117 protein-coding genes and 4 tRNA genes (2 of these 121 only partly in view) are annotated in these 111778 nt (G+C 64.3%); 33 read left to right on the top strand and 88 right to left on the bottom strand.

What is annotated here, in order from left to right:
* Positions 1–117, bottom strand: the start of a protein-coding gene (gene coaD / locus J2X50_RS11345) for a pantetheine-phosphate adenylyltransferase (protein WP_429094867.1). It extends 384 nt beyond the left edge of the window; 117 of the gene's 501 nt are visible here — the first part of the coding sequence; it begins with the start codon at positions 115–117; its stop codon lies beyond the left edge, outside the window.
* A gap of 207 nt (positions 118–324) precedes the next feature.
* Between coaD and J2X50_RS11350 the strand changes: the two genes are divergently transcribed.
* Positions 325–477: a hypothetical protein gene (locus J2X50_RS11350; protein ID WP_347966219.1), complete on the top strand. Its 153-nt coding sequence runs from the start codon at positions 325–327 to the stop codon at positions 475–477.
* 110 nt (positions 478–587) lie between these two features.
* Here J2X50_RS11350 and gyrA read toward each other — a convergent pair whose 3' ends face one another.
* Entirely contained in the window at positions 588–3365 is a 2778-nt protein-coding gene (gyrA, locus tag J2X50_RS11355) for a DNA gyrase subunit A (protein ID WP_429094870.1), read from the bottom strand.
* Between the two features lie 253 nt (positions 3366–3618).
* On the opposite strand from gyrA, the gene J2X50_RS11360 reads away from it, so the two are divergent.
* Positions 3619–4248: a MarC family protein gene (locus tag J2X50_RS11360; protein ID WP_429094872.1), complete on the top strand. Its 630-nt coding sequence runs from the start codon at positions 3619–3621 to the stop codon at positions 4246–4248.
* 19 nt (positions 4249–4267) lie between these two features.
* On the opposite strand, the gene J2X50_RS11365 is transcribed toward J2X50_RS11360, so the two are convergent.
* The 39 genes from J2X50_RS11365 to rpsL all read right to left on the bottom strand — a co-directional run bounded on the left by J2X50_RS11365 (position 4268) and on the right by rpsL (position 29556).
* On the bottom strand, positions 4268–5044 hold the full coding sequence (locus J2X50_RS11365; RefSeq protein ID WP_429094873.1) for a sulfite exporter TauE/SafE family protein: 777 nt from the start codon (positions 5042–5044) through the stop codon (positions 4268–4270).
* Positions 5045–5109: 65 nt separating this feature from the next.
* Positions 5110–5541 (bottom strand): DUF6691 family protein, encoded by a 432-nt coding sequence (locus tag J2X50_RS11370; RefSeq protein ID WP_429094875.1) that lies wholly within the window; start codon positions 5539–5541, stop codon positions 5110–5112.
* A 2-nt stretch (positions 5542–5543) separates the two neighbouring features.
* Positions 5544–5972: a YeeE/YedE family protein gene (locus tag J2X50_RS11375; RefSeq protein WP_429094877.1), complete on the bottom strand. Its 429-nt coding sequence runs from the start codon at positions 5970–5972 to the stop codon at positions 5544–5546.
* Position 5973: 1 nt separating this feature from the next.
* Positions 5974–6318: an ArsR/SmtB family transcription factor gene (locus tag J2X50_RS11380; protein WP_429094879.1), complete on the bottom strand. Its 345-nt coding sequence runs from the start codon at positions 6316–6318 to the stop codon at positions 5974–5976.
* Between the two features lie 4 nt (positions 6319–6322).
* Entirely contained in the window at positions 6323–7204 is an 882-nt protein-coding gene (locus tag J2X50_RS11385; protein WP_429094881.1) for an MBL fold metallo-hydrolase, read from the bottom strand.
* A 37-nt stretch (positions 7205–7241) separates the two neighbouring features.
* Positions 7242–7661 carry a TIGR01244 family sulfur transferase gene (locus J2X50_RS11390; RefSeq protein ID WP_429094883.1) on the bottom strand — a complete coding sequence of 140 codons (420 nt, stop codon included), beginning with the start codon at positions 7659–7661 and terminating at the stop codon, positions 7242–7244.
* 130 nt (positions 7662–7791) lie between these two features.
* Positions 7792–9093 (bottom strand): replication-associated recombination protein A, encoded by a 1302-nt coding sequence (locus J2X50_RS11395; protein ID WP_429094885.1) that lies wholly within the window; start codon positions 9091–9093, stop codon positions 7792–7794.
* Positions 9094–9169: 76 nt separating this feature from the next.
* Complete coding sequence (locus J2X50_RS11400; RefSeq protein WP_429094886.1) at positions 9170–10654, bottom strand: DegQ family serine endoprotease; 1485 nt, start codon at positions 10652–10654, stop codon at positions 9170–9172.
* A 196-nt stretch (positions 10655–10850) separates the two neighbouring features.
* Entirely contained in the window at positions 10851–11279 is a 429-nt protein-coding gene (rplQ, locus tag J2X50_RS11405) for a 50S ribosomal protein L17 (protein ID WP_340039908.1), read from the bottom strand.
* A 39-nt stretch (positions 11280–11318) separates the two neighbouring features.
* Positions 11319–12329: a DNA-directed RNA polymerase subunit alpha gene (locus J2X50_RS11410; RefSeq protein ID WP_429094888.1), complete on the bottom strand. Its 1011-nt coding sequence runs from the start codon at positions 12327–12329 to the stop codon at positions 11319–11321.
* A gap of 97 nt (positions 12330–12426) precedes the next feature.
* The gene (rpsK, locus tag J2X50_RS11415; protein ID WP_340039903.1) at positions 12427–12816 is read right to left on the bottom strand and encodes a 30S ribosomal protein S11; all 390 of its coding nucleotides are present in this window, start codon (positions 12814–12816) and stop codon (positions 12427–12429) included.
* 127 nt (positions 12817–12943) lie between these two features.
* Positions 12944–13312 carry a 30S ribosomal protein S13 gene (rpsM, locus tag J2X50_RS11420; RefSeq protein ID WP_018427862.1) on the bottom strand — a complete coding sequence of 123 codons (369 nt, stop codon included), beginning with the start codon at positions 13310–13312 and terminating at the stop codon, positions 12944–12946.
* Positions 13313–13496: 184 nt separating this feature from the next.
* Positions 13497–14090 (bottom strand): adenylate kinase, encoded by a 594-nt coding sequence (locus tag J2X50_RS11425; protein WP_347966228.1) that lies wholly within the window; start codon positions 14088–14090, stop codon positions 13497–13499.
* The gene (secY, locus tag J2X50_RS11430; protein WP_429094890.1) at positions 14087–15427 is read right to left on the bottom strand and encodes a preprotein translocase subunit SecY; all 1341 of its coding nucleotides are present in this window, start codon (positions 15425–15427) and stop codon (positions 14087–14089) included. Before secY ends, J2X50_RS11425 begins: the two co-directional genes overlap by 4 nt.
* Positions 15428–15557: 130 nt before the next feature.
* Positions 15558–16031 (bottom strand): 50S ribosomal protein L15, encoded by a 474-nt coding sequence (gene rplO, locus J2X50_RS11435; RefSeq protein WP_347966230.1) that lies wholly within the window; start codon positions 16029–16031, stop codon positions 15558–15560.
* A gap of 21 nt (positions 16032–16052) precedes the next feature.
* A complete protein-coding gene (gene rpmD / locus J2X50_RS11440) occupies positions 16053–16250 on the bottom strand; it encodes a 50S ribosomal protein L30 (protein ID WP_067961904.1) in 198 nt (65 codons plus the stop codon).
* A gap of 25 nt (positions 16251–16275) precedes the next feature.
* Entirely contained in the window at positions 16276–16851 is a 576-nt protein-coding gene (gene rpsE / locus J2X50_RS11445; protein WP_340039889.1) for a 30S ribosomal protein S5, read from the bottom strand.
* A gap of 129 nt (positions 16852–16980) precedes the next feature.
* Entirely contained in the window at positions 16981–17340 is a 360-nt protein-coding gene (rplR, locus tag J2X50_RS11450; protein ID WP_429094893.1) for a 50S ribosomal protein L18, read from the bottom strand.
* 78 nt (positions 17341–17418) lie between these two features.
* Positions 17419–17952, bottom strand: a complete 534-nt coding sequence (rplF, locus tag J2X50_RS11455) for a 50S ribosomal protein L6 (protein ID WP_347966232.1) — start codon at positions 17950–17952, stop codon at positions 17419–17421.
* 35 nt (positions 17953–17987) lie between these two features.
* Entirely contained in the window at positions 17988–18386 is a 399-nt protein-coding gene (gene rpsH, locus J2X50_RS11460) for a 30S ribosomal protein S8 (RefSeq protein WP_429094896.1), read from the bottom strand.
* A gap of 12 nt (positions 18387–18398) precedes the next feature.
* Positions 18399–18704, bottom strand: coding sequence for a 30S ribosomal protein S14 (rpsN, locus tag J2X50_RS11465; RefSeq protein WP_347966234.1), 306 nt, complete (start codon positions 18702–18704; stop codon positions 18399–18401).
* Between the two features lie 27 nt (positions 18705–18731).
* Positions 18732–19289, bottom strand: coding sequence for a 50S ribosomal protein L5 (gene rplE, locus J2X50_RS11470; protein ID WP_340039880.1), 558 nt, complete (start codon positions 19287–19289; stop codon positions 18732–18734).
* Positions 19282–19596: a 50S ribosomal protein L24 gene (gene rplX, locus J2X50_RS11475; protein ID WP_340039877.1), complete on the bottom strand. Its 315-nt coding sequence runs from the start codon at positions 19594–19596 to the stop codon at positions 19282–19284. Before rplX ends, rplE begins: the two co-directional genes overlap by 8 nt.
* A gap of 12 nt (positions 19597–19608) precedes the next feature.
* Positions 19609–19977: a 50S ribosomal protein L14 gene (gene rplN / locus J2X50_RS11480; RefSeq protein WP_006205457.1), complete on the bottom strand. Its 369-nt coding sequence runs from the start codon at positions 19975–19977 to the stop codon at positions 19609–19611.
* Positions 19978–20049: 72 nt separating this feature from the next.
* Positions 20050–20289 carry a 30S ribosomal protein S17 gene (rpsQ, locus tag J2X50_RS11485; protein ID WP_018427850.1) on the bottom strand — a complete coding sequence of 80 codons (240 nt, stop codon included), beginning with the start codon at positions 20287–20289 and terminating at the stop codon, positions 20050–20052.
* Positions 20290–20300: 11 nt separating this feature from the next.
* The gene (rpmC, locus tag J2X50_RS11490) at positions 20301–20501 is read right to left on the bottom strand and encodes a 50S ribosomal protein L29 (protein ID WP_340039532.1); all 201 of its coding nucleotides are present in this window, start codon (positions 20499–20501) and stop codon (positions 20301–20303) included.
* A gap of 13 nt (positions 20502–20514) precedes the next feature.
* Positions 20515–20928, bottom strand: coding sequence for a 50S ribosomal protein L16 (gene rplP / locus J2X50_RS11495; protein ID WP_018427848.1), 414 nt, complete (start codon positions 20926–20928; stop codon positions 20515–20517).
* A gap of 27 nt (positions 20929–20955) precedes the next feature.
* Entirely contained in the window at positions 20956–21675 is a 720-nt protein-coding gene (gene rpsC, locus J2X50_RS11500; protein ID WP_340039529.1) for a 30S ribosomal protein S3, read from the bottom strand.
* Complete coding sequence (gene rplV / locus J2X50_RS11505) at positions 21675–22064, bottom strand: 50S ribosomal protein L22 (protein ID WP_019171222.1); 390 nt, start codon at positions 22062–22064, stop codon at positions 21675–21677. The genes rpsC and rplV overlap by 1 nt, the downstream gene beginning before the upstream one ends.
* A gap of 1 nt (position 22065) precedes the next feature.
* Complete coding sequence (rpsS, locus tag J2X50_RS11510; protein ID WP_035032279.1) at positions 22066–22344, bottom strand: 30S ribosomal protein S19; 279 nt, start codon at positions 22342–22344, stop codon at positions 22066–22068.
* Between the two features lie 15 nt (positions 22345–22359).
* Positions 22360–23193 carry a 50S ribosomal protein L2 gene (gene rplB / locus J2X50_RS11515; protein ID WP_429094918.1) on the bottom strand — a complete coding sequence of 278 codons (834 nt, stop codon included), beginning with the start codon at positions 23191–23193 and terminating at the stop codon, positions 22360–22362.
* A gap of 22 nt (positions 23194–23215) precedes the next feature.
* A complete protein-coding gene (locus J2X50_RS11520) occupies positions 23216–23509 on the bottom strand; it encodes a 50S ribosomal protein L23 (protein ID WP_340039522.1) in 294 nt (97 codons plus the stop codon).
* Positions 23506–24126, bottom strand: coding sequence for a 50S ribosomal protein L4 (gene rplD, locus J2X50_RS11525; RefSeq protein WP_347966235.1), 621 nt, complete (start codon positions 24124–24126; stop codon positions 23506–23508). The genes J2X50_RS11520 and rplD overlap by 4 nt, the downstream gene beginning before the upstream one ends.
* The gene (gene rplC / locus J2X50_RS11530; RefSeq protein ID WP_340039518.1) at positions 24126–24836 is read right to left on the bottom strand and encodes a 50S ribosomal protein L3; all 711 of its coding nucleotides are present in this window, start codon (positions 24834–24836) and stop codon (positions 24126–24128) included. Before rplC ends, rplD begins: the two co-directional genes overlap by 1 nt.
* A gap of 58 nt (positions 24837–24894) precedes the next feature.
* The gene (gene rpsJ, locus J2X50_RS11535; RefSeq protein ID WP_006205468.1) at positions 24895–25203 is read right to left on the bottom strand and encodes a 30S ribosomal protein S10; all 309 of its coding nucleotides are present in this window, start codon (positions 25201–25203) and stop codon (positions 24895–24897) included.
* Positions 25204–25269: 66 nt separating this feature from the next.
* A complete protein-coding gene (gene tuf, locus J2X50_RS11540; RefSeq protein WP_429094922.1) occupies positions 25270–26445 on the bottom strand; it encodes an elongation factor Tu in 1176 nt (391 codons plus the stop codon).
* A gap of 67 nt (positions 26446–26512) precedes the next feature.
* Entirely contained in the window at positions 26513–28603 is a 2091-nt protein-coding gene (fusA, locus tag J2X50_RS11545; RefSeq protein ID WP_429094926.1) for an elongation factor G, read from the bottom strand.
* Positions 28604–28635: 32 nt separating this feature from the next.
* Positions 28636–29106 (bottom strand): 30S ribosomal protein S7, encoded by a 471-nt coding sequence (gene rpsG / locus J2X50_RS11550; RefSeq protein WP_429094928.1) that lies wholly within the window; start codon positions 29104–29106, stop codon positions 28636–28638.
* Positions 29107–29184: 78 nt separating this feature from the next.
* The gene (gene rpsL, locus J2X50_RS11555; RefSeq protein WP_008837709.1) at positions 29185–29556 is read right to left on the bottom strand and encodes a 30S ribosomal protein S12; all 372 of its coding nucleotides are present in this window, start codon (positions 29554–29556) and stop codon (positions 29185–29187) included.
* Between the two features lie 485 nt (positions 29557–30041).
* Between rpsL and J2X50_RS11560 the strand changes: the two genes are divergently transcribed.
* Positions 30042–30323: a transcriptional regulator gene (locus tag J2X50_RS11560; protein WP_347966239.1), complete on the top strand. Its 282-nt coding sequence runs from the start codon at positions 30042–30044 to the stop codon at positions 30321–30323.
* Between the two features lie 64 nt (positions 30324–30387).
* On the opposite strand, the gene J2X50_RS11565 is transcribed toward J2X50_RS11560, so the two are convergent.
* The 17 genes from J2X50_RS11565 to J2X50_RS11645 all read right to left on the bottom strand — a co-directional run bounded on the left by J2X50_RS11565 (position 30388) and on the right by J2X50_RS11645 (position 48565).
* Positions 30388–31029 (bottom strand): esterase-like activity of phytase family protein, encoded by a 642-nt coding sequence (locus tag J2X50_RS11565; RefSeq protein ID WP_429094931.1) that lies wholly within the window; start codon positions 31027–31029, stop codon positions 30388–30390.
* The gene (locus J2X50_RS11570; RefSeq protein ID WP_429095137.1) at positions 30942–31184 is read right to left on the bottom strand and encodes a hypothetical protein; all 243 of its coding nucleotides are present in this window, start codon (positions 31182–31184) and stop codon (positions 30942–30944) included. The genes J2X50_RS11565 and J2X50_RS11570 overlap by 88 nt, the downstream gene beginning before the upstream one ends.
* A 127-nt stretch (positions 31185–31311) precedes the next feature.
* On the bottom strand, positions 31312–35508 hold the full coding sequence (gene rpoC / locus J2X50_RS11575) for a DNA-directed RNA polymerase subunit beta' (protein WP_429094933.1): 4197 nt from the start codon (positions 35506–35508) through the stop codon (positions 31312–31314).
* A 183-nt stretch (positions 35509–35691) separates the two neighbouring features.
* Entirely contained in the window at positions 35692–39828 is a 4137-nt protein-coding gene (gene rpoB / locus J2X50_RS11580; protein WP_429094935.1) for a DNA-directed RNA polymerase subunit beta, read from the bottom strand.
* A 197-nt stretch (positions 39829–40025) separates the two neighbouring features.
* Positions 40026–40403 (bottom strand): 50S ribosomal protein L7/L12, encoded by a 378-nt coding sequence (gene rplL / locus J2X50_RS11585; RefSeq protein ID WP_340041846.1) that lies wholly within the window; start codon positions 40401–40403, stop codon positions 40026–40028.
* 54 nt (positions 40404–40457) lie between these two features.
* Positions 40458–40976, bottom strand: a complete 519-nt coding sequence (rplJ, locus tag J2X50_RS11590; RefSeq protein WP_429094937.1) for a 50S ribosomal protein L10 — start codon at positions 40974–40976, stop codon at positions 40458–40460.
* 389 nt (positions 40977–41365) lie between these two features.
* The gene (gene rplA / locus J2X50_RS11595) at positions 41366–42064 is read right to left on the bottom strand and encodes a 50S ribosomal protein L1 (protein WP_347966243.1); all 699 of its coding nucleotides are present in this window, start codon (positions 42062–42064) and stop codon (positions 41366–41368) included.
* Between the two features lie 4 nt (positions 42065–42068).
* Positions 42069–42497, bottom strand: coding sequence for a 50S ribosomal protein L11 (gene rplK / locus J2X50_RS11600; RefSeq protein ID WP_340041852.1), 429 nt, complete (start codon positions 42495–42497; stop codon positions 42069–42071).
* A gap of 155 nt (positions 42498–42652) precedes the next feature.
* A complete protein-coding gene (gene nusG / locus J2X50_RS11605; RefSeq protein WP_340041855.1) occupies positions 42653–43180 on the bottom strand; it encodes a transcription termination/antitermination protein NusG in 528 nt (175 codons plus the stop codon).
* A 26-nt stretch (positions 43181–43206) separates the two neighbouring features.
* Entirely contained in the window at positions 43207–43404 is a 198-nt protein-coding gene (gene secE, locus J2X50_RS11610; RefSeq protein WP_429094940.1) for a preprotein translocase subunit SecE, read from the bottom strand.
* 305 nt (positions 43405–43709) lie between these two features.
* Positions 43710–43785: transfer RNA gene (locus tag J2X50_RS11615), tRNA-Trp, on the bottom strand.
* A gap of 181 nt (positions 43786–43966) precedes the next feature.
* Positions 43967–44470, bottom strand: coding sequence for a metal-dependent hydrolase (locus J2X50_RS11620; protein ID WP_429094942.1), 504 nt, complete (start codon positions 44468–44470; stop codon positions 43967–43969).
* A 100-nt stretch (positions 44471–44570) separates the two neighbouring features.
* Positions 44571–46187 carry a hypothetical protein gene (locus J2X50_RS11625; protein WP_429094944.1) on the bottom strand — a complete coding sequence of 539 codons (1617 nt, stop codon included), beginning with the start codon at positions 46185–46187 and terminating at the stop codon, positions 44571–44573.
* 164 nt (positions 46188–46351) lie between these two features.
* Positions 46352–46894 carry a group II truncated hemoglobin gene (locus J2X50_RS11630; protein WP_429094946.1) on the bottom strand — a complete coding sequence of 181 codons (543 nt, stop codon included), beginning with the start codon at positions 46892–46894 and terminating at the stop codon, positions 46352–46354.
* Between the two features lie 111 nt (positions 46895–47005).
* Positions 47006–48181: an elongation factor Tu gene (tuf, locus tag J2X50_RS11635; protein ID WP_429094922.1), complete on the bottom strand. Its 1176-nt coding sequence runs from the start codon at positions 48179–48181 to the stop codon at positions 47006–47008.
* A 197-nt stretch (positions 48182–48378) separates the two neighbouring features.
* A tRNA-Gly gene (locus tag J2X50_RS11640) sits at positions 48379–48452 on the bottom strand.
* 28 nt (positions 48453–48480) lie between these two features.
* Positions 48481–48565, bottom strand: a tRNA-Tyr gene (locus tag J2X50_RS11645).
* Positions 48566–48764: 199 nt separating this feature from the next.
* Between J2X50_RS11645 and rlmB the strand changes: the two genes are divergently transcribed.
* Both rlmB and J2X50_RS11655 read left to right on the top strand, forming a co-directional pair.
* Positions 48765–49613 carry a 23S rRNA (guanosine(2251)-2'-O)-methyltransferase RlmB gene (rlmB, locus tag J2X50_RS11650; protein WP_429094947.1) on the top strand — a complete coding sequence of 283 codons (849 nt, stop codon included), beginning with the start codon at positions 48765–48767 and terminating at the stop codon, positions 49611–49613.
* A gap of 126 nt (positions 49614–49739) precedes the next feature.
* Positions 49740–50612, top strand: coding sequence for a F510_1955 family glycosylhydrolase (locus tag J2X50_RS11655; RefSeq protein ID WP_429094949.1), 873 nt, complete (start codon positions 49740–49742; stop codon positions 50610–50612).
* A gap of 113 nt (positions 50613–50725) precedes the next feature.
* On the opposite strand, the gene J2X50_RS11660 is transcribed toward J2X50_RS11655, so the two are convergent.
* From J2X50_RS11660 to gcl, 3 genes are read right to left on the bottom strand one after another with little or no spacing between them, the layout of a single operon-like run.
* Positions 50726–51643, bottom strand: a complete 918-nt coding sequence (locus J2X50_RS11660) for a 2-hydroxy-3-oxopropionate reductase (protein WP_429094951.1) — start codon at positions 51641–51643, stop codon at positions 50726–50728.
* A gap of 22 nt (positions 51644–51665) precedes the next feature.
* Complete coding sequence (gene hyi, locus J2X50_RS11665; RefSeq protein WP_429094952.1) at positions 51666–52463, bottom strand: hydroxypyruvate isomerase; 798 nt, start codon at positions 52461–52463, stop codon at positions 51666–51668.
* 15 nt (positions 52464–52478) lie between these two features.
* Positions 52479–54260, bottom strand: a complete 1782-nt coding sequence (gene gcl / locus J2X50_RS11670; protein WP_429094954.1) for a glyoxylate carboligase — start codon at positions 54258–54260, stop codon at positions 52479–52481.
* A gap of 205 nt (positions 54261–54465) precedes the next feature.
* On the opposite strand from gcl, the gene bhcR reads away from it, so the two are divergent.
* Positions 54466–55302 (top strand): HTH-type transcriptional regulator BhcR, encoded by an 837-nt coding sequence (gene bhcR / locus J2X50_RS11675; protein ID WP_429094956.1) that lies wholly within the window; start codon positions 54466–54468, stop codon positions 55300–55302.
* Positions 55303–55353: 51 nt separating this feature from the next.
* On the opposite strand, the gene J2X50_RS11680 is transcribed toward bhcR, so the two are convergent.
* Complete coding sequence (locus tag J2X50_RS11680) at positions 55354–55671, bottom strand: BA14K family protein (RefSeq protein WP_429094958.1); 318 nt, start codon at positions 55669–55671, stop codon at positions 55354–55356.
* A 202-nt stretch (positions 55672–55873) separates the two neighbouring features.
* Here J2X50_RS11680 and J2X50_RS11685 point away from each other — a divergent pair, with 202 nt between their 5' ends.
* On the top strand, positions 55874–56362 hold the full coding sequence (locus tag J2X50_RS11685; RefSeq protein WP_429094960.1) for a YbaK/EbsC family protein: 489 nt from the start codon (positions 55874–55876) through the stop codon (positions 56360–56362).
* Positions 56363–56400: 38 nt separating this feature from the next.
* Positions 56401–57375 carry a glycosyl transferase family 90 gene (locus J2X50_RS11690; protein ID WP_429094962.1) on the top strand — a complete coding sequence of 325 codons (975 nt, stop codon included), beginning with the start codon at positions 56401–56403 and terminating at the stop codon, positions 57373–57375.
* 52 nt (positions 57376–57427) lie between these two features.
* Here the strand turns inward: J2X50_RS11690 and J2X50_RS11695 are convergent.
* A tRNA-Thr gene (locus J2X50_RS11695) sits at positions 57428–57503 on the bottom strand.
* 155 nt (positions 57504–57658) lie between these two features.
* Here J2X50_RS11695 and J2X50_RS11700 point away from each other — a divergent pair.
* The 4 genes from J2X50_RS11700 to J2X50_RS11715 all read left to right on the top strand — a co-directional run bounded on the left by J2X50_RS11700 (position 57659) and on the right by J2X50_RS11715 (position 60945).
* Positions 57659–57826 (top strand): hypothetical protein, encoded by a 168-nt coding sequence (locus tag J2X50_RS11700; protein WP_429094964.1) that lies wholly within the window; start codon positions 57659–57661, stop codon positions 57824–57826.
* Between the two features lie 137 nt (positions 57827–57963).
* A complete protein-coding gene (locus tag J2X50_RS11705) occupies positions 57964–58380 on the top strand; it encodes a hypothetical protein (protein ID WP_429094966.1) in 417 nt (138 codons plus the stop codon).
* A gap of 84 nt (positions 58381–58464) precedes the next feature.
* Entirely contained in the window at positions 58465–59238 is a 774-nt protein-coding gene (locus J2X50_RS11710; protein WP_429094968.1) for an NAD kinase, read from the top strand.
* Positions 59239–59406: 168 nt separating this feature from the next.
* Complete coding sequence (locus tag J2X50_RS11715) at positions 59407–60945, top strand: DEAD/DEAH box helicase (RefSeq protein ID WP_429094970.1); 1539 nt, start codon at positions 59407–59409, stop codon at positions 60943–60945.
* 69 nt (positions 60946–61014) lie between these two features.
* Here the strand turns inward: J2X50_RS11715 and J2X50_RS11720 are convergent, their stop codons facing one another.
* From J2X50_RS11720 to J2X50_RS11745, 6 genes are all read right to left on the bottom strand, one after another.
* Complete coding sequence (locus J2X50_RS11720) at positions 61015–61662, bottom strand: OmpA family protein (protein ID WP_429094972.1); 648 nt, start codon at positions 61660–61662, stop codon at positions 61015–61017.
* Between the two features lie 226 nt (positions 61663–61888).
* On the bottom strand, positions 61889–62227 hold the full coding sequence (locus J2X50_RS11725) for a hypothetical protein (RefSeq protein WP_429094974.1): 339 nt from the start codon (positions 62225–62227) through the stop codon (positions 61889–61891).
* A gap of 135 nt (positions 62228–62362) precedes the next feature.
* Positions 62363–63494 (bottom strand): peptide chain release factor 2 gene (prfB, locus tag J2X50_RS11730; RefSeq protein WP_429094976.1). Its coding sequence is split into 2 segments (ribosomal slippage): positions 62363–63427 and positions 63429–63494, totalling 1131 coding nucleotides; the frame shifts between segments, so codons are not numbered across the junction.
* A 141-nt stretch (positions 63495–63635) separates the two neighbouring features.
* Complete coding sequence (locus J2X50_RS11735; RefSeq protein ID WP_429094978.1) at positions 63636–64106, bottom strand: VOC family protein; 471 nt, start codon at positions 64104–64106, stop codon at positions 63636–63638.
* 240 nt (positions 64107–64346) lie between these two features.
* Positions 64347–66800: a penicillin-binding protein 1A gene (locus J2X50_RS11740; RefSeq protein WP_429094980.1), complete on the bottom strand. Its 2454-nt coding sequence runs from the start codon at positions 66798–66800 to the stop codon at positions 64347–64349.
* A 216-nt stretch (positions 66801–67016) separates the two neighbouring features.
* On the bottom strand, positions 67017–68276 hold the full coding sequence (locus J2X50_RS11745; RefSeq protein ID WP_429094982.1) for an N-acetylmuramoyl-L-alanine amidase: 1260 nt from the start codon (positions 68274–68276) through the stop codon (positions 67017–67019).
* 621 nt (positions 68277–68897) lie between these two features.
* Here J2X50_RS11745 and J2X50_RS11750 point away from each other — a divergent pair.
* Together J2X50_RS11750 and J2X50_RS11755 are read left to right on the top strand one after the other, a co-directional pair.
* Positions 68898–71714, top strand: coding sequence for an Rne/Rng family ribonuclease (locus tag J2X50_RS11750; RefSeq protein ID WP_429094984.1), 2817 nt, complete (start codon positions 68898–68900; stop codon positions 71712–71714).
* Positions 71715–71870: 156 nt separating this feature from the next.
* Complete coding sequence (locus J2X50_RS11755) at positions 71871–72302, top strand: MucR family transcriptional regulator (RefSeq protein WP_429094985.1); 432 nt, start codon at positions 71871–71873, stop codon at positions 72300–72302.
* Between the two features lie 43 nt (positions 72303–72345).
* Here J2X50_RS11755 and J2X50_RS11760 read toward each other — a convergent pair whose 3' ends face one another.
* Positions 72346–72636 (bottom strand): Dabb family protein, encoded by a 291-nt coding sequence (locus J2X50_RS11760; RefSeq protein ID WP_429094987.1) that lies wholly within the window; start codon positions 72634–72636, stop codon positions 72346–72348.
* A 356-nt stretch (positions 72637–72992) separates the two neighbouring features.
* Between J2X50_RS11760 and J2X50_RS11765 the strand changes: the two genes are divergently transcribed.
* Positions 72993–74249 carry a class I SAM-dependent methyltransferase gene (locus J2X50_RS11765; RefSeq protein WP_429094989.1) on the top strand — a complete coding sequence of 419 codons (1257 nt, stop codon included), beginning with the start codon at positions 72993–72995 and terminating at the stop codon, positions 74247–74249.
* A gap of 126 nt (positions 74250–74375) precedes the next feature.
* A complete protein-coding gene (locus J2X50_RS11770) occupies positions 74376–75356 on the top strand; it encodes a glycerophosphodiester phosphodiesterase family protein (RefSeq protein ID WP_429094991.1) in 981 nt (326 codons plus the stop codon).
* 52 nt (positions 75357–75408) lie between these two features.
* On the opposite strand, the gene J2X50_RS11775 is transcribed toward J2X50_RS11770, so the two are convergent.
* Positions 75409–77385 (bottom strand): bifunctional 2',3'-cyclic-nucleotide 2'-phosphodiesterase/3'-nucleotidase, encoded by a 1977-nt coding sequence (locus tag J2X50_RS11775; protein WP_429094993.1) that lies wholly within the window; start codon positions 77383–77385, stop codon positions 75409–75411.
* Positions 77386–77571: 186 nt separating this feature from the next.
* Positions 77572–78045, bottom strand: a complete 474-nt coding sequence (locus tag J2X50_RS11780) for an Lrp/AsnC family transcriptional regulator (RefSeq protein ID WP_429094995.1) — start codon at positions 78043–78045, stop codon at positions 77572–77574.
* Positions 78046–78199: 154 nt separating this feature from the next.
* Between J2X50_RS11780 and ald the strand changes: the two genes are divergently transcribed.
* A complete protein-coding gene (gene ald, locus J2X50_RS11785; protein ID WP_429094997.1) occupies positions 78200–79315 on the top strand; it encodes an alanine dehydrogenase in 1116 nt (371 codons plus the stop codon).
* Between the two features lie 62 nt (positions 79316–79377).
* On the opposite strand, the gene J2X50_RS11790 is transcribed toward ald, so the two are convergent.
* The 6 genes from J2X50_RS11790 to J2X50_RS11815 form a co-directional block, all read right to left on the bottom strand.
* Positions 79378–79857, bottom strand: coding sequence for a DUF1203 domain-containing protein (locus tag J2X50_RS11790; RefSeq protein WP_429094999.1), 480 nt, complete (start codon positions 79855–79857; stop codon positions 79378–79380).
* A 200-nt stretch (positions 79858–80057) separates the two neighbouring features.
* Positions 80058–80615, bottom strand: a complete 558-nt coding sequence (locus J2X50_RS11795) for an OmpA family protein (RefSeq protein ID WP_429095001.1) — start codon at positions 80613–80615, stop codon at positions 80058–80060.
* A gap of 107 nt (positions 80616–80722) precedes the next feature.
* Positions 80723–81286 carry a GNAT family N-acetyltransferase gene (locus J2X50_RS11800; protein ID WP_429095123.1) on the bottom strand — a complete coding sequence of 188 codons (564 nt, stop codon included), beginning with the start codon at positions 81284–81286 and terminating at the stop codon, positions 80723–80725.
* Between the two features lie 2 nt (positions 81287–81288).
* Positions 81289–82140 (bottom strand): 3-mercaptopyruvate sulfurtransferase, encoded by an 852-nt coding sequence (gene sseA, locus J2X50_RS11805; RefSeq protein ID WP_429095003.1) that lies wholly within the window; start codon positions 82138–82140, stop codon positions 81289–81291.
* A gap of 13 nt (positions 82141–82153) precedes the next feature.
* Entirely contained in the window at positions 82154–82897 is a 744-nt protein-coding gene (locus J2X50_RS11810; RefSeq protein ID WP_429095004.1) for an alanyl-tRNA editing protein, read from the bottom strand.
* Complete coding sequence (locus tag J2X50_RS11815) at positions 82897–83931, bottom strand: cysteine synthase A (RefSeq protein ID WP_429095006.1); 1035 nt, start codon at positions 83929–83931, stop codon at positions 82897–82899. The genes J2X50_RS11810 and J2X50_RS11815 overlap by 1 nt, the downstream gene beginning before the upstream one ends.
* Positions 83932–84142: 211 nt before the next feature.
* Between J2X50_RS11815 and J2X50_RS11820 the strand changes: the two genes are divergently transcribed.
* Positions 84143–84964: an SDR family NAD(P)-dependent oxidoreductase gene (locus tag J2X50_RS11820; protein ID WP_429095007.1), complete on the top strand. Its 822-nt coding sequence runs from the start codon at positions 84143–84145 to the stop codon at positions 84962–84964.
* Positions 84965–84967: 3 nt separating this feature from the next.
* Here J2X50_RS11820 and J2X50_RS11825 read toward each other — a convergent pair whose 3' ends face one another.
* The 5 genes from J2X50_RS11825 to cckA form a co-directional block, all read right to left on the bottom strand.
* Complete coding sequence (locus tag J2X50_RS11825) at positions 84968–86170, bottom strand: MFS transporter (protein WP_429095009.1); 1203 nt, start codon at positions 86168–86170, stop codon at positions 84968–84970.
* A 105-nt stretch (positions 86171–86275) separates the two neighbouring features.
* On the bottom strand, positions 86276–87682 hold the full coding sequence (locus J2X50_RS11830; protein WP_429095011.1) for a DEAD/DEAH box helicase: 1407 nt from the start codon (positions 87680–87682) through the stop codon (positions 86276–86278).
* 291 nt (positions 87683–87973) lie between these two features.
* Positions 87974–88153 (bottom strand): hypothetical protein, encoded by a 180-nt coding sequence (locus tag J2X50_RS11835; protein WP_429095013.1) that lies wholly within the window; start codon positions 88151–88153, stop codon positions 87974–87976.
* A gap of 192 nt (positions 88154–88345) precedes the next feature.
* Positions 88346–89059: a purine-nucleoside phosphorylase gene (deoD, locus tag J2X50_RS11840; RefSeq protein ID WP_429095125.1), complete on the bottom strand. Its 714-nt coding sequence runs from the start codon at positions 89057–89059 to the stop codon at positions 88346–88348.
* Positions 89060–89141: 82 nt separating this feature from the next.
* Complete coding sequence (cckA, locus tag J2X50_RS11845; RefSeq protein ID WP_429095015.1) at positions 89142–91736, bottom strand: cell cycle histidine kinase CckA; 2595 nt, start codon at positions 91734–91736, stop codon at positions 89142–89144.
* 203 nt (positions 91737–91939) lie between these two features.
* Between cckA and J2X50_RS11850 the strand changes: the two genes are divergently transcribed.
* Positions 91940–92641 (top strand): hypothetical protein, encoded by a 702-nt coding sequence (locus J2X50_RS11850; protein ID WP_429095016.1) that lies wholly within the window; start codon positions 91940–91942, stop codon positions 92639–92641.
* A gap of 73 nt (positions 92642–92714) precedes the next feature.
* On the opposite strand, the gene dksA is transcribed toward J2X50_RS11850, so the two are convergent.
* Positions 92715–93131, bottom strand: coding sequence for an RNA polymerase-binding protein DksA (dksA, locus tag J2X50_RS11855; RefSeq protein WP_340037366.1), 417 nt, complete (start codon positions 93129–93131; stop codon positions 92715–92717).
* A 243-nt stretch (positions 93132–93374) separates the two neighbouring features.
* Here dksA and J2X50_RS11860 point away from each other — a divergent pair, with 243 nt between their 5' ends.
* From J2X50_RS11860 to J2X50_RS11875, 4 genes are all read left to right on the top strand, one after another.
* Positions 93375–93878: a SixA phosphatase family protein gene (locus J2X50_RS11860; RefSeq protein ID WP_429095018.1), complete on the top strand. Its 504-nt coding sequence runs from the start codon at positions 93375–93377 to the stop codon at positions 93876–93878.
* Positions 93879–93945: 67 nt separating this feature from the next.
* Positions 93946–95415 carry a YcjX family protein gene (locus J2X50_RS11865; protein WP_429095020.1) on the top strand — a complete coding sequence of 490 codons (1470 nt, stop codon included), beginning with the start codon at positions 93946–93948 and terminating at the stop codon, positions 95413–95415.
* Positions 95412–96500, top strand: coding sequence for a YcjF family protein (locus J2X50_RS11870; RefSeq protein ID WP_429095022.1), 1089 nt, complete (start codon positions 95412–95414; stop codon positions 96498–96500). Before J2X50_RS11865 ends, J2X50_RS11870 begins: the two co-directional genes overlap by 4 nt.
* Positions 96501–96572: 72 nt before the next feature.
* Positions 96573–97121, top strand: a complete 549-nt coding sequence (locus tag J2X50_RS11875) for a hypothetical protein (protein WP_429095024.1) — start codon at positions 96573–96575, stop codon at positions 97119–97121.
* Positions 97122–97187: 66 nt separating this feature from the next.
* Here J2X50_RS11875 and J2X50_RS11880 read toward each other — a convergent pair whose 3' ends face one another.
* On the bottom strand, positions 97188–97451 hold the full coding sequence (locus J2X50_RS11880; protein WP_429095026.1) for a hypothetical protein: 264 nt from the start codon (positions 97449–97451) through the stop codon (positions 97188–97190).
* A 249-nt stretch (positions 97452–97700) separates the two neighbouring features.
* Here J2X50_RS11880 and J2X50_RS11885 point away from each other — a divergent pair, with 249 nt between their 5' ends.
* Together J2X50_RS11885 and J2X50_RS11890 are read left to right on the top strand one after the other, a co-directional pair.
* Positions 97701–99557, top strand: coding sequence for a monovalent cation:proton antiporter-2 (CPA2) family protein (locus tag J2X50_RS11885; RefSeq protein WP_429095027.1), 1857 nt, complete (start codon positions 97701–97703; stop codon positions 99555–99557).
* Positions 99558–99559: 2 nt separating this feature from the next.
* Positions 99560–100111 (top strand): DUF924 family protein, encoded by a 552-nt coding sequence (locus J2X50_RS11890; protein ID WP_429095029.1) that lies wholly within the window; start codon positions 99560–99562, stop codon positions 100109–100111.
* 3 nt (positions 100112–100114) lie between these two features.
* Here J2X50_RS11890 and J2X50_RS11895 read toward each other — a convergent pair whose 3' ends face one another.
* On the bottom strand, positions 100115–100690 hold the full coding sequence (locus J2X50_RS11895) for an N-acetyltransferase family protein (protein WP_429095031.1): 576 nt from the start codon (positions 100688–100690) through the stop codon (positions 100115–100117).
* Positions 100691–100756: 66 nt separating this feature from the next.
* Here J2X50_RS11895 and J2X50_RS11900 point away from each other — a divergent pair, with 66 nt between their 5' ends.
* On the top strand, positions 100757–102085 hold the full coding sequence (locus J2X50_RS11900; protein ID WP_429095033.1) for a DNA polymerase IV: 1329 nt from the start codon (positions 100757–100759) through the stop codon (positions 102083–102085).
* 40 nt (positions 102086–102125) lie between these two features.
* Here J2X50_RS11900 and J2X50_RS11905 read toward each other — a convergent pair whose 3' ends face one another.
* On the bottom strand, positions 102126–103136 hold the full coding sequence (locus J2X50_RS11905) for a methyltransferase (RefSeq protein ID WP_429095034.1): 1011 nt from the start codon (positions 103134–103136) through the stop codon (positions 102126–102128).
* A 192-nt stretch (positions 103137–103328) separates the two neighbouring features.
* On the opposite strand from J2X50_RS11905, the gene J2X50_RS11910 reads away from it, so the two are divergent.
* Positions 103329–103742 (top strand): YciI family protein, encoded by a 414-nt coding sequence (locus J2X50_RS11910; protein WP_429095036.1) that lies wholly within the window; start codon positions 103329–103331, stop codon positions 103740–103742.
* Complete coding sequence (locus J2X50_RS11915; protein WP_429095037.1) at positions 103743–105089, top strand: RNA polymerase sigma factor; 1347 nt, start codon at positions 103743–103745, stop codon at positions 105087–105089. It begins immediately after the preceding gene.
* A gap of 16 nt (positions 105090–105105) precedes the next feature.
* Here the strand turns inward: J2X50_RS11915 and dnaE are convergent, their stop codons facing one another.
* Entirely contained in the window at positions 105106–108636 is a 3531-nt protein-coding gene (gene dnaE, locus J2X50_RS11920) for a DNA polymerase III subunit alpha (protein WP_429095039.1), read from the bottom strand.
* A gap of 220 nt (positions 108637–108856) precedes the next feature.
* On the opposite strand from dnaE, the gene J2X50_RS11925 reads away from it, so the two are divergent.
* From J2X50_RS11925 to J2X50_RS11945, 5 genes are all read left to right on the top strand, one after another.
* Complete coding sequence (locus J2X50_RS11925) at positions 108857–109984, top strand: S-(hydroxymethyl)glutathione dehydrogenase/class III alcohol dehydrogenase (protein ID WP_429095041.1); 1128 nt, start codon at positions 108857–108859, stop codon at positions 109982–109984.
* Entirely contained in the window at positions 109984–110448 is a 465-nt protein-coding gene (locus J2X50_RS11930; protein ID WP_429095044.1) for a GNAT family N-acetyltransferase, read from the top strand. Before J2X50_RS11925 ends, J2X50_RS11930 begins: the two co-directional genes overlap by 1 nt.
* Positions 110449–110472: 24 nt before the next feature.
* Complete coding sequence (locus J2X50_RS11935; RefSeq protein WP_429095128.1) at positions 110473–110943, top strand: YaiI/YqxD family protein; 471 nt, start codon at positions 110473–110475, stop codon at positions 110941–110943.
* Positions 110940–111596 (top strand): DUF1345 domain-containing protein, encoded by a 657-nt coding sequence (locus J2X50_RS11940; RefSeq protein WP_429095046.1) that lies wholly within the window; start codon positions 110940–110942, stop codon positions 111594–111596. The genes J2X50_RS11935 and J2X50_RS11940 overlap by 4 nt, the downstream gene beginning before the upstream one ends.
* Before the next feature lie 115 nt (positions 111597–111711).
* Positions 111712–111778: the start of a cytochrome b/b6 domain-containing protein gene (locus J2X50_RS11945; protein ID WP_429095047.1), read on the top strand. It continues 800 nt past the right edge of the window; only the first 67 of its 867 coding nucleotides appear in the window; the start codon lies at positions 111712–111714; its stop codon lies beyond the right edge, outside the window.

Raw genomic sequence — 111778 nt, forward strand, 5'->3', positions numbered from 1 at the left:
AACCCCGATGGCCGCGTAGACGACGTCGGCGACCGCCAGCGACGCCTTCAGCACGTCGAGATGGCCGTTGGTGAGGGGGTCGAAGGACCCGGCGTAGATGGCGATGCGATCGGTCATGCGCCTGCTTCTAGAACATCGGCGGTCAAGGTGGAAGCGGGCACCGGCCGGAACTTGGCCATCCGGCGCTCCCCGCATGGTTTACAAGATGAACGCAGGATGAATGGAAGTCTCAGGTTTCGTTCAAGGGGATGTGAATAAACCATCTCTATAGTCGATGAAACCAAACAGCGCGTCGCCCGTTATTTCAGGCAGGAGAACAGCGCCATGATGATCTACATGCTCGCCGCGGCCATGACACTGGCCATGCTCATCGCCACCGCCTTCGCCCTCCACCAGGAGGCGCACCGGGTCCGCACCAAGGTTCAGACCGCTCGTGTCCGGCTGCCGGGGTGGCGCAATCCGCGGCTGCCGCGCTGATCTGCCTCGACTACCGTTTTTCTGCCCCTCCAGGCAAAAGCGGCGCTCACGCGCCGCTTTTTTCTTTAACCCGACGGCGTAAGCCACTGGTAAATCGGTGGCCTTCCGGATCAGCCTTCCTCGCTCACCAGCGCTTCATCGCTTGGTGCTTCGTCGGCATCGTCCTCGCCCTGCGGCTCGGAAATACGCTCGACCGAAACCACCTTCTCGCCTTCGGCGGTGTTGAAGATGGTCACGCCCTTGGTGGCGCGGCTGGCGAAACGGATGCCGTCGACCGGCACGCGGATGACCTGGCCGCCATCCGACACCAGCATGATCTGGTCGTCGTTGCCGACCGGGAAGGTCGCCACCAGCCTGCCGATCTCGGCCGTCTTTGAAACGTCGGTGGCGCGGATGCCCTTGCCGCCGCGGTTGGTCAGGCGGAAGTCGTAGGACGATGAGCGCTTGCCATAGCCATATTCGGTCACCGTCAGCACGAACTGTTCGTGCTGGGTCAGGAACTGGTAGCGATCTTCGGAGATGTCGGCTTCCTCGCCGACCTCTTCGTTGGTCAGAGCGATGTCCTCGTCCTCGCCAGCCGCAATGCCGGCAGCCAGCCTCCGTTCGGCCACCGAACGCTTGAGATAGGCGGCACGCTCGGCCGGGCTCGCCTCGACATGCTCGATGACTGCCATCGAGATGACGCGGTCGCCATCGGCCATGCTGATGCCGCGCACGCCGACCGAATTGCGGCTCTGGAACACGCGCACGTCGTCGACGCGGAAGCGGATGCACTGGCCGGAATCGGCGGTCAGAAGCACGTCGTCATTGTCGGTGCAGGTTTCGACGCCGAGGATCTCGTCGCCTTCCTCCTCCAGCTTCATGGCGATCTTGCCGTTGCGGTTGACCTGGACGAAATCGCTGAGCTTGTTGCGACGCACGGTGCCGCGCGTGGTAGCGAACATCACGTCAAGTTCGCCCCAGCTCGTCTCGTCCTCGGGCAGCGGCATGATGGTGGTGATGCGTTCGCCCTGCTGGAGCGGCAGCATGTTGATCAGCGCCTTGCCGCGCGACTGCGGATTGCCGATCGGCAGCCGCCAGACCTTTTCCTTGTAGACGATGCCACGCGACGAGAAGAACAGCACCGGCGTGTGCGTGTTGACCACGAACAGCCGGGTGACGAAATCCTCGTCCTTGGTCGACATGCCCGAGCGGCCCTTGCCGCCGCGGCGCTGTGCGCGGTAGAGCGACAACGGCACGCGCTTGATGTAGCCGGAATGGCTGACGGTGACGACCATGTCCTCGCGCGGGATCAGGTCCTCGTCTTCCATGTCGGAGCCGGCGTCGGTGATCTCGGTTCGGCGCGGCACGCCGAACTCGTCGCGCACGGCGATCAGCTCGTCCTTGACGATCTGCTGGATGCGCGCCCGCGACGACAGGATGGCGAGATAATCGCTGATCTCGGCGCCGATCTTGTTGAGCTCGTCGGCGATTTCGTCGCGGCCCAGTGCAGTCAGGCGCTGCAGGCGCAGCTCGAGGATGGCGCGGGCCTGTTCTTCCGACAGGTTGTAGGTGCCGTCGTCATTGATGCGGTGGCGCGGGTCATCGATCAGGCGGATCAGCGACTCGACGTCGGATGCCGGCCAGCGCCGGGTCATCAGCTGGTCGCGCGCCGTCTGCGGATCAGGCGCGGTGCGGATCAGCTTGATCACCTCGTCGATATTGGCGACGGCGATCGCCAGGCCGACCAAGATATGCGCGCGGTCGCGCACCTTCTTGAGCAGGAACTTGGTGCGCCGGCTGATCACCTCTTCGCGGAAGGCGACGAAGGCCTTCAGCATGTCGATCAGCGTCAGCACCTCCGGCTTGCCGCCGTTGAGCGCCACCATGTTGGCGCCGAACGAGGTCTGCAGCGGCGTGAAGCGATAGAGCTGGTTGAGGATCACCTCGGCATTGGCATCGCGCTTGAGCTCGATGACGACGCGATAGCCCTGGCGGTCGGACTCGTCGCGGATGTCGGAGATGCCCTCGATGCGCTTGTCGCGCACCAGTTCGGCCATCTTCTCGATCATCGTCGCCTTGTTCACCTGATAGGGAACTTCGGTGATGATGATCGCTTCGCGGTCGCCGCGGCTCTGCTCGATGTTGACCTTGCCGCGCATGACGACGGAGCCGCGCCCGGTCGAATAGGCGTTGTAGATGCCCGAGCGGCCGAGGATCAGGCCGCCGGTCGGGAAATCGGGACCCGGGATGATCTCCATCAGGTCCGGCAGATCGATGCCAGGATTGTCCATCACGGCGATGGCGCCGTTACAGACCTCGGTCAGGTTGTGCGGCGGGATGTTTGTCGCCATGCCGACGGCGATGCCGCCGGCACCGTTGACCAACAGCGCAGGGAAGCGCGCCGGCAGCACGCGCGGCTCCTGGCCCGACGCGTCATAGGTATCCTGGAAATCGACGGTATCCTTGTCGATGTCCTCGAGCAGCTCGTGCGCGACCTTGGTCAGGCGCGCCTCGGTGTAGCGCATCGCCGCGGGCGGATCGCCGTCGATCGAACCGAAGTTGCCCTGCCCGTCGATGAGCGTGACGCTCATCGACCAATCCTGCGCCATGCGCACCAGGGCGTCATAGATCGAGGCGTCGCCGTGCGGGTGATATTTACCCATCACGTCGGCGACCGGACGCGCCGACTTCACGTATTTGCGGTTCCAGTGGTAGCCGCTCTCGTGCGAGGCATAGAGGATGCGCCGGTGCACGGGCTTCATGCCGTCGCGCACGTCGGGCAACGCGCGGCTCACGATCACGCTCATGGCGTAATCGAGGTAGGAGCGCTGCATCTCCTCGATGATGGATATCGGCTCGATGCCGGAGGGACCTTCTGGTCCACGCGGTGATTTCTGGTCGGTCAACTCGGATCACGCATGTTGGGAATCATTTACTCTTTATATAGGAACGGCTCGTGGTTGACCAACTTTGGGCGCGCTTTTCCAACACTGATTTAGCACGTAATATCAAAAGGATAGATCATCCGGCCAAATCCGCGACAGTCTGTCTGCCGCGCCCGGAAGTCAGATGCTCGGGGCATAACGCGCGGCGAGACGCGATTGCTCTGGCGCAGGCGCACGCCGCAGGTTAGCCTGCATTCGCCCCGGGGGGATGCCGATGCCGCATTTCGACAGCATTTTCAACGCCTTCGTCACCCTCCTGGTGACCATCGACCCGCCGGGCCTGGCGCCACTTTTCCTGGCGGTGACGCGCGGCATGAACCGCGACGAGCGGCAGCAGGTGTCGGTGCGTGCCAGCATCATGGGATTCGCCGTGCTCGCCCTGTTCGCCGTTGCGGGTGCTGCCATCCTCACCGTGTTCGGCATCACCCTGCCGGCGTTCCGGGTGGCCGGCGGGTTCCTGTTGTTCTTCATCGCCTTCGAGATGGTGTTCGAGCGCCGGCAGGACCGCAAGGAGAAGATCTCGGACGTGGCGATCACCAAGGACCACATCCACAACATCGCCGCCTTCCCGCTCGCCATCCCGCTGATCGCCGGCCCCGGCGCGATATCCGCCACGGTGCTGCTGTCGGGCTCGTTCGACGGCTGGGCGGGCCAAGTGACGCTGGTCGGCATCATCTTCATCTGCCTGGCCCTGACCTATCTCGTCTTCGTGCTCTCCGAGCGCATCGACCGCTTCCTCGGCCAGACCGGCCGGTCGATCCTGACCCGCTTGCTCGGCGTGATCCTGGCGGCGCTCGCCGTCCAGTTCGTCGCCGACGGGATCAAGGCACTGGTGGCGATGTGAAGCCGCCAGCCTGCGGGCGCTAGGCCAGATTGCGCCAGATCATGTAGCCGGCGACGGCAACGATCATCAGGGCAAACAGCACGTTCAGCGCACCCTTCCTCCGCTGTAGCACTAGAGCCGCGCGCGACCCGCCTAAGCCGCCAAGCAGGCCCCCGGCAATGAAAGCCGACGCAAGCGGCCAGTCGACCATGCCCGAAAACGCGTAGGAGATTGCCGTCGTCAGGCCGAGGGCGGTGACCGCGACGAGGGACGAGCCGATGGCATTGATCATCGGCATACCCGTCGACGCAACCAGGCCAGGGACGATCAGGAAGCCGCCGCCGATGCCGAAGAAGCCCGAGAGCAGGCCGGTACCGCCACCGAAGCCCAAAACCTTCGGTGCATTTTCGCGCGTGCAGACTGCCGCCGGATCGCCCGCAACGCTGCGACGCCGGAACATCAGCGCGCCAACGACAAGCATCAGGCCGGCAAACAGAAGCAGCAGATGGCGGCCATCGATGGCCTTGCCAAGCGACGAACCGAAGAATGCGCCAAGCACGCCGGCCACGCTGTAAACGGCGGCGCAGCGCCAGTTCACCGTGCCGTTGCGGGCGTGGCCGGCCAGGCCCGTCACGGCGTTGGCAGCCACCGAGACGGCGCTGGTGCCGATCGCCATATGCGCATTGGGCACACCAACCAGGTAGACCAGCAGCGGTACCGCCAGGATGGAACCACCCCCGCCGAACAGGCCGAGGCTGAGACCGACGACGCTGCCCGAGAGCACGCCCAAAGCATATTGAATGGGTTCCAGAAACATGGTCCCAGCCCTTTACGACAACGATTTTTTTGCGGAGCCCCGACGGTCAGGCCGTGGGTCAGGCGTCATGCCGAAGCCGGCACGGTACGTCGGCCGACCGTCCGGCGGGCAAGCCACATGCCGAGGAACATCATCGGCAGGAACGCATATGTGCCGGCTGCTCCGAGCGCGGTCGCGGTCAGTGCCGGCCCGGGGCAGAACCCGCCCAGGCCCCAGCCGATACCGAAGATGGCCGGCCCGACCAGGATCCGCCGGTCGATGGCGCGGCTGGCGGGCAGGTGGAACGCGTCAGCCGCCACCGGCTTCGGCCGCCTGAAGACGAGGCGGTAGCCGATGAAGGTGGTGATCACGGCCCCGCCCATCACGAAGGCAAGCGAAGGATCCCAGGTGCCGAACAGATCGAGGAAGTTCAGAACCTTGGCCGGATCGGACATGCCCGACACGACAAGGCCGATGCCGAACAGGAGGCCGAGCGCGAGATTGACTACGAACGACATGCTCAGGCCCCCACCAGGTGCCGGACGACGAAGACGGTGACGAATGCGGTCGCCATGAAGGTCAGCGTCGCCACCAACGAACGCACGGAAAGCCGCGACAGGCCGCAGACGCCGTGGCCGCTGGTGCAGCCGTTGCCGTAGACCGAACCGAAACCGACCAGGAGCCCGGCCACGGCCATCAGGGGCAGGTTGGACGAAACCGTCTGGACCACCTGGCTGCCGGTCACCGCCGCATAGATCAGCGGCGCCCCCACGAGGCCGAGCACAAAGGCCAGCCGCGAAGGCAACGCCTTGTCGCCATAGGGCGGCAACAGGCGGCCGGCGATGCCGCTGATGCCGGCGATGCGCCCCTCCCACGCCATCAGGAGAACGGCCGACAGGCCGATCAGGATGCCACCCACGGTGGCGGCTATCGGAGTGAACTCAGTCATGTCATCGGCTTTCGATTGCGGTGGCTTCCGCGCCCGGATCGCAGAACAGGCGGTAGAGCAAGGTCACGACTGCCCTCACCCGCTCATCGGCGAGCCGGTAGAAGACGGATTTCGATTCCTTGCGACCGATGATCAGCCCGGCGTCGCGCAGTTCGGCGATCTGCTGGGACAGCCCGGGCTGCCTGATGCCGAGGCTGTCTTCGAGCTCGCGCACCGAACGCTCGCCATCGGCGAGGGAGCAGGCGATCATCAGCCGGTTCGGGTTGGCGAGCTTCTTCAGGAACTCCGAAGCCTCTCCTGCCCGCTCGAGCAGATCCGATACCGGCACTGTCGGTTCCTGTTGCATGGTCCTAACCCCAGTTGGCGCCCTCGAGAGCATCGAGCGGGAATTTCAGGTAGCGCTTGCCGTTGGCTTCCGGTTCGGGCAGGCGTCCGCCGTTGATGTTGATCTGCAGGGCGTGGAGAATGAGCTTCGGCATCGGCAGGGTGCTGTCGCGCGCCTCGCGGACGGCTACGAAATCCGCTTCCGACGCGCATTTGGAGACGTGCGTGTTGCGCGCTTTCTGCTCGGCGACCGTGCTTTCCCATCTCGGCTCGCGCCCGCCGGGCTGATAGTCGTGGCCGGTGAACAGCCGGGTATCGCCGGGCAATTCCAGGATCTGCTGGATGGACTGCCAGAGCCGCCTGGCGCTGCCGCCCGGAAAGTCGGCGCGCGCCGTTCCGCTGTCCGGCATGAACATCGTGTCGTGCACGAAGGCCGCGTCGCCGACGAGATAGGTGATCGAGGCGAGCGTGTGTCCCGGCGAAAACAGCACCCTTGCCGGAATTTCTCCGATCGAGAACGCTTCGCCTTCGGCAAACAGCTTGTCCCACTGCGAACCGTCGTCGGCCAGGTCCGGCCAGTTGTAGATGCCCTTCCAGAGCTTCTGGACGTCGACGACGCGCTCGCCGATCGCCGTCGGCGCGCCCGTCCTGGACTTCAGATAGCGGGCGGACGAAAAGTGGTCGGCGTGGGGATGGGTATCGAGTATCCACTCAACCGTCAGGCCACGCTCTTCGACGAAATCGAGGATGCGGTCGGCATTGGTGGTCGCCGTCGAGCCCGACTTCTCGTCGAAATCGAGCACCGGATCGATGATCGCGCATTTCCCGGTGGCCGGATCGGCAACGACATATTGCACCGAGAAGGTGCGCGGATCGAAGAAGGCGGTAACCTCGGGTTTCATGGACATATTCAGCCCCATCCCTTTGTCTTGAACTCGAAAATCGTCAGGAATTGTCGCGCAGCCAGTCCTTGGCGCCGGCCAGGTTGATGCCCAGCCGCGAACCCAACCCATCGAGGTCGCCCGTATCGAGGCGGCCATCGAGCACCTCGCCGATCGCCCAGAGCGACAGCGAGCGCGTCGCGGACTTGCAGTGAGCCAGAACCGGACCGCCTGCATCGGCGACGGCAGCCTGGAAGGCACGCACGGCTTCCAGCGAGTAGCGTCCCGGCGCCACCGGGATGTTGACGAACTCCATGCCCAGCTGCCCGGCCCGGTCCGCCGCCTCGGACATGGTTGCCTGACCCGGCTCCTCATTGGCCGGGCGGTTATTGATGATCTTGCGAATGCCAGCCCCGCCGGCTGCCACCAAATCCGCATCGGACGGCTGTCCCGAGATCCAGAGCTTGTCGGTCACCTGCTTCATCATACATCCTCTTGAAGTCGTCGACGGCGTTATCGCGTCGACGATGAGATATATATGATTGCATTTTTTTGCAATAATTTTTTCGCAACTAAACGTGAAGTGCCGAAAAAGCATCGACCGGCGTGCGAGCCTAGTCCTTGCGATCGGCTCGCAGCTTCGCCCAGTAGTCGAGCCGCTTCTTGACGTCCCGTTCGAAGCCGCGCTCGTTGGGCACGTAGAATTCCCGGCGATTGGGTCCGGCGAACTCATCGGGCATGAATTCCTGGCCCGAGAAGGCGTCCGGATAGTCGTGATCGTAGCGGTAGCCCTCGTGGTAGCCGAGGTCCTTCATCAGCTTGGTCGGCGCGTTCAGGATGTGCTTCGGCGGCGCCGGCGATCCCGTCTGCTGGGCCAGCGCAATGGCCTGGTTGAAGCCCATGTAGGACGCGTTCGATTTCGGGGCGGTCGCCACATAGGTGATCGCCTGGGCCATGAACAGCCGCCCTTCGGGCCAGCCGACGCGTTCGAACGCGGTCCAGGCAGCGACGACCTGCTGCAGCGCCTGGGGATCGGCCATGCCGACGTCCTCGGAGGCTGCGCAGGCAAGGCGACGGAAGATGGTGCCGGGATCCTCGCCGCCGACCACCATGCGCGCTGCCCAGTAGAGGGCGGCCTGCACGTCGCTGCCGCGCAGGCTTTTATGGAAGCAGCTCAGCAGGTTGTAGTGCTCTTCCTGGCCCTTGTCGTAGACGGGCGCACGCTTCTGCACCGCTTCGGCCAGTCCGCCGACGTCGAGTATGCTGCCCGCCGGCAGCGCGAACAGTTCCTCGCACAGCCCGATGAGATAGCGCCCGTCGCCGTCGGCCATGGTGAGCAGGGCGTCACGGGCAGTGTCGTCGAGCGGCAGCTTCTTGCCGGTGTGCGCCTCGGCCCTCGCGGCAAGGATCGCCAGATCCTCCTTCTCGAAGCGGCGGAGCGTGTAGACCTTGGCGCGCGACAGAAGTGCCGCAACCAGGCTGAAGCTCGGGTTTTCCGTGGTCGCCCCGATCAGCACGATGGTGCCATCCTCGACATGCGGCAGCAGCGCATCCTGGGTGGTGCGATTGAAGCGATGCAGTTCGTCCACGAACACGACCGTCTGCCGCCCTGCCCCGCCGCGGAGCTGGCGGGCGGCCTCGACCACCTTGCGCAGGTCGGCGACGCCGGAAAGCACGGCCGAAAGCTGCACGAAGTCGAGGCCGACTTCCTTGGCGACCAGCCGCGCGATCGTCGTCTTGCCGACGCCAGGCGGTCCCCAGAGGATGAAGGACGAAACCTTGCGCGACTTCACCATGCGCCCGATGGGCCCGTCGGCGCCGAGCAGATGGTCCTGCCCGATGACCTCGGAAAGGCGCTGCGGGCGAAGCGTCTCCGCCAGCGGTCGCGGCGCAGCGTCGTCGAAGAGGGAACTCACTGTGCCGCCCTCCCGATCTCGTGGCTATGGCCTGCCCAGATGACGGTGCCTGACATGATTCCGGATCATAGCACCGTCAGTAGCGCAGCATCTGCCGCATGACGCGGCCATCGCGCTCGACGGTGAACCGCCACCAGCGCGAATCCTCCTCGGAGAGCTGCTTCAGCTGCTGTGCGGTGGCGATCTCTTCGCCGTTGAGCTCGCGGACGATGTCGCCTCGCCTGAAGCCGAAGCCGGCGGCGGGCGAGCCGCCGTCGACATCGACGATCACCACGCCCTTGGTTCCACTGGAGACGCGCAGCCGCTGCGCCAGGCGCGGCGAAAGCTCCGCCACCTTGGCGCCTGCGAAGGGGCTGCGCCCGCGCAGCAGGACCTCGTTGGCGCTGGTGCCCTCGGGAGCGCGCTCGAGCGCGACCTCGACCGCCTTCTCCTCGCCCTTGCTCAACACCTGCAGCGTCGCCTTGCCGCCGATCGGCTGCGTGGCCATGCGGTAGTCGAGCGCTTCCATGTGCTCCACGGCCTTGCCGTTGAAGGCCAGCACCACGTCACCGGGCTTGAGCCCGGCGCGCGCCGCCGGTCCGTTGTCGTCGACGGACGAGATCAGGGCCCCCGTGGGATGATCCATGCCAAGCGATTCGGCGATCTGCGGCGTCACGGGTTCGAAGGTCGCTCCAACGAAGGGTCGCTCGAAGAACTGCGCGCCGCTCTTCGCGGCGTCGGTGAAGGCCCGCACCATGTTGGACGGAATTGCAAAGCCGATGCCGATCGAACCGCCGCCGCGGCTGAAGATGGCGGTGTTGATGCCGACGAGCTGGCCGCCCATGTTGATGAGCGCGCCGCCCGAATTGCCGGGATTGATGGCGGCATCGGTCTGGATGAAGAAGCTGGAATCGGCGACGCCGATATGGGTGCGTGCCAGCGCCGAGACGATGCCGCTGGTGGTCGTCTGCCCGACGCCGAACGGATTGCCGATGGCAAGCACCAGGTCGCCGACCTGCAGCGCATCCGAATCGCCGATCGGCACGGTCGGGAACGGCTTGTCCGAATCGATCTTCAGCACCGCGAGGTCGAGCGTCTCGTCCTTGAGCAGGATCTTGCTCGTGAACTCGCGGCCGTCCGAGAGCGCCACCTTCACCTGGTCGGCGTCCTGCACCACGTGGTTGTTGGTGACGACGATGCCGCTCGCATCGACCATGACGCCCGAACCGAGCGACGAGCGCTGGCGCGGCGCGGCGCGGCCGAAGAACTGTTCGAAGAACGGGTCGCCTTCGAAAGGCGAGCGCACCTTGGCCTGCTGCGAGGCGTAGACGTTGACCACGGCCGCGGCGGTGTCCTTGACCAGCGGCGCGAAGGACAGCTGCATCTCCTCGCGGCCGAACGGCACCCGGCGGTCCGGCCCCGGCGTGGCGGAGCCGTCGCCCTTGCCGCCGCTCAGCAGATCGGTCAGCACATCCGAGAGGCCCGGGTCCTCAGCCGGCTTGGCGGCCTCCTGGGCCGTGGCTGCCCCCGCGACCGCCATCCAGCCGCACAGCAGGAGCAGGGAAAGTCGTTTCGCGCGCATCGCGAATCCTCCAAAGCTTGTTGCCGCCATTGTTCCGACGATTGTGCAAAATGAAAGGCTGCAGAGGCCGCGAAGTCGCGATTTTCCGCGCACTTGGCAAATCTTGCGGAAGGACTGCTGAAGCCATCGCCATCGGCCCAAAACAAAAGGGGCCGCAAGGGCCCCTTCGGTCAGTTCGCGTCAGGCAGATGCCCGATCAAGCGGCTTCGGCTTCGTTCGCAGCTTCAGCCTCGAGGCGAACGCGGTCGCCGGCGCCCTTGGCCGAGGTGTCGCGATCGACGAACTCGATGACCGCGAGCGGCGCGTTGTCGCCATGGCGGAAGCCCGCCTTCATGATGCGCAGGTAGCCGCCGTGACGCTGGGCGTAGCGCGGAGCGATCGTGTCGAACAGGCGCTTGACGACGTGCTCGTTGCCGATCTGGGCGATGACCTGACGGCGAGCGTGCAGGTCGCCACGCTTGCCGAGGGTGATCAGCTTCTCGACGATCGGACGCAGGTCCTTCGCCTTCGGCAGGGTGGTGACGATCTGCTCATGCTCGAGCAGCGAAACGGCGAGGTTCGCAAACATCGCCTTGCGGTGGCTTGCACTGCGGCTGAACCGGCGGCCGGCAAATCCATGGCGCATGGTTCTTCTCCTTTGGGTCTGGTTCTAGAGGCCTGGGCCTCAGTATTGATCTTCGTAACGCTTGGCGAGGTCTTCGATGTTTTCCGGCGGCCAGTCCGGCACTTCCATGCCGAGGTGCAGCCCCATCGCGGCCAGGACTTCCTTGATCTCGTTGAGCGACTTGCGGCCGAAGTTCGGCGTACGCAGCATCTCGGCTTCCGTCTTCTGGATCAGGTCGCCGATGTAGACGATGTTGTCGTTCTTGAGGCAGTTGGCCGAACGGACCGAAAGCTCGAGCTCGTCGACCTTCTTGAGCAGCGCCGGGTTGAAGGCGAGCTCGGTGACGGCCTCAGCCGCGGTTTCCTTCTGCGGCTCCTCGAAGTTGACGAACAGCGCGAGCTGGTCCTGGAGGATGCGCGCGGCAAAGGCCACCGCGTCTTCGCCCGTGATCGAACCGTCGGTCTCGATGGTCATCGTCAGCTTGTCGTAGTCGAGAACCTGGCCCTCGCGGGTGTTTTCGACCTTGTACGAAACCTTCTTGACCGGCGAGTACAGGTTGTCGACCGGGATGAGGCCGATCGGGGCGTCTTCGGCGCGGTTGCGCTCGGCGGGCACGTAGCCCTTGCCGGTGTCGACCGTGAACTCCATGCGGATCTCGGCGCCCTCGTCGAGGGTGCAGATGACGTGATCCGGGTTCAGGATCTCGACGTCGCCGACGGTCTGGATGTCGCCGGCGAGCACGGCACCGGGGCCCTGCTTGCGAACGACCATGCGCTTCGGACCATCGCCTTCCATGCGGATGGCGATTTCCTTGATGTTGAGCACGATGTCGGTGACGTCCTCACGCACGCCGCCGATCGAGGAGAACTCGTGCAGCACGCCGTCGATCTGGACGGCGGTGACGGCAGCGCCGCGCAGCGACGACAGCAGCACGCGACGCAGCGCGTTGCCCAGCGTCAGGCCGAAACCACGTTCCAGCGGTTCGGCCACCAGCGTGGTCAGGGTCTTGTTCTTTGACGAGAACTCGATCTTGTTCGGCTTGATCAGTTCCTGCCAGTTTTTCTGGATCATATTCGCTTCCTTCCGATACCCCGCCACCATCCAATCGTGGCGAGCGAACTGGAAGCCGCAGACGAGCGCCTGGGCGCCGTGCGGCGGTGAAATGTGCTTAGACGCGACGCTTCTTGCGCGGGCGGCAGCCATTGTGCGGGATCGGCGTCACGTCGCGGATCGACGTGATGGTGAAACCCGCAGCCTGGAGCGCGCGCAGCGCCGACTCACGACCGGAACCGGGTCCGCACACCTCGACCTCGAGGGTGCGCATGCCGTGCTCCTGAGCCTTCTTGGCAGCATCTTCGGCAGCCATCTGGGCTGCGAACGGGGTCGACTTGCGCGAACCCTTGAAGCCCTGGGCACCGGCCGACGACCAGGCAATCGCGTTGCCCTGCGCGTCGGAGATGGTGATCATTGTGTTGTTGAAGGTCGAATTGACGTGGGCAACGCCCGACGAGATGTTCTTGCGTTCGCGACGACGAACGCGACCGGCTTCCTTGGCCATGGTAGTCCTTTCAGTTGATCTCTTCACCGCCGTAACGCCAGCGGCTACACCAGCCTGCATTTAAGGTGCCAGGCCAAACACCCGCCCAAAAGGCGAAACCGGCGGGCCGAAACCCGCCGGGAAAACCTTACTTCTTCTTGCCGGCAATCGCCTTGGCCGGCCCCTTGCGGGTGCGGGCGTTGGTGTGCGTGCGCTGACCGCGCACCGGCAGCGAACGACGGTGACGCAGGCCGCGGTAGCAGCCGAGGTCCATCAGACGCTTGATGTTGATCGAAACTTCGCGGCGCAGATCGCCTTCGACCTGATAGTCGCGGTCGATCGTCTCGCGGATCGCCAGAACTTCGGCGTCGGTCAGCTGGTTGACGCGACGCTCGGCCGGGATACCCACCTTCTCGATGATCTCCTGGGCGAACTTCTTGCCAATGCCGTGGATGTACTGAAGCGCGATCACGACGCGCTTGTTGGTCGGAATATTGACGCCGGCTATACGAGCCATCTTTTCACTCCATTTGGGCCGGACAGCGCCGGCGCTTCAAGTTGTCCCGCGTCCGGTGGAGGCCGGCCCTTGCGGGTTTTCCGTATCAATGCGTATGCATGCCCTCACGGGCAAGCAAAATCATGCCTGAATGGAAGACGGGCCGCCATACTCCGGATCGGCCCGTCCGTCAAGACCCCAGGCGCTAATTGCGCAGCGTATCCGCCAGGACCGCGTCGATCTGAGCGGTCACGTTGTCGATCTCGGCCATGCCGTCGACCTGCTTCAGCAGGTCGTTGGCATAGTAGTAGCCGATCAGCGGCGCGGTCTTCTTGTAGTACTCGCGCAGGCGTTCGTCGAACACTTCCGGATTGTCATCCTTGCGCGGCGGAAGGCCGGCGGCCTTCGCCTCCTCGGCACGCTTGACGATTCGGCCGACCAGCGCCTTGTCGTCGACGACGAGCTCGACGACCACGTCCAGCGGCATGCCACGCTCGGCGAGCATGTCGGCGACGGCATCGGCCTGGGCCAGCGTGCGCGGATAGCCGTCGAGGATGAAACCGCGGGCGCAATCATCCTGGTCGATGCGCTCGGCGACGATCGCGTTGACGATCTCGTCGGACACCAGACCGCCGGCATCCATCACCGCCTTGGCGCGCAGTCCAACTTCCGTCTTGGCTCCGACGGCTGCACGCAGCATGTCACCGGTTGAAAGCTGAGGTATGCCGTGCTTTTCGACCAGCCTCTGTGCTTGCGTCCCCTTGCCCGCCCCCGGCGGTCCAAGCAATATCAGCCTCATCTTCCCCTCTTACCTCCGCGGAGCTTCGACTTCTTGATCAGACCCTCATACTGATGGGCGATCAGGTGACCCTGAATCTGCGCCACCGTGTCGAGAGTTACATTGACGACGATGAGAAGCGAAGTACCACCAAGGTAGAAGGGCACGCCCGTCCACGAAATCAGGAACTCCGGGATCAAGCAGATGACCACGAGGTAAGCGGTGCCGATGACGGTGATGCGTGTCAGCACATAGTCGATGTATTCGGCAGTGCGTTCACCCGGACGGTATCCGGGGATGAAACCGGAATGCTTCTTCAGCTGGTCGGCCGTGTCCTTCGGATTGAACACGATCGCCGTGTAGAAGAAGGAGAAGAAGATGATCATGCCGGCATAGAGCGCCATGTAGAGCGGCTGGCCGTGGCCAAGGGCGGCCATGATCGCGCTCGCCCAGCCGGGCAGCGTCGTCGTGTTCGCGAAGCCGGCGAAGGTCGCGGGCAGCAAGAGCAGCGACGAGGCGAAGATCGGCGGAATCACGCCGGAGGTGTTCAGCTTCAGCGGCAGGTGCGAAGTATCGCCCTGGAACATGCGGTTGCCGATCTGACGCTTCGGATACTGGATCAGCAGGCGGCGCTGGGCGCGCTCGAAGAAGACGATCACGGCGATCAGGACGATCGCAAGCACGATGATCGCCAGGATCAGGCCCGTGGACAGGGCGCCGGTGCGGCCGAGTTCCAGAGTGCCGCTGATCGCGTTCGGCAGGCCGGCGACGATGCCGGCGAAGATGATGAGCGAAATGCCGTTGCCGATGCCGCGGGCGGTGATCTGCTCGCCGAGCCACATCAGGAACATGGTGCCGCCGACGAGCGTGATGACCGTCGAGGCGCGGAAGAACATGCCGGGATCGGCGACGATGCCGTTGCCGCTCTCGAGCCCGACGGAAATGCCGTAGGCCTGGACGAGTGCGAGAAGGACCGTGCCGTAGCGGGTGTACTGATTGATGATCTTGCGGCCCGCCTCGCCTTCCTTCTTCAGCGCTTCAAGCGACGGGATGACCGACGTCATGAGCTGCATGATGATGGAGGCGGAGATGTAGGGCATGATGCCCAGGGCAAAGATCGCCATGCGCTGCACGGCACCGCCGGCGAACATGTTGAAGATGCCGAGGACGCCGCGGCTCTGCTGGGTGAAAGCCTGGGCGAAGGCGTCGGGATTGATTCCCGGGAGCGGAATGTAGGTGCCGAGGCGATAGACGAGCAGCGCGCCGAGCGTAAACCAGATGCGCTTCTTGAGATCTTCGGCCTTGGCGAAGGCTGCGAAATTCAGATTGGATGCAAGTTGTTCTGCAGCCGATGCCATAGAGGACACTCCCTTGGTCACGCCGCATGCCGCAAGCCGGCGCGGCGTGAGTCACCGAAGCCACGAAATAGGCTCCGGACGGTAAACATGCAAGCGGCGGTATCTCTACCGCCGCCAGCTCGCAAACCTTTTACTCGGCAGCTGCCGTTTCCGGTAGCTTCACCGATCCTCCGGCCTTCTCGATCTTCTCGATCGCCGGCTTGGAGGCGCCGGCCACGTCGAAGGCCACCTTGGCCTTCAGCTCGCCGTCGCCGAGGATCCGGACGCCGTCCTTGACGCGGCGGATCACGCCGGCCTTGACGAGTGCCTCGCCATTCACGGTTTCCTTCGCGTCGAGCTTCTTGGCATCGATCGCGGCCTGGATGCGGGCCAGCGACACGGTGACGAAGCTCTTGGCGAAGATGTTGTTGAAGCCGCGCTTGGGCAAACGGCGATAGAGCGGCATCTGGCCACCCTCGAAGCCGTTGATCGCCACGCCCGAACGGGACTTCTGGCCCTTGACGCCGCGGCCGCCGGTCTTGCCGGAGCCCGAGCCGATGCCACGGCCCAGGCGCTTCTTCGAATGGGTCGCGCCGGAGTTGTCACGCAGATCGTTGAGTTTCATATCCTGTCTCCTGCGCTCGGCTTAGGCCTCGTCCACGACGCGGACGAGGTGCTGCACAGCAGCGATCATGCCGCGAACCGAAGGAGTGTCCTCCAGGGTGCGCTTGCGATGCATCTTGTTGAGGCCGAGGCCGACCAGCGTGGCACGCTGCTCCTTCGGCCGGCGGATCGGGCTGCCGATCTGCTCGACGGTGATGGTCTTGGTTGCTTTCTTGGCCATGGTCTAGATCCCCTGGTCCCAGCGACTATTCTTCCGCCGCGACCGCGGAACCGCGGCGGGCCTGAAGCGTCGAGTACTTGATGCCGCGCTGCGCAGCCACATCCTTCGGATGCATCTGGCTCTTCAGCGCATCGAAGGTCGCACGAACCATGTTGTACGGGTTCGACGAACCCATCGACTTGGCGACGACGTCGTGCATGCCGAGCGTCTCGAAGACGGCGCGCATCGGGCCGCCGGCGATGATACCGGTACCCTGCTTGGCCGAACGCAGCAGAACGCGGCCTGCGCCCCAACGGCCTTCGACGTCATGGTGCAGCGTGCGGCCCGAGCGGAGCGGCACGAAGATCATGTCGCGCTTGGCCGACTCGGTGGCCTTGCGGATGGCTTCCGGCACTTCGCGCGCCTTGCCATGACCGAAGCCGACGCGGCCCTTCTGGTCGCCGACGACGACGAGCGCTGCGAAGCCGAAACGCCGGCCGCCCTTGACGACCTTGGCGACGCGGTTGATGTGAACGAGCTTGTCGACGAATTCGCTGTCGCGCTCTTCACGGTCACGGCTGCGCTCGCGATCGCGGCCGCCGTCCCTACGTTCTTGTGCCATATTCCTGTCCTTGTTCTTTTCCGGAAGCACGGGGTTAAAACGACAAATCCGGCGTCTATAGCGTCGCCGGATTTATTGCAACTGGGCAGATATGCGGCGCAGCGTCACGCGCTGCGCCGAATGGCTGCGTCAGAAGTTCAGGCCGCCCTCGCGGGCCGCTTCGGCCAGCGCCTTGACGCGGCCGTGATAGATGTAGGCGCCGCGATCGAAGACCACGTCCTTGACACCGGCCTGGGCCGCACGCTCTGCGATCAGCTTGCCGACGGCGGTTGCAGCGGCGATATCGGCGCCGGTCTTCAGCGAGCCCTTGAGATCCTTCTCGAGGGTCGATGCAGCGACGACGGTGTGACCGCGCGAATCGTCGATGATCTGCACGTAGATGTTCTTCGAGGTGCGATGCACCGACAGACGCGGACGGCCGTTCGAGACCGCCTTGATCTGGCGACGGACGCGCGCCGAGCGGCGCAGGGTGGTTTCCTTGGAAGCCATAGTTCTTTCCTTGCCTGAAAGTCCGGGGTGGCCATGTGCGGTAGGCCCGAAGGCCTCCCGCGACCACGCACCGCGGCGTTACTTCTTCTTGCCTTCTTTGCGGACGATCTTCTCGCCTGCATAGCGAACACCCTTGCCCTTGTAGGGCTCGGGGCCGCGGTATTCGCGGATCTCGGCAGCGACCTGGCCGACCTGCTGCTTGTCGATGCCGTTGACCACGATTTCGGTCGGCTTCGGCACCGTGATGGTGATGCCTTCCGGCGTCTGGTAGACGACGTCGTGGCTGAAGCCAAGGGCCAGCTGCAGGTTCTTGCCCTGGAGCGCCGCACGATAACCGACACCGGTGATCTCGAGCTTCTTTTCGAAGCCGTCCTTAACACCGGTCAGGATGTTGACGATCTGGGTGCGCGACATGCCCCACTTGGAGCGCGCGTCCTTCGACTGGTCGCGCGGCTGGACGGAAATCTCGCCGTCCTCCATCTTGACCAGCACTTCGTCGTTGACCACGAACTTCAGCTCGCCCTTCGGGCCCTTCGCCGTCACGGTCTGGCCGTTGACGGAAGCGGTTACGCCCTGCGGAAGCTGAACGGGTTTCTTGCCAATACGAGACATAGTCCTCGTGCCTTTCTTTTTTCAGCCTACGCAGATCAGAAGATCTGGCAGAGGATTTCCCCGCCGACGTTCTGTTCGCGCGCCTCGTGGTCGGCCATCACGCCCTTCGGGGTCGAAAGGATCGAGATGCCCAGGCCATTGGCGACCGGCGGAATCGACTTGGACGAGACGTAGACGCGGCGGCCCGGCTTGGAGACGCGCGAAATCTCGCGGATCACCGGCTGGCCGTCGAAGTACTTCAGCTCGATTTCGATCTCGGACTTGCCGTTGCCGAAGTCGGTCTGGCTGTAGTCGCGGATGTAGCCTTCCGCCTTCAGCACGTCGAGAACGCGGGCGCGCAGCCTGGACGCAGGCGTCGACACGGTCGACTTCTTGCGGCCATAGGCGTTGCGGATGCGGGTCAGCATATCGCCGAGAGGATCACTCAAAGACATATCAAATGCTCCTTACCAGCTCGACTTGACCAGGCCCGGGATCTTGCCCGTCGAGCCAAGGTCGCGCAGCGCGACGCGCGACATCTTCAGCTTGCGATAGTAGGCGCGCGGACGGCCGGTGACTTCGCAGCGGTTGCGGATACGGATCTTGGCCGAGTTGCGCGGCAGCGCCGACAGCTTGAGCTGCGCGCGGAAGCGTTCCTCGATCGGCTTCGACTGATCCATGACGATTTCCTTGAGGGCCTTACGCTTGGCAGCGTACTGGTCCACAAGCTTGCGGCGCCGGTTGTTCTTTTCGACTGAGCTGGTCTTTGCCATTTCAGATTTTTCCTTTGCTCGCTGCCGTTACTGCCGGAAGGGGAAGTTGAAAGCCTTGAGCAGAGCCCGGGCTTCGTCATCCGTCTTGGCGGTCGTGCAAACGATGATGTCCATACCCCAGATCTGGTCGACCTTGTCGTAGTTGATCTCGGGGAACACGATGTGCTCCTTGATGCCCATGGCGTAGTTGCCACGGCCGTCAAAGCTCTTCGGGTTCAGGCCGCGGAAGTCGCGAACGCGCGGCAGCGCGATGTTCACGAGACGGTCCAGGAACTCGTACATGCGCTCCTGGCGGAGCGTCACCTTGGCGCCGATCGGCATGTTCTCGCGCACCTTGAAGCCGGCGATCGACTTGCGGGCGCGGGTCACGACCGGCTTCTGGCCGGCGATCATGGCGAGGTCCTCGGCGGCGACGGACGGCTTCTTCGAATCCGCCGTGGCTTCGCCGACACCCATGTTCAGCACGATCTTGTCGATGCGCGGAATCTGCATCTCGTTCTCGTACTTGAACTGCTCCTGCAGCGCCTTGCGGATGGTCTCCTTGTAGACCTTCTTCAGGCGGGGCTCGTTGGTTGCCTTAGCCATTGATGACTTCTCCCGAACGCTTGGCGACACGCACCTTCTTGCCGTCCTTCTGGATCTGGAAACCGACGCGGGTCGGCTTGCCGTCCTTGGGGTCAGCGAGCGCGATGTTCGACAGGTTGATCGGCGCTTCCTTGGTGATGATCCCGCCCTCTTGGGACTGGGACTGCTTCTGGTGGCGGCGGATCATGTTCACGCCGCGGACGAGCGCGGTGTCTTCCTTCGGCTGGACTGCCAGCACCTCGCCGGTGCGGCCCTTATCCTTGCCGGTCAGAACGACAACCTTGTCGCCTTTACGGATCTTCTGCATTTTACCGGCTCCTTACAGCACTTCGGGCGCGAGCGAGATGATCTTCATGTGGTTCTTGGCGCGAAGCTCGCGCGGAACCGGCCCGAAGATACGCGTGCCGATCGGTTCTTTCTTGTTGTCGACGAGAACGGCCGCGTTCTTGTCGAAACGGATCACGCTGCCGTCCGGACGACGGATGTCCTTGGCCGTGCGAACCACGACCGCCTTCATCACGTCACCCTTCTTAACGCGGCCGCGCGGAATGGCTTCCTTGATCGACACCACGATGATGTCGCCGACGGAGGCGTACTTCCGCTTCGAGCCGCCCAGCACCTTGATGCACATGACACGACGCGCGCCGGAATTATCCGCGACGTCGAGGTTTGTTTGCATCTGAATCATGACTGGCCGCCTTCTTCTTCTCTAACGGGATGGGCTACCGCCCTCCCCGGCTTGTCCAAAATTCGTTCGTTATTACGCCTGGTCCGAAGACACGACGACCCAGCGCTTGTCCTTGGAGATCGGCTTCGACTCCTGGATGAACACGGTGTCGCCGACCTTGTGGGCGTTGTTCTCGTCGTGCGCCTTGTAGTTCTTCGACATACGCACGGTCTTCTTCATCACCGGGTGCGTGAAGCGACGCTCGACCTTGACGACCACCGTCTTCTCGTTCTTGTCGCTGACGACCGTACCCTGCAGGATGCGCTTTGGCATGGTTTTCGTCCTTAAGCCTTCTTGCCGGCCGACTTTTCGGCGGCGATCGTCTTGATGCGCGCGATGTCCTTGCGGACCTGCTTCACGCGCGCCGTCTTTTCCAGCTGACCGGTCGCCTTCTGGAAGCGCAGGTTGAACTGCTCCTTCTTGAGGGAGGCGAGCTCGTCGGAGAGCTGGTCCTGGGTCTTCGTCCTGATGTCCGAGGCTTTCATGATCAGCCCTTCCTTATTCTGCGATGCGCTGAACGAAGCGCGTCCTGACCGAGAGCTTGGCGGCGCCGAGGCGCAGGGCCTCGCGAGCCACTTCCTCGGAAACGCCGTCGATCTCGAACATCACGCGGCCCGGCTTGATACGGCAGGCCCAGTAGTCGACCGCGCCCTTACCCTTACCCATGCGGACTTCGGTCGGCTTCGAGGTGACGGGCAGGTCCGGGAAAATACGGATCCAGACGCGACCCTGACGCTTCATTTCGCGGGTGATCGCGCGGCGGGCCGCCTCGATCTCACGCGCGGTGACGCGGTTCGGCTCAAGCGCCTTCAGTCCGAAGCCGCCGAAATCCAGGTTGGTGCCACCCTTCGCGGTACCGTGGATGCGGCCCTTGAACTGCTTACGGAACTTTGTGCGCTTTGGCTGCAGCATCGTTCTAACTCCAAATTCCTATGCGTATCAGGCGTTTTCGCGACGGCGACGCTCGGGACGCTCGCCAGCGTGCGAATGATCGCCTTCGGTTGCGCGACGCTCGGAAGCCATCGGGTCGTGCTCGAGGATCTCGCCCTTGAACACCCACACCTTGACGCCGCAGATGCCATAGGCGGTCTGGGCTTCGGCCGTGCCGTAGTCGACGTCGGCGCGCAGCGTGTGCAGCGGCACGCGGCCTTCGCGGTACCACTCCATGCGAGCGATTTCAGCGCCGCCGAGACGGCCCGAGCAGTTGATACGGATGCCCTCGGCGCCGAGACGCATGGCCGACTGCACGGCGCGCTTCATGGCGCGACGGAAGGCGATGCGGCGCTCGAGCTGCTGGGCGATCGACTGCGCGACCAGCGTCGCGTCGGTCTCCGGCTTGCGCACCTCGACGATGTTGAGGTGCGTCTCCGAGCGGGTCATCTCGGTCAGCTTCTTGCGAAGCTTCTCGATGTCGGCGCCCTTCTTGCCGATGATCAGGCCCGGACGGGCGGCGTGGATGGTCACGCGGCACTTCTTGTGCGGCCGCTCGATGACGATCTTGGAGATCGCAGCCTGCTTCAGCTCGGCCTCAAGATACTTGCGGATCTTGATGTCCTCGTGCAGCAGCTGGCCGTATTCGCCGGTGTTGGCGTACCAGCGCGAGTCCCACGTGCGGTTGATGCCGAGGCGGAGACCAATCGGATTGATTTTCTGGCCCATTATGCGGCCTCCCCTTTTTCTTCGACTTCACGAACGACGATCGTGAGGTGCGAGAACGGCTTCTCGATGCGGCTGGCGCGACCACGGCCACGAGCGTGGAAACGCTTCATGACGATCGACTTGCCGACATAGGCTTCCGCCACGACCAGTGCGTCGACGTCCAGGTCGTGATTGTTCTCGGCGTTGGCGATAGCCGATTCGAGGGTCTTCTTGACCGTACCGGCGATGCGCTTGCGCGAAAATTCCAGATCGGACAGCGCGGTGCCAACCTTCTTGCCGCGGATCAGCGCGGCAACCAGGTTGAGCTTCTGCGGGCTGACGCGGATCGTGCGGAGGACTGCACGTGCCTCGTTGTCAGCAAGCCTGCGCGGAGCTTTGGCCTTGCCCATGTTACTTCCTCTTCGCCTTCTTGTCCGCGCCGTGACCGTAGTAGGTCCTGGTGGGAGCGAACTCACCGAACTTGTGGCCGACCATGTCCTCGTTCACGGAGACCGGGACGTGCTTCTGGCCGTTGTAGACACCGAAGGTGAGACCGACGAACTGCGGCAGGATGGTGGAGCGACGGCTCCACATCTTGATCACCTCATTACGGCCGCCTTCACGCACCTTGTCTGCCTTCTTGAGCAGATAGCCGTCGATGAATGGGCCTTTCCAGACTGAACGAGTCACTGGGCTTACCTCTTATTAGCTCTTGCGCAGATGACGCGAGCGAACGATGAACTTGTCGGTCGCCTTGTTGGACCGCGTCTTCTTGCCCTTGGTGGGCTTGCCCCACGGGGTCACCGGATGGCGACCACCGGAAGTACGGCCTTCACCACCGCCGTGCGGATGGTCGACCGGGTTCATGGTGACGCCGCGATTGTGCGGACGCTTGCCACGCCAGACGGTACGACCAGCCTTGCCGTCGTTGATGTTGCCGTGGTCCGGGTTGGACACGGCACCAACGGTGGCCATGCAAGAGCCGTGAACGACGCGCTGCTCACCCGAGTTGAGGCGAAGGATCGCCATGCCCTGGTCGCGGCCGACGAGCTGGGCGTATGCACCGGCCGAACGGGCGACCTGGCCGCCCTTACCCGGCTTCAGCTCGATGTTGTGGACGATCGTGCCCACCGGCATCGAACCGAGCGGCATCGCGTTGCCCGGCTTCACGTCGACCTGCTCGCCGGCGATGATCTTGTCGCCAGCCTGCAGGCGCTGCGGAGCGATGATGTAGCTCAGCTCACCGTCGTCGTACTTGATCAGCGCGATGAAGGCGGTGCGGTTCGGGTCGTATTCGAGACGCTCGACCGTGCCGACCACGTCGAACTTGCGACGCTTGAAGTCGATGATGCGGTACGAACGCTTGTGACCACCGCCGATGAAGCGGGCGGTGATGCGACCGTAGTTGTTGCGGCCGCCCGACTTGGTCAGGCCCTCGGTCAGGCCCTTGACGGGCTTGCCCTTGTAGAGGCCCGAGCGGTCGACGATGACCAGCTGGCGGGTGCTCGGCGTTACTGGCTTGAATTTCTTAAGTGCCATTGTCCTGTCCTCGCGACCTTGCTCAGAGACCCGTCGCGACGTCGATCGACTGGCCGTCGGCCAGCGTCACTACCGCCTTCTTGACGTCGCTCTGGCGGCCGATCGTGCCGCGGAAGCGCTTCACCTTGCCCTTGCGGACCAGGGTGTTCACGGAAGTCACCTTCACGCCGAACAGCGCTTCGACGGCAGCCTTGATCTCAGGCTTGCTCGCCTTCTTGGCGACGTTGAAGACGACCTGGTTGTGCTCGGAAGCCATGGTCGACTTTTCGGTGATCGCGGGGCTCACGATCACGTCGTAGTGGCGGAGATCCGTCATTTGAAGCGCTCCTCGAGAGCCTCGACGGCGGCCTTCGAAAGGACCAGCGTGCCGCGGCGCAGAATGTCGTAGACGTTGATGCCCTGGATCGGCAGGACATCGATGTTCGGGATGTTCGTCGCCGCGCGCTTGAAGTTCTGGTCAAGCTCGGCGCCGCCGATCACCAGGGCGTTGCTCAGGCCGAGCGCCGCGAAATTCGCGACCAGGGCCTTCGTCTTCGCCTCGTCGAGCTTCAGCTCGTCGACGATGATCAGGTTCGACGCCTTGGCCTTGGCCGAGAGCGCGTGCTTGATGCCGAGAGCGCGGACCTTCTTGGGAAGATCGTGCTCGTGGCTGCGGACGACCGGGCCGTGGGCCTTGCCGCCGCCGCGGAACTGCGGAGCGCGAGCCGAGGAGTGACGGGCGCGGCCCGTACCCTTCTGCTTGTACATCTTGGCGCCGGTGCGTGCGATGTCCGCACGGCCCTTGGCCTGATGGGTGCCCTGCTGCTTCTTGGCGAGCTGCCAGCGCACGACGCGCTGCAGGATGTCTTCGCGCGGATCAAGGCCGAAGATCTCGTCGGAGAGCTTCACCTTGCCGGCATCCTTGCCTGCGAGGGTGGTAATCTTGAGGTCCATTATTCCGCTCCCTCGTTGGCCGGAGCCTGTTTGTTGGCAGCGCGGATCGCGGCCGGCTTCGGCGCGTTCTCCGGCAGCGCCACCTTGGCGGCGTCGCGCACCAGGATCCATGCGCCCTTCGTGCCCGGAACCGCGCCGCGGATCAGGATCAGGCCGCGATCGAGGTCGGTCGAGACGACTTCGACGTTCTGGGTGGTGACGCGAACGTCGCCCATGTGGCCGGCCATCTTCTTGCCCTTGAACACCTTGCCCGGGTCCTGGCGCTGACCGGTCGAACCGTGAACGCGGTGCGACAGCGAGTTACCGTGGGTCGCGCGGCCACCACCGAAATTGTGGCGCTTGATGACACCCTGGAAGCCCTTACCGGTCGAAGTGCCGGTGACGTCGACCTTCTGGCCGGCGACGAAGTGATCGACGGTGATCTCGGCGCCAACGTCGAGCATGTTGTCGGCGGACACGCGGAACTCCGCGACCTTCGACTTGGGCTCGACCGAGGCAGCGGCAAAATGACCGCGCATGGCCTTCGACGTATTCTTCACCTTGGCGAGGCCGACGCCGAGCTGGACGGCGGTGTAGCCGTTCTTCTCCTGCGTGCGCTGCGCCACGACCTGGCAGTTCTCCATGCGGAGAACGGTGACGGGAACGTGCTCGCCGGCGTCGTTGTAGACGCGCGTCATTCCCACCTTCTGTGCAATAACACCTGAACGCATCGGTTCGTTTTCCTTCAGAGGAGCCGTCCGGTTTGACCCTTCCGGCTCATGTTAGCTCTCAGAGCTTGATTTCGACGTCGACACCGGCGGCGAGGTCGAGCTTCATCAGAGCGTCGACGGTCTGCGGGGTCGGATCGACGATGTCGAGAAGACGCTTGTGGGTGCGCATCTCGAACTGCTCGCGGCTCTTCTTGTCGACGTGCGGCGAGCGGTTCACCGTGAACTTCTCAATCCGCGTCGGCAGCGGAATGGGGCCGCGAACGTTGGCGCCGGTGCGCTTTGCGGTCGACACGATTTCGCGCGTCGAGGCGTCGAGCACTCGGTGATCAAACGCTTTCAGGCGGATGCGGATATTCTGTCCGTTCATCAGTCAATTCCTTGTTCTGGCGCGGCGCGGGCGTATTCCCGCCCGCGACAGATCGATTAATCCAACTTACTCGACGATCGAGGCGACGATGCCGGCGCCGACGGTGCGGCCGCCTTCACGGATGGCGAAGCGGAGCTTCTCTTCCATGGCGATCGGCACGATCAGTTCGACGTCGACCGTGATGTTGTCGCCCGGCATCACCATCTCGGTGCCTTCCGGCAGCGTCACGATGCCGGTCACGTCCGTCGTGCGGAAGTAGAACTGCGGACGGTAGTTGGTGAAGAACGGCGTGTGACGGCCACCCTCTTCCTTGGTCAGGATGTAGGCCTCGGCCTTGAACTTCTTGTGCGGCTTGACGGTGCCCGGCTTGGCCAGGACCTGGCCGCGCTCGACGCCCTCACGGTCGACGCCGCGCAGCAGCGCGCCGATGTTGTCGCCGGCCTGGCCCTGGTCGAGCAGCTTGCGGAACATCTCGACGCCCGTGCAGGTCGTCTTCGCCGTCGGACGGATGCCGACGATCTCGAGTTCCTCGCCGACCTTGACGATGCCGCGCTCGACGCGGCCGGTCACGACCGTGCCGCGGCCCGAGATCGAGAACACGTCCTCGATCGGCATCAGGAACGGCTTGTCGATCGGACGCTCAGGCGTCGGGATGTAGGCGTCGACGGCGGCCATCAGCTCGCGCACCGCGTCTTCGCCGATCTTCTTGTCCGAGTCGTTGAGCGCGGCGACGGCCGAACCCTTGATCATCGGAATGTCGTCGCCGGGGAACTCGTACTTCGACAAAAGCTCGCGAACCTCGAGCTCGACCAGCTCCAGAAGCTCGGCGTCGTCGACCAGGTCGACCTTGTTGAGGAACACCACCAGAGCCGGAACGCCGACCTGACGGGCGAGCAGGATGTGCTCGCGGGTCTGCGGCATCGGGCCGTCGGCGGCCGAAACCACCAGGATCGCGCCGTCCATCTGGGCGGCACCGGTGATCATGTTCTTGACGTAGTCGGCGTGGCCGGGGCAGTCGACGTGCGCATAGTGGCGGGCCGCCGTCTCGTATTCGACGTGCGCCGTCGAGATCGTGATGCCGCGCGCCTTCTCTTCAGGGGCCGCGTCGATCTGGTCGTAGGCCTTGAACTCGCCGAAATACTTCGTGATCGCCGCCGTCAGCGACGTCTTGCCATGGTCGACGTGACCAATCGTGCCAATGTTCACATGAGGCTTCGTACGCTCGAATTTACCTTTTGCCATGTGAGGTCTCCATTCCTGCTAGCCCGATAAGGGCGTTGAATTAACGAACCGCTGCAATTCCTTGGAATTACGCGTATTTCTTTTGAACTTCCTGAGCGACCGCGGTCGGCACCGGCTCATAGTGGTCGAACTGCATCGTGTACTGCGCACGGCCCTGCGACATCGAGCGCAGGCTGTCCACGTACTTGAACATGTTCGCCAGCGGAACCATGGCGTTGACGACGACGGCGATACCGCGGGTCTCCTGACCCTGGATCTGGCCGCGGCGGCTGTTGAGGTCGCCGATGACGTTGCCGACGTAGTCTTCCGGCGTCACGACTTCGACCTTCATGACCGGCTCGAGCAGCTGGACGCCCAGCTTCGGAGCGGCCTCGCGCAGAGCTGCACGGGAAGCGATTTCGAAGGCGAGAACCGACGAGTCGACGTCGTGGTAGGCACCGTCGATGAGCGTCGCCTTGACGCCGATCATCGGGAAGCCAGCGAACGGGCCCGACGACAGAACGCTGCGGATGCCCTTCTCGACGCCCGGGATGTATTCCTTCGGAACCGAACCGCCGATGACCTTGGACTCGAATGCGAAGTCCTCGCTCTCGGTGTTGGGTTCGAACACCAGCTTGACGCGGGCGAACTGACCGGTACCACCCGTCTGCTTCTTGTGGGTGTAGTCCTGCTCGAACGAACGCGTGATCGTTTCGCGGTAGGCGACCTGCGGGGCGCCGACGTTGGCTTCGACCTTGAACTCACGCTTCATGCGGTCGACGATGATGTCGAGGTGAAGCTCGCCCATGCCGGCGATGATGGTCTGGCCCGACTCTTCGTCCGACTTGACGCGGAAGGACGGATCCTCGGCGGCGAGACGGTTGAGCGCGAGGCCCATCTTCTCCTGGTCGCCCTTGGTCTTCGGCTCGATGGCGATCTGGATGACCGGCTCCGGGAACTCCATGCGCTCGAGGATGACCGGGTTCAGCGGGTCGCAGAGCGTATCGCCGGTGGTGGTCTCCTTGAGGCCGGCCAGAGCGACGATGTCGCCGGCGAAAGCCTCTTCGATGTCGGCGCGGGAGTTGGAGTGCATCTGCAGCATGCGGCCGAGACGCTCCTTCTTGCCCTTGACGGTGTTTTCGAGCGAAGCACCCTTGGTCACCTTGCCGGAATAGATGCGGCAGAAGGTGAGCGAGCCGACGAACGGATCGTTCATGATCTTGAAGGCGAGCATCGACAGCGGCTCGTCGTCCGACGAATGACGCTCGATCTCGGCTTCGTTCTTCGGGTCGATGCCCTTGATGGCGGGCACGTCGACCGGCGACGGCAGGAACTCGACGACGCCGTCGAGCAGCGGCTGGACGCCCTTGTTCTTGAAGGCCGAGCCACAGAACATCGGGAAGAACTTGACCGCGATGGTGCCCTTGCGGATCAGCGCGCGCAGTTCGTCGTTCGACGGCATCTTGCCTTCGAGGTAGTTCTCGAGAGCCTGCTCGTCCATCTCGACGGCGGTCTCGATCATCTTCTCACGGAACTCCTCGGCCTTGGCCTGCAGATCCGCCGGGATCTCGACGACGTCCCAGGCAGCGCCGAGCGATTCGTCGCGCCACACCAGGGCCTTCATCTCGATCAGGTCGACGACGCCCTTGAACTCGGACTCGGCGCCGATCGGCAGCTGAACGGCAACGGCCGTGGCGCCCAGGCGGGTCTTGATCATCTCGTAGGAGCGGTAGAAGTCCGCGCCGATCTTGTCCATCTTGTTGCAGAAGATCATGCGCGGGACGTTGTACTTGTCCGCCTGGCGCCACACGGTCTCGGTCTGCGGCTCGACACCGGCGTTGGCGTCGAGCAGCGCGATGGCGCCGTCGAGCACGCGCAGCGAACGCTCGACTTCGATGGTGAAGTCGACGTGGCCGGGGGTGTCGATGATGTTGAAGCGGCGCTGCTTGCCGTCACGGCCCTTCCAGAAGGTCGTGGTGGCAGCCGACGTGATGGTGATGCCGCGCTCCTGCTCCTGCTCCATCCAGTCCATGGTGGCAGCGCCGTCATGGACTTCGCCGATCTTGTGCGACTTGCCCGTGTAATACAGGATGCGCTCGGTCGTCGTGGTCTTACCGGCGTCGATGTGCGCCATGATACCGAAATTGCGGTAGTCTTCGATCTTATATTCGCGGGCCATGGGAGGTGCCTCTCAGTCGTTCGTTCGCGCCGTTACCAGCGGTAGTGCGCGAAGGCGCGGTTGGCTTCCGCCATCTTGTGGGTGTCTTCACGCTTCTTCACGGCGGTGCCGCGGTTGTTGGCCGCGTCAAGGAGCTCGCCGGAGAGGCGGTCGACCATGGTGGTCTCGTTGCGGTTGCGAGCGGCGGTGATCAGCCAGCGAATGGCGAGGGCCTGACGGCGCTCGGGGCGCACATCGACCGGAACCTGGTAGGTTGCACCGCCGACGCGACGCGAGCGCACTTCCACGTGCGGCGCGACGTTGTCGAGCGCCTGATGGAAGACGGCAACCGGCTCCTGCTTGGTCTTGGACTGCACCTGGTCGAGCGCACCATAGACGATCGTCTCGGCGACCGACTTCTTGCCGTCATACATGACGGCGTTCATGAACTTGGTGATGACCAGATCGCCGAACTTGGGATCCGGGTTGATTTCGCGCTTATCTGCACTGTGACGACGGGACATAGCTCTTGTCTCTCAAACTTTGACTGGCGCTCTATTACGCGGAGAACCTCGCGCAGCACCCAAACTGCAGAACCCGAATTACTTCGGACGCTTCGCACCATACTTCGAACGGCGCTGCTTGCGATTCTTCACGCCCTGGGTGTCGAGCACGCCGCGGATGATGTGATAGCGCACACCCGGAAGGTCCTTCACGCGGCCGCCGCGGATCATGACCACGGAGTGCTCCTGGAGGTTATGACCTTCGCCAGGGATGTAGCCGATCACTTCAAAGCCGTTGGTCAGGCGAATCTTCGCGACCTTGCGCAGAGCGGAGTTCGGCTTCTTCGGCGTCGTCGTGTAGACGCGCGTGCAAACGCCACGCTTCTGCGGGTTGGCCTGCATGGCCGGAACCTTATTACGCTTCACCGGCGCAATGCGCGGCTTGCGGATCAGCTGGTTGACGGTAGGCATTAAACCCTCTTGTCTCTCAAATTCCGTGTCTCAAGCCCGTTCGGGGCGGCTGCTAGCGACATTTCTGGGCATTTCCATACGCAAATTCGGGCCGTAAACCGCAAAGCGCGGTCCTGCCCGAACAAACCGCAGAGGAAGCGAGACCGCTTCATGCACGACAGAAATGTCATTTCGCTCGTAAAACGAACCCTGTTTGAGGAAAACTCCAAGGCGCGTCGCCTCGGAAAAGCCAACCTCACATCGGCTCAGACGTCGCGGCTTCTACTCGCATGACCGCCTAGCGTCAACCCCGAAGCGCCAAAATCCTTAAGGAATAAGGGCTCTGCCGGGCCGCAGGCGGCCCAGCGCAACTTTATTGCGCTGCAACAAGGGTTAATGCTTCGTTTGTAACGCGCTTTGGCCTGTCTTGCACCCGACCTTCGTGCGAAAGTCGGGGAAACAGGGGCGAATCCCCTCGCCTGCCTACCTGGACCAAGGAATCAGCCATGAACGACAACGAAGAACGCCCGGTAACGATCATCACGGGGCGGGTCTGGCGGCGCAAGGGTGGCCAGCCCGAAGGCGTGCACATCATGCTGGTCGCCCCCGACGACGATTCTGCCGTGCGCTCCGCGCTCGAGGCGCTCGCCAAGGAAGGCTATGCCGAAGCCGAACTCGACCAGATCGGCGACATGCAGGGCGAGCCCGACGACGAGCCACACATCTCGGCCTATCAGGGGGCCCTCGAGGGCGAAGTGTCGATCGTCACGTTCAACGAACCGCTGTAACAACCGGAACGAGGGCCGCCTGCCCGCTTGCAGCGGCCCCTCACCTTCGCGGCCCTGACCTCCCTCAGTCAGTGGCGCCGTCCAACTGGAAGACAACGAACTGGGTGAACTGCACCGGGTTGAAGTTGTTGTCGGACGCAATGACAAAGGTCTTCCGGCCGCCCACTTCCGGTCCCCAGCTGATCGCTTCGACGTTGTCGACGTCCAGCCCGAAGTCGCCCTCGCCCAGCTTGAGAAAATGATCCTTGGACAGCGGTGTCGCCGTGGCGCCGGCAAGTGAGGCCGTACCCTTCACATCCGGGGCTCCGATCAGCGATGTGGTGAAGAGATTGATCTCGTTGCCGATACCGAGCGCGAAGGAGCGTTCGACCGTCAGCAGGTCGCCGTCGCCCTTGGCGACGAATTCGGACAAGCCGTTGTCGTTCCAGAATGGATCCTGGGTCGCCTTGGCGAATATCGGGCCGGTGTCGTAGGCATATTCGGCGGTGACTTCGCCGCTGGCGATGTCGAAGGCGAGTATCCGGGCGCGGCTGCCTGCCTCGAGCGTAGCCTTGTCGCCATCCTGGGCCAGCGCATTTTCGGTACCGACCAGCAGCGTCTTGCCGTCAGCCGAGATGCTCATGGCCTCGAACGCCAGGTTGTTGCGCACGCCGCGGGTCTTGTCGGGATTCGGCAGATAAGCCTCGGGGAGCGAGAATTCGCGCACGAGCGTGCCGTCAACTCGACGCCGCCAATCTTCAGGCCGGTGGGCAGGACGATTTGGCCGAGCAGCGTGGCCTTGCCGAGCGTCTCGGCCGCCGACTGAGAAACCGGCGCAAGGATGGCCAGGGCCGCAACGGCGGAAGCAAGCAGGATCTTCATGGGCGTCACCTCAGGTTCGAACTGGGACGCTGATAGCCTGCGCAGTTGACAGCCGCATGAAGCCGGCAGGGTACAATAGAAAAAGGGGCCACGAGGGCCCCTTTCAGTTTCGCGATCGCGACGCCCGTTACTGGGCGGCGTTGACCATGTCGGTCAGGATCGGCTCAGCCACTTCCGCGCCCGAGAGCTTACGGCGCTCGTCGAGGATCAGCTCGTCGCGCGAGGTGGCGATGCGCCGGATCTGGCTCATCATGCCGCCCGTGCCGGCCGGGATCAGGCGACCGACGATGACGTTTTCCTTGAGACCCTGCAGCATGTCGGTCTTGCCGGCGACGGCAGCCTCGGTCAGCACCCTGGTCGTTTCCTGGAAGGAAGCGGCCGAGATGAAGGACGGCGTCTGCAGCGATGCCTTGGTGATACCGAGCAGAACCGGCTGACCTTCGGCGGGCTTCTTGCCTTCCTCGATCAGGCGATCATTGATCTCGTCGAACTCGATGACGTCGACGTGATCGCCCGGGATGTAGACCGAGTCGCCCTGAGCGGTGATCTCGATCTTCTGCAGCATCTGACGGACGATGACCTCGATGTGCTTGTCGTTGATCGACACGCCCTGCAGTCGGTAGACCTCCTGGATTTCGTTGACGAGGTAGGAAGCAAGCGCTTCCACGCCCTTGATCGCCAGGATGTCGTGCGGCGCCGGGTTGCCGTCGAGGATGTAGTCGCCCTTCTCGATCGCGTCGCCGTCCTGGAGATGGAACGGCTTGCCCTTCGGGATCAGGTATTCGACCGGCTCAAGCGTCGAGTCATGCGGCTCGATGATGATGCGACGCTTGTTCTTGTAGTCGCGGCCGAAGCGGACCGTACCGTCGATCTCGGCGATGATGGCGTGATCCTTCGGACGACGGGCCTCGAAGAGTTCGGCAACGCGCGGCAGACCGCCGGTGATGTCCTTCGTCTTCGCGCTTTCCATCGGGATACGCGCCAGCACGTCGCCGGGCTTCACATGTGCGCCCGGCTCGACCGAGAGGATGGCCTCGACCGAGAGCAGGAAGCGGGCGTCGCCGCCCTTCGACAGCTTGCCGACCTTGCCCTTGGCGTCCTGAACCACGATCGCCGGCTTGAGGTCGGAACCGCGTGGCGTGGACCGCCAGTCGATGACCTCGCGCTTGGTGATGCCGGTCGACTCGTCGGCCGTTTCCTGGACGGAGATGCCGTCGACCAGGTCCTCGAACGCCGCGCGACCCTCGATTTCGGTGAGGATCGGACGGGTGTAGGGGTCCCACTCGGCGATACGCTGGCCGCGCTTCACCTTGTCGCCGTCGTCCACGAAGATACGCGAACCATAGGTGACGCGGTGCGTGGCGCGCTCCTTGCCGGTCTCGTCGAGGATCAGGATCGCCATGTTGCGGCCCATGACCACGAGGTTGCCGTCGGAGTTGCGGACCACGTTGCGGTTGCGGACCTGCACGGTGCCTTCATACGAGGCTTCGAGGAACGACGAGTCCACCACCTGCGCGGTACCGCCCATGTGGAAGGTACGCATGGTGAGCTGCGTGCCCGGCTCGCCGATCGACTGCGCGGCGATGACGCCGACGGCCTCGCCCTGGTTGACCGGAGTACCGCGCGCCAGGTCGCGACCGTAGCAGACCGCGCAGACGCCGACCTTGACTTCGCAGGTGAGCGCCGAGCGGATGCGGACGGACTGAACGCCGGCCTTCTCGATGACCTCGATGTCGCGCTCGTCCATCAGCTTGCCGCCCTGCACCAGCAGGTCGCCGGTCACCGGGTGGTTGATGTCCTCGAGCGCCGTGCGGCCGAGGATACGCTGGCCGAGCGAGGCGACGATCTGGCCCGCATCGACGATCGGCTGCATGGTGAGGCCTTTGTCGGTGCCGCAGTCGACGGAGTTGACGATGCAGTCCTGCGCCACGTCGACGAGACGACGGGTCAGGTAGCCCGAGTTCGCCGTCTTGAGCGCGGTGTCGGCCAGACCCTTGCGGGCGCCGTGGGTCGAGTTGAAGTACTCGAGAACGGTGAGGCCTTCCTTGAAGTTCGAGATGATCGGCGTCTCGATGATTTCGCCCGACGGCTTGGCCATGAGGCCGCGCATGCCGGCGAGCTGGCGCATCTGGGTGGGCGAACCGCGGGCACCCGAGTGCGACATCATGTAGATCGAGTTCATCGGCTTCTGGCGGCCGTTGTCCTCGAACTCCACCGCCTTGATGCGCGCCATCATCTCGTCGGCGACCTTTTCCGAGCACTTGGCCCAGGCGTCGACGACCTTGTTGTACTTCTCGCCCTGGGTGATCAGGCCGTCGTTGTACTGCTGCTCGTATTCCTTCGCGAGCGCCTCGGTCTGCTCGACCAGGCCCTGCTTGGTGTCCGGAATGACCATGTCGTCCTTGCCGAACGAAATGCCGGCGCGGCAGGCATGCGCAAAGCCGAGCGCCATGATGCGATCGCAGAAGATGACCGTCTCCTTCTGGCCGCAGTGGCGGTAGACGGTGTCGATCATCTTGGAGATGTTCTTCTTGGTCATCTCCTGGTTTGCGGTCTCGAACGGCACGTTGACGTTCTTCGGCAGCAGTTCGCCGAGGATCATGCGGCCAGGCGTCGTGTCGTAGATCTTCGACACTTCCTTGCCTTCCGCGTCGACCGTCTTGAAGCGGCCCTTGATCTTGGCGTGCAGCGTCACGGCCTTGGTCTCGAGCGCGTGCTGCAGCTCGCCCATGTCGGCGAACACCATGCCCTCGCCCGGCTCGTTCTGGTTGACGATCGAGAGATAGTAGAGACCGAGAACCATGTCCTGCGACGGCACGATGATCGGCGCGCCGGAGGCCGGGTGCAGGATGTTGTTGGTCGACATCATCAGCACGCGGGCTTCGAGCTGCGCTTCGAGCGACAGCGGCACGTGGACCGCCATCTGGTCACCGTCGAAGTCGGCGTTGAAGGCCGTGCAGACGAGCGGGTGCAGCTGGATGGCCTTGCCTTCGATCAGCGTGGGCTCGAAGGCCTGGATGCCCAGGCGGTGCAGCGTCGGCGCGCGGTTCAACAGCACCGGATGCTCGCGGATGACCTCGTCGAGGATATCCCAGACTTCCGGCTTCTCCTTCTCGACCAGCTTCTTGGCCTGCTTCACCGTCGAGGAGTAACCCTTGGCGTCGAGGCGGGCATAGATGAACGGCTTGAACAGCTCGAGCGCCATCTTCTTCGGCAGGCCGCACTGGTGCAGCTTCAGCTCCGGACCGGTCACGATGACCGAACGGCCGGAATAGTCGACGCGCTTGCCGAGCAGGTTCTGACGGAAGCGACCCTGCTTGCCCTTGAGCATGTCGGACAGCGACTTCAGCGGACGCTTGTTGGCACCGGTGATGACGCGGCCGCGTCGGCCGTTGTCGAACAGAGCGTCGACGGCCTCCTGCAGCATGCGCTTCTCGTTGCGGATGATGATCCCCGGCGCGCGGAGCTCGATCAGGCGCTTCAGACGGTTGTTGCGGTTGATGACGCGACGATAGAGGTCGTTCAGGTCGGAGGTCGCGAAGCGGCCGCCGTCGAGCGGGACCAGCGGGCGCAGATCCGGCGGGATCACCGGCACGACCTTCATGATCATCCACTCGGGACGGTTGCCCGATTCCATGAAGTTCTCGACCACCTTGAGGCGCTTGAGATACTTCTTCTGCTTGAGTTCCGACGTCGTCGAGGCCAGTTCGGTGCGCAGGTCGCCGGCGATCTTCTCGAGATCCATCGAGGCAAGCAGGTCATGGATGGCCTCGGCGCCGATCATGGCGGTGAACGAGTCCTCGCCATACTCGTCGACGGCGAGCATGTACTCCTCCTCGCTGAGGAGCTGGTGCTCCTTCAGCGCGGTGAGGCCCGGCTCGGTGACGATGTAGTTCTCGAAGTAGAGAACGCGCTCGATGTCCTTGAGGGTCATGTCGAGCAGCGTGCCGATGCGGCTCGGCAGCGACTTCAGGAACCAGATGTGGGCGACGGGCGCGGCCAGTTCGATATGGCCCATGCGCTCGCGGCGGACGCGCGACAGCGTGACTTCGACGCCGCACTTCTCGCAGATGACGCCCTTGTACTTCATGCGCTTGTACTTGCCGCACAAGCACTCGTAGTCCTTGATCGGGCCGAAGATGCGGGCGCAGAACAGGCCGTCGCGCTCCGGCTTGAAGGTACGATAGTTGATCGTCTCCGGCTTCTTGATCTCGCCGAACGACCAGGACAGAATCTTCTCGGGGCTGGCGAGCGAAATCCGGATGGAATCGAACACCTGCGCAGGCGCCTGCGGGTTGAAGAGATTCATGACCTCTTGGTTCATGCCGTTCTCCTTTTCGGGGCCCTCGAAAGCCCCTTTGCATCGGGTGCGGGCCAATGTGCCCGCCATACGTGTCGGCCAGCGGCCGAAGAATCCTCATCGCCAAGCATGATCGGACCGAAGCTCTCTTCGGGATCATGTCCTGCGGCGCCGCCGCGGGCAAAACCCGCGGCGCGCCTCTAGTGCTTACTCGGCCGCGTCGGGCAGCCGGTGCTGAGTCTCGTCGACCTTGGTGTTCTCCAATTCGACATTGAGGCCCAGCGAGCGCATTTCCTTGACGAGAACGTTGAAGCTCTCGGGGATGCCGGCCTCGAAGGTGTCGTCGCCACGGACGATCGCCTCGTAGACCTTGGTGCGGCCGGCGACGTCGTCCGACTTCACCGTCAGCATCTCCTGCAGCGTGTAGGCCGCGCCGTAGGCTTCGAGCGCCCAGACCTCCATTTCGCCGAAGCGCTGACCGCCGAACTGCGCCTTGCCGCCCAGCGGCTGCTGGGTGACGAGCGAGTACGGGCCGATCGAACGGGCGTGGATCTTGTCGTCGACCAGGTGGTGAAGCTTGAGCATGTAGATGTAGCCCATGGTCACCTTGCGGTCGAACGGCTCGCCCGTACGTCCGTCGTACAGCTGCGACTGGCCCGAGGTGTGCAGGCCCGCCTGGGTCAGCATCTCGTTGATGTTGGCCTCGTGCGCACCGTCGAACACCGGGGTCGCGATGGAGACGCCGCGCTTCATCTGATCGCCGAGGCGAACGATGGACTCGTCGTCGTAGTCGCGGACCGGCTCGTTGCGGTCGTTGTCGGGGATGATGCTCTCGATCGTCTGGCGCAGCGGCTTGATGTCGCCGCTCTGCTTGTACGCCTCGATGAGCTCACCGATCTTCCTGCCCATGCCGGCGCAAGCCCAGCCAAGATGGGTTTCGAGGATCTGACCGACGTTCATGCGCGAAGGCACGCCCAGCGGGTTGAGCACGATGTCGGCATGCGTGCCGTCTTCGAGGAACGGCATGTCCTCGACCGGAACGATGCGCGACACGACACCCTTGTTGCCGTGACGGCCGGCCATCTTGTCGCCGGGCTGCATCTTGCGCTTCACCGCGACGAAGACCTTGACCATCTTCATGACGCCGGGCGGCATCTCGTCGCCGCGCTGCACCTTCTCGACCTTGTCCATGAAGCGCTGCTCGAGCTGCTTCTTGGAGTCGTCGTACTGGCCGCGCAGAGCTTCAAGCTCGCCCTGCATCTTCTCGTCTTCGACGGCGAACTGCCACCACTGCGAACGCGGATAGTCGTCCAGCGTCTCCTTGGCGAGCGTCGAGCCCTTCTTGAAGCCCTTCGGTCCGGCAATCGCGTCCTTGCCGATGAGCATGTCGCTCAGGCGGCTGTAGACGTTGCGGTCGAGGATGGCCTGCTCGTCGTCGCGGTCCTTGGCGAGACGCTCGATCTCCTCGCGCTCGATCGCCATGGCGCGCTCATCCTTCTCCACGCCGTGGCGGTTGAAGACGCGCACTTCGACGACGGTGCCGTAGGTTCCGGGCGGCATACGCATGGAGGTGTCACGGACGTCGGACGCCTTTTCGCCGAAGATGGCGCGCAGAAGCTTCTCTTCCGGCGTCATCGGGCTTTCGCCCTTCGGCGTGATCTTGCCGACCAGGATGTCGCCCGGCTGAACTTCGGCGCCGATGTAGACGATACCGGCTTCGTCGAGGTTCTTCAGCGCTTCTTCCGAAACGTTCGGAATGTCGCGCGTGATCTCCTCCGGTCCGAGCTTGGTGTCGCGGGCCATGACCTCGAACTCCTCGATGTGGATCGAGGTGAAGACGTCGTCGGCCACGATGCGCTCGGAGAGCAGGATCGAGTCCTCGTAGTTGTAGCCGTTCCACGGCATGAACGCGACGAGCACGTTGCGGCCGAGGGCCAGATCGCCGAGATCGGTCGACGGACCGTCGGCGATGATGTCGCCCTTGTTGACCCGGTCACCCATGCGCACCAGCGGACGCTGGTTGATGCAGGTGTTCTGGTTCGAGCGCTGGAACTTCATCAGGCGGTAGATGTCGACGCCGGACTTGCCCGCCTCGAGATCTTCCGTGGCGCGGATGACGATACGGGTCGCGTCGACCTGGTCGACGATACCGCCGCGGCGTGCACCGATCGCAGCGCCCGAGTCACGGGCGACGATCGGCTCCATGCCGGTGCCGACGAACGGAGCCTCGGCGCGCACCAGCGGCACGGCCTGACGCTGCATGTTCGAGCCCATCAGAGCGCGGTTGGCGTCGTCGTTTTCCAGGAACGGGATCAGCGCGGCTGCGACCGACACCATCTGCTTCGGCGAAACGTCCATCAGGTCGACGTTTTCGCGCGGCGCCATCATCACTTCGCCAGCGTTACGGCAAATGACGAATTCGTCGACGAAGTGGCCGTTGGCGTCGAGCTCGGCGTTGGCCTGGGCAACGAAGTGCTTGGCTTCTTCCATGGCCGAAAGATAGACGACCTCGTTGGTCAGCTTGCCGTCCACGATCTTGCGATACGGGCTCTCGATGAAGCCGTACTTGTTGACGCGCGCGAAGGTGGCCAGCGAGTTGATCAGGCCGATGTTCGGGCCTTCCGGCGTCTCGATCGGGCAGATACGGCCGTAGTGCGTCGGGTGAACGTCGCGGACCTCGAAGCCGGCGCGCTCGCGCGTCAGACCGCCAGGTCCAAGCGCCGAGAGACGACGCTTGTGGGTGATCTCCGACAGCGGGTTGGTCTGGTCCATGAACTGCGACAGCTGCGAGGAACCGAAAAACTCGCGCACCGCGGCAGCCGCGGGCTTGGCGTTGATCAGATCCTGCGGCATGACCGTATCGATCTCGATCGAGGACATGCGCTCCTTGATCGCGCGCTCCATGCGGAGCAGGCCGACGCGGTACTGATTTTCCATCAGCTCGCCGACCGAACGGACGCGGCGGTTGCCGAGGTTGTCGATGTCGTCGATCTCGCCCTTGCCGTCGCGCAGCTCGACCAGCGTCCTGACCACGGCCAGGATGTCGTCCTTGCGCAGCACGCGCACGGTGTCGGCGGCGTCGAGTTCGAGACGCATGTTCATCTTGACGCGACCGACGGCCGACAGGTCGTAACGCTCGGCGTCGAAGAACAGCGAGTTGAACATCGCTTCGGCGGTTTCGAGCGTGGGCGGCTCGCCCGGGCGCATGACGCGGTAGATGTCGAACAGCGCGTCCTGACGGCTCTCGTTCTTGTCGACCGCCAGCGTGTTGCGGATATAGCCGCCGACGTTGATATGGTCGATGTCGAGGATGTTGATCTCTTCCTCGCCGGCCGAGAGCAGCACCTTCAGCGTCTTCTCGTCGATCTCGTCGCCGGCTTCGAGATAGATCTCGCCGGTGGCGTAGTTGACGATGTCCTCGGCGAGGTAGCTGCCGAAGAGGTCGTCATCGGTCGCCTTGATGGCCTTGAGGCCCTTCTCGGCAAGCTGTTTGGCCTGGCGGGCGGTGATCTTCTTGCCGGCCTCGACGACGATTTCGCCGGTGTCGGCGTCAACCAGGTCGCCAACGGCCTTCAGGCCGCGGAACCGGTCGACCGAGAACGGAATGCGCCAGTGGTCGCCAGACTTCTTGTAAGTGATCTTGTTGTAGAAGGTCGACAGGATCTCTTCGCCGTCCATGCCGAGCGCCATCAGCAGCGACGACACCGGGATCTTGCGGCGGCGGTCGATGCGGGCGTGGACGATGTCCTTCGAATCGAACTCGATGTCGAGCCAGGAGCCGCGATAGGGGATGACGCGGGCCGCAAACAGCAGCTTGCCCGACGAGTGCGACTTGCCCTTGTCGTGATCGAAGAACACGCCCGGCGAACGGTGCATCTGGGAGACGATGACGCGCTCGGTGCCGTTGACGATGAAGGTGCCGTTCGACGTCATGAGCGGCATGTCGCCCATGTAGACGTCCTGCTCCTTGATGTCCTTGATCGACTTCGAACCGGTATCCTCGTCGATATCGAACACGATCAGGCGCAGCGTCACCTTCAGCGGCGCGGCGAAGGTGAGATCGCGCTGACGGCACTCGTCGACGTCGAATTTCGGTGCCTCGAATTCATACTTCACGAACTCCAGCATCGACGCGCCGGAGAAATCGGAAATCGGGAAGACCGACTTGAAAACGGCCTGCAGCCCTTCGTCCGGACGGCCGCCCTTGGGCTCGTCCACCATCAGGAACTGGTCATAGGATGCCTTCTGAACCTCGATCAGGTTCGGCATCTCCGCAACTTCGGGGATCTTTCCGAAGAACTTGCGTACGCGTCTGCGGCCATTGAAAGTCTGGGTCTGGGCCATCGTCGCTCCTTGCTGCCTTCTTGGGGTGAGCTTCGCTACTGCTCACCTTGCATACGAGCCGCCTCGGCGGCCTATCCAAAACGGGCGAAAACCCGTTTCCTGAAAGCCGCAAACCGGCCCTCAGGAAATAGGTTTCCTCTCACCCCCCGAACACGGGAGCCGGTGGGCGGCAACGAGGCCGCCCACCGAAACCGTGCTTACTTGAGCTCGATCTTGGCGCCAGCTGCTTCCAGCTGAGCCTTGAGCTTCTCGGCGTCGGCCTTGGAGACGCCTTCCTTGACGGGCTTCGGAGCGCCTTCGACGAGGTCCTTGGCTTCCTTGAGGCCCAGGCCGGTGATGGCGCGGACTTCCTTGATGACCTCGATCTTCTTGTCGCCGGCAGCAGCCAGGATGACGTCGAATTCGGTCTTCTCTTCAGCCGGAGCAGCAGCAGCCGCACCGCCGGCAGCGGCGGCGACAGCCACCGGAGCAGCAGCGGAAACGCCCCACTTCTCTTCGAGCAGCTTCGACAGCTCAGCCGCCTCGAGGACGGTCAGGGCCGACAGGTCGTCAACGATCTTTGCGAGATCAGCCATTTTACTATTCCTTCAATCAGTTCGAACGTGTGTTGATGACAGCGAGGAACGGCCTCATGCCGCCTCGTCCTTCCGGGCGTAAGCGCCAAAGACGCGGGCAAGCTGACCTGCCGGCGCGTTGACGACCTGGGCGATCCGGGTAGCCGGCGTGGAAATCATTCCAACCAGCTTTGCGCGCAGCTCGTCGAGCGACGGCAGTGTGGCGAGTGCCTTAACACCGTCGGCGTCGAGCGCGGTCGAGCCCATAGCGCCGCCGAGGATGACAAGCTTGTCATTACCCTTGGCGAACTCGGACGCGATCTTGGGCGCAGTGACCGGATCATCCGAATAGGCAACCAGCGTCTGTCCCTTGAACAGATCGATGATGCCTTCGGAACCCGTGCCCTGAAGAGCGATTTTGGCGAGACGGTTCTTCGCGACTTTGACGGTGCCGCCGGCCTGACGCATCTTCCCACGAAGATCGTTCATCTGCGCGACGGTGATACCGGCATAGTGGGCCACGACGACTGAGCCGGCGCCCTTGAAGGCGTCGTTCAGGCCCGTGACGAGCTCGCGTTTTTCCGCTCTATCCACTGCCTATCTCCAGTTTGACCCCTGTTCCATTCCCGGACACAGGGATCGGGTTGCCTTTTGCCGGGCGGGCAATCCAGAAATTCCAGATCACCCGAACGGCGCTCGAGGATCCTGCCCCCTTTCGCCACACCAGACGGGCTTGCGGCCCGGCGCGATGCGCAGACAAAAGGCAAACACGGTTCGAACCTTTCATTGGAGCCGACGGCTCCTTTGTCTGGTCTTCACCCGTCTCATGCAGGCCCACTCGAATTAAGGACCAAGGGTCGCCTGGACCGCCTGCAATCTCGGACAGGATTTCGGAAGCTGTCTCCAACTTCCGATATCCGGGCCCGGAGGCCCGGAATTCTTTTCTGGATCAAGTCTTTGGAGACCGATCCAAATTCAACCTATCAGGACGCGGCGAGCGTCGTGAGGTCGAGCTTGAGGCCCGGGCCCATCGTCGAGGTGACGGACACCTTCTTGACGAACACGCCCTTGGCGCCCGAAGGCTTGGCCTTGTTGACCGCGTCGGTGAAGGCGCGGACGTTCTCTTCCAGAGCCTTGACGTCGAACGAGACCTTGCCGACGCCGGCGTGGATGATACCGGCCTTCTCGACGCGGAACTCGACGGCGCCGCCCTTCGAAGCCTTGACGGCGGCCGCAACGTCGGTGGTCACGGTGCCCACCTTCGGGTTCGGCATCATGCCGCGCGGGCCGAGGACCTTACCGAGACGGCCGACCAGCGGCATCATGTCCGGGGTGGCGATGCAGCGATCGAAGTTGATCTCGCCCTTCTGGACGATCTCGACCAGGTCCTCCGCACCGACGATGTCGGCGCCGGCTGCGCGGGCTTCGTCAGCCTTGGCATCCTTGGCGAACACGGCGACGCGGACGGTACGGCCCGTGCCGTTCGGCAGGTTGACCACGCCGCGGACCATCTGGTCGGCATGGCGCGGGTCGACGCCGAGATTCATGGCGACTTCGACGGTCTCGTCGAACTTGACGGTCGAACGGGCCTTCAGCAGCTCAAGTGCTTCGGACAGGCCGTAAGCCTTGTTCGGGTCGATGCCCTCGCGGGACTTGGCAACACGCTTTGCAATCTTAGCCATGATCTCAGCCCACCACTTCCAGGCCCATCGAACGGGCGGAGCCCTCGACCATCTTGATGGCCGCTTCGACGTCGTTGGCGTTCAGGTCCTTCATCTTGGCCTGAGCGATTTCGCGCACCTTGTCGCGGCTGATCTGGCCAGCCTTGACCTTGCCCGGCTCCTTCGAGCCCGACTTCAGGTTGGCGGCCTTCTTCAGGAAGTAGCTCACCGGCGGCGTCTTCATGACGAAGGTGAACGACTTGTCCTGGTAATAGGTGATCACGACCGGGATCGGCGATCCCTTCTCGAGTTCCTGGGTCTGCGCGTTGAACGCCTTGCAGAATTCCATGATGTTGATGCCGCGCTGACCAAGTGCCGGGCCGATCGGGGGCGACGGCGTCGCCGAACCCGCGGAAACCTGGAGCTTGAGCTGGCCTGCTATCTTCTTAGCCATCTCTTACCTGCCTTTGTTGTGCCGATATGTTTTCGGCGGTTGCAGTTCGGTGGTGCGATGTTGGCGACCGGCTAAGCCGCTTCCTCTCCCACCATGCTTGCGCCAGGCATGTGCCCGGCGCCGCCCGCCGCCTCACGAGGCGACGGACAGTTCGGTCAGCCCTTTTCGACCTGACCGAATTCCAGATCGACGGGCACCGCGCGCCCGAAGATCGAAACTTCCACCTTGAGGCGGGCCCGCTCCTCGTCCACTTCCTGGACGAAGCCGTTGAACGACGCGAACGGACCGTCGGAAACGCGCACCTGCTCGCCGATCTCGAACGTGACCGAGGGCTTCGGGCGCTCGACGCCCTCCTGGACCTGATTGAGGATCCGCTGCGCCTCGCTCTCGGTGATCGGCACCGGCTTGGAATCACCAAGGAAACCAGTGACCTTCGGCGTATTCTTCACGAGCGAGAACACCGCGTCGGTCAGGTTGGCCTTGAGCAGCACGTAGCCCGGGAAGAACTTGCGCTCGGCATCGACCTTGCGGCCGCGACGGACCTCGACGACCTTTTCGGTCGGCACCACGATCTGTTCGATCTGGTCGCTGAGGCCCTTCTGCTTGGCCTTGTGCTCGATGTCCTCGGCCACCTTCTTTTCGAAGTTCGAGTAAGCGTGGACGATATACCAGCGCGCAGTCATCTCAGAAGTTCTCCGTATTCGCGGTCTTAGCGACCCATGCCCAGGATCTGCTCGACGGCAAACGCCATCAGCTGGTCCGCGGCAAAGAAGAAGATCATCGCTACGGCGGCGAAGCCGAGCACCATGACCGTGGAGATCATCGTCTCGCGCCGCGAGGGCCAAGTAACCTTCGCCGTTTCCGACCTCACCTGCTGCAGGAAGGTGAAGGGGTTGGTTTTCGCCATGAGCCGCTCTGCTTTCAACGTCCGTAAACCGGACTTCTGGATGATCCCGTGACCGGGAGATGTAACAGGACCGAGATTTTCACACCGAATCGGCGCAAACATTCCGCCCATGCATTTCGGACGCGTAAAGCCGGATTCCCAGCCCCACGCGCCGCGTGTCTGTTTCGCCTACATAGAGCCGATTCTCGATCCACGCAAGTGGCAGGAACCATCTCTACGATTGAACGCTGCATCGGGACCATCCAGTCGTCCCGTCCCAGCTATAGAAAGTCTCCTATGCCTGAACCAGCGAATTCTGGCAAGACTGGCACGGGCAGCAGGGCTCGAACCTACGACCTGCGGTTTTGGAGACCGCCGCTCTACCAACTGAGCTATGCCCGTGCATTGCGCCACGCATCAATTGCGCAGCACCGGCTTCCTAAGGATTTCCACGGCGTCTGTAAAGAGCGCTTTGCGGCATGTTGTGAACATTCACAGGGCGAGGCTGCGCGGTGGCAGCGTCGCCGGCCCTGCCCCTGCCCGCTCATGTGCCTTGTGTGCCTGCACAAATTTCAATGACAAATCAAATGCCGCGTCCGAGAGGCTTGCGCCGTCTGAAATTTCTCGCAGCAATCGCTGCCGCCATAGCGCAGATGCCGATCTCCAGCGCAAAGGTCCAATGCAGGACGAAACTGAGGATCCAGTGTGGATAGGCGGCCGGGACGGGTACGAGTTCCACCGCCCTCTCGTCGAACGGCATCAGCCAATGCATCGGCGCCGTCACGGAATCGAGAATCATGTGGGACAGAACGGCAAGGAAGAAGACTGTTGCCGCAGCCTTCCAGCGTGGAACCGCCAGCGCAGTCAGCGGCACGACGACCCCGGCGATCATCGCCCAGAACAGCGGCCAGTGTGTCGGATAGGTACGATGGTGGACACCGCCGCCATCGACGAGCCAGAAGACGATGTCGAAGTCGGGCGCCACGCTGCCCACCAGCGCCGATAGCATTGCGCCGCGCGCCTGCGGCACTTTGTTTCGGAAGAACGATCCGATGATGTAGCCCGCCGGCAGATGCGCGATCAGCATGGCGTGCCTCCTCCTGCCCTGCACCCTGCAATTCGATTGCGGCGTGACGACGCCTGAAATTCGACGCGCTTCGGGCATGGACGGCGATGGAGCCTGAAAGTCAGGTCGGCGGGGTGTAGCACAAGTTGGGCGCCGGCTGACCTTTGCATTCCCGGCCCTCGACGACGGCCTCGACCCCGAGTGTCGCGGTGAGAAGATTCATCCTGAACAGTCGCCACTGTCCGCGCTCGTCCAGAAGCTCCCATGGCCCTTCCGAGAGGAACCTCGGATTGACACCCATCTCCTTGAAGTGAGTTTCGATCTGCTCAGCCGTCGGAACCCCCTTCCAGCCGATGGCAGAAAATTGCCCTGCAAGGCGCTGAATGCCACTTGCAAGGAGGATCGTGCACTCCGCCGTGCAGACGGCGCTGCGCGAACTCGCCCCACCCCGGTAGCGGGCGTTTCCGGCGGGCTTGCTCGCGCAGCCTCGTCCATCCGATCCGCAATCGACAACATCCGTCCGACCGACAACGACGACCAAACCGCTCTTGCGTATCGCTCGACCGAGCCGGAGCGCGGCATCCAAATTGCCGCCAGTTGAAGAGACCACCAGCGGCAACTTCCGTCCGCCGAGGCTCTTCAATGTCTCGTCGAGCAGCGCGGGAGTCTTGTCGTCGACCCTACCTTCCGCTGATATCCATTCTGGGCAACGGGCATCGCATCCGGATTTGTCGGCTTGAACGACGATGAAACGCATTGGCTCGGACGTCTGGCCAGTTGCTGGTCGCGGCAAATATGAAACAGCCTCGGCGGCACCGCCTCTGCCCGAAATATCTACGCAGTTGCCCGCCAGCGGGAGCGCATCGCACAGGCCCCCGCGTGCGAGCTCGCCGACGGAAGCATCGCCGGTGACCAGGTTCATGCCAAGCATTTCCGACTGATCAAGCTTTCGCACGTCGGCGGCCGGTGTCCCCTGGGCTGTTGCCAGATAAGACCGGGCAATTCCCATCTCCTTGAGATAGGCCTGCACCTTTCTCTCCGTCGCCTTGGGAAGCTTTGTCGACTGGTAGCTGCCAAGGGTCTTGCGACCAACGATCTTCTTCTCCGTCACACGCTTCTTGCCGCGGACGATCTTGTACTTCTCACGATAGAATATTCGCTCCCTCGTGTACGTGGTCGTAATTTGATGAACGCCAACATAAGCCCAGCCGCTGGCGAAGCGCCGGACCCCGCCCGCGAGAACCAACGGGCAAGCCGAATTGCAATACACATTGTTTGCGATGATGACGCCGAAATAGACCCCAGCCTGTTTCTGCTTTGCAAAGCAATCCCGTTCGCCGGCGGGACAGCCGGTGAGATATGCGGTGCCGACACCGGTATCCAGATTTCGCTCACGGATCATGCGGCCCATAGCAAGAGCTGCGTCGATGTCGCCACCGGGCGAACTGAGCACCACCGGCAGCTTCAACTTTCCAACCTTCTTCAGAAAGCGCTTGAATACCGCCGGCGTACCGGGCTCGATCGCCCCGCTCGCCCATATCCATTGCGGGCAGATAGGCTCGCAACCGGAATTGTTGCTTCGCACGATGGCAAATTGCATCGGCTGATCGATGTCGCCGATCACCGGCTCAGCCTTCTTTGCGGCAGCCGCCATCCCAGTCATGAATTGCACAAGAAGAAGCGTGGCCAGAGCCAGCAGCCGGTGCCGTCCGGTGGACGAGCAAAGTAGCTTTGCCAATTGCATCGCCCCCCAACGATACATGTAAATATAGCCTATATTAGCGACGGCCTGACTTCTGGCAATCTAACCACGCGACTTTTCGACTTGCCTCCCCAAAACAAAAAAGTGCGGGCCGCGCTTGACGCGTGCCGCAGTTCAAATGGCTCGGCCATCGAAGCAGTTCAAATGGCTCGGCCATCGAAGCAGCCGTCGCCGCCTGCCGCGCGCAGCGGCGCGGCTCGCCTGTCAGGCGCCGGCCGGCGGCTCGTAGGGACCTCCCGGCACACCCCAGCCCCATCGCGGCATCGGCTCGTCGAGTTGCGGACTGCACCGGGCTGCGAGTTCAACTTGGCCAGCCGGGTTCCCCATTCGATGTACGCCACGAATGCGGAGCGGAATTCCGGATCGTCCGGCAGCCCCACCTCGTCGGCCGCGTCGAGCAAGAGTGAAATCCAGCGCCGGCGCTGTTCCTCGGTCAGGTGCCTGTCGAGATGATGGCTGATCATGGCAGGATGGCCGCCACGCTTGTCGCTGTAGCTCTTCGGACCGCCGAACACCTCACCGATGAAAGCCGCCACATGCGCCGGGTGCTGCGTGGACATGCCGCGAAAGACCGGCTCGAGCACCGGATCGCTGCGCACTTTGTCGTAAAACACGCCCGTCAGGCGGTTGAGCGCATCGGCCCCACCCGCCCATTCATACAAGCTCGGAACGTCTCTGCTCATCCGCCGCCTCCACCGATGTTCGAACCAATGGGATATGGGGGGCGTCGGTCCTGGGCACAAACAAAAAGGGCGGCCCGAAGGCCGCCCTTGATGCGCTACACGTAGCGTCGATTACTCGACGATCGAGGCGACGATGCCGGCGCCGACGGTGCGGCCGCCTTCACGGATGGCGAAGCGGAGCTTCTCTTCCATGGCGATCGGCACGATCAGTTCGACGTCGACCGTGATGTTGTCGCCCGGCATCACCATCTCGGTGCCTTCCGGCAGCGTCACGATGCCGGTCACGTCCGTGGTGCGGAAGTAGAACTGCGGACGGTAGTTGGTGAAGAACGGCGTGTGACGGCCACCCTCTTCCTTGGTCAGGATGTAGGCCTCGGCCTTGAACTTCTTGTGCGGCTTGACGGTGCCCGGCTTGGCCAGGACCTGGCCGCGCTCGACGCCCTCGCGATCGACGCCGCGCAGCAGCGCGCCGATGTTGTCGCCGGCCTGGCCCTGGTCGAGCAGCTTGCGGAACATCTCGACGCCCGTGCAGGTCGTCTTCGCCGTCGGACGGATGCCGACGATCTCGAGTTCCTCGCCGACCTTGACGATGCCGCGCTCGACGCGGCCGGTCACCACCGTGCCGCGGCCCGAGATCGAGAACACGTCCTCGATCGGCATCAGGAACGGCTTGTCGATCGGACGCTCAGGCGTCGGGATGTAGGCGTCGACGGCGGCCATCAGCTCGCGCACCGCGTCTTCGCCGATCTTCTTGTCCGAATCGTTGAGCGCGGCGACGGCCGAACCCTTGATCATCGGAATGTCGTCGCCGGGGAACTCGTACTTCGACAGCAGCTCGCGAACCTCGAGCTCGACCAGCTCCAGAAGCTCGGCGTCGTCGACCAGGTCGACCTTGTTGAGGAACACCACCAGGGCCGGAACGCCGACCTGACGGGCGAGCAGGATGTGCTCGCGGGTCTGCGGCATCGGGCCGTCGGCGGCCGAAACCACCAGGATCGCGCCGTCCATCTGGGCGGCACCGGTGATCATGTTCTTGACGTAGTCGGCGTGGCCGGGGCAGTCGACGTGCGCATAGTGGCGGGCCGCCGTCTCGTATTCGACGTGCGCCGTCGAGATCGTGATGCCGCGCGCCTTCTCTTCAGGGGCCGCGTCGATCTGGTCGTAGGCCTTGAACTCGCCGAAATACTTCGTGATCGCCGCCGTCAGCGACGTCTTGCCATGGTCGACGTGACCAATCGTGCCAATGTTCACATGAGGCTTCGTACGCTCGAATTTACCTTTTGCCATTGTCTCTTTCCTTGGGCATCGGGACCTTGGTTCCGGTCGGATGCGGGGCGATTAGCGAGAATGCCCGAAAAAGACAAGCGCCTTTTGGCCCGGCGGGTCATCCAGGGGCCAAAAGCGGCGGTGCTCTTTCAGTGCAGGATGCACATATAGGGACAAGCGGATGTAATTGAAAGGCATCCCGCGCCAGGGCGGAGGCCTGGAGCGGGTAGCGGGAATCGAACCCGCGTATTCAGCTTGGAAGGCTGCTGCTCTACCATTGAGCTATACCCGCGTCACAATCATGGCTCTCGGGCCGGCAGTGGTGGAGAGGGTTGGATTCGAACCAACGTAGGCAAAGCCAACGGATTTACAGTCCGTCCCCTTTAACCACTCGGGCACCTCTCCAACTGCAGCCGGAGCCATGCAACGAGGCATTTCACCGATCCCGGTTTCGGGCGAAGCACCCTGCCCCGAAATCTGCGTGGGCCTTATGGCGACAAGGATTTGGCCTGTCAACCGCGCAGCTGGCGTTTTCATGCACAATATTCGGAGCACCGGCCAACGGGCCGTATCCAAAGCCCTGCACGCCCGCTATAGCGTGCCTATGAACGATACGAAAAAGCCCGGAACACCGAAAGACAGCCACTACGCCAAGCTGCGGCGCACCTTTCGCGACCAGAAAGCAGGCGGCGCGCCGGCCTTCCGGCCGAAGCGCCAGGTACCGCCGGGCGAACATGCCGAGGACGGCCTGGTGCGGCTCTACGGGCTGCACACGGTGCGCGCGGCACTCGACAATCCGCGCCGCAGGATCAGCAGGATGCTGGTCACGCGCAATGCCGCCGAAAGGCTCGAGATCGCCGACCTCGCAGCCCTGCCCTTCGCGACCGAACTCGTCGAGCCCAGGGACATCGACAAGATCACCGGCTCGGAGGCCGTGCACCAGGGCGTGCTGGTCGAGGCCGAGCCGCTGAAGCCCAAGGCCCTGTCGGCACTCGGCGATTCGCCGCTGGTGCTGGTGCTCGACCAGGTGACCGACCCGCACAATGTCGGCGCCATCATGCGCTCGGCGGTCGCCTTCGGCGCCGGCGCGCTGATCACGACGTCGCGCCACAGCCCGCACGAGACCGGCGTGCTCGCCAAGTCCGCGTCCGGCGCGCTCGAACACATCGACCTGATCGAGGTGCGCAACCTCGCCGAGGCCCTCGGCGAATTGCACGAGGCCGGGTTCCAGACCATCGGCCTCGATTCGGAAGGGCCGGCGGAGCTCGAAAAGACCTTTGCCTCGAAGAAGGTGGCGCTGGTGCTCGGCGCGGAAGGCAAGGGCCTGCGCCAGAAGACGCGCGAGACGGTCACCTCCCTCGCCCGCCTCGACATGCCCGGCGCCATCCGCTCCCTCAACGTGTCGAACGCGGCGGCGGTGTCGCTCTACGCGGCGCGGCTCTGGCTTCGCTGACGCTCACGGCCCCGTCCGCAACAATCGCCGCTCCGCGGCGAACCGACACATCGAGGCCTTTCCGCTCGCCTTGACCTTCCGCCCGCTGGAAGCGGTAGTCTCGCGCGCCGTAAAGGAGACTTCTTCATGGCGCATCGCCCCACCATCGTTACCCTTTTTTCCGGCCTCCTGGCCCTGGGCGCAGCCTTTCCGGCCCTGGCCCAGAGCGCCAGCGTCGCCGATCTTGCCGGAAGCACGCATATCCACGGCCTGTCGTTCGACCGCGGCGATCCGTCGAGCGTGCTGGTCGCGACGCACCACGGGCTGATGCGCGCGGCGGCCGACGGCACCGTCACGCCGGTCTCGGACCTCCAGGACGACTTCATGGGCTTCAGCCCGCATCCGACCGATGCCACGGTGCTCTTCGCCAGCGGCCACCCGCGGACCGGCGGCAATCTCGGCTTCATCAAGTCGACGGATTCGGGCAAGACGTGGACGCAGGTATCGCCCGGCGCCGAGGGGCCGGTGGATTTCCACCAGCTCGCCGTCAGCCCGACGGACGCCAATGTCTTCTACGGTTCCTATGGCAACATGCAGACGAGCCGCGACGGCGGCGCGACGTGGACGGTGACCGGAGCCGCACCGGGCGGCCTGATCGATCTCGCCGTCTCGCCCACAGACCCCGAGACGGTCTACGCGGGGACCGAAGCCGGCCTCATGGTCAGCCGCGACGGCGCCAAGAGCTGGCAGGCGCTGATCTCCGACGTTCCGGTGACGACCGTCGACCTGACCAGCGACGGAACGATCTTCGCCTTTGCGCCGGGGCGGGGCGTGCTGCGTGCGACGGAAGCGGCTCCGAATTTCGAAACGATCGGGCAAGGCCCCGACGCCGCGGGCTACATTCTCCACCTCGCCGCCGACCACAAGAACAAGGACCGCCTCGTCGCCGTCACCGGCGGAAAGGCCATCGTCGTCAGCGCCGATGCGGGTGCGAGCTGGAAGGCGCTCGGCAAGGACTGATGCGCCGCAAGCCGGCAATCGCTGAACGGGCTCCTGCGGCGCCGCAGATGCCCGTTCGTCGATAGTGATGAGAAAGCCGCGGCGTTGGGAACTTGCGCCGCGCCCTTCCCTGCCTATGCCGCTTCGCTCTTGGCCGTCTCGGCCGAGCCGCCGACCTCGAAATTGGCCATGCGCTCGAGTGCGCGCACCAGGGCGGAATGATCCTCCTTGGCCCCGCCATTCGCGGCGCAGGAATTGAACAGTTCCTGCGTCATCGACGTATTGGGCAGCGAGACGCCGAGCGCCTTGGCGCCCTGCAGCGCTAGGTTGAGGTCCTTCTGGTGCAGTTCGATGCGGAAGCCGGGCGCGAAGGTGCGCTTGACCATGCGCTCGCCATGCACTTCGAGGATGCGCGAGGCCGCGAGCCCGCCCATCAGGGCCTGGCGCACCTTGGCCGGATCGGCTCCCGCCTTGGAAGCGAAGACCAGCGCCTCGGCCACCGCCTCGATGGTGAGCGCCACGACGATCTGGTTTGCCACCTTGGTGGTCTGGCCGACGCCGTTGGGACCGACGAGCGTGATGTTCTTGCCCATCTTCTCGAACACAGGCTTGGCGCGCTCGAAGGCCTTCTCGGTGCCGCCGACCATGATGGTGAGCGACGCCGCCTTGGCGCCGACCTCGCCGCCGGAGACCGGCGCATCGAGATACTCGCAGCCGAGCTCGTTGATCTTCCTGGCGAACTCCTTGGTCTCGATCGGCGAGATCGAGCTCATGTCGATGACGAGCTTGCCCTTGGAAAGCCCGGACGCGATGCTGTCTTCGCCGAACAGCACGTCCGCCACCTGCGGCGTGTCGGGCACCATGGTGATGACGATGTCCGCAACTTCGGCCAGCGGGCCATGCCCGGTCACCGTCTTCAGGCCCTTGGCGACGAGCGCCTCGGGCAGTGCGCCGCGGTGGTCGCTGGCATAGACGTCATAGCCGGCATCCAAGAGATGCCCCGCCATCGGGGCGCCCATGATGCCGAGGCCGACAAATCCGATCTTTTCCATTTTCTTGTCCTTCCAATCTCGATCAGGCGGCAGCGCTGCCTTTGCGGGCAAAGCCCGAAAACCATCCCAAGCCTTCGACGGTGCCGGCCTTGGGCTTGTACTCGGCGCCGACCCAGCCGGCGTAACCGATGCGGTCGAGGTGCGCGTAGAGGAACGGGTAGTTGATCTCGCCGGTACCCGGCTCGTGGCGGCCGGGATTGTCGGCCAGCTGGATGTGGGCGATGCGGGAAAGATTGGCCTCGATGGTGCGGGCGAGATCTCCCTCCATGACCTGCATGTGGTAGATGTCGTACTGCAGATAGAGATTGTCCGAGCCGACCTTTTCGATGATCGCGAGCGCCTGCTTGGTGTTGGTCAGGAAGAAGCCCGGGATGTCGCGCGTGTTGATCGGCTCGATCAGCAGGCGGATGCCGGCGGCCTTCAGCTTCTCGGCGGCGAAGCGCAGGTTCTCGACGAAGACGTTTTCGAGCGCGTCGCGGTCGACGCCCTGAGGCGCGATGCCGGCGAGGCAGTTCACCTGCGTGCAGCCCAGGGCCTGCGCATAGGTGATCGCCTTGTCGACACCCTGGCGGAACTCGTGGATGCGATCTGGCAGCACGGCGATGCCGCGCTCGCCTGCCGCCCAGTCTCCGGGCGGCAGGTTGAACAGCGCCTGCGTCAGGCCGTTCTTCTTGAGGCGCGCGGCAACGACGTCGGGCGCGTGGTCGTAAGGCGCGATGTACTCGACCGCGGAGAAACCGGCGCTAGCCGCGGCATCGAAGCGGTCGAGGAAGTCGTGCTCTCCGAAGAGCATCGACAGGTTGGCTGAAAACTTGGGCATCCTTCTTCCCTCAAATCAGTCGAGCAGCATGATCGCGGTGGGCGCGTCGGAGTTGGTCTCGGCAAGTTCCTCGAACTCGACGACGTTGTCGATCTCGACGCCCATGGAGATGTTGGTGACCCGCTCGAGGATGAATTCGAGGACGACCGGCACCTGATGCTCCTTGGTAAGGCGCCTGGCCTCGGCGAAGGCATCGGCGAACTCCTCCGGCTTGCGGACGCGGATGGCCTTGCAGCCCATGGCCTCTGCAACCGCGACATGGTCGACACCATAGCCGGTCTCGGCGCCCTCCGGCCGATTGATGTTCTCGAAGGCGAGGCTGACCTCGTAATCCATCGAGAAGCCGCGCTGCGCCTGGCGGATCAGGCCGAGATAGGCGTTGTTCACGACGACGTGGATGTAGGGCAGCTTGTGCTGGGCGCCGACGGCCAGTTCCTCGATCATGAACTGGAAGTCATAGTCGCCCGACAGCGCGACGATATCGCGCTCAGGATCGGCGGCGCGGACGCCGAGCGCTGCCGGCAGTGTCCAGCCGAGCGGGCCGGCCTGGCCGCAGTTGATCCAGTTGCGCGGCTTGTAGACGTGCAGGAACTGCGCGCCGGCGATCTGCGACAGGCCGATGGTGGTGACATAGGTGGTGTCGCGGCCGAAAGCCTTGTTCATTTCCTCGTAGACGCGCTGCGGCTTGAGCGGCACCTGCTCGAAGTGGGTCTTGCGCTTCATGGTCTTCTTGCGGCCCTGGCATTCCTTGGCCCAGGCCGACCAGTCGCGCAGCTTGCCGGCCGTCTTCCACTCGGTGGCGACGTCGAGCAGCATCTTCAAGGCAGCGCCGGCATCCGACGTCACGCCGAGGTCAGGCGCAAAGACGCGGCCGATCTGGGTCGGCTCGATGTCGATGTGGATGAACTTGCGGCCGGCCGTGTATTTGTCGACCGAACCGGTATGGCGGTTGGCCCAGCGGTTGCCGATGCCCAGAACGAAATCCGATGCCAGCATCGTGGCGTTGCCGTAGCGATGCGAGGTTTGCAGCCCGCACATGCCGGCCATCAGGCGATGGTCATCGGGGATCGAGCCCCAGCCCATCAGCGTCGGGATGACCGGAACCCCGGTGATCTCGGCGAATTCGATCAGCAGATCCGACGCATCGGCATTGATGATGCCGCCACCGGCAACGATCAGCGGCTTCTCCGCCTCGTTCAGCATCGACAGCGCCTTTTCGGCCTGGGCGCGCGTCATCGCCGGCTTGTGGACCGCGAGCGGCTCGTAGGCGTCGATATCGAACTCGATCTCGGCCAGCTGAACGTCGACAGGCAGATCGACCAGAACCGGACCCGGACGGCCCGAACGCATCAGATGGAATGCCTTCTGCAGGGCCATCGGAACCAGGTAAGGCTCCATGACGGTAACCGCCCACTTGGTGACGGGCGCTGCAATCGCTGCGATGTCGACGGCCTGGAAATCCTCCTTGTTCAGCCGGGCGCGCGGCGCCTGGCCGGTGATGCAGAGGATTGGGATCGAGTCAGCCGAAGCCGAGTAGAGGCCGGTGATCATGTCGGTACCGGCGGGACCTGACGTTCCGATACACAGGCCGATATTGCCCGCCTTGGTACGCGTATAGCCCTCGGCCATGTGCGACGCGCCCTCGACGTGACGGGCAAGCACATGGCGGATGGAACCGCGCGCCTTGAGCGCGGAATAAAATGGATTGATCGCCGCACCCGGGACACCGAAGGCACAGGAAATGCCTTCCTTCTCCAGAACGAGGACTGCTGCGTCGACTGCGCGCATCCTGGCCATTTTGCACACCTCCATCGGTCGTGAAATTTCAACGTGACCGGATGGTGTCATCGCATCGTCCATTTTGCAATTTTTTCAGAATATTTTTTCATTTTTGTCATTTAGGTCCTATATATTGATTTTGCTGCATTTTTCATTTTTCGTTGCGCCATTTCCATTTTTGATGGAAAAGTTTTTTAGAACATTGCCGTAACCGGAGAGCGAGATGGCAACCGTCGAAAAGCGTCAGCGCGGCAGACCGCGTGCGTTCCAGCCCTCGCCCGATGCGGGTTCGGTGCAATCGCTCGACCGGGCGCTGCGCATCCTCGCCATCGTCGCACAAGGCGACGGGCTGTCACTCAGCGAGATCTCGGCTGCTTCCGAACTCGCCGCCTCGACCGCCTATCGCATGCTCACGACCCTGCAGAACCACGGCATGGTCGAGTTCGACAGCAGCGAACAGCTCTGGTCCATCGGCGTCGAGACCTATCGCATGGGCTCTGCCTTCCTGCGCCGGCGCAAGCTGGTCGACCGGGCCCGCGTCGTCATGCAGGAACTCATGGAGAAGACCGGGGAAACGGCAAATCTCGGCGTCGCCGAGGACGACTGCGTCGTGTTCGTGAGCCAGGTCGAGACCCACCAGGCGATCCGGGCCTTCTTCCGGCCCGGCACGCGCAGCCCTTTCCACGCTTCGGGCATCGGCAAGGCCGTTCTCGCCCATCTCGATCGCGACCGCGTCAATGCCATCGTGCGCAAGGCCGGGCTTGCCGCCTATACGGAGAGGACGCTGTCGGAATCGGCGGCCCTCGCCCGTGACCTCGAGCAGATCCGGGCGCGCGGCTGGTCGGTGGATGACGAGGAACGTTATCCCGGAATGCGTTGCGTGGCGGCCCCCGTCTTCAACGAGTTCGGCGAGCCGATCGGGGGCGTCTCCGTCTCAGGTCCCACGGTTCGGGTGACGCCGGAAAAGGTCCGGGAGATCGGTCCGCTCGTGCGTGAGGCGGCCGCCGAGCTGACACGCATGATCGGCGGCCAGGGCGAAGGCCAGCAGGCGGCGGGCTGAAGGGCACCGGGAGGAGTGCCGAGAACTCCTCCCATCACGTGGCCTCGCTCGCTAGAGGCGGCAGTAGCGAAGCCTGCCGTCGTAGCCGACATAGGTGTCGGTGCGCGGATCGTAGCTGCGATAGCGTGCGAAGCAGCGCTGGACGTGCGAGTCGTACGGATCGGCCGGGTAGTAGGCATCGTAGTAGGGCCCCGACGGTCGGCCTCCGGCGATCATGGCTCCGGCGATGAAGCCACCGACGCCGGCGAGGGCTGCGGCCTCCGCCTTGGTCAGGCTGCCGGCGGACGACTGCTGGACGGTGCCGGCCAGGCCGGTGATCGTGACAGTGGCGGCGATGAGACCCGAAATCATCTTGCTCTTGAACGACATGACGCTCTCCTCTGGTTGATCTGAAAGGCGATCCACTCGCCTCATGCCGATCAGTCGCCGGCAGAGGAGAAAAGGTTCATGTGCCCAGCAAAATTCCTGCAACGCCCGGCATCGTGGGCAACTGTCGGCCGCCTCGCTTGACTCCACGCGGTCAACGTCGGAAGTCAGGGACAATTCACACAGGTGTCGAGACAGGAAGATCATGAGCCTTCAGTCCGTCAAAGCCTTCTTCGCCGAACACGCGCCCGAAATCGAAGTCGTCGAAACGCCGACGAGCTCGGCGACGGTCGCGCTGGCTGCCGAAGCACATGGCGTCGAGACCGGCCAGATCGCCAAGACCATCTGCCTGCGCGTGGGCGACAAGGTCCTGCTCGTCGTCGCGGGAGGAAACGCCCGGATCGACAACCGCAAGTTCCGCGAGGCCTTCGGCGGCAAGGCGCGCATGCTGGAGGCCGACCAGGTGGTGGAACTCACCAGCCATCCGATCGGCGGGGTCTGCCCATTCGGCCTGCCCTCGCCGCTGCCCGTCTACTGCGACATGTCGCTGCGCGCCTACGACGAAGTCGTTCCGGCCGCGGGTGCAACCAATGCCGCCGTCAGGATCGGCGTCGAACGCTTGGCCAGGCTGGTCGGCGCCGAATGGTGCAACGTCTGCCAGGATGCCTCAGCCAGGGCCGAGGCGGCGGAATAGTGTCCGGGCATCCGAACGGCAAGACGACTGGATCATCGATGTCGGCCATCAAGCGAGCGGTACAGCGTGTCCACTACTATGCGCACAACGTTGCGCGCGATATCGCACCGCAGGCCCTGTTCCGGCGGAACCTGCAACGCGTGCTGGAGGGCATCGATCGCCACGGAGCCGATCGGATCGCAGAGCGATTGAACTACTACAACAAGCTGTCGCGCCTCTATCAGACGCCGGCCGACGGCTCGACGGTTGCCGGCATCCCCAGGGCCAAGAGCAGGTACTATTACGACCTCAAGGAGCATGCCCGCTATTTCCCGCGTCACTTGCGGATCGAGCACCTCTTTGGGGACATCGTTCACATTCCCGGCCTGCCTTCCATCGTCAAAAGCCGGCCCATCTCGGACGCCAACGAGCATTCCGTGGTGATGAAGCTGAACAAGTTCCGGCACTATCAGCTTTTCGACGACGGGACCGACTTCGACCACAAGAAGCCGATGGCTGTGTGGAGAGGCGGCGGGCGAAACCCGAAACGCGTGGCGCTCGTCCAGCGCTACCACAACCACCCCCTCTGCGACATCGGCCGGACAACGCGGAAAGTTGTCGACCACACGAACAAGCCCTTCCTGTCGCCCGCCGAACAGCTGAAGTACCGCTACATCATCTCGATCGAAGGCAACGACGTGGCCACCAACCTCAAGTGGATCATGGCGAGCCAGTCGCTTTGCTTGATGCCGCTGTCGGTCTACGAGACCTGGTTCATGGAAGGGCGCCTCATCGCCGGGCTGCACTTTGTCCAATTGCGCGACGATTTCGCCGATCTCGAGGACAAGATCATGCACTATGAGAAGCATCCGGCGGAGGCGCGCGAGATCATCCGCAATGCGAACGCCTATGTGGCGCAGTTCGCCGACGCGCCGCGCGAAAAACTTCTGTCGCTGCTGGTGCTCTACAAATATTTCGCGCTGACGGGCCAGATCGACCCCGATCCCCGGATTGCCGCCCTCTGGAATGGATGAACTGCGCGGACGCGGACACAGCGGGAGGCGAGGAAATCAATTCGGCGGGAAATGGTGCCCCCGGCAGGGATCGAACCCGCGACCTTCGGTTTACAAAACCGCTGCTCTACCAGCTGAGCTACAAGGGCAACGCGCTCCGGTTAGCATATTTCGCGGCGCAGTAAAGAACATTTCGGTGCCGCCATGGCCATTCGCCGGTGCAGCTGCGCCTGCCACTAAAACCAGACGCAACCGGTTCCTACATCATCTCCTTGCAACGAGCATGGCTCGGCGGGAGGTAGGCATGTTCAGATTCGTGATCCTGGCCGTGGTGGCAGTCGTCGCCTGGCTGCTCCTGCTCAAGCTGTACCGACAGGTTCGGCAGGCGCGAATCGACTGGATCGGGATCGGCATCATCGCCGGCTTCATCGCGCTTGCCTTCTATCTGCGGCACCTGTTCGGTACAGGATGACAAAGATCACTCCTGACCGCTGCGCGGTTTGGTGGCAATATTAGCAACCACACGCTGGACTTGCATACCTTAGCCGTCTAGCCCTTGCGAGACCTGGCGCCCCGCTTGCGGGGCGACGGCAAGCAAGAGGAGAGAATATGCTCAGGCAATGCGTGATTGCGTCGTTCGTCGTTGTTGCGGGAGCAACGGCAGCCAGCGCCCGGACCTGCGAGAAGAACTTCAAGGTCAGCGGCGTGCCGCTGGTGACTGCCATGAGCTACAAGAGCTCGCAGTCGTTTGCCAAGCTAAGGCCCGACGTCGCGCTGAAGCGCCTGGCCCAGGCCGTGGCGGCCGAAGGATTTTCCGGCATCAAGGTGAACAAGGAACTCGGGGCGATCGACGCCTATCAGGACACCTCAGGCAGCGGCCGCCTGCAGACGCTGCGCGTGGTTGCCCGGAGCCAGGGCGGCGGCACCGTGGTCAATGCCGTGTTCAACATCCAGCCGGGCCAGGTGACCACCAAGGATGTGGTGCGCAACGGCATGTGCGGCATCATCCGCGCAGCCGGCGGCTGAAGCTCCGGCGGGCCTTTGCTTCACGTCGAGGCACATGCTACGCCGTTGCCGGCGACCGACATCGGGACCGCCGGCAGGAAAGCTATGGACGCCAAGTCGCTGACATTCTCGTTCGCATCGTCGGGCACACCCGAGGCCGACGGCGCGGCCAAACGGCTGAGCAGGCGCTACGGCCAAATTCCCACCGGGGATGCCGACATCGTCGTGGCCCTCGGCGGCGACGGCTTCCTGCTGCAGACGCTGCGCGAGACCATGAGCACGGGCAAACGCGTCTACGGCATGAACCGTGGCACCGTCGGCTTCCTGATGAACGAGTATTCCGAGGACTCCCTCCCCGAGCGCCTGGCAGCGGCGGTCGCCGAGACCATTCGGCCGCTCGAGATGGAGACCGTCGACGACACAGGCGCCACCATGCACGCGCTCGCCATCAACGAGGTCTCGCTGCTCCGCCAATCCTACCAGGCCGCCCGTCTGCGCATCGCGGTCGACGACAAGGTGCGGCTCGAGGAATTGATCTGCGACGGCGTGATGGTGGCTACACCGGCCGGGTCCACAGCCTACAATCTTTCGGCGCACGGCCCGATACTGCCGCTCGACGCCCCGCTGCTGGCCCTCACCCCCGTCAGCCCGTTCCGCCCGCGTCGCTGGCGCGGCGCGCTGCTGCCCAAGACCGCAGTGGTCCGCTTCGACATACTCGAGGAAAGGAAGCGGCCCGTGAACGCGGTGGCCGACCATACCGAGGTGAAGTCGGTGGTCTCGGTCAAGGTGCAGGAATCTGCGACCCACACGGCAACGTTGCTGTTCGATCCGGGGCATTCGTGGAGCGAGCGCATCCTCGCCGAGCAGTTCAGATACTGAGATAATCGCAGTGCCAACAAGTAGATGGCTGCAACCGCGCGCCATTGTGCCAGTTTGAGTTGACAAATCGCATACTTACGCCTATCGCGTTGCGGCATATCGCAGGCGGTTTGCGCCTGTCGCGGTGAAACTGCCGCGCCCTTGAACGAGCAAAGACAGCCAACAAACTTGTCCGAAGACACTCAGACCGCTCCAGAAGCGTTGACCTTCGCAGACCTCGGCCTTTCGCCGAAGGTTCTTTCTGCAGTCTCCGACGCGGGCTATACGCAGCCTACGCCGATCCAGGCCGGCGCCATTCCGCATGCGCTGCAGGGCAAGGATGTCCTCGGCATCGCCCAGACCGGTACCGGCAAGACGGCATCCTTCGTGCTGCCGATGCTGACGCGCCTCGAAAAGGGCCGCGCCCGCGCCCGCATGCCGCGCACGCTGATCCTCGAGCCGACGCGCGAACTCGCAGCGCAGGTCGAAGAGAACTTCGTCAAATACGGCAAGAACCACCGCCTCAACATCGCGCTGCTGATCGGCGGCGTGTCCTTTGACGAGCAGGAAAAGAAGCTCGAGCGCGGCGCCGACGTGCTGATCGCGACGCCTGGCCGCCTGCTCGACCATTTCGAGCGCGGCAAGCTGCTGCTGACCGGCGTCGAGATCCTGGTCATCGACGAAGCCGACCGCATGCTCGACATGGGCTTCATCCCCGACATCGAGCGCATCTGCAAACTGATCCCGTTCACCCGCCAAACGCTGTTCTTTTCGGCGACCATGCCGCCGGAGATCACCAAGCTCACCGAGCAGTTCCTGCACGCACCCGTGCGCGTCGAGGTGGCGAAGGCGGCTACGACGGCGTCGACCGTCACCCAGCGGCTTGCCAAATCCGGGCCGAAGCCCTGGGACAAGCGCGAGACGCTGCGCCGCCTGATCCGCGCCGAGGGCGACGAGATCAAGAACGCAATCATCTTCTGCAACCGCAAGGTCGACGTTTCCGAGCTTTTCCGTTCGCTGGTCAAGCACGACTTCAATGCGGGCGCGCTGCATGGCGACATGGACCAGCGGGCACGCATGACGATGCTGTCCAACTTCCGCGACGGCAAGCTGCAGCTGCTGGTGGCGTCCGACGTGGCCGCGCGCGGTCTCGACATTCCCGACGTCAGCCACGTCTTCAACTACGACGTGCCGATCCATTCGGAGGACTATGTCCACCGCATCGGCCGCACCGGCCGCGCCGGACGTTCGGGCAAGTCGTTCACCATCGCCACCCGCTCCGATACCAAATATGTCGACGCCATCGAAAAGCTGATCGGCCAGAAGATCGAATGGCACGACGGCGACCTGTCGACGGTGGTCGCGAGCGAAGGCGACGACGAGGCCCCACGCCATGGCCGCGGCCACTCGCGCCGTGGCGGCAAGGAACGTCATGGCCGCGAGCGCGATCGCAAGCCTCATCGCGAGGAAGCGCCGGCCCAGCAGGCTGCCGAGGTCGAGCCGGTCGCCGACAACGTCATCTCCGATATCGACGAGCGCCGGGCGCGCAAGGATGCGATCCGCAACGGTAATGCCGAACGCAAGTCGCGCCCAGACCATGAAGACAAGCCGCGGCGGGACGATCGCAGCCGCCGAGGCAATCGCAATCGCGAAGACGAGGAAGACGATCGCATCGTCGGCTTCGGCGACGACATGCCGGCCTTCATGCTGATCGCGACCAACGTCTGAAAAGTTCACTTCAAAAAGAAACGGCCCCGAAATTCGGGGCCGTTTCGTATTTCAGAAGGCGTTCGCCGCTCAGGTGAGCGGCGACAGCTGGATCTCGACGCGACGGTTCTGAGCGCGGCCTTCCGGCGTGCCATTCGATGCGATCGGCCGCGTTTCGCCGAAGCCGGTGACGGCAAAGCGGCGCGAATCGACGTTCTGGGCGCTGAGATAGTTCGCCACCGAAAGCGCACGGCGCTGCGACAGGTCGAAATTGTAGTTGTCGTCGCCTGTCGAGTCGGTGTGGCCGAAAACGTCGACGGTCGTCTGGTTGAACTTCTTCAGCACCAGCGCCACCGAGTTCAGGGTCGGATAGAAGTTCGCCTTCACCGCATCCTGGTCGGTATTGAAGGTGATGTTCGACGGCATGTTCAGGATGATCTGGTCGCCGGCGCGCGTGACGCTGACGCCCGTGCCCTGGAGCTGGGCGCGCAGTTCTGCTTCCTGCCGGTCCATGTAGCCGCCGGCGAGACCGCCCGCGAGGGCGCCGACACCAGCTCCGATCAGGGCATTGCGGCGATCGTTGCCGCCGGCGAGCAGGCCGAGGCCGGCGCCAGCCAGCGCTCCGATGCCGGCGCCGGCAGCGGCATTGGAGACCTTCTGCTGGCCCGTATAGGGATCGGTCGTGCAGGCGGCGACAAGCATGCTGCCGACCAGCACGCACAAGACAGTCTTCTTCATGGAAAAATCCCTCTCCGTATTCGCGAGCGCAACGCGCATCGCCCAAAGCCCTGTTCGGCCTTGTAGCATGAAATACGGCGAAAAACGGAACGGTGGAGGCTTGAAGCCGCGCAATCTCACAGTTTCACGCCTTCGAACGACTGCAAGGTTGAACCTTGATCTGGCGCCCTTCCCCACCGACACTTCGATGTTCTCGACAGCGCAGGCATAGAACGCGCAAATCGGATCAAAACGACCTGGGCGGCACGAACAGGCAGATGGTGCGCGTGTCGTCGGCGCCCGCCACCGAGCACCAGTGATACTCGCCGTCCGGAGAATCGTGGATGCGCGGATCCCCGTAGCTCACCACTTCACCGGTTCTCTCGATGACATACCCCTGAGGCCGCTCGCTGATCTCCTTCTTGGGCACTTCGCGGCAGTCGTAGCCGGAACAGCAGACGAAGGGATAGGTCCACCCCTGGGGCGCATCGTGCGCAAGCACGGCAGAACGGCCAAGCAACAGAAGAACAGCCACGGCTGCGGCCAATGCGCAGCGCGCACGCGGCAGGCGTATTCTCGGGCGCATGACAGTGTCCCTCGAGATCACCTCCCAAGCGAATCCTGCGCCCGTGTGGTTAACGGAATCTTGCCGCGAATGTTCCGGGCATCAAGCGCCCGGCCTTGCCGCGATGCGGAAGGCCGGGCCCTGGATTTGCGAAGCTCAGTCGATATCCGCGACGGGCTGCCCCACGCCGCCTTCGATGCGGTTGGCGAGCGAGGCTTCCATGAACTCGTCGAGATCGCCGTCGAGCACGTCGGATGGGCTGGTGCTCTCGACGCCGGTGCGCAGATCCTTCACCAACTGGTAGGGCTGCAGCACGTAGGAGCGGATCTGGTGGCCCCAGCCGATGTCGGTTTTGGCTGCCGCCTCGGCGTTGGCCGCGGCCTCGCGCTTCTCGAGTTCCTGCTCGTACAGGCGCGAGCGCAGCATCTCCCAGGCCTTGGCCCGGTTCTGGTGCTGCGAGCGGCCTGCCTGGCACGCCACCGCGATGCCGGTCGGGATGTGCGTGATGCGCACCGCCGAGTCGGTGGTGTTGACGTGCTGGCCGCCGGCGCCCGACGAACGATAGGTATCGATGCGCACTTCCGACTCGGGAATGTCGATCTGGATCGTGTCGTCGATGACCGGATAGACCCAGGCGCTGGAGAACGAGGTGTGCCGCCGGGCGTTGGAATCATAGGGCGAAATCCGCACCAGGCGATGCACGCCGGATTCGGTCTTCAGCCAGCCATAGGCATTGTGACCCTTGATCATCAGGGTCGCCGACTTGATTCCGGCTTCTTCGCCGTCGTGCATTTCCAGCACCTCGACCTTGAAGCCGCGGCGCTCGGCCCAGCGGGTGTACATGCGCAACAGCATGTTCGCCCAGTCCTGGCTTTCGGTGCCGCCGGCGCCCGCATGAACTTCGAGATAGGTGTCGTTGCCATCGGCTTCGCCAGACAGCATGGTCTCGATCTGGCGCTCGCGCACCTCGCCAGCCATCGTCTTGATCGCCGCCTCGGCGTCGCCGATGATGCTCTGGTCGCCCTCGGCCTCGCCCATTTCGATGAGTTCGAGATTGTCCGAAAGCGCCTGTTCGAGCCGCTTGACGCCGTTGACGCCGTCATCCAGCGACTGGCGCTCGCGCATCAGCTTCTGCGCTTCCTGCGGGTCGTTCCAGAGGCTGGGATCCTCTGCCCGCATGTTCAGGTAATCAAGCCGCTTTACCGCCTGATCCCAGTCAAAGATGCCTCCTCAGCAGGCTTATGGCCTGCCTGATTTCGTCGACGATGTTCTGCGTTTCCGCGCGCATGGTATCTTGCTTCTTCTTGCTGGGTTCGGCCCAAAACGGCCTATTGAATCGGCGCGGACCATAGGGATGAGGCCGCCGCCTGTAAAGCAAAATGGGCAGGCAGCCGCGGCGCCTGCCCATGCTCGGCCCGCGTGAGGAAGCTCAGCCGGCAGCAGCAGCCTCGAGCCTGGCAACCTCGATCCTGGTCATCTGCAGCATCGCCTGCATGACGCGGCCGGCCCTGGCGCCGTCGGGGTCGCTCAAAAGGCGCGGCAGCGCCTCGGGCACGATCTGCCAGGACAGGCCGAACTTGTCCTTCAACCATCCGCACTGGCCCGGCTGCCCGCCCTCCGACAACGAATACCAGTAGTGATCGACTTCGGCCTGATCCTTGCAGTCGACAACCATTGAGATCGCCTCCGTGAACTTGAACATGGGGCCGCCGTTGAGCGCGGTGAAGCGAAGCCCTTCCAGTTCGAACTCCGCCACCATCGCGCTGCCTGCCGGTCCTGGCCCGGCGTCGCCATAGCGCGTGACCCGCCCGATCTTCGAGTTCTTGAAGATCGCGGTATAGAACATCATGGCCTCCTCGGCCTGCGTGTCGAACCACAAGAACGGGGTGATCTTCTGCATCATTCTCTCCCTGGTGCTGAAACCGAATGGGAGCGGCTCTCGGTACCGCACCCATCCAAGGACGTTCGGGCAACGCAGGTTCCGACATCTGCGAGGAACCGCCTCCGTCGCGACTATTAAATAACCAAACAGATATATAACTATATTGGCACTCACAAGCCGGATTCGAACGACGCGGTTCGAACAAAAAAGCGCGCGGCAAGCCGCGCGCTTATCGTTTCCGAGCTGGTCGGCGTGCGGCTAGTAAAGTCCGCCGCCACCCTCGCTGATGGCCTTGCTGGCCTGCGGCGACAGAGCCTCGCCCGAGCCGTTGCTGCCATCCTCGCCCATGCCGATGACCCAGTAGCTGTCGGCGGGCCCGGTACCGGGCTTGAACGCCTCGATGATGGTCCCCTGCTGGCCGTCCTGGGCCTGCATGCCGGTCTTGCGGTCGATGGCGATGAGCTTCATGCCTTCGGGAACCACGAAGTCGACCTTCGGCGTTCCGTCGAGAGCGACCGACATGAAGTCCTTGAAGATCGGCGCAGCGATGCCGCCGCCCGTCGATCCCTTGCCGAGCGGCGTCGGCTTGTCATAGCCCATGTAGAGGCCGACCACGAGATTGGGCGTGTAGCCAACGAACCAGGCGTCCTTCTCGTCGTTGGTCGTGCCGGTCTTGCCGGCCAGCGGACGGTCCAGTTCGCGCAGTGTCATCGCCGTGCCGCGCTGGACCACGCCTTCCATCATCGAGGTGATCTGGTAGGCGGTCATGGGGTCGAGCACCTGCTCGGAATTGTCGATCAGCTCCGGCTCGGGCTGATTGGCCCATTCGGTGGCGACGCAGCCCTCGCAGCCGCGTTCGTCATGCTTGTAGACGGTCTTGCCGTAGCGGTCCTGGATACGGTCGATCAGCGACGGCTTGATCTGGCGCCCGCCATTGGCCATCACAGAATAGGCCGAGACCATGCGCATCACCGTCGTCTCGCCCGAGCCAAGCGACATCGCCAGCACCGGCAGCATCTTGTCATAGACGCCGAAGCGCTCGGCATATTCAGCGACGGTCTGCATGCCCAGGTCGTTGGCCAGCCGCACCGTCATCAGGTTGCGCGATCGCTCGATGCCGGTGCGCAAGGTCGATGGGCCTGCCGCCTTGCCGTCATAGTTCTTCGGCGTCCAGCTGGTCGTACCCGTCTGGATGGTGATCGGCCCGTCCATGATGACCGACGCCGGCGTGTAGCCGTTGTCGAGTGCCGCGGCATAGACGAACGGCTTGAAGGCCGATCCCGGCTGGCGCATGGCCTGGGTGGCGCGGTTGAATTCGGACTGCGAGTAGGAGAAGCCGCCAACCATCGCGAGCACGCGCCCGGTGTGGGGGTCCATCGCAACCAGCCCGCCGGAAACCTCCGGCGGCTGGCGTAGCGCGTAGCCGTCGCCCTTCTCGTTCTTCTCCACGAAGATCACGTCGCCGGCCTTGAGCACCTCGGCCGGAGAATTCGCCTTGAGGCGCTTGCCGTCGACGACGTAGCGCATGGCAAAGCTCATGTCTTCTTCCGACACCTTGCCCTGCTCGCGCTCCTTCACCAGCGCGCCCGAGACATCCCGCTTGGGCTGCAGGCCGATGTCCAGGCCTGCGCTGGAACTGTCGAGCACCACGGCGAGGCGCCACTCGGGCACGTCGTCGAGGCCCTTCACCTCTCCGAGTGCGGCGCCCCAATCGCCGGAAACGTCGATCTTGGTCACCGGCCCGCGGTAGCCGCGCAGGCGATCATATTTGAGCAGGCCGGTCTGCATCGCCTTGCGGGCGATGAGCTGCAGCTTCGGATCGAGCGTGGTGCGCACCGACAGGCCGCCCTCATACAGCGCGTCCTGGCCGTAGCGGGCGATCAGTTCGCGGCGAACTTCCTCGGTGAAGTACTCGCCGGCGAACAGATAGGTGCCGTTGCGGCGCGGGGTGACGCCGAGCGGCGTCGCCTTGGCCTTTTCGCCTTCCTCGCGCGACACGTAGCCGTTGGCGACCATCTGGTCGATCACCCAGTTGCGGCGCTCGATGGCACGGTCGGTGTACTTGAACGGCTGATAGTTGGACGGTCCCTTGGGCAGGGCTGCGAGATAGGCTGCCTCGGCGACGGTCAGCTCGTTGACCGACTTGTCGAAATAGGTCAGCGCAGCGCCGGCGATACCGTAGGCGCCCAGGCCGAAGAAGATCTCGTTGACATAGAGTTCGAGGATCCGGTCCTTGGAATAGGCCTGCTCGATGCGGAAGGCCAGGATCATCTCCTTGATCTTGCGCTCGTAGGTCTGGTCGGAGCTGAGCAGGAAGTTCTTGGCGACCTGCTGGGTGATCGTCGAGGCACCCACCTGGCGGCGGCCGGAGCCGACGTTCTGGAAATTGGTGAAGACCGCCCGCATCAGGCCGGTCACGTCGATGCCGGGATGGTTGTAGAAATTCTTGTCCTCCGCGGAGAGGAAGGCTGCCTTGACCCGGTCGGGCACGGCCTGGATTGGCAGATAGAGCCGGCGCTCGCGGGCGAACTCGCCCATCAGCGCACCGTCGGAGGCATGGATGCGGGTTGTCACCGGCGGCTCGTATTTGGCCAGCACCTCGTAATCGGGCAGCTCCTTGGTGAGCTGGCCGATATAGATCGCCACGCCTGCCGCGACGATCAGCGCGAGCGCCGTGCCGACGCCGAAGAAATAGCCGATGAGACGAATCATGCCCGCTCCAGTACAAGGTTCGGGGATTCCCTAAACCAACCCGCCGTTGCCGCAAGCCGCAGGAACCGTCCCGATCCGCAATCGGTCACCCTTGTCGCGCTGTTGTGGGCAAAATACGGCAACATTCCAAGTCAGGCAAAGATTTCGACCGCGGCAACCTCGCAGGGCATCGATAGTGGCGCTCCGGCAACGTGTAGCATCAGCCGTCCGGCCAGATCAGCCTCCGGCAGCACGCCGGTCGGCAAAGAAGGCAGCAACCGCCTTGGAAATGCTCCCCGCGACCTTCTCGCGCCAGTCGGAGCTGCGCAGTTGCTCTTCGTCCTTGGCGTTCGAAAGATAGCCGAGTTCGACCAGCACCGAGGGAACGTCGGGAGCCTTGAGCACACGGAACCCGGCCGAACGATGCGGATTGTTGATCATTCCGACCGTCGGCGAGAGTTCAGACACGAGGGACCGGGCGAAACGCATCGAAAAGCCGTGTGTCTCGCGCCGGATCAGGTCGACCAGGATATCCGAGACTTCGGGGTTCTCGTCCGCCGCGGGGATGCCGGCGAGCTGGTCGGAGAGGTTCTCGCGGTCGGCAAGCGCCTGCGCCTCCGCATCCGACGCCTTGTCGGAGACCGTATATACGGTTGCGCCGCGCACGCCCTTCAATCTGATCGTGTCGGCGTGAATGGAGATGAAAAGGTCGGCTCCCTGCTGACGTGCGATGCGGACACGATCGTCCAGCCGGAGGAATTCGTCGCCCTCGCGGGTCAAGCTCACCTTGTATGCCGGGTTGGCCTCCAGAACCGTCCTCAGCTCCTTGGCGAAGGCGAGCGTGATCGACTTCTCGACGGTGCCGTTCATACCTTCGGCGCCGCCGTCTATGCCGCCGTGGCCAGGATCGATGACGATGGTGAAGGGCTCGTTCTCCTGGCCGGCCGGCTTCTCGATGCGGCCGGCCCTCGCCGTGGTGGTGGTCGAGCCCGTGGTCGCGGACTGGACCGCGAGCGCGGCTTCGAACTCCCGTTCTGACGCAGCGGCGATATCCGCGACCATGCGGTAACCCTTGCCGTCCTCGTTGGCGAGCACGTCCACCCGCTCGACGTTGAAGGGCCCCTTGGACGTCACCACCAGCCGCGAGGTCCCCTCGCCTGACGGGCCGTAGCGTACAGCCCTCACCAGACCGCGCGGCATGAGATCCTTGGCATCAAGGCTGAGCGTCGCATCGGGCAGATCGACCACGAAGCGATGAGGCGCGCGCAGCAGGAACCACTTCGGCTCCGGCTCACGATCGAAATTCATGACGATGCGCATGCGCGTGGCATCGCCGGCCATCTTGTAGTCGAGCGCGCTGACCTGGTCGGCAGCACATGCGGGGCGGCATTCGATGCCGACAAAGACCAGGACGAATGTCAGGACGCCTAGAAAGGCGCGCATTGCACGCCAGCCGCCGGCCTGAAAGCTCTTGTCGGTCACTGCCGCAGTACCCATCTGTTTGTTGCCGCCCACGAACGCCGCGGCCGATTTGCTGCGCCCCTTCGATTAACGACTGGTAACCAGAGAAGGTTAACCAAGCCTTTTTTCGGATACGCTACAAGGTTGTAATTTCGGCTTTTGCCGGCGTCGGAAATCGGGGTTGCCATCATCCCCGCCAAATCATAAAAGCGACGTTGGATCACTGCAATCCAGGGCCCGCGCCCCAGCGTCTTCCGCCTGGGAACACCGCGACGAGCGATGGCCCTGCTGGCAACAGAGATAAGATCTCGGTGATCGCGTCGAATTTCGCAGCCACAGGCCCGTGGCGGGGCCGCAGCTGCGTGAGGAAAACGGCCGGACACTCCACTCCGCGCCGGCTCTGTAAGAGCAAAGTAGCTGGTCCGGTTTTCCGGGCTTAGGTTGAAAACAAGGTTCCGCGAGGTCACGCATTGGCCACAGGCGAAATCATGAGGTCCGCAAGGAACCGCGCCATTCCGGCAGCGGGCGGCACCGCCATGGCGCTTGGGCTGCGGCCGGCGGACGCAAAATTATCCGGCACCACTGTGTCAGCAAACTCACGGCGGCGGGCACTTTCCCGCAGGCCGCGGCTGACAGTTGCCGGCAGGAAACCAGATAATGCCCAACAAGATGCTGATAGACGCCTCCCACCCGGAGGAAACACGGGTTGTCGTAGTTCGCGGTAACCGTATTGAAGAATTCGATTTCGAATCGCAGGACAAGAAGCAGCTCAAAGGAAACATCTACCTCGCCCGCGTGACGCGGGTCGAACCGTCGCTCCAGGCTGCCTTCGTCGAATATGGCGGGAACCGTCACGGCTTCCTCGCCTTCAGTGAAATTCATCCCGACTACTACCAGATCCCCGTCGCCGACCGGCAGGCGCTGCTGCGCGCCGAGGCCGAGGAAGCCGAAGACGAGGATGAGGACGAAGAAGGCGGCGAGGAACGGCAGGACCGGAACCGCGGCCGCCGCCGGCGTCGGGGCGGAAAAAACCGTGGACGAAGCGGTGACGAACACAAGTCCGAAGCCGCAAGCGACGACGAAAACGCCGCCGCAGCCAGCGAGGACGGCGAATCAGCGGCCGCCGAGGATGCAACCGAGGCGCGCAATGACGAAGAACGCGAGGCCGAACAGCCTGACGAAGCATCGGATGACGAGGCCGACGCGCAGGAGACCGGCTCCATCGCGGCTGCGATAGAAGCCGACGTCATTTCCGAACGGGCGCCCGAGCCGGCAACCACCGAAAACGAGAACGGCGGCAGCGTCGAGGAGGTCCATTCCGGCCACCACGACGACCACGAGATCGAGTCGGTCGGCGCCGAGGACGCCATCGAGGAAGCCCGCGACCGCCGCAAGCCGGTGCGCCGCCACTACAAGATCCAGGAAGTCATCAAGCGCCGCCAGATCCTGCTGGTGCAGGTGGTCAAGGAAGAGCGCGGCAACAAGGGCGCCGCTCTGACGACCTACCTGTCGCTTGCCGGCCGCTATTCGGTGCTCATGCCGAACACCGCTCGCGGCGGTGGCATCTCGCGCAAGATCACCAACGCGCAGGACCGCAAGCGCCTCAAGGAGGTCGTCGCCGACCTCGAGGTACCGAAGGGCATGGGCGTCATCCTGCGCACGGCCGGCGAAAGCCGCACCAAGGCCGAGATCAAGCGCGACTACGAATACCTGATGCGCCTGTGGGAGAACGTGCGGTCGCTGACGCTGCAGTCGACCGCCCCTGCCCTCGTCTACGAGGAAGGCAGCCTCATCAAGCGCTCCGTGCGCGATCTCTACAACAAGGAGATCGACGAGATCCTCGTCGCCGGCGAAGACGGCTACCGTGAAGCCAAGGACTTCATGCGCATGCTGATGCCCAGCCATGCCAAGGCGGTCCAGCCCTATCGCGACAACACCCCGATCTTCGCCCGCAACGGCATCGAGGCGCAGCTCGACAAGATGCTGCAGCCGCAGGTGACGCTGAAGTCGGGCGGCTACATCATCATCAACCAGACCGAAGCCCTGGTTTCCATCGACGTCAACTCCGGGCGCTCGACCAAGGAACATTCGATCGAGGATACGGCGCTCCAGACCAATCTCGAGGCGGCCGAGGAAGTGGCGCGCCAGCTCAGGCTGCGCGACCTTGCCGGCCTGATCGTCATCGACTTCATCGACATGGAGGAGAACCGCAACAACCGCGCGGTCGAGAAGAAGCTCAAGGATTGCCTGAAGAACGACCGCGCCCGTATCCAGGTCGGTCGGATCTCGCATTTCGGCCTTATGGAGATGTCGCGCCAGCGCATCCGCGCCAGCGTCCTCGAATCGACCATGAAGCCATGCCCGACCTGCGGCGGCACCGGTCACGTACGCTCGGATTCGTCCGTGGCGCTGCTCGTGGTCCGCGCGATCGAGGAGTTCCTGCTCAAGGACTCGCGCAATCACATCACCGTCAAGACCCCGTTCGCAACCGCGCTCTACGTACTGAACCACAAGCGGGCGACACTGGTCGAACTCGAGCAACGCTTTGGCCTGACCATCACGATCGAGGCGGATGACACCATTGGCGCGCAGCACTACGCCATCTTCCGCGGCGCCGTCGCCGAAAAGCCGGTGGCTCCCGCCGTGGCGGTCCAGGCTCCGGCCTATGCCGAGCCGGAGGAGATCGAGGACGAGATTCCGGTCGAGGAAGAAGAGGTCGCCGAAGCCGAAGCGCAGCCCTCGCGCCAGCAGCCCGCCTCGGGCGATGGCGAGGACAAGCGCGACCGCAAGCGCCGCAAGCGTCGCCGTCGTCGTGGCGGACGCGACCGGGAGCACCCGGCAGCCGCGGAAGGTGCGGCGTCCGACGACGAGGCTGCGGAGTTTGTCGAGATCGACTCTGAGGCAACCGGGGACGCCGGCGACGAAACTGACACGGTAGCGCTGGCGGAATCGCCGGACGCGGCAGAGGACGCGGCCGCGAAGAAGCGCCGGCGCGGCAAGCGCGGCGGCAAGCGCAACCGCAAGGACGGCGAACAACTGGCCGAGGGCGACGAGGTGCAGGTCGTAGTGGACGATGCCGAGACGTCCGCCGCAGGCGCGGTGGAGGAACCTGCAGCCGAGGTCTCGGCGGAACCTGCCCCCCAGGAACCCGTTGTGGAGCCGGTGGCAGAGGCCAAGCCGAAGCGGGCTCGCCGCACGACCAAGGCCAAGAAGGCCGAAGAGGAAGCCGCAGAGGTCGCCTCCGAGGCTGCGCCGGCGCCGAAGGCCGAAGAGGCCGATGCCGTGCCCGAGAAGAAGCCGGCAAAGCCCCGCGCGACCCGCCGCAAGGCGGCAGCGGCCACCGAAGCGGCTGCGGTTGTCGCGGAGCCCGCGGCTGCCCCGGCCACGCCCGTGGTGACCTCTCTGGGGGAAGCCGAGTCCGGCGAAGCCAAGCCCAAGAAGGCTGGATGGTGGCAGCGCAAGGGTTTTCTATAAATCGCTAATATAGCAAGAGCCGACCCGCAGATTGCGGGTCGGCTTCATTGTATTTTAGAATATTTTGCTTGCAGACCTGCGTGCTTTCGACCGATATACGAGACACTGGATAGATAGACTCATATATTGCCTTGATACTGCCCGAGGTGCTTGCCGATGACTACCGACAACAAGATCGACTTTCTCGGACTGACCGCTCACATCGTCAGCGCCTACGTGGAGAACAACAAGGTTCCGGCATCAGGGCTCCCGGACCTGATCGCCAGTGTGAACAGCTCGATCCAGTCGCTTGGCAAGCCGGCTGAAGAGCCGGTCGAGGCGCCCCAGCCTGCGGTCAATCCCAAGCGGTCGATCCATCCGGATTACATCATCTGCCTGGAAGACGGGAAGAAGTTCAAGTCTCTGAAGCGCCACCTCTCGGTCCACTTCGGCCTCACGCCTGAAGAATACCGCGCGAAATGGGGTCTGCCCGCGGACTATCCGATGGTCGCCCCGAACTATGCCGCCGCTCGTTCCGAACTCGCCCGCACACTGGGCCTCGGCAGGAAGGCCGCTCCCGTCAAGCGCGGTCGCGCCAAGAAGGCGTGATTCCGACGTTGCTGCCCCAAAAAGCAGCAACTCAGGGCCGCAGTTATCGAGCGGCCACGACGTCAGCCGAATAGCGCAGTTCCCGCATCGGACGCACACGAAGCGTCGTCTGGTCATAGACGGGGTGTGCCTTGTACGCCGACAGGGCCTCGAGGTCGGCAAACTCCGCATAGACGACGATGTCGATCTCGTCGGACATCGGATCGACCTTGGTGTTGACTGTGACCTCGAAGCAGGTCGAGTGCGGGATCTTGCCCAGCGCCGACAATTCCTCGCGGATCGTCTCGACATCCTCTTGGCGCCGCGCGCTGAAGAACACGATGTGCCGGATCAAGGCGCGATTCCTTCTGTTCGTTGTGCTGGCGCCTTTTGGGTCCGCTTTTCGTCCACGTCAATCCGGCAAAGAGCCACGGGCACAAGCCGGCCAATCCATGAGCTATGCGGCTGTCGCCCAGACGGCTGCCTTAGATATCCCTGGCATACCGGAGTATCGCAAGATGACACTTGCGATTTACAGCTTTGCCGACGAAAGTTGCGTGGAAATTCGATTTCAGTGCCAATTCCCGGCTGCATCCGGCAAGTCAACCGAGTGGCCGCCAGTAGATTTCCGAGTGTTGCGCGGCTCGCGCGGGGAGTGCGGGCTTGCCGCTTTCCGCAAACGGTCGGGCAGACGATTTGGGACGGAGCGACATGGCCGAGCCGAAATCAGACAGGAATAGCCGCAGCGGCGAAATAGCCCTTCACGAGGGCAATCTGGCGGATTTCGCCAAGGGCCTGCCGACCCGCGCGCGGCTGGCGCTGTCGGCGGCGCTGCAGTTGCCCAAGGGCTCGCTCACGGTGAAGATCCCTGACGGGCGCAGCGTCCTCGTCGGCGGCAAGGCACCCGGCCCCGAGGCGGAAATCGTACTGCACAACTGGAACCTGCCCGGCCGCGCCTTCAGCGGCGGCACCATCGGACTGGCGGAATCTTATATCGACGGCGATTGGGAAAGCCCGGACGTGACGACCTTCCTCGAGCTGTTCGTGGTCAACACCGAGATCGGCGAAAAGGTTGCAGGCAGCGCGAACTGGCTCTTGAATGCCGTCCAGCGCGTCCGCCATTGGCTGCACGACAACACCCGCACCGGCTCGAAGCGCAACATTTCCGCGCACTACGACCTCGGCAACGGATTCTACAGCGAGTGGCTCGACCCAAGCATGACCTATTCGTCCGGCCTCTATGCGACCGGCGCGAACGACCTCGCCGGCGCACAGGCGGAAAAATACCGTGCCCTGGCGCGCGATGCGGGCATCGGCCCCGGCGACCATGTCCTCGAGATCGGTTGCGGCTGGGGCGGCTTTGCCGAATTCGCGGCGCGGGAGATCGGCAGCAAGGTCACGGGGCTCACCATCAGCCGCGAGCAGTTCGATTTCGCGCAGAAGCGCATCCAGGACGCAGGTCTCGCCGACAGGGTCGAATTGAAGCTGCAGGACTATCGCGACGAGACCGGCAGCTACGATCGCATCGCGTCGATCGAGATGTTCGAGGCGGTGGGCGAAAAACACTGGCCAACCTTCTTCGCCAAGATGAGGCAGTGCCTGCGCCCGGGCGGCACGGCCGGCCTGCAGATCATCACCATCAACGAGACAGCCTACCCGCTCTATCGCAAGCGGCCCGACTTCATCCAGCGCTATGTGTTCCCGGGCGGCATGCTGCCCACGCCGGAACTGCTGAAGTCGCTCGGCGCCGAGCACGGGCTCGACTATTGGCGCGAACGCGTATTTCCACAGGACTACGCGCGTACGCTGGCGGAATGGCGAACCCGGTTCTGGTCGTCCTGGGAGCGCATCGTGCCGCTCGGCTTCGACGAACGCTTCAAGAAGCTCTGGGAGTTCTATCTGCACTATTGCGAGGCGGGATTCCGTGCCGAATACATCGACGTGAGACAGGTCGTCTACAAGGCCTGATATTCGCAGCTGCCAACCAGACTATATTCGGATCGACGACATGAACCCGCCGGAATTCCGTCCTCAAAACGACGGACTATTCTTGAAATCAGAGGCTACGGGTCGAGCCTCGGAGCCAATCAAGACATGCGCGGGCGAAATATCTTCCTTCTGACCTTCCTTGCCGCTGGCGGCGCCATCTATCTCAACAACAGTTCGCTGCTTTCGAGCCGGCCCGCCGGCAAGCCCGTGATCCTCGCCCATCGCGGGCTCGCGCAGGAATTCGAGCGGGCCGGCCTGACCGCCGAGACCTGCACCGCCGAACGGATGCTGCCGCCGCGCCACGACTATCTCGAGAACACCCTGGCCTCGATGGAAGCTGCCTTTGCGCTCGGCGCCGACGTGCTGGAACTCGACGTGCAGCCAACCACCGACGGCCAGTTCGCCGTCTTTCACGACTGGACCGTCGACTGCCGGACCGAAGGCAGCGGCCGGACCCGCGATCACTCCATGGCGGCGCTGAGGCAGCTCGACGTGGGCTATGGCTACACGGCGGACGGCGGCAAGACCTTCCCTTTCCGCGGCAAGGGCATAGGCCTGATGCCGTCGCTCGACGAGGTCTTTTCGCGCTTCCTCGACCAGCGCTTCCATATCAACGTCAAGAGCAACGACGCGGCGGAAGGCAAGGCCCTTGCGGCCTATCTCTCGAGGCTTCCGGCCGAACGGCGCGCCGCGCTCGTCGTCATAGGCGGCGATGCCCCGGTCCGGGCAATCGAGGAAGCCCTGCCCGATATTCGAACGGTGAGCAAGGAATCGCTGGTGCGATGCCTGTTGCGCTACGAAGGACTGGGCTGGACCGGCTATGTGCCGGATGCCTGCCGCGGCACCACCGTGCTCGTCCCGGTCAATTTTGCGCCCTGGCTCTGGGGCTGGCCGGACCGCTTCCTCGACCGCATGGAAAGTGTCGGCACCAGCGTCTATCTGCTCGGGCCCTACGGCGGCGGCGGATTCTCGGATGGCATCGACGATCCGGCCACCGTCGACCGGCTGCCCGCGGGCTACTCGGGAGGCATTTCGACCGACCAGTTGGACGCGATCGTCCCCGCCGTAGCCAGGCGGGAGCTCTGAGGAATGTGCAGGGAGCGGCCGGCCAGGCGCGGCCGCTCCGGGGACGGTCCGGTCAGAGAGTAATGCGATACTTTGCAAAACCCTCGGCGCCCTCGCCGACCTGCTCGATCTTCACGGCCTTGATCTCGGCGAGGTGCTGCTTCGCCTTCGGACCGGTCTCGAAGATCACCGAAGCGCCCTGCACGGGCGCGAACGACCAGTTGGAGTCGGCCGATGGATTGATCGTGCCCTGGTCGACGATGTAGCGCACGATGACGTCGCGGTTGGTGTCGGGCGCCTCGAATATCACCTTCGAGGCATTGATCTCAGGAAAATTGCCGCCGCCGCCGGCCCGGTAGTTGTTGGTCGCGACGACGAATTTCGCTGCCGGATCAATCGGTTTTCCGCCGAACATCAAGTCGACGATGCGATTGGAGCCGGCATTCAGCACGGTGCCCTTGGAATCATATTTGGGCGGCTGGGCCAAGTCGACCTTGTAGGTCACGCCGTCGATGACGTCGAAGTTATAGGACGGGAAATCGGCATTGATGAGCGGCTGGTCCGCCTTGCCCGGCTCCACCTGGTTGAAGATGCCGGCCGACATCTCGAGCCATTCCTTCACCTGCGCGCCGGTGATCGCCACAGCCTGGACCGTGTTGGGATAGAGGTAGAGGTCGGCGACGTTCTTGATCGCAACGTCGCCGGCCGGCACATCGGTGTAGTAGTCCGGCCCGCCGCGTCCGCCGGACTTGAACGGCGCCGCGGCCGAGAGTACCGGCAGGTCCTTGTGCTCGGTGTCCTTCAGCATGTCCTTGATGTACCAGATCTGCGCCTGGCTCACGATCTGCACCGACGGGTCGTCGGCGACCAGCGCGAAGTAGGAATAGAGCGGCGCGGACGTCTTGCCGACGGGCGTGCGCACATAGGCGATCGTCGCCTCGTGCTCCTCCTTCACCGCGGCCTCGACCGAAGCCCGGCTTTCCACCGTCGGAACAACCTTCTTGTCGACGCGCTTGAAGATCGGCCGTGCCTCGCTGGTCGAACTGACCACCTTCCAGGCATTGCCGTCGCGCTCCAGCATCAGGTCGATCAGCCCGAGATGCGAGCCCCAGAACCCGCCCATCACGCCCGGCTTGCCGTTGATCGTGCCCTTGGCATTGTCGACGCCGGCAACGCCCTCGAATTTCGGGCCGGGGAAATCGAGATGGCTGTGGCCGGTGACGATGGCGTCGATACCTTCCACGCCGGCGAGCAGGATCGATGCGTTCTCCAGGTTGTCGCCGGCAGCCGGCGTGCCCATGCCCGAGTGAGCGAGCGCGATGATGATCTCGGCACCCTCTTCCCTCATCTGCGGCACCCACGCCTGAGCCGTCTTGACGATGTCGCGGGTCATCGCCTTGCCGCCGAGGTGCTTGGCGTCCCAGGTCATCACCTGGGGCGGCACGAAGCCGATCAGGCCGATGCGGATCGGCTGCTCGGCGCCCGCGCCGTCCTTCAGCTTCTTGTCGACGATGACATAGGGTTTCAGGAACAGCTCGTCCTTGGTGGCGTCGGCGGCGAGCTGGCCCTTGGTCAGGTTGGCGCAGACGAAGGGGAAGCTGGCGCCGTTGAGCACTTTGAACATGTAGTCCAGGCCATAGTTGAACTCGTGGTTGCCGAGCGTCGAGCAGTCGTAGCCCAGCGTGTTCATCGCCTTGATGATCGGGTGGATGTCGCCGTCCTTCATGCCGCGCTGATAGGCCATGAAGTCGCCCATCGGGTTGCCTTGCAGGAAATCGCCATTGTCGAGGAGGATGGAATTCGTCGCCTCGGCGCGGATGGCGTCGATGATCGAGGCGGTCCTGGCCACGCCCATCGTGTCGTTCGGCTTGTCGGCATAATAGTCGTAGGGGAAGACATGGACGTGAAGGTCCGTGGTTTCCATGATCCTGAGATGCGCTTGGTTGGCCTGCGCGCGCGCCGAGAACGGATGCAGCATCACGATCGCGCCGGCGGCCGCGGAGCCGGCAAGGAAGGAACGTCGAGAAATCGGGTGAAGCATGCTGGACATTTTCACTCTCCAGGGGAAATGAACTGACAGTATTCAGCCGGCGTAAGAAAGATGAAATCTTGCGCCAATTTCTGCGCAAGTCCAGCGGCTCGATGTAACAGCCCCGTGACGAGGCTTGGGGAATGGATTGGTCCAGCGAGGCCGACCCAGCCATGTACCGAGGCCGGTCTTTCCGCCCTAAAAATGTCAGGCCAGGTCCGGACGCATGCCCATGGCGGTGCGGTCGATCACTTCGCGCAGCGCGAAGGAGGAATTGATCTTGGTGACGTGCGGCATCGCCGACAGCCACTCCTTGTGGATGCGCTCGTAGTCGGGCAGGTCGCGCGCGGCGATGCGCAGGATGTAGTCGTATTCGCCCGACATCAGGTGGCAGGACAGGATGTTGGGACAGCGCTTCACCGCCACCTCGAACTCGCTCAACGTCTTCTCGAACTGGCCGGACAGCGATATGTGCACGATCACCGTCATCTGATGGCCGAGGGCCGCGTTCGAGAGCCTGGCGTGATAGCCGCTGATGATGCCCGACTTCTCGAGGTTGTCGAGGCGGCGCGAACAGGCGGACTGCGACAGGCCGACCCTGTCGGCCAGCGCCGCATTGGGCATGCGGCCATCCTTCTGGAGCGCGTCCAGAATGGCGATATCAATCCTGTCCAGCGGCATTCTTCGAATTTCCTTCGACAATTCCAGCGAACGACGCAAGGATTATCGAACGCAGCCCGCGTGCGCAACTCATTTCGCAAACATATTCGAGCCGATTCGTGATCCACTTCCTACATAGGGAACAAGAGCCCGAACGGCTGCGGAGGAGCGAGAAATGCGTGTTGGCTGCCCCAAGGAAATCAAGAACCACGAGTACCGCGTCGGACTGACTCCCGGCTCGGTCCGCGAATATGTCGCCCACGGCCATGAAGTGCTGGTCGAGGCCGGTGCGGGTGCCGGTATCGGTGCCGACGACAACGCCTATCGCGCCGCCGGCGCCCATATCGCCAAGACGGCGGAGGAGGTCTTCACCCGCTCCGACATGATCGTGAAGGTCAAGGAACCCCAGCCCAGGGAATGGGCACAGTTGCGCGAAGGCCAGATCCTGTACACCTACCTGCACCTCGCTCCCGATCCCGATCAGACCAGGGGGCTGCTCGCCTCAGGGGTCACGGCGGTCGCCTACGAGACGGTGACCGACGACCGCGGCGGCCTGCCGCTGCTGGCGCCGATGTCGGAGGTCGCCGGGCGGCTGTCGATCCAGGCGGGCGCCACCGCCCTGCAGAAGGCCAATGGCGGCCGCGGCGTGCTGCTCGGCGGCGTGCCCGGCGTGCTGCCCGGCAAGGTCGCCGTGATCGGCGGCGGCGTTGTCGGACTGCATGCCGCCCGCATGGCTGCCGGGCTCGGCGCCGACGTCTCGATCATCGACCGCTCGATCCCGCGCCTGCGCCAGCTGGACGACATCTTCGGCGGCCGCGTCCATACCCGCTATTCGACGGTCGAGGCGCTTGAGGAAGAGTGCTTCTCGGCCGACATCATCGTCGGCGCGGTCCTCATCCCCGGTGCTGCGGCGCCGAAGCTCGTCAGCCGCGAGATGCTGTCGGGCATGAAGAAAGGCGCAGTGCTCGTCGACGTCGCCATCGACCAGGGCGGCTGCTTCGAGACCTCGCATGCCACGACCCACGCCGACCCGACCTACGAGGTCGACGGCATCATCCACTACTGCGTGGCCAACATGCCGGGCGCCGTGCCGGTTACCTCGGCGCACGCGCTCAACAACGCCACGCTGCACTACGGCCTGGCGCTCGCCGACCGCGGTCTCAAGGCGCTCGCCGACGAACCGCATCTGCGCAACGGGCTCAACGTGCATCGCGGGCGGATCACCAACCGCGCCGTCGCCGAGGCCCTCGGCTACGAAATGATCGACGCCAAGGCAGCACTGGCGGCTTAAGAGCTTGAATTGCTTCAAGACAAGCCCGCCGCAGCGATGAGGCGGGCTTTCGTTTTGTTCGGTCAGGCCTCTGCTGCCAATTCGATGCGGCACTGGTAGCAATTGTTCCTGGCCGAGCGCATGTGCACGTACGCAACGTCCGAGCGCACCAGCAACTCATGGGCTTTGGCGACGATCTCCGGCGTCGGCGTCACCGCCCCGGTGCCATAGACGATGCGGTCGTTGGCACCGTAGCCGCGCAGGATGTAGTCGCGCGTCTTGCCGAACAGTTCGGGAAGATCGGCGGTTTCGTCTGCGCGCGGGCACGCCTCGGCATGGAGGAAGATCGGACCGGTCTCCGCATAGGGTTGCAGTTCGGGAAATGGCCGGTAGGCCAGTATGAGATACGGCTCGCCCGCGGCCACGTTCTTCAGGCAGTGGCGGCAGGGCACGCCGTCGCCATCGGAAACGCGGCACTCCGGAACCATGCCGTACGCATCCGGCGCCCCACTCTGCAGCGCTCTCACTTCGTCGGTGGGCAAGGCCTTGAATTTCAGGGTCATGGCGGCGGTCCTGTTGGTGCGACCCCGGCAAGCTAGGCCGAGCCCAAGGGGGCGCCCACCCGATTCCCGCTAGACCGACAGGGTCTCATCCATCAGCGCATCCAGCACCCGCACCTACCACTCTGATCGTCATCTCGCCCCGATATGAATAAAGCCCGGCTTTGGCAAGCCGGGCTCCAAGCGGATCGAACCGTTCCGTGTCAGCGGATGAAGTCGTCGAAGCGGCGCAGGGTCACGCGCCGATTGCGCCAGTTCTCGTTCTGGGTCGGCACCAGCAGGAACTCCTCGCCGTATCCGACGGTCTCGAGCGCGTAGCCCGGAATGCCGAACTCCCGCACCAGCGTCCGCCTGAGCGAGGCGGCGCGGCGCTCGGAAAGCGCCTGGTTGGACGCAAAGGAGCCGACGGCGTCGGTATGCCCCTCGATCAGCACGCGCGTTTCGGGGTCGCGGCGCAGGATGCGATTGAGAGCGTTGGCGATGTTCTCGACCTTGCCATATTGCGAATAGGGAATCTCGGCCGAGCCGAAGCCGAAATTGATGGACTGGATGTCGATCGAAGGCGCCATGCGGCGCAGGTCCGGCCGGCGCTTGAACTCGCGTATCGTCACGCGCTGGTTGGGCTTGAGCTTGACCGTCGGTGCAGCCTCGAGCTGGCGCTCGATCTGCGCTGCCGAAGGCGTGGTCGCCTGTGCGGCGGCAAAGGATGGCACAGCGATCAAGGCAATCAGCGCAGCTGCCATGGTGCGGCGGTTCAGCATCAATATTCTCCTTTCACTTCGACATGACGTCGAACCCAATGGCCGGGAAGATGCCAGAAGCAACCTGAAGATGCGATGAATGGACGGTTCAGACTAGGTTGGCGCTTTTATTCCCGCATCACGCTCGCCGACCGTTCCGCAAAGGTCATCGTCCGCACGTTTTCGGATTTCTGCGCGACCGGCGAAAATCCCATCTTCTGGTAGAGCGGCAAGGCGGCGGGATGGTCCAGCGTGCAGGTCTGCACCGTGACCTTGCGCGGCCGGTAGGACCAGGCGGCGGCGATCGCCGCCCCGAGGAACCAGCGGCCGAGCCCCTGCCCGGTGGCGTGGTCCATCATGCCGAAATAGGCAAGTTCCACTTCCTCGGGCAGGTGCGGCTTGAGGTCGAAGAACCCCGCCGGCGCACCATCCAGGTAGAGCACCCTGATGTCGCGGTCTTCGCGGTGCAGGCCCGCGGCGAGTTCCTCGTCGTCGAGCCGCAGGATGTTGACCCAATGCCATCTGCGCCCGACGCGGTCTGCCAGATAACGATAGTAGTGCAACGGAATGTCGCGCGTCTTGAGCAGGGCGATCTGGCGATTGACCGGCAGCGGCGGCTGATAGGCCGGCGGCACGTGCATTTCCAGGAAGGTCACCGTGACAGGTATGATCTCGCTGCGATCGGCCGACATGGTCATGCCTTGCCCGTGGCTACCGGCGTGTCGGACAAGCCTCCCCATTCGGTCCACGAGCCGTCATAGAGGCGGTTGTCGCCGTGACCGAGCGACTGTAGCGCGAGCGTGATGACAGCGGCCGTCACGCCCGATCCGCAAGTGGTGACAACGGGCTTGGAAAGGTCCAGCCCTGCCGCCTCCAGCGTCGACTTCAGGCGGTCGAGCGAAAGCAGTTCGCCATTCTCGGAGAGCGTTACCGACGGCACGTTGCGCGCCCCCGGCATGTGCCCGGAGCGCAAGCCCGCCCGCGGTTCCGGATCGACGCCTTCGAAGCGCCCCCCCGAGCGGGCATCCGCCACCTGCGCGGTACCGGAACGGACGATTTCGCGCATTTCGGCAAGCGACACGACCTTCGAGGCGTCGTAGTCGACGTGGAAGACGTTCGGCGCCGTCTTCGTCGGCTCCGAGGTAACCGGCCGGCCGGCGGCCTTCCAGCGGTCGAAGCCGCCATCCAGGATGTAGACCTGGAACACGCCCATGATGCGGAACATCCACCAGACCCGCGGCGCCGACAGGAAGCCCGGCCCGTCGTAGATGACGATCGTGTCGTCGGCCGATATGCCCATCGAGCCTGCGTGGCGTGCAAACAGCGACGGCGACGGCAGCATGTGCGGCAGCGCCGAATCGAGATCGCAAACGAGATCGAGGTCGAAGAACACCGAGCCGGGAATATGTGCCGCGTCGTATTCGGCGCGCGCGTCGCGCTTGTGCGCCGGCAGATACCAGGATGCATCGACGATCGACAGGCCCGGCGTGCCCAGCCGCTCCTCCAACCAGTCCGCGTCGATGACGAAAGCGCTTTTCTCGCCCATGGGAGGCTCCTGCTCAGTTGGCGGGCATCGCGCCGAAGCGGATGCGGAAGCGGCGGTTTTCCCGCCCTTTCTTCTCGATCTTGCCGATGTGGATCTCGCCGATCTCGGCAGTTCGTGCGACATGGGTGCCGCCGCAGGGCTGGCTGTCGATCGAAGCATCGTCGCCGATGCAGACCAGCCTGATCCGTCCGGTGCCCGAGGGCGGGCGTACGTTCTTCGACTTGACCAGGGTCGGATGGGCGGCCAGCTCTTCCTCCGATATCCAGCGCGTGTAGATCGAGTGGTCGGCCCTGACGAGGGCCATCAGTTGCTCGGTCACCGCCTCCTTGCTGAAGCCGGCATCGGGAATGTCGAAATCGACGCGCGAATCGTCCTCTCCGACGGCGGCGCCGGTGATCGGATAGGGGCAGACGACGGTGAGCAGATGACAGGCCGCGTGCATGCGCATCAAAAGGAGCCGGCGCGGCCAGTCGATGGCAAGCTTCAGCCGTTCGCCGATCTGGGGAACCGGCTGGTCCGGCCCAGGCACATGGATGATCTCGTCCTTGTGCTCGCCGGTGATGGTTGCGGCCACGGCGATCGGACTGCCGTCCTCGCGCAGCATCGTTCCGGTGTCGCCCGGCTGGCCGCCGGACGTCGCGTAGAAGATCGTGCGGTCCAAAATGATGCCGCCACGGTCGTTGACGGCGAGCACCTGGGCCGCAGTCTCGCGCAGATAGGAATCGTCGCGGAAGATCGCCTCGGTGGAATATGCCATCATGCCACCTGTTCGAACGGGACCTCGATGTCGACCGGCCGGTCCATCCACTCTGGCACCGGAAGCCCCTTGCCGCGCAGGAACTCCGGATTGAACAGCTTCGACTGGTAGCGGGTACCGAAGTCGGCGAGGATGGTGACGACGGTGTGGCCCGGGCCCAACTCGCGCGCCAGGCGCACGGCACCGGCAATGTTGATGCCCGAGGAGCCACCGACGCATATGCCCTCGTCCTGGATCAGCTCGAAGACGATCGGCAGCGCCTCTTCGTCGGGGACCTGGTACGAGAAATCGGGCGTGAAGCCGTCGAGGTTGGCGGTGATGCGCCCCTGGCCGATGCCTTCGGTGATGGAACTGCCCTCGGCCCTGAGTTCGCCCGTCGTATAATAGCTGTGCAGGGCCGCGCCGAGCGGATCGGCGAGCGCGATCTTGACATCGCTGCGCCTAGACTTGAGCCCGATCGCAACGCCGGCGAGCGTGCCGCCGGTACCCACCGCCGAGACGAATCCGTCGACCTTGCCGCCCGTCTGCTGCCAGATCTCCTCCGCAGTCGTGCGGACGTGGCCGTCGCGGTTGGCGACGTTGTCGAACTGGTTGGCCCAGATCGCGCCATTCGGATCGGTCCTGGCCAGCTGCTCGGCGAGCCTGCCCGAAACTTTCACGTAGTTGTTGGGATTCTTGTAGGGGACGGCGGGCACCTCGATGAGCTCGGCGCCAAGCAGCCGCAGCGCATCCTTCTTCTCCTGGCTCTGGGTGTCGGGAATGACGATGACCGTGCGATAGCCGAGCGCCTTGGCGACGACCGTCAGGCCGATGCCGGTGTTGCCGGCGGTGCCCTCGACGATCACGCCGCCAGGGCGAAGCAGTCCGCGCTGCTCGGCGTCGCGAATGATGAACAGGCCGGCGCGGTCCTTGACCGACTGCCCTGGGTTCATGAACTCGGCCTTGCCGAGAATCTCGCAACCGGTTTCCTCCGAGGCGCGCCTGAGCCGAATGAGGGGGGTATTGCCGATGGCGTCGATCACCGAGCGATGCATGGAGATTCCTTCCTATTTCGCCGACGAACCCTAGAAATCTGCACCTCGGCTTTCAAGGCAAGAAATTCTCTGGACCATTGACATTCCGGCGAAACCACACGCGCACGCAGCGAACTTGCCCCCTCGGATGCGGCATTTCGCTGGAAAACAGGCCTTTGCAGGCGAAGTCTACGCCGCTAGAGCTATGCGACACCATTTGCGGGGGATTTGAGTGAGTACTTACCGGGCCGCCCCGAAGGACGGCATCGCGTGGATTACGGGTGGCAGCACGGGGATTGGCCGCGCGGTGGCCCGTTTCCTCGCCACGCAGGGTTACACGGTCGCGGTCACCGTGCGACCCGACGATCCACTCGACGAACTCATTGCCGAGACCGAAGGCCTGGCCGGGCGCATCCTGTCCTTCCCGTCGGATGTTACCGACGAGGCCGGCATGGCGGCGGCGGTGGCGGCGATCGAGTCCCAGGCAGGCCCGATCGTGCTCGCCATCTTCAATGCCGGCGCATACCTGCCGGTCAGGGGCGACGACCTGCAGTTGAAGACCTTCCGCCAGAGCTTCGACGTCAATGTCTTCGGCGTCCTCAACGGGCTTGCGCCGGTCATCGAACGCATGCGCAACCGCGGCCGCGGGCATGTCGTGTTCATGGGCTCGATCAGCGCCTATTTCGGCTGGCCGACGACCGCGGCCTACGCCGCGACGAAAGCCTCGATCAATGTCATCGCCGAGGCGCTCAAGTTCGATTTCGACAAGATGAACATCCGCACCCAGGTGCTGAACCCCGGCTTCATCGACACGCCGCTGACCCAGAAGAGCGCGTTCTCGATGCCGGCGATGATGTCGGTCGACCAAGCGGCCGAACGGGTTTGCCGGGCGATACGCAAAGGCGGCTTCGAAGTCACCTTTCCGAGACGCCTGACCTGGGGGATGAAGCTGCTCTTCCTACTGCCGCGTCCGTTGCGTGAAATGGCCCTGCAGGCCTCGACCCGCTGGAAGGCGGAACCGATCGTGTTTCTGCGGCGCTCGACCTTCGACTGACGATCAGACAGCCGTCGGCCGAGGCTTTGCGTCGCGCGCCCAGAGATAGATGACGATCGCCGCGCCAAGCATCACGACATAGAACCAGAACAGAGCCGAATACGCCGCCGTTGGCTCCCCCGGCACCACGCTTGCCGTCACCACGGCGCCGGTGGCGAACTGCATGGCACCGACACCGCCGATCGAGAAGAAGTTCATCAGCGTGACGCCGCGCCCGACGAGATGGGCGGGGAAGAACGCCCGCGCGTGCGCCATGAGCAGGCCATAGCTGCCACCGGTCAGACCGATAAGTACGAAAATGGCAGTGACGGCGGCCACGTCGGTGAAGACGTCGATGGCGAGATAGAGGATCGCCAGGAGACCGATGGTGTTCCCCACCACCGCGACCCACTTGCGGGTGCGGAAGATCGTGTCGAGCGGGCCGTAGATGAAGGCCCCGGCGACCATGGCCAGCGCCATGAACAAGGTCACCTGCCCTATCATCAAGGCATCCGCGCCATAGACGTCGACGAGATAGGGGCCGGACCAGAGGCCGCGAATCCCCGTCGTCGGCGCATAGTTGATGGCCGTGAGCGGGATGATCGGCCAAAGTACCCGCATGCGGAGCAATTCGCGGTAGCCGTCGAACCCGACCGTGCCCTGGTCCATGCCGGGAGGCGATTGCGGATCGCGCACCGCCACCAGAATCGCCAGGGCGACCACGATGGTGACGAGCGCAAGTCCCGCCATCACCGGCCGCCAGCCGAACGCTTCGGCTGCCTGGGCGAGCGGTGCCGCCCCGATGACGTTGCCGGCCGTCCCGAAAGCCACCATCCACGAGGCCAGCACCGAAAACCGCGCGAGCGAAAAGACGCGGGCAAAGATGAACAGCGAGGACATCAGCACCGGCGCGCAGCCTATGCCGATCAGCGCCATGGCAGCGATCACCATCCAGGGTGTCGACGCGGCCGCAAACAGAATGGCCCCGCCTCCGCCGCCGAGCATCAGCAGCACTGACGCCGTACGCCGTGGCCCGAAACGATCCAGCGACACGCCGATGGCGAACTGGGCCAGCGCAAAGGTGAGGAAGAACGCACCGGACGCCAGCGAAAGGTGTGCCTTGGTGGCACCAAGTTCGGCAGTCAGCGCCGGCGTCAGGACGGCCATGAACGACCGGTAGAATTGCGACAGCACGTAGGCGATCGCGAGCGTCGCTATGCCGGTCATGCATCCCCCAAAGCAGAAAGGGCGGCCGAGGCACCGCCTCGACCGCCCTAACCTATTCATGCCGTTGCAGCAAATGGACCAGGCTGGCCCGATCTGCTGCACAGATCAGGCAGCTCGCGAATTCGGGCCGCGATTGCCGAAGCCGCGGCGCTTGCCGCGAAAAGGCTTGCCGCCGGCGGGCTTGTCCGCCTTCGGCGCGCCTGAGCCCGACCGATCGCCGCCCTTGGCGAATCGCGGCTTGCCACCGCCATTGCCGCGACCACGCTGGCCGTTCGGGCGCCCTTGCCTGCGCTCGCCGTCGTCGTCGTTGGCCGGCTCCGGCATGCGATGCTCGCCGGCAGGACGCTGCGGGTCGGGCTGGCCAAGATGATCGGCGTCGACCGGCAGCTTCATGCGGATGATGCGCTCGACCTGCTTGAGCTTGGAGTTCTCCGAGGGGTCGACCAGCGTGACCGCAACGCCAGAGGCGCCGTTGCGGCCGGTACGGCCGATACGGTGGACGTAGCTCTCGGCCTCGTCCGGCAGGTCGAAATTGACGACATGGCTGATGCCTGGCACGTCGATGCCGCGCGCAGCGATGTCGGTTGCCACCAGGATGCGGACCGAGCCGTCGCGGAAGCCGTTCAATGCCCGCTGGCGCGCGTTCTGCGACTTGTTGCCGTGGATCACCGCCGCCTCGAAGCCGTCCCGCTCGAGGTCGCGGGTCACGCGGTCGGCGCCGTGCTTGGTGCGGGCAAAGACGATCACCGAGCGCATGGCCTCGTCGGCCAGCATGTCGGAGAGGATCTTGCGCTTCTGCTTGGTGCGGGCGAGCACGACGCTCTGGCGGATTTCGGCCGCCGTCGTGCCCTGGGGAGCCACCTCGACCCTGACCGGGTCCCTCAGCAGCCCGGCTGCCAGCTCGGCGATCTCCGCCGGCATGGTAGCCGAGAACAGCGCGGTCTGGCGGAACTTGGCCGTCGCCTTGGCGATGCGCTTGACGTCGTTGATGAAGCCCATGTCGAGCATGCGGTCGGCCTCGTCGAGGACGAGCCACTGCGTATCGGCCAGGATCACGTCGCCTTCGCGGACGAGGTCGGTCAGGCGGCCGGGCGTCGCGATCAGAACGTCGACACCGGGGCCGATCTTGCGGACCTGGGCGCTGCGGGAGACCCCGCCGAGCACCAGCGCGGTCGAGATGTGCGCGCCCTTGGCCAGAACCTTGATGGTGTCCTCGATCTGCACGGCGAGTTCGCGGGTCGGCGCGAGGATGAGCGCACGCGCGGTCTTCGGCCGCCGCTTGGTGCCGAGCGCGATGATCTTGGAGAGGATGGGCAGCGCGAATGCCGCGGTCTTGCCGGAGCCCGTCTGGGCAATGCCGAGGATGTCGCGGCCTTCCAGCTGTGCCGGGATCGACTGGACCTGGATCGGCTTGGGCTCGGTGAAGCCGGCGGCGATGGTCGACTTGAGCAGCGCGCCCGAAATGCCGAGTTTGGCGAAGCCGTTCAGCTCCGCGGAATTTTCATTGGTCAATATCTTCTTCTTTCGTGCGACGGCCATCCGCCGCAAACATCAATGGCGGCAGGGCGCAACCTGCCGGCCTCGATCTCTTGTGAAACGACAAGGCGGCGGACATCGTCCGCTCGGCTGCGCTGTCGCGCCCGCATGCGTCATGCCGCGGGTCTATTTCGCCGCTTGCCGTAGCCGGAAAGGGGAGAAAACAGACGCAACCAAGTCTCAGCAGTGAGAAAGCCGGCAAGCCCGGCCCAAGCGCCTATGCCGCCGCATATGGCGGAACCGCGGGCAAAATGCAAGTCCCCCGCTTCAGGCAGCTTCGGCAACGACCTCGTTCAACGTGTCGAGATCGACATAGAAGATGCGGGTGATGGCGACGATCAGGTCGTCCCCCCAATAGCCGTAAGACTTCAGGATGCTGACGGCGGTGGCTATGTCGACGGTTTCCGTCAGACGCCTCTTCATGCTGTCCTCGACGAATTCTTCCATCGGGCTGTCCCTCTGTCCGATTGCCAACGCAAGGAACACGGAAGCAGAACTCTCGATCCGGGATAGGATGACTCGCTTGCCTGGAACTTACGGATTGGCAGGCACCCGGAGCCTCGCCGACTGACCCAAACCCAGGCGATTCGCGACGCCCGCCGGAATATTAGCACGAGCAGAATTGTCCTTCGAGCTTGGCTACGCCCGAGGAGCAACGACCTCGAGCGCCAGGCGGACCATGCCGCGAAACAGCTCCTGCCGTTCCGAAGGGTCCGTGCCTTCGCCGGTGACGAGGCTGTCGACCACCGTACAGATCGACAGCGCCCTGGCGCCGAAACGCGCGGCTATCGAGTAGAGGGCATTGGTCTCCATATCCACGGTCAGCGCCCCGCTTGCCCTTACACCCGCGAAGCGGGCCAGCCCGTCCGGATGATAGAACACGTCGCTGGACGCCGTCTGACCGACGTGGTGGTCGACCGCAAGTTCCTCAGCCTTCTCGGCCGCGCGGCGCAGCAACTGGAAATCGGCGCTCGGGGCATAGTCGTAGAGCCCGAAAAGCTGCCGATTGACGTGGCTGTCGGTGCTCGCCGACTGCGAGATCACCAGGCTGCGCAGCCTGACATGCTCCGCCAGCGCTCCGCAGGTGCCGATACGGATCAGCGTCCGGGCACCATAAGTTTCCAGCAGCTCATGCACATAGATCGACAGCGAGGGCGCGCCGATACCGGTGGTCTGCACGCTGACCGGCAGGCCGCGCCAGCGCCCGGTAAATCCCAGCGCACCGCGGATCCGGTTCACACAACGGGCCTCTTCGAGGAAATTCCTGGCCACCCACTCCGTGCGTTGCGGATCCCCCGCGAGCAGCACGGTCTCGGCGTAGTCGTCCCTTCCCGCCTCGTTGTGCGGCGTCAGTTGCATCGGCGATCCTGACTGGCCTCCGCTCGCATCATGGCACTCTGCCACGCGATGCGAAAGCCGTCCCGCAGCCGGGCGCTCAGGTCTCGAGGACTTCCTTCACTACCGTCGCCAGTTGCTTGAGCGAGAAGGGCTTCGGCAGGAAGCCGAACTGCGCGTCGGCTGGGAGATTCTTGGCGAAGGCATCCTCGGCGTAACCCGAGACGAAGATGAACTTGATGTCGGGCTGGCGCCGGCGCAACTCGCCGAGCAGCGTCGGGCCATCCATCTCGGGCATCACCACGTCGGACACGACGACGTCGACCATGCCGCCAAGCTCGTCGAACACCTCCAGCGCCTCGACGCCGGACGACGCCTCATGGACGGTGTAGCCGCGCGAGGTCAGCGCCCGGACGCCGCCCAGGCGGACCGCATCCTCGTCTTCGACGAGCAGCACGGTTGCCGAACCGGAGAGGTCCCTGGCGACGCCGTTCGCTTCGGCTTCGGGCTGCCTCGCCACCACCGGTGCCGCGACCTCCGGGCCGTTCCCGGCGGCCGGCTGGGGCTTGGCGACATGGCGCGGCAGGAAGATCCTGAAAACCGTGCCCTTGCCGACCTCGGAATCGCAGAAGATGAAGCCGCCGGTCTGCTTGATGATGCCGTAGACCATGGAAAGGCCGAGGCCCGTGCCCTTCCCCACCTCCTTGGTGGTGAAGAACGGCTCGAATATCTTCTTGAGCACCTCTGGCGGAATACCGGTGCCGGTGTCTTCGACCTCGACCATCACATAGTCCGCCGGCGCCAGTTCCCTGTAGCCGTATGCCTTGCACTCCTCGGTCGGCACGTTCTTTGTACGCACCATCAGGTCGCCGCCCTGGGGCATCGCGTCGCGCGCGTTGACCGCCAGATTGACCACGACCTGCTCGAACTGGCCGATGTCGGCCCGGACCGGCCACAGGTCGCGGCCGTGGTCGACCTTGAGCTTGATGCTGTTGCCGACGAGGCGGGCGAGCAGCGTGCGCAGGTCGGCCAGCACGTCGGTGAGGTTGAGCACCTCCGGCCGCAGCGTCTGCTTGCGCGAGAAGGCCAGCAGCTGCCGGACCAGCGAGGCCGCGCGGTTGGCATTCTGCTTGATGTTCATGATGTCCGGGAAGGACGGATCGGAAGGCCGGTGGTTGGTCAGCAGCAGGTCAGACGCCATGATGATGGCCGTCAGCACGTTGTTGAAATCGTGGGCGATGCCGCCTGCGAGCTGGCCGACGGCCTGCATCTTCTGGCTTTGCGCCATCTGGCTTTCCAGCGCCTTCTGCTCGGTCGTCTCGACCGCATAGACGATCGCCGCTTCCTCGGCGCCGTCCGCGTCCGAGCCGTCGGCCACTGCATTGACGTAGAAACGGACATGCCGCTCCTCGTTCTGGGGCAACACGGTGTCGATCGGCGCGATGTCCGCCTGGCGCTGGCGCGCCTTCTCCAGCGCAGCGGCGAAGCCTGGCCGGTCGCGCTCGTGGATGACGGTGTCGAGCCGCACGCGCCGGTCGACGGCATCGCGGTCGACGGCCGACGAGAACAGCGACAGGAACGGCGCATTGGTGCGCAGGATCCGGCCGGTCTGGTCGACGCCGGCTATCGCCATCGGCGTCGAGTTGAAGAAGCGCGTGAAGCGAACCTCCGAAGCCCTCAGCTGCGCGGACGAATCCTCGCCCTCGGTGCGGTTGAGCACGATCGTGCGCGTCGGCCCGCTGACGCCCTCGCGGCTCGCCGAAACCCGATGCATGAAGCGCACCGGAAGCGCCTCGCCGTTGACGGTTGCCAGATCCAGGTCGATCACCGCGTTGCGGGTCGTGCCCGGATCCGCCTTGACCGAACGGACCAGCGCCATGCCGTCGCCGGCGACGATCTCGTCGAGGCTGATGGCGCCTGGCGTGAAGCTGGCGAGGTCGATGCCGAGCCAGTCGGCGAGCGTGGCGTTCACATAGGTGACCCGGCCGTCCTGATCGGCCGAGAAGAAGCCCGCCGGGGCGTGGTCGAGGTGATCGATCGCCTGCTGCAGGTCGAGGAAGAACCGCTCCTGCTCCGCGCGCTCGGGTGAAATGTCCGCCAGTTGCCAGGCGTTCAGCGGCTGCCGGTTGCCGGGGACGCTAAAGGAGCGTGCGCGCACGCGATACCAGCGCGCGCCGGGCGCCGCCCCCGGGCGTATGGATTGCGCCAGGCGGAATTCGCCGTCGCCGGCCTGGCCGTCCCTGAGGCCCGAGGCGATCTGCGAGATCGTCAAGGACGCTTCGGGCAGATCGGAAAGCAATCCCTCGACGGTCTTGAGGTCGGAGGCGGTCGCCGCCCCGGTCATGTCCGCATAGGCACGGTTGGCGTAGACGATGCGCCCCTTGGCATCGGTCACCACCAGCCCCTGCGACATGGAATCGACGAAGGCCTTCGACAGGCCGTCGGCCGGCGAGCGCGGCGATATCTGGATGAAGCCGATGGCGGTGGCGAAAAGATAGCCGACACCGATCATCGCCAGCACGCCGAGCATGCCGAGAAGGAACGGGTCTCCGAGGCGTTCGCGGAAGATGCCGAACACGATCGCAGCACCGGTCAGGACCACGATGAAGATGATCAGTCGCGTGACGGCATCGGGGCGTCCGGCCTGGTCGACGATCGGGACCGGATAAAAGTCGTTGCGCGTTTCCTTGGCCATTCCCCTGCGAGTCTCTCGGCTCCCTCGATCCGAGCGGTTGAATCACATTCTCCCCGGCAGGGAAAGGCCCGCCATAGAAGCTGCGCAAGTTCGAGGCAAGTTCGGGTGCTTAATCATAAAGCGTGTGCGCCGGCGACAGGCGGCTTGCCGTCGCAGGCAGCAAGGCGCTAGTGTCGCGCCGGCGCGAAGACGGGGATAGAGCGATGTTCGAATGGCTGGATAGCGTGGCAGGCCCGGCCTATACGGCAGCGGTGCTGTGGACCCTGGCGGCGCTCGTCCTGCTGATCATCGTGCTGGTCATCGTCAAGCTGGTCCGCAGCCTCACATTCGGAACCTTCGTCGCCGGCGGCCGCAACAGGAAAACACGACTGGCGGTCATGGATGCGACGGCGGTCGACAGCCATCGGCGCCTGGTGCTGGTGCGCCGCGACGACATCGAGCACCTGCTGCTCATCGGCGGTCCCACCGACGTGGTGGTCGAGACCGACATCCGCATGGCGGCGCCGCGCCGACCGGCTCTGACCGGCGAAACGGCACAGCACGAAGCTCCCCAGCCGCCGCGCCCGCACGCCCAACACGCACCATCAAGGCCGGCGACGGCGCACCAGGCCAAGGCGCCCGCCGCCCCGATGGTGCATCGTCCGTCCCAGCCTGCGGCGCCCTTCGCTCCGCATGCCGCACCCGTGGCGGCGGCCAAACCCCAGCCGGGCCATGTCGTACCGGCCAGGCCCGCGCACTTGCCGGCGGCGGCACCGGTTCGCCGCGAGCAAATCGACGAGACGCTGATGAAGGAACTCGAGGTTTCGCTCGACGACAAGCCGCGAGCCGGCAAGCCTGCGGTCGATCCGTCGCTCGACGACGAGATGGCGCGGCTGCTGGGCGAATTGTCGAGCCACAAGAAATAGCCGGGCGAAATCTCGATCCGGCGCATGAAAAAGGCGGCCGAAGCCGCCTTTTTCAATCATCACAAGGACGCGATCAGTCGTCGCGATAGACCTTTTCGCGGCGCTCGTGGCGCTCCTGCGCCTCGATCGACAATGTCGCGATAGGACGTGCATCCAGTCGCTTCAGAGAGATCGGTTCGCCCGTTTCCTCGCAGTAGCCGTAGGTTCCCTCGTCGATCCTCTGCAGCGCCGAATCAATCTTCGAGATCAACTTGCGTTGACGATCCCGCGCCCTCAATTCGATGGCGCGGTCCGTTTCGGACGAAGCACGATCGGCAAGATCGGGATGGTTGGCGTTTTCCTGCTGGAGTATTTCGAGGGTTTCGCGGGCTTCGCGGAGGATGTCGTTCTTCCAGGCGATCAACTTCGCCCTGAAGTATGACTTCTGCCGTTCGTTCATGAACGGCTCCTCTTCGGAGGGAACGTAGCCAAGTGCAACGGTATCGTTCATTCGACTCACCCAACAACCCCGTTTTGGCGCCTATATATTCGCGGGCCAACCCTCACACAAGCGCCTTCCTCGAAAACTTCACATCTGCCCGGAAAGGCGGCGAACGGACGTGGCAGCGGCGCAACTTTTCCCACAGCAACGCACAGCGGCATGGCCCGGTTGCAACGGCACCCCCGCTTGGCTACATGCTTGAGGCATGATCGGCGCAGGCTCGTCGGGGGCTTGAGCTTCCGGGAGCGATATTTGGGCAATCTCTATCTTCTCAGGCACGCCAAGGCAGGCTGGGCAGCTCCCGGCGTAAGGGACTTCGACCGCCCGCTCGACGCCACGGGCATCGCCGATGCGGCAGCCACCGGGGTTGCGATGCGCGCCTGCGGCTATGTGCCGGAATTGACGCTGTGCTCCAATGCACGTCGCGCCCGCGAGACCCTGGAAGGCATCGCGAGCCATGCCGACACCGGCCGCGTCATCTTCACCGACGACCTCTATGTTTCGGATGCGGCCGGCTATCTCGACAAGATCCGCGAGCACGGCAGATACGAAACCCTTCTCGTCATCGGCCACAACCCGATGATGGAGGATCTCGCAATGGCCGTGTCGGGTAGCGGCGACGAAGCCGCGCTTCACACGCTGCATACCGGCTTTCCGACCTCGGGCTTGGCCGTCATCCGCTTCCCAGGCAGCCTGTCAGAGGCGCAACTGGGCCGCGGCCATCTCGAAGCCTTCCTCACCCCGGCGGACCTTTGAAGGCGCCTGCCGTTTCAAATCCCGGAACCGGCACCTATATCGAGCCGGAACTCCTGGGGGATGACGATTGGCGTCACTGACCACATTCACCGACGAGGCCCGGATTGCACTCGACACGCTGTCGGAGCGCGCGACGGGATTGTTTTCGCCATCCCTGCGGCTCGGCGTCACCGGCCTGTCGCGGGCGGGCAAGACGGTGTTCATCTCAGCAGTGGTGCACAACCTCGTGCACGGCGGCCGACTTCCCCTGTTCGAGGCGCAGAAGTCGGGCCGCATCGCGCGCGCCTACCTGCAGGAACAGCCCGACGACGCCGTGCCGCGCTTCCAGTATGAGGACCATGTCGCGGCGCTTATCGACCAGCGCGTCTGGCCGGACTCGACGCGGGCCATCTCGGAACTCCGGCTGACCATAGAATTTGAATCCGCTTCCGGCTGGAACCGGCTGTTTTCACAAGGAAAACTGTCTATTGACATCGTCGACTACCCGGGCGAATGGCTGCTCGACCTGCCGCTGCTCGGCAAAAGCTACGAAGACTTTTCGCGCGAGGCGTTCGAACTGGCATCGCTGCCGGTTCGTGCCGACCTTTCCGAAGCCTGGCGCCGCCTGGCGGTGGCCGTCAGCCCCGCGGCCGACGCCGACGAGATGACGGCACGGCGCCTGGCCGAGAGCTTCACGGCCTATCTCAAGGCCTGCAAGGACGATGAGCGCGCGCTGTCGACCCTGCCTCCAGGCCGTTTCCTGATGCCCGGCGACCTGGACGGCTCGCCTGCGCTGACCTTCGCGCCATTGCCGGTACAAGGCAGGGCTCGCCCCGGGTCGCTGCATGCGATGATGGAGCGCCGCTACGAGGCCTACAAGACGCATGTGGTGAAACCCTTCTTCCGCGAGCACATCGCCAGGCTCGACCGCCAGATCGTGCTCATCGACGCGCTGCAGGCGCTGAACGCAGGCTCGGGCGCGATTGCCGACCTGGAGCGGGCAGTGACCGAGATCCTCGGCTGCTTCCGGCCCGGCCGCGGCAGCATCCTCACCGACCTGTTCTCGCGGCGGATCGACCGCATCCTGGTGGCGGCGACCAAGGCCGACCACCTGCATCACGAGAGCCACGACCGGCTGCAGGCGATCGTGCGCCGGCTGACCGAGCGCGCCCTCGCCCGCGCCAATCTCTCCGGTGCAGAGGTCGACGTCCTCGCCATGGCCGCGGTGCGCGCCACCCGCGAAGGTACGGTCAAGCAAGGCCGCGATACGTTGCCGGTGATAATCGGCACCCCTATCGAAGGCGAGACCATCGGCAAGGAACGCTTCGACGGCAGCGCCGAGACCGCTATATTTCCCGGCGACTTGCCAGAACGGGCGGATGTCGTGTTCCAGCATTTCGGCACCAATCATCGCCAGGATGCCGAGGATCCGGCGATCCGCTTCGTGCGCTTCCGCCCGCCCCGCCTGGAACGGACCGCCGAGGGCGTGACGCTGTCGCTGCCGCACATCCGCCTCGATCGCGCCCTGCAGTTCCTGATCGGAGACCAGCTGGCATGAGCGCCCCCAGGAAACCCGCGGCTTTCCGCATCGAAACCTCCCCCGCCGACGCCCCTGCGACCTACACCGAGGCGCGGCGCAAATCGCCGCCCGAGCAGCGCAGGCCTCGTGCAATGGCGGCTGAAACGGCCGTCGTCATCCCGGCGGAGACCGACGTGTTCGACGAGGTCGACCTGGCTGCCGCCGAGCCGCCGCCCGCCACGCCGCCGAAGTCGCGGTCGCGTCTGGGCACGGTGTTTGTCGCTGCCACAGGCGTGCTGGTTTCGCTCGGCGTCGGCCTGTGGACGGACAGGCTCATCCGGGATCTGTTCAGCCGCGCCGACTGGCTCGGCTGGCTGGCAGTCGCTGCGGCGTCCGTCGCCGTGCTGGCGCTGATCGTCAGCGTCATCCGCGAGGTGCTTGCGCTGTCGCGGCTTGCCTCGGTCGAGCGGCTGCGCAACCGCGCCCAGGATGCGCTGGATCGCAACGACCCCAAAGCTGCCCGCGCGGTGATCGACGACCTTTCGGCCTTCGTGGCATCGAAGCCGCAAACGGCGGCGGGACGGCGGACCCTCGCGGCGCTGCGCGGCGACGTGATCGACGGCGCCGACCTGGTGCGGCTGGCCGAGGCCGAGATCCTCGCCCCGCTGGACGCACAGGCGAAGGTACTCGTCCTCGATGCGGCCAAGCGCGTGTCGCTGGTCACCGCGGTCAGCCCGCGCGCGCTCGTCGACATCGCCTATGTGGTGTTCGAAGCCGGCCGCCTGATCCGCCGGCTGTCGGAACTCTATGGCGGGCGCCCGGGAACGCTCGGCTCTTTCCGCGTGGCCCGCAGCGTGCTTGCCCATCTCGCCGTGACCGGCTCGATCGCCGTCGGCGACAGCTTCGTCCAGCAATTGGTGGGACACGGGCTCGCCGCCAAGCTGTCGGCCAAGCTCGGCGAAGGCGTGGTCAACGGCATGATGACGGCCCGTATCGGCATCGCCGCCATGGAAACGACGAGGCCGATGCCGTTTACCGCGCTCAAGCGCCCCGGCATGGGCGACTTCCTTGCCGCGCTGACGACCTTCGCTGCGAAGGACAAGGCTGCCGAGAAGGCAAAATAGACGAAGCATTAACCATTCTTGTTCATGGTCCGGGCAAGCAAATCGTTCCAGTTTCTGTCGCCGGGTGTCTCCATGAAGCGCTTGTTCCTGTCCGCAGTCCTACCTGCCATGGTCCTTTCCTTCACGGGAATGGCGCATGCCGGCGCGGACAAGGTCGGCGACCAGAAATTCTTCAAGTCAGTCGAAGGCGAATGGGTCGGCCCGGGCGAGATCGTGGCAGGCAAGTACAAGGGAACGAAGTTCACGTGCAGCTTCACCGGCGCCACCCCCGACGACAAGGTCGGCATGTCGCTAGACGGCGGCTGCCGGGTTGGCATGTTCACCCAGAAGATGTCGGCGACGATCGAGCAGAAGGGACGCAGCGGCTATCGCGGCACGTTCCTCGACGGCTCCCAGGGCAAAGGCCTGGACATCATCTCCGGCAATGTCGTCGGCGGCAGCAAGGTCGTGCTTGCCCTCAATCGCAACCAGCTCAACGGCGTCATGCAGGCGCGCGTGCCCGACGAGAATACGATGCACGTGACCGTGTCGGTGCGGGTGGACAAGCAGCTCGTTCCCGTCATCGGCATGAAGCTCACCCGCGTCGACGGCGTCGCGGTCGGAGCCATCGCCAAGAACTGACCCTCCGGTCCAATAAAAAAGGGCGACGCCAGCCGGCGCCGCCCTTTTTTGATTCAGCGGCGAGACTCAGCCCTTGATGGCGGTCAGCAGCTCGTCATAGGCCTTGCAGGCCTCGGCCGAAGTGGTCGCACCGGTGTACTTGGAAGCGACTTCCTGCACCTTGGTCGCCAGCTCGGCAGCCTTGGTCGGGTCCTTGGTCACGGCTTCCTGGACGGCGGTTGCAATTTCCTGGCTCTTCTTGGCCAGGGTTTCGGCGGTGCACTCAGGCGCCTTCGAACAAGCCGCAACGGTGAACAGCACGCCGACGGTGGCGAGCACGATATTTCTCATGATGGTCCTCTCCTCGTAGGCCGACGGTTGCCGGCAGGCGTCCAACCCATTGGGCGGACGACGACGGCATTAGCGTTTCCGACCGTACAGCGCAATGGCAGGTTGTGGGCCACGCGATGGAGTTCGCCGTGCCATCGGCCGCTTTTGCCGAGCACACGACGGGCACGGACTGTTCGATGGCCGGCAGACCGCCTATCTTGACGATTCCAGGGCGGCGGTCACGCCGCCGGCACAGAATCGAGAGGGCATATGGCGGCAGACGCGACGGGCAACGAACTGGTCCAGGTGGTGGCCTTGCTTGCGGCAGGCGTCGTTTCCGTTCCCCTCTTCAAGCGGCTCGGCCTCGGGTCGATTCTCGGCTATCTTTCCGCCGGGATCGTCATCGGCCCGTTCGGCCTTGCGGTCTTCTCCGAGGCGGAGACCATCCTGCATGTCGCCGAGCTGGGCGTGGTGATGTTCCTGTTCATCATCGGCCTTGAGATGCAGCCATCGCGGCTTTGGGGTCTCAGGCGCGAGATCTTCGGTCTCGGCGCCCTCCAGGTCACGATCTGCGCCCTCCTGTTGACAGGGGTCGGCATCGCCACCGGGTTCCCGATCTCGCAGTCCTTCGTGGCAGGAGCCGGCTTCGTGCTGACCTCCACCGCGATCGTCATGCAACTGCTCGAGGAGCGCGGCGAACTCGGTACGCCCAAAGGCCAGCGCATGGTCTCGATCCTACTGCTCGAAGACCTCGCCATCGTGCCTCTCTTGGCGCTCGTGGCCTTCCTCGCGCCCGTCGCTCCCACCGACCAGGGCTCCGGATGGGCCCAGAGGTTCACCGACATCGGCATCGGTGTCGGCGCTATCGTCGGGCTGGTCTTCGCCGGACGCTACCTGCTCAACCCGCTGTTCCGGGTGCTTGCCGATTCGCGCGCTCGCGAGGTGATGACGGCGGCGGCACTGCTCGTCGTGCTGGGATCGGCGCTCGCCATGCAGCTCAGCGGCCTGTCCATGGCCATGGGGGCCTTTCTGGCCGGCGTGCTGCTGTCCGAATCGACCTTCCGCCACCAGCTCGAGGCCGACGTCGAGCCTTTTCGCGGCATCCTTCTCGGCATGTTCTTCATCGCCGTCGGCATGTCGCTCGATCTCGGGGTGGTCGCGGCAAACTGGCAGATGATCGCCGCCTACGTGCTCGTCTACATGGCGATGAAGGCGCTCGGCATCTATGTCGTCGCCCGCTTCCTGCATTCCGGGCATCGCGAGGCGCTGGAGCGCGCCGTCGTCATGGCGCAGGGCGGCGAATTCGCCTTCGTGCTGTATTCGTCCGCGCTCGCCGTCGGCATCCTCGACGGCGAGGCCAATGCGATCCTTACCGCAATCATCATCATCTCGATGGTGCTGACGCCGCTGGCGATCGCGGTGCTGCGCCGCATCACCCCACGCGACGAGCAATCGCTCGAAGGCGTGGACGTGGCCGCCGAGCTCACCGGCAGCGTCTTGATCATCGGCTTCGGCCGCTTCGGCCAGATCGTCAGCCAGCCGCTCTTGCTGCGCGGCGTCGACGTGTCGATCATCGACAACGACGTCGAGATGATCCAGGCGGCAGCCGACTTCGGCTTCAAGATCTACTACGGCGACGGCACCCGGCTCGACATCCTGCACGCTGCGGGCGCGGGTCGGGCGCGCGCGGTGCTGATCTGCGTCGACAAGGAGGACGTGGCGGTTCGCATCGCGGAGCGGATGAAGGCCGAGTTCCCGCTGGTGCCGGTGCTCGCCCGCGCCTACGACCGCGGCACCGCCATCCAGCTCATCCGTGCCGGGGTCGACTACCAGTTGCGCGAGACCTTCGAATCGGCGCTGCTGTTCGGCGGCGCGACGCTGCGCAAACTCGGCGAGGACCCCGACGACGTCGCCGAAGTGATCGAGGACGTGCGCGCCCGCGACGCGGCCCGGCTCAACATGCAGATCGCCGGCGACATCCAGTCCGGCAGCGACTACCTGCAGGGCAACATACCCGAGCCGGTGCCGACACCGCTGACGCAGCCACGCCGCAGCGCCAAGGCGCTGAACGATGAGGCAGCGGACGCGCTCAGCAAAAAGACCGGCGAGAAGGCGGAGAGGATCTGACGATGACGCAAGTGGACAGGAAACGCGCGACCGAGGTCTTCACCTTTTGGCGCGAGGCGGGTCCGGAAAAATGGTTCCGCAAGGACGAGTCGTTCGACGTCCATTTCCGCGAGACCTTCGGCGACCTGCACATGGCAGCGGCGCGGCGCGACTGCGACCACTGGTCGGCGGATGCCGAGGGGGCGCTGGCGCTGATGATCCTGCTCGACCAGTTCCCGCGCAACTGCTTCCGCGGCAGTGGCCACATGTATGCGACCGATCCGCTTGCCAGGCATTTTGCGCGCATGGCAATCGCCGACGGGCACGACATGGCGACCGACGCGCCGATCCGGGTGTTCTTCTACCTGCCCTTCTCGCATTCCGAGACGCTTGCCGACCACGACATCCCGCTGGAACGCTCGACGGCGCTCGGCGGCGATTTCTTGAAGCATGCCATCGGCCATCGCGACATCGTTGCGCGCTTCGGTCGCTTCCCGCACCGCAACTTCATCCTGGGGCGCGATTCGACACCGCAGGAACTGGCATTTTTGGAAAGCGGCGGCTTCTCGGGCTGATTCTCAGATTTCCAGACGCATCAGCGGACGGCCGGGCTTGCGCTCGGCTGCCCGCACGAAGCCGGCCCTCTCGAACACCCTGGACGAGCCGACATAGAGGCTGCCGGAACGCGAGTCCTTCGAGTGATCCATCGGACAGGCTTCGAGCACGCGCGCTCCGGAGCGGCGGGCAAATGCGATGCCCGCACCGACGAGCCTGTGCGTCAGCCCCCGGCCGCGCACCTTGTTGCGGATGAAGAAGCAGGAAATCGCCCAGACGCCTGGATCGGCTGCATCATCGACCGCCAGAGGCGCCGAAGCCCGGCCTGGATTGTTGAACTCCGGCACGTCGGCGCGCGGCCCGACCTGCATCCAGCCGACCGCCCGGCCGTCCTCGAAGGCAAGCAGGCCGGGCGGCGGCCCGGCCTCGATGCGCGCCTTGATGTGATCCTTGTTGCGCTCGCGCGTGCTCTCGCGCCGCGCCGCCGGCGGCAGCCGGAAATAGGTGCACCAGCAGCCGTAGCAGGCGCCCTGCTTGCCGAACAGGTCCTCGAAATCGGGCCATAGCTCCGGCGTCAGCGGCAGGATGGAATCAGACATTGCACAACTCCCTTCCCTCCCTTGTTCCATGGGGAGGGCTGGCATAAAATCCAATATGTTCTCTTTATGTTCGCAGCGATGGCGATGCCTGTCAACGATCCCGGCCACGGTTTCTGCCGCGACTGCCTGAGCCTGCAGAAGGGCTCGGGACCGCGCTGCCACGCCTGCGGCAGCCCTCGCCTCTTGCGGCATCCCGAGCTCTACGGGCTGCACATCGCCCATATCGACTGCGACGCCTTCTATGCGGCGGTGGAGAAGCGCGACAATCCCGACCTCAAGGACAAGCCGGTCATCATCGGCGGCGGCAAACGCGGCGTCGTCTCCACCGCCTGCTACATAGCCCGCATCCACGGCGTGCGGTCGGCCATGCCCATGTTCAAGGCGCTGGAGGCCTGCCCAGAGGCCGTCGTCATCAAGCCGGACATGGAGAAATATGTCCGGGTCGGCCGCCAGGTCCGGGCGATGATGCAGGCACTGACGCCGCTGGTCGAGCCGCTGTCAATCGACGAGGCGTTCCTGGATCTCGCCGGCACGGAGCGGCTGCACGGCCTGCCGCCGGCGCTGGTCTTGGCGCGGTTCACCGCGTCGGTGGAGAGGGAAATCGGCATCACCGTTTCGGCCGGGCTTTCCTACTGCAAATTCCTGGCAAAGATCGCTTCCGACTTTCGCAAGCCGCGCGGCTTTGCGGTCATCGGCGAGGCCGAGGCGCCGGCATTCCTCGCCCAACAGCCGGTGACGACGATCTGGGGCGTCGGCAAGGCATTTGCCGCGACGCTCGAGCAAGACGGCATCCGCAGCATCGGCCAGCTCCAGCGCATGGAACTCAACGAACTGATAAGGCGCTATGGCACCATGGGCAGCAGGCTCTATCACCTGTCGCGCGGCCAGGACGAGCGCAAGGTGTCGCCCGACCAGGAGGCCAAGAGCGTGTCGGCCGAGACCACCTTCGACACCGACCTCGCCTCCTCGGGCGACCTGGTTCCGGTGCTGAGAGCCCTGTCTGAAAAAGTCTCGGCGCGGTTGAAGAAGGCAGGTATCGCCGGCCGCACCGTGGTGCTGAAGCTGAAGACCCAGGACTTCAAGCTCCGCACCCGCAATCGCCAGCTCGCCGACCCGACCCGGCTCGCCGACCGCATCTTCCAGACCGGGCTGCAGCTGCTGGAGAAAGAGACAGACGGCACCAAATACCGCCTGCTCGGGATCGGCGTCAGCGATCTTTCCGACGACGACAGGGCCGATCCGCCCGACCTCGTCGACCTCCAGGCGCGCAAGCGCGCGCTGGCCGAGGGCGCCATCGACGCACTGCGCGACAAGTTCGGGCGCAGGGCCGTCGAGACGGGATACACGTTCGGCAAGGGCAGCAACGCGCGCCCGCCGGAGCCTGTCGACGATTGAAGCGCCTGCAAGCCGGCTGCGACGGCGCAGACCAGGTAATTCAGGCAGGCTTGCCCTCGATGATGCTGATGCGCGGACCGGCATCGATCGTTCTGGTCAATCTGAAGCCAGCGGCTGCGAACAGTCGTGCGAACTCCTCTTCCGTGCGCTCCTGTCCGCCGGGGACCGCCAGCATGTTGAGGTCGGCGAACTTGGCGCGCGCGCCTTCGTTCGGCGGCGCCAACACCGCCTCCAGCACGACCAGCGTGCCATCTGGCCGCAACGAGCGTCGGCAGGTCTTGAGGATGGCAATCGAACGCTCGTCGTCCCAGTCGTGCAGGATCCATTTCATGACATGCGAGTCGGCGCCCTCGGGAACCGAAACGAAGAAGTCGCCGCCGACCACCTCACAGCGATCGGCCACCAATGCCGACCGAAGCAGCGGTCCCGCACCATCCACCACCTGCGGCTGGTCGAACAGGATGCCCCTCTGCCGTGGGTTGCGAGCAAGGATTGCCGCGATCAACGCGCCCTGCCCGCCGCCAACATCCATAACTACATCGAAGCCACCGAAATCATAGGCGGCGAGCACGGCGGCAGCGACCGCCGGAACGAAAGACGACATCGCCTGATCGAAGATCACGGACTCCTCGGGGTGGTCGATGCGGTACTGCCAGACACCGGTGCCATGGGCGTGGGCGAATGCATTCTCGCCGGTGCGCACGCTGTGCAGCAATTCGGTCCAGGCATCCCGGTAGTAGGCCCGCCCCACCATCCGCGCCCAAGGTGCCACGGAGTGCTCGGCATCCGCGCGAAGGCAGGTTCCCAGGTTGGTCAGCGCAAACCGGCGCTCCGCACCTTCATGAAGAACGCCAACCGACGCCAGCGCCCGCAGCAGCCGATAGAGCGATTGCGGATGCGTGCCGGTTGCAGCGGCGAGTTCGTCGCTCGAACGCGGGCCGTTCGTGAGGTGATCGGCGATGCCAAGCGTTGCGCCGACGCAGATCGCCTGGGACACCTGGTATCCGTTCACCATCTGCATGAGGTCTGCTGCTGCCGCCTTCTCGTCCATGACGACGCCCCCGCTGGCTGGCCAGGCAGGGATCAAAATACCAGTAGCAATGGGCTGCCGCAACGAAGCACTAGTCGGGACGCTTGAAAGAAAAATCCGGAGCGTGTGTCGATTCTGCTGATTTCTGCTCGTCGTGTTGGCAGACTAGGCCCAGACAATGGTGTCCGGCCTCAGATTTCGGGAGCAAGATCAATGCGTTTCATGTTCGTGGTCAAAGCCAGCAAAGACTCCGAAGCCGGCATCATGCCGTCGGCCGAACTCATTTCCGCCATGGCCGACTACCACGAGGACCTGGCCAAGGCCGGTGTGCTGCTCGACGGCAGCGGCCTGCAACCGAGTTCCAAGGGATGGCGGATCACGTGGTCGGGCGGCAGGAAGACTGTCACCGACGGCCCCTTCGCCGAGACCAAGGAGCTTATCGCCGGCTATACCATCATCCAGGTGAAGACGCGCGAGGAAGCGATGGAATGGGCCAACCGCTTCCCGAATCCGCAGATGGAAAACGGCCAGATCGAAGTGCGCCAGATGTTCGATCTCGAGGATTTCGAACCGAGCGAAGGCATCGACCGCTTCCGTGACATGGGTATCGCCCAGGACCGGAGATAGATGTCACCGGATGACCGCCATCCGCCCGGTGCGCCGCCGCGAGGGTCGAACGGCGACGACAGCGTCGCCAGGAGCCGCGCGACGCACCGGGCCATCGAGACCGTGTTCCGCATGGAGCGGGCACGGATCGTGGCGGCCCTTGCCCGCTTCACGCGCGGCGTCGACCTTGCGGAAGAGTTCGCCCAGGATGCGCTGATCGCAGCGCTGCGCAACTGGCCCGAGAGTGGCATTCCGGACAAGCCCGGTGCCTGGCTGATCGCCTCTGCCAGGCGCCGCGCCATAGACCATTTCCGCAGGGTGAGGATGGCGGACGGCAAGCTCGCTTTGCTCGGTATCGACGTCGAGGCCGAAGCGGCGGACGATCCGCCCGAGCCGGACGAAGGCCTCGGCGACGAGATGCTCGGACTGATGTTCGTGTCGTGCCATCCGGTGCTGTCGACCGAAGCGCGCGTTGCCCTGACCTTGCGGCTGGTCGGCGGCCTGACGACGGAGGAGATCGCCCGCGCCCATCTGGTCTCCGAAACAGCGATGGCCCAACGCATCGTGCGTGCCAAGCGGGCATTGTCGGACGCAGGCGTGCCGTTCGAGGTGCCCGTCGGGCCGGACAGGGCAGAGCGGCTGACCTCCGTGCTCGAGGTGCTCTATCTGGTCTTCAACGAGGGATACTCCGCCACCAAAGGCGACGACTGGATCAGGCCGTTGCTCTGCCAGGAAGCGATGCGGCTGGGGCGCATCCTGGCCGGACTTGCTCCCGAAGACGCCGAGGTACACGGCCTGATCGCGCTGATGGAGTTGCAGGCATCGCGGCTTCCCGCGCGGAGCGACGCCGAGGGAAGGCCGATCCTCCTGCTCGATCAGAACCGGGCGCGCTGGGATCACCTGCTGATCAACCGCGGCCTCGCCGCTCTTGCCAGGGCAGAGACCCTGCCCCGACCCGGTCCCTACACGCTGCAGGCGGCGATCGCCGCGTGCCATGCAAGGGCGCGAATTGCCGACGAAACCGACTGGCCGCGCATCGCGGCACTATATGCGGCGCTTGCCTCGCTCACGCCCTCGCCGGTGGTCGAGCTGAACCGCGCCATGGCGCTGGCCATGGCGTTCGGGCCGGCCGCCGGGCTTGAGCTCGCCGACCAACTGGCGCACGAGCCTGCCTTGCGCAACTATCACCTGCTGCCAAGCGTGCGGGCCGACCTTCTGGCAAAACTCGGCCGCGTGCGGGAAGCACTCGTCGAATTCGAACGAGCGGCAGCGCTGACACAGAACGAGCGAGAGCGGGCAATGCTGCTCGAACGGGCGCGGGCCTGCCGGGACCAGCTGGCCGCAAAGGCCAGCGACGCCAAGCGCTGACCCGCGACCGCCAAAACTAGACCAGCTCGACCTCCACCACACCCGGCACCGCGCGCATGGCAGAGGCGATGGACGGCGTGATGCGATAGCGTTCGCGCAGCTCGATCTCGATCTCGCCCTGCGCTTCGCCCTTCAGCACGATGAAGCTCACCTCGCCCTCGCCCCGCACCGTCAGGTGGTTGGAGAGCGTGTTGAGCGGGGCTGCATCGCGCACGAAGATGCGCAGCGTCTTCTGCACACGGCTCGCCTCGTCCTCCAGCGACTGCACGGTCTGGATGCGCAGGTTGACGCCCTCGGGACGGTCCTCGGCGGCAACGGTGATGACCACCGATTTGCCCGGCTCGCAGAAGTCGCGGTACTGCGCCAGCGTCTCCGAGAACATCACCGCCTCGTACTGGCCCGAGACGTCGGAGAACTGGACAATGCCCATCTTGTTGCCGGTCTTGGTCTTGCGTTCCTGCTTGGTCGTGACCGTGCCGGCCAGACGTCCGGCGGTCGCGCCGCGTTTCACGGCGGCGGCGAAGTCGGCCCAGTTCTGGACGCGCATCTTCTCCAGCGCCACCTTGTACTCGTCGAGCGGGTGGGCCGAGAGATAGAAGCCGACCACCTGGAATTCGCGATGCAGCCTGTCGGCCGCGAGCCACGGATCGGTCTGCGGCAGGTGCAGCACCGGCGCCTGGCCGGAGAAAGCGCTGCCGAAGATGTCGGACTGGCCGAGCGTGGCGTTCTCGTGGGCCAGCGACGCCAGGCCCATCATGCGTTCGAGGCCTGCCATCATGGCGGCACGCTCGTGGCCGAAGCAATCCAGCGCTCCCGCCATGATCAGGCTTTCGAAGACGCGCTTGCCGACGATCTTGGGATCGATGCGCTCGCAGAAGTCGGCGAGGCTGGCAAAGGGCTTTTCCTCGCGCTTGGCGACGATGTGCTGCACTGCCGCCTCGCCCACGCCCTTGATCGCCGCGAGCGAGTAGAAGATCTTCTTCTCGCCCACCTCGAAGTCGCGGTAGCTGGTCATCACCGACGGCGGCACGACCTCGATGCCGAGCCGCATGGCGTCCTGGCGGAAGTCGTTCAGCTTGTCGGTGTTCGACATATCGTAGGTCATCGAGCCGGCGAGGAACTCGACCGGGTAATGCGCCTTGAGATAGGCGGTCTGGTACGACACGATCGCGTAGGCTGCGGCGTGCGACTTGTTGAAGCCGTAGTCGGCGAACTTGGCGAGCAGGTCGAAGATGAAGTTGGCCTGCGGCTTGGCAACACCCCCATCCACCGCACCCGTGACGAAGCGCTCGCGCTGCTTGTCCATCTCGGCGCGGATCTTCTTGCCCATGGCGCGGCGCAGAAGGTCGGCTTCGCCGAGCGAATAGCCTGACAGCACCTGCGCGATCTGCATGACCTGCTCCTGGTAGACGATGACCCCTTGGGTCTCCTTCACCAGGTAGTCGATCTTGGGATGGATCGACTCGATCTCCTCCTCGCCATGCTTGCGGGCGTTGTAGGTCGGGATGTTCTCCATCGGGCCGGGGCGGTAGAGCGCCACCAGCGCGATGATGTCCTCGATACGGTCGGGCTTCATGCCGATCAGCGCCTTGCGCATGCCCGCACTTTCGACCTGGAAGATGCCGACGGTCTCGCCGCGCGACAGCATGGCGTAGGTCTCGGGGTCGTCGAGCGGGATCAGGGCCAGGTCGATGTCGACGCCGCGACGGCTGATGAACTGCACCGCCTTCTGCAGCACCGTCAGCGTCTTGAGGCCGAGGAAGTCGAACTTCACCAGCCCGGCCTGCTCGACATACTTCATGTTGAACTGGGTGACCGGCATGTCCGAGCGCGGATCCCGGTACATCGGCACCAGTTCCGAAAGCGGGCGGTCGCCGATGACGATGCCGGCGGCGTGCGTCGAGGCGTGGCGGTAGAGGCCCTCGAGCTTCTGGGCCATGTCGAGCAGAGTCTGCACGATCGGCTCGCGCTCGGCCTCCTCGGCAAAGCGCGGCTCACCTTCGATGGCCTGGGCCAGCGTCACCGGATTGGCCGGGTTCTGCGGCACCATCTTGGAAAGCTTGTCGACCTGGCCATAGGGCATCTGCAGCACGCGGCCGACGTCGCGCAGCACGGCGCGCGCCTGCAGCGTACCAAAAGTGATGATCTGGCCGACCTGGTCGCGGCCATACTTGGCCTGGACGTAGCGGATCACCTCCTCGCGCCGGTCCTGGCAGAAGTCGATGTCGAAGTCGGGCATCGACACGCGGTCGGGATTGAGGAAGCGTTCGAACAGGAGCGAGAAGCGCAGCGGGTCGACGTCGGTGATGGTGAGCGCATAGGCGACCAGCGAACCCGCGCCCGAACCGCGGCCCGGGCCGACGGGAATGCCGTGGATCTTGGCCCATTTGATGAAGTCCGCGACGATGAGGAAGTAGCCCGGGAACTTCATGCGCTGGATGATGCCGATCTCGAACTCGAGACGCTCGCGATACTGCTCCTCGGTGAAACCGGGATGGATGCCGCGCGTGGCGATGCGCTCGGCCAGGCCTTCACGCGCCTGGCGCGCCAGTTCGTCGCCCTCGGCCCGCTCGGCGGCTTCGGCGTCGGCGACGTCGGCACCGGCGAAGCGCGGCAGGATCGGCTTGCGATTCTGCGGAAAATAGGAACAGCGCCGGGCGATCTCCACCGTATTGTCGATCGCTTCGGGCAAATCCGCAAAAAGCTGCGACATCTCCTTCTGGGACTTGAGGAAATTGTCCGCCGTCAGGCGCCGCCTGTTGTCCTCTGCGACTACCGAACCCTCGGCGATGGCGATCAGCGCGTCGTGGGCTTCGAAGTCGCCCCTGGCCGGGAAGAAGGCCTCGTTGGTGGCCACCAGCGGCAGGCGATGGCGGTAGGCAAGGTCGATCGTGGCGGCCTCGACGCCCCGGTCGTAGCCGGCCAGGCGCTCGACTTCGACATAGAGCCGGTCGCCGAAGATCGCCTGCAGCCCGAGCAGCCGGCTCTCCGCCAACGCCTGATGGTCGTTCCTGATCGCCGCTCCGACCGGGCCGCGCGGGCCGCCGGTCAGGCAGATGATGCCGTCGGCAAGTGCCGTCACCCATTCGAGCTTGGCATGAATGGGCTCGCCGTTCGGCGTGTCCAGGTACATGCGGCTGACGATGCGCACCAGATTGGCGTAGCCGTCCTCGGTCGCGGCGATGAGCACGACCGGATAGAGTTCGAGCGCCGTTTTCCAGGCAGGGCCGCGCTCGGTGGCCGCCGCTGCAACGGCGAAATCGACGTCGACCTGACAGCCGACGATGGGCTGGACGCCGTCCTTGGTGGCCTTCTGGGCGAATTCGAGCGCGCCGAACAGGTTGTTGCTGTCGGCGACGGCGATCGCAGGGGCCTCGTCCTTGACCGCGTGACCGACGATCTTGCCGAGCGGCAGCGCACCTTCGAGCAGCGAATAGGCGGAGTGGACGCGAAGATGGATGAAGGTCCGCGGCGAAGCCTCTGGTTTGGCTTCCGCTTTCAATGCCTCGCGCTTCAGCGGATCGCGCGGCGGCCGTTCACTCGACATCGAATCGTTTGCCTTTCGGAGAATGTTTGCCGGCCATGTTCGGCCAGCCCGACCGCGGTGTCCACCCGGCCCGGCGACGCACCGGCAGAGCCTTGTGGAATATCGACCCAATCGCCGCCTTGCGACCGCCGGGTGTCGCCTTGCCGGTTGATCGCGGCGGCAAAACCTGAAACCCTAGGACAACAATTTTTCCCCTGATTGCGCCTAAAGGAAGATCGCCATGAAAACCCGCGCCGCCGTCGCCGTTGGAGCAGGCAAGCCGCTCGAGATCATGGAGGTGGACCTCGAGGGCCCGCGCGAGGGCGAGGTGCTGGTCGAGATCAAGGCGACCGGCATCTGCCACACCGACGAGTTCACCCTGTCGGGCGCCGATCCCGAGGGCATCTTCCCGGCCATCCTTGGCCATGAGGGCGCGGGCGTCGTGGTCGACGTCGGCAAGGGCGTGACCTCGCTCAGGAAGGGCGACCACGTCATCCCGCTCTACACGCCCGAATGCCGCTCCTGCCCGTCCTGCCTCAGCCGCAAGACCAACCTGTGCACCGCGATCCGCTCGACCCAGGGGCAAGGCCTGATGCCCGACGGCACGTCGCGCTTTTCGATCGGCAAGGACAAGATCTTCCACTACATGGGCTGCTCGACCTTCTCGAACTTCACCGTGCTGCCCGAGATCGCGCTCGCCAAGGTCAACCCCGACGCGCCGTTCGACAAGATCTGCTACATCGGCTGCGGCGTGACGACGGGCATCGGCGCGGTCATCAACACCGCCAAGGTCGAGATCGGTTCGACGGCGATCGTCTTCGGCCTCGGCGGCATCGGCCTCAACGTCATCCAGGGCCTCAGGCTCGCGGGCGCCGACATGATCATCGGCGTCGATCTCAACAACGACAAGAAGCAATGGGGCGAGCGTTTCGGCATGACCCATTTCGTCAACCCGAAGGAGGTCGACGGCGACATCGTGCCGCACCTGGTCAACATGACCAAGCGCGGCGCCGACCAGATCGGCGGCGCCGACTACACCTTCGACTGCACCGGCAACGTCAAGGTGATGCGCCAGGCGCTCGAAAGCGCTCATCGCGGCTGGGGCGAATCGATCGTCATCGGGGTCGCGGGCGCCGGCCAGGAGATCTCGACGCGGCCGTTCCAGCTGGTCACCGGCCGCACCTGGAAGGGCACCGCCTTCGGCGGCGCGCGCGGCCGCACCGACGTGCCGAAGATCGTCGACTGGTACATGGAGGGCAAGATCCAGATCGACCCGATGATCACCCACACGCTCAAGCTCGAGGACATCAACAAGGGCTTCGACCTGATGCATGCCGGCGAGAGCATCCGGAGCGTCGTCGTCTACTGATGAACGCAGTCGCATATGAGGTCGACGTCAGGGGACTGGACGACCTCTCCCCGCGCGATCTCTATGCGATGCTGAAGATGCGCATCGACGTCTTTGTCGTCGAGCAGAAGTGCGCATTCCCCGAACTGGACGGCAAGGATCCCGAAGCCCTGCATCTCAGGCTTCTTGCCGGCAAGGACCTGCTGGCGAGCACGCGGATCATTGCTCCTTCCGGTATCGACGATCCGGCCTATATCGGCCGGGTCGTGGTGTCGCCCGACCATCGCGGCAAGCGCCTCGGCGACAAGCTGATGGCCGAGTCCATCGCCGCCTGCGAGCGGCTGTTTCCCGGCCGTCCGATCGCGCTCTCGGCACAGAGCCATCTCGTAACTTTCTACGGCTCCTTCGGCTTCGAGACGGTGTCGGAGGAATATCTCGAAGACGACATTCCGCATATCGACATGCTGCGGCCCTTGCCTGCCTGAGGCGGATGCATGCAAGGTGCAGAGATGGACACCAATCCCATCATCTATGTCGATGCCGACGCCTGTCCCGTGAAAGACGAAGTGGTGAAGGTCGCCGACCGTCTCGGACTGGCGGTGACCTTCGTTTCCAACGGCGGGCTGAGGCCGTCGCGCGATCCGATGGTCCGCAACGTCGTCGTTTCGAAGAGCGCGGACGCGGCCGACGACTGGATCGTCGAGAACGCCAAGGCCAACGACATCGTCGTCACCGCCGACATTCCGCTGGCGAGCCGCAGCGTGGCGCTGGGCGCCTATGTGCTCGGGCCGACAGGCAAGCCATTCACGCCCGAGACCATCGGCATGGCGGTGGCGATGCGCGACCTCAAGCAGCACCTGCGCGAAACCGGCGAGAGCAAGGGCTACAATGCCGGCTTCACGCCGCAAGACCGGTCGCGCTTCCTCGGGGCACTCGACCAGACGGCGCGGCGGGCGATCCGCGGGGCACAGGGCGGATGAAGCCGTTCGGGCGCCATTTCGTCTTCAAGATCAGCGCCGCCATCGGCCTGGCGGCACTTGCGGTCGCCTGGGCGCTCGATCAGCCACTGGCCTTCGCCATCGGCGCGAATGCCTTCTTCATCGTCTATGCCGCCTTGGTGCTGCGCGAGATGCCGGCATTGAGCGCCGACTACCTGAGCCTGCGTGCGCAGGAAACCGACGAGCCGGTCGGCATCATATTCCTCGTCACCGTCGCCATCATCGGCGCCGCGGTCGGCTCGCTTTTCATGCTGATCAACGGCCGCGAGGCCGCGGGCGCCATCCCGCTCGCCTTCTCGCTGCTGTCGCTGCCGCTGGGCTGGTTCACCCTCCACGCCATGACGGCGCTGCACTATGCCCATCTCTACTGGAAAGGCGACGGAAGCGATGAAACGGATTCCGCTCCCGGCCATAAGCCCATGGGCGGATTGATCTTTCCCGAAACCGGCCGGCCCTGCGGCTGGGACTTCCTCTACTTCTCCGTGGTCATCGGCATGACCGCCCAGACGGCCGACACCAACATCTCTTCGACACCGATGCGCCAGGCTGTCCTGGTCCATTCCATCGTGTCGTTCTTCTTCAACACCATCATCGTCGCAGCCGCCGTCAATCTCGTGGTATCGCTCGCAAACTGAGCGGCATCACGCCCATGTCGTTCCAGCTTCGAAACCTTCGGCGACCGCCGCCCGTAGCTTGGCCAATATCATCGCGACGCCGACCCCTTCGGCGAGACAATGGGAGGCTGGCGGCATGGACGAGCAAGCACCCGAGCCAATCGTGCGGCAACCTCGGCGCGGCGACCTGATCTACCGGCAGA

Origin of the sequence: Aminobacter sp. BE322 (genome assembly GCF_050433525.1) — a bacterium.
In the GTDB taxonomy this organism is placed as follows: Bacteria; Pseudomonadota; Alphaproteobacteria; order Rhizobiales; family Rhizobiaceae; genus Aminobacter.

Excerpts from the sequence above, each read along its gene's own strand:
- J2X50_RS11350 (WP_347966219.1), top strand. The coding sequence starts at position 325 with ATGATGATCTACATGCTCGCCGCGGCCATGACACTGGCCATGCTCATC.
- J2X50_RS11360 (WP_429094872.1), top strand. The coding sequence starts at position 3,619 with ATGCCGCATTTCGACAGCATTTTCAACGCCTTCGTCACCCTCCTGGTG.
- J2X50_RS11365 (WP_429094873.1), bottom strand. The coding sequence starts at position 5,044 with ATGTTTCTGGAACCCATTCAATATGCTTTGGGCGTGCTCTCGGGCAGC.
- J2X50_RS11370 (WP_429094875.1), bottom strand. The coding sequence starts at position 5,541 with ATGTCGTTCGTAGTCAATCTCGCGCTCGGCCTCCTGTTCGGCATCGGC.
- J2X50_RS11375 (WP_429094877.1), bottom strand. The coding sequence starts at position 5,972 with ATGACTGAGTTCACTCCGATAGCCGCCACCGTGGGTGGCATCCTGATC.
- J2X50_RS11380 (WP_429094879.1), bottom strand. The coding sequence starts at position 6,318 with ATGCAACAGGAACCGACAGTGCCGGTATCGGATCTGCTCGAGCGGGCA.
- J2X50_RS11385 (WP_429094881.1), bottom strand. The coding sequence starts at position 7,204 with ATGTCCATGAAACCCGAGGTTACCGCCTTCTTCGATCCGCGCACCTTC.
- J2X50_RS11390 (WP_429094883.1), bottom strand. The coding sequence starts at position 7,661 with ATGAAGCAGGTGACCGACAAGCTCTGGATCTCGGGACAGCCGTCCGAT.
- J2X50_RS11400 (WP_429094886.1), bottom strand. The coding sequence starts at position 10,654 with ATGCGCGCGAAACGACTTTCCCTGCTCCTGCTGTGCGGCTGGATGGCG.
- rplQ (WP_340039908.1), bottom strand. The coding sequence starts at position 11,279 with ATGCGCCATGGATTTGCCGGCCGCCGGTTCAGCCGCAGTGCAAGCCAC.
- J2X50_RS11410 (WP_429094888.1), bottom strand. The coding sequence starts at position 12,329 with ATGATCCAGAAAAACTGGCAGGAACTGATCAAGCCGAACAAGATCGAG.
- rpsK (WP_340039903.1), bottom strand. The coding sequence starts at position 12,816 with ATGGCCAAGGAAGCCGGTCGCGTTCGTCGTCGCGAACGCAAGAACATC.
- rpsM (WP_018427862.1), bottom strand. The coding sequence starts at position 13,312 with ATGGCTCGTATAGCCGGCGTCAATATTCCGACCAACAAGCGCGTCGTG.
- J2X50_RS11425 (WP_347966228.1), bottom strand. The coding sequence starts at position 14,090 with ATGAGGCTGATATTGCTTGGACCGCCGGGGGCGGGCAAGGGGACGCAA.
- secY (WP_429094890.1), bottom strand. The coding sequence starts at position 15,427 with ATGGCATCGGCTGCAGAACAACTTGCATCCAATCTGAATTTCGCAGCC.
- rplO (WP_347966230.1), bottom strand. The coding sequence starts at position 16,031 with ATGAAACTCAACGATCTGCGTGACAACTCCGGCGCGACCCATTCGAAG.
- rpmD (WP_067961904.1), bottom strand. The coding sequence starts at position 16,250 with ATGGCCAAGAAAGCAACCAAGACCATCACCGTCGAGCAGATCGGCAGC.
- rpsE (WP_340039889.1), bottom strand. The coding sequence starts at position 16,851 with ATGGCACAAGAACGTAGGGACGGCGGCCGCGATCGCGAGCGCAGCCGT.
- rplR (WP_429094893.1), bottom strand. The coding sequence starts at position 17,340 with ATGGCTTCCAAGGAAACCACCCTGCGCCGCTCGGCGCGCGTCCGTCGC.
- rplF (WP_347966232.1), bottom strand. The coding sequence starts at position 17,952 with ATGTCTCGTATTGGCAAGAAACCCGTTCAGCTTCCGCAGGGCGTAACC.
- rpsH (WP_429094896.1), bottom strand. The coding sequence starts at position 18,386 with ATGTCTTTGAGTGATCCTCTCGGCGATATGCTGACCCGCATCCGCAAC.
- rpsN (WP_347966234.1), bottom strand. The coding sequence starts at position 18,704 with ATGGCAAAGACCAGCTCAGTCGAAAAGAACAACCGGCGCCGCAAGCTT.
- rplE (WP_340039880.1), bottom strand. The coding sequence starts at position 19,289 with ATGGCTAAGGCAACCAACGAGCCCCGCCTGAAGAAGGTCTACAAGGAG.
- rplX (WP_340039877.1), bottom strand. The coding sequence starts at position 19,596 with ATGCAGAAGATCCGTAAAGGCGACAAGGTTGTCGTTCTGACCGGCAAG.
- rplN (WP_006205457.1), bottom strand. The coding sequence starts at position 19,977 with ATGATTCAGATGCAAACAAACCTCGACGTCGCGGATAATTCCGGCGCG.
- rpsQ (WP_018427850.1), bottom strand. The coding sequence starts at position 20,289 with ATGCCAAAGCGCATCCTGCAGGGTACGGTCGTCAGCGACAAGAACGAG.
- rpmC (WP_340039532.1), bottom strand. The coding sequence starts at position 20,501 with ATGAAAGCCTCGGACATCAGGACGAAGACCCAGGACCAGCTCTCCGAC.
- rplP (WP_018427848.1), bottom strand. The coding sequence starts at position 20,928 with ATGCTGCAGCCAAAGCGCACAAAGTTCCGTAAGCAGTTCAAGGGCCGC.
- rpsC (WP_340039529.1), bottom strand. The coding sequence starts at position 21,675 with ATGGGCCAGAAAATCAATCCGATTGGTCTCCGCCTCGGCATCAACCGC.
- rplV (WP_019171222.1), bottom strand. The coding sequence starts at position 22,064 with ATGGGCAAGGCCAAAGCTCCGCGCAGGCTTGCTGACAACGAGGCACGT.
- rplB (WP_429094918.1), bottom strand. The coding sequence starts at position 23,193 with ATGGCACTTAAGAAATTCAAGCCAGTAACGCCGAGCACCCGCCAGCTG.
- J2X50_RS11520 (WP_340039522.1), bottom strand. The coding sequence starts at position 23,509 with ATGACGGATCTCCGCCACTACGACGTGATCGTGAGCCCCGCGATCACC.
- rplD (WP_347966235.1), bottom strand. The coding sequence starts at position 24,126 with ATGGACCTCAAGATTACCACCCTCGCAGGCAAGGATGCCGGCAAGGTG.
- rplC (WP_340039518.1), bottom strand. The coding sequence starts at position 24,836 with ATGCGTTCAGGTGTTATTGCACAGAAGGTGGGAATGACGCGCGTCTAC.
- rpsJ (WP_006205468.1), bottom strand. The coding sequence starts at position 25,203 with ATGAACGGACAGAATATCCGCATCCGCCTGAAAGCGTTTGATCACCGA.
- tuf (WP_429094922.1), bottom strand. The coding sequence starts at position 26,445 with ATGGCAAAAGGTAAATTCGAGCGTACGAAGCCTCATGTGAACATTGGC.
- fusA (WP_429094926.1), bottom strand. The coding sequence starts at position 28,603 with ATGGCCCGCGAATATAAGATCGAAGACTACCGCAATTTCGGTATCATG.
- rpsG (WP_429094928.1), bottom strand. The coding sequence starts at position 29,106 with ATGTCCCGTCGTCACAGTGCAGATAAGCGCGAAATCAACCCGGATCCC.
- rpsL (WP_008837709.1), bottom strand. The coding sequence starts at position 29,556 with ATGCCTACCGTCAACCAGCTGATCCGCAAGCCGCGCATTGCGCCGGTG.
- J2X50_RS11560 (WP_347966239.1), top strand. The coding sequence starts at position 30,042 with ATGAACGACAACGAAGAACGCCCGGTAACGATCATCACGGGGCGGGTC.
- J2X50_RS11570 (WP_429095137.1), bottom strand. The coding sequence starts at position 31,184 with ATGAAGATCCTGCTTGCTTCCGCCGTTGCGGCCCTGGCCATCCTTGCG.
- rpoC (WP_429094933.1), bottom strand. The coding sequence starts at position 35,508 with ATGAACCAAGAGGTCATGAATCTCTTCAACCCGCAGGCGCCTGCGCAG.
- rpoB (WP_429094935.1), bottom strand. The coding sequence starts at position 39,828 with ATGGCCCAGACCCAGACTTTCAATGGCCGCAGACGCGTACGCAAGTTC.
- rplL (WP_340041846.1), bottom strand. The coding sequence starts at position 40,403 with ATGGCTGATCTCGCAAAGATCGTTGACGACCTGTCGGCCCTGACCGTC.
- rplA (WP_347966243.1), bottom strand. The coding sequence starts at position 42,064 with ATGGCTAAGATTGCAAAGCGTGTTGCCAAGTCCCGCGAGGGCATCGAC.
- rplK (WP_340041852.1), bottom strand. The coding sequence starts at position 42,497 with ATGGCTAAGAAGATAGCAGGCCAGCTCAAGCTCCAGGTTTCCGCGGGT.
- nusG (WP_340041855.1), bottom strand. The coding sequence starts at position 43,180 with ATGACTGCGCGCTGGTATATCGTCCACGCTTACTCGAACTTCGAAAAG.
- secE (WP_429094940.1), bottom strand. The coding sequence starts at position 43,404 with ATGGCGAAAACCAACCCCTTCACCTTCCTGCAGCAGGTGAGGTCGGAA.
- J2X50_RS11620 (WP_429094942.1), bottom strand. The coding sequence starts at position 44,470 with ATGCTGATCGCGCATCTGCCGGCGGGCTACATCATCGGATCGTTCTTC.
- J2X50_RS11630 (WP_429094946.1), bottom strand. The coding sequence starts at position 46,894 with ATGAGCAGAGACGTTCCGAGCTTGTATGAATGGGCGGGTGGGGCCGAT.
- tuf (WP_429094922.1), bottom strand. The coding sequence starts at position 48,181 with ATGGCAAAAGGTAAATTCGAGCGTACGAAGCCTCATGTGAACATTGGC.
- rlmB (WP_429094947.1), top strand. The coding sequence starts at position 48,765 with ATGAACGATACGAAAAAGCCCGGAACACCGAAAGACAGCCACTACGCC.
- J2X50_RS11655 (WP_429094949.1), top strand. The coding sequence starts at position 49,740 with ATGGCGCATCGCCCCACCATCGTTACCCTTTTTTCCGGCCTCCTGGCC.
- J2X50_RS11660 (WP_429094951.1), bottom strand. The coding sequence starts at position 51,643 with ATGGAAAAGATCGGATTTGTCGGCCTCGGCATCATGGGCGCCCCGATG.
- hyi (WP_429094952.1), bottom strand. The coding sequence starts at position 52,463 with ATGCCCAAGTTTTCAGCCAACCTGTCGATGCTCTTCGGAGAGCACGAC.
- gcl (WP_429094954.1), bottom strand. The coding sequence starts at position 54,260 with ATGGCCAGGATGCGCGCAGTCGACGCAGCAGTCCTCGTTCTGGAGAAG.
- bhcR (WP_429094956.1), top strand. The coding sequence starts at position 54,466 with ATGGCAACCGTCGAAAAGCGTCAGCGCGGCAGACCGCGTGCGTTCCAG.
- J2X50_RS11680 (WP_429094958.1), bottom strand. The coding sequence starts at position 55,671 with ATGTCGTTCAAGAGCAAGATGATTTCGGGTCTCATCGCCGCCACTGTC.
- J2X50_RS11685 (WP_429094960.1), top strand. The coding sequence starts at position 55,874 with ATGAGCCTTCAGTCCGTCAAAGCCTTCTTCGCCGAACACGCGCCCGAA.
- J2X50_RS11690 (WP_429094962.1), top strand. The coding sequence starts at position 56,401 with ATGTCGGCCATCAAGCGAGCGGTACAGCGTGTCCACTACTATGCGCAC.
- J2X50_RS11700 (WP_429094964.1), top strand. The coding sequence starts at position 57,659 with ATGTTCAGATTCGTGATCCTGGCCGTGGTGGCAGTCGTCGCCTGGCTG.
- J2X50_RS11705 (WP_429094966.1), top strand. The coding sequence starts at position 57,964 with ATGCTCAGGCAATGCGTGATTGCGTCGTTCGTCGTTGTTGCGGGAGCA.
- J2X50_RS11710 (WP_429094968.1), top strand. The coding sequence starts at position 58,465 with ATGGACGCCAAGTCGCTGACATTCTCGTTCGCATCGTCGGGCACACCC.
- J2X50_RS11720 (WP_429094972.1), bottom strand. The coding sequence starts at position 61,662 with ATGAAGAAGACTGTCTTGTGCGTGCTGGTCGGCAGCATGCTTGTCGCC.
- J2X50_RS11725 (WP_429094974.1), bottom strand. The coding sequence starts at position 62,227 with ATGCGCCCGAGAATACGCCTGCCGCGTGCGCGCTGCGCATTGGCCGCA.
- J2X50_RS11735 (WP_429094978.1), bottom strand. The coding sequence starts at position 64,106 with ATGCAGAAGATCACCCCGTTCTTGTGGTTCGACACGCAGGCCGAGGAG.
- J2X50_RS11740 (WP_429094980.1), bottom strand. The coding sequence starts at position 66,800 with ATGATTCGTCTCATCGGCTATTTCTTCGGCGTCGGCACGGCGCTCGCG.
- J2X50_RS11745 (WP_429094982.1), bottom strand. The coding sequence starts at position 68,276 with ATGGGTACTGCGGCAGTGACCGACAAGAGCTTTCAGGCCGGCGGCTGG.
- J2X50_RS11750 (WP_429094984.1), top strand. The coding sequence starts at position 68,898 with ATGCCCAACAAGATGCTGATAGACGCCTCCCACCCGGAGGAAACACGG.
- J2X50_RS11755 (WP_429094985.1), top strand. The coding sequence starts at position 71,871 with ATGACTACCGACAACAAGATCGACTTTCTCGGACTGACCGCTCACATC.
- J2X50_RS11765 (WP_429094989.1), top strand. The coding sequence starts at position 72,993 with ATGGCCGAGCCGAAATCAGACAGGAATAGCCGCAGCGGCGAAATAGCC.
- J2X50_RS11770 (WP_429094991.1), top strand. The coding sequence starts at position 74,376 with ATGCGCGGGCGAAATATCTTCCTTCTGACCTTCCTTGCCGCTGGCGGC.
- J2X50_RS11775 (WP_429094993.1), bottom strand. The coding sequence starts at position 77,385 with ATGTCCAGCATGCTTCACCCGATTTCTCGACGTTCCTTCCTTGCCGGC.
- J2X50_RS11780 (WP_429094995.1), bottom strand. The coding sequence starts at position 78,045 with ATGCCGCTGGACAGGATTGATATCGCCATTCTGGACGCGCTCCAGAAG.
- ald (WP_429094997.1), top strand. The coding sequence starts at position 78,200 with ATGCGTGTTGGCTGCCCCAAGGAAATCAAGAACCACGAGTACCGCGTC.
- J2X50_RS11790 (WP_429094999.1), bottom strand. The coding sequence starts at position 79,857 with ATGACCCTGAAATTCAAGGCCTTGCCCACCGACGAAGTGAGAGCGCTG.
- J2X50_RS11795 (WP_429095001.1), bottom strand. The coding sequence starts at position 80,615 with ATGCTGAACCGCCGCACCATGGCAGCTGCGCTGATTGCCTTGATCGCT.
- J2X50_RS11800 (WP_429095123.1), bottom strand. The coding sequence starts at position 81,286 with ATGTCGGCCGATCGCAGCGAGATCATACCTGTCACGGTGACCTTCCTG.
- sseA (WP_429095003.1), bottom strand. The coding sequence starts at position 82,140 with ATGGGCGAGAAAAGCGCTTTCGTCATCGACGCGGACTGGTTGGAGGAG.
- J2X50_RS11810 (WP_429095004.1), bottom strand. The coding sequence starts at position 82,897 with ATGGCATATTCCACCGAGGCGATCTTCCGCGACGATTCCTATCTGCGC.
- J2X50_RS11815 (WP_429095006.1), bottom strand. The coding sequence starts at position 83,931 with ATGCATCGCTCGGTGATCGACGCCATCGGCAATACCCCCCTCATTCGG.
- J2X50_RS11825 (WP_429095009.1), bottom strand. The coding sequence starts at position 86,170 with ATGACCGGCATAGCGACGCTCGCGATCGCCTACGTGCTGTCGCAATTC.
- J2X50_RS11835 (WP_429095013.1), bottom strand. The coding sequence starts at position 88,153 with ATGGAAGAATTCGTCGAGGACAGCATGAAGAGGCGTCTGACGGAAACC.
- cckA (WP_429095015.1), bottom strand. The coding sequence starts at position 91,736 with ATGGCCAAGGAAACGCGCAACGACTTTTATCCGGTCCCGATCGTCGAC.
- J2X50_RS11850 (WP_429095016.1), top strand. The coding sequence starts at position 91,940 with ATGTTCGAATGGCTGGATAGCGTGGCAGGCCCGGCCTATACGGCAGCG.
- dksA (WP_340037366.1), bottom strand. The coding sequence starts at position 93,131 with ATGAACGATACCGTTGCACTTGGCTACGTTCCCTCCGAAGAGGAGCCG.
- J2X50_RS11870 (WP_429095022.1), top strand. The coding sequence starts at position 95,412 with ATGAGCGCCCCCAGGAAACCCGCGGCTTTCCGCATCGAAACCTCCCCC.
- J2X50_RS11875 (WP_429095024.1), top strand. The coding sequence starts at position 96,573 with ATGAAGCGCTTGTTCCTGTCCGCAGTCCTACCTGCCATGGTCCTTTCC.
- J2X50_RS11880 (WP_429095026.1), bottom strand. The coding sequence starts at position 97,451 with ATGAGAAATATCGTGCTCGCCACCGTCGGCGTGCTGTTCACCGTTGCG.
- J2X50_RS11885 (WP_429095027.1), top strand. The coding sequence starts at position 97,701 with ATGGCGGCAGACGCGACGGGCAACGAACTGGTCCAGGTGGTGGCCTTG.
- J2X50_RS11890 (WP_429095029.1), top strand. The coding sequence starts at position 99,560 with ATGACGCAAGTGGACAGGAAACGCGCGACCGAGGTCTTCACCTTTTGG.
- J2X50_RS11895 (WP_429095031.1), bottom strand. The coding sequence starts at position 100,690 with ATGTCTGATTCCATCCTGCCGCTGACGCCGGAGCTATGGCCCGATTTC.
- J2X50_RS11900 (WP_429095033.1), top strand. The coding sequence starts at position 100,757 with ATGTTCGCAGCGATGGCGATGCCTGTCAACGATCCCGGCCACGGTTTC.
- J2X50_RS11905 (WP_429095034.1), bottom strand. The coding sequence starts at position 103,136 with ATGGACGAGAAGGCGGCAGCAGCAGACCTCATGCAGATGGTGAACGGA.
- J2X50_RS11910 (WP_429095036.1), top strand. The coding sequence starts at position 103,329 with ATGCGTTTCATGTTCGTGGTCAAAGCCAGCAAAGACTCCGAAGCCGGC.
- J2X50_RS11915 (WP_429095037.1), top strand. The coding sequence starts at position 103,743 with ATGTCACCGGATGACCGCCATCCGCCCGGTGCGCCGCCGCGAGGGTCG.
- dnaE (WP_429095039.1), bottom strand. The coding sequence starts at position 108,636 with ATGTCGAGTGAACGGCCGCCGCGCGATCCGCTGAAGCGCGAGGCATTG.
- J2X50_RS11925 (WP_429095041.1), top strand. The coding sequence starts at position 108,857 with ATGAAAACCCGCGCCGCCGTCGCCGTTGGAGCAGGCAAGCCGCTCGAG.
- J2X50_RS11930 (WP_429095044.1), top strand. The coding sequence starts at position 109,984 with ATGAACGCAGTCGCATATGAGGTCGACGTCAGGGGACTGGACGACCTC.
- J2X50_RS11935 (WP_429095128.1), top strand. The coding sequence starts at position 110,473 with ATGGACACCAATCCCATCATCTATGTCGATGCCGACGCCTGTCCCGTG.
- J2X50_RS11940 (WP_429095046.1), top strand. The coding sequence starts at position 110,940 with ATGAAGCCGTTCGGGCGCCATTTCGTCTTCAAGATCAGCGCCGCCATC.